The sequence below is a fragment of the Mesorhizobium sp. WSM3626 genome (assembly GCF_000513935.1).
Taxonomy (GTDB): Bacteria; Pseudomonadota; Alphaproteobacteria; order Rhizobiales; family Rhizobiaceae; genus Mesorhizobium; species Mesorhizobium salmacidum.
The window spans coordinates 1-85,626 of record NZ_AZUY01000022.1; the positions used below are offsets into that span (position 1 = coordinate 1).

The 85,626-nt window shown below is 61.4% G+C and carries 74 protein-coding genes and 8 pseudogenes; 29 read left to right on the forward strand and 53 right to left on the reverse strand.

The window, feature by feature from the left end:
• Together M653_RS1000000137320 and M653_RS1000000137325 are read left to right on the forward strand one after the other, a co-directional pair.
• On the forward strand, window positions 1–411 hold a 411-nt coding region (locus M653_RS1000000137320; RefSeq protein ID WP_198028795.1), incomplete at its 5' end, for a TetR/AcrR family transcriptional regulator.
• Entirely contained in the window at window positions 309–623 is a 315-nt protein-coding gene (locus M653_RS1000000137325; protein ID WP_198028796.1) for a TetR/AcrR family transcriptional regulator C-terminal domain-containing protein, read from the forward strand. The genes M653_RS1000000137320 and M653_RS1000000137325, both read left to right, overlap by 103 nt.
• A 605-nt stretch (window positions 624–1,228) precedes the next feature.
• Here M653_RS1000000137325 and M653_RS0116665 read toward each other — a convergent pair.
• The 5 genes from M653_RS0116665 to M653_RS0116700 form a co-directional block, all read right to left on the reverse strand.
• On the reverse strand, window positions 1,229–1,519 hold the full coding sequence (locus tag M653_RS0116665) for a DUF982 domain-containing protein (protein WP_027144374.1): 291 nt from the start codon (window positions 1,517–1,519) through the stop codon (window positions 1,229–1,231).
• Window positions 1,520–2,777: 1,258 nt separating this feature from the next.
• Window positions 2,778–3,071 (reverse strand): helix-turn-helix transcriptional regulator, encoded by a 294-nt coding sequence (locus tag M653_RS1000000135675; protein ID WP_032935397.1) that lies wholly within the window; start codon window positions 3,069–3,071, stop codon window positions 2,778–2,780.
• Between the two features lie 759 nt (window positions 3,072–3,830).
• Window positions 3,831–5,225 carry a Do family serine endopeptidase gene (locus M653_RS0116690; protein ID WP_027144378.1) on the reverse strand — a complete coding sequence of 465 codons (1,395 nt, stop codon included), beginning with the start codon at window positions 5,223–5,225 and terminating at the stop codon, window positions 3,831–3,833.
• A 288-nt stretch (window positions 5,226–5,513) separates the two neighbouring features.
• Window positions 5,514–5,939 carry a YidB family protein gene (locus M653_RS0116695; protein WP_051442701.1) on the reverse strand — a complete coding sequence of 142 codons (426 nt, stop codon included), beginning with the start codon at window positions 5,937–5,939 and terminating at the stop codon, window positions 5,514–5,516.
• A gap of 259 nt (window positions 5,940–6,198) precedes the next feature.
• Window positions 6,199–7,089, reverse strand: a complete 891-nt coding sequence (locus M653_RS0116700; RefSeq protein ID WP_027144380.1) for an MBL fold metallo-hydrolase — start codon at window positions 7,087–7,089, stop codon at window positions 6,199–6,201.
• 307 nt (window positions 7,090–7,396) lie between these two features.
• On the opposite strand from M653_RS0116700, the gene M653_RS0116705 reads away from it, so the two are divergent.
• A complete protein-coding gene (locus M653_RS0116705; RefSeq protein ID WP_027144381.1) occupies window positions 7,397–8,560 on the forward strand; it encodes a hypothetical protein in 1,164 nt (387 codons plus the stop codon).
• Between the two features lie 61 nt (window positions 8,561–8,621).
• Here the strand turns inward: M653_RS0116705 and M653_RS0116710 are convergent, their stop codons facing one another.
• Genes M653_RS0116710 through M653_RS0116720 form a run of 3 tightly spaced genes read right to left on the reverse strand, consistent with a single transcriptional unit; the run spans window position 8,622 to window position 11,516 of the window.
• A complete protein-coding gene (locus M653_RS0116710; RefSeq protein WP_027144382.1) occupies window positions 8,622–9,143 on the reverse strand; it encodes a ferritin-like domain-containing protein in 522 nt (173 codons plus the stop codon).
• Window positions 9,144–9,177: 34 nt separating this feature from the next.
• Window positions 9,178–10,341, reverse strand: a complete 1,164-nt coding sequence (gene glf / locus M653_RS0116715) for a UDP-galactopyranose mutase (RefSeq protein ID WP_027144383.1) — start codon at window positions 10,339–10,341, stop codon at window positions 9,178–9,180.
• A gap of 2 nt (window positions 10,342–10,343) precedes the next feature.
• Window positions 10,344–11,516, reverse strand: a complete 1,173-nt coding sequence (locus M653_RS0116720) for a glycosyltransferase family 1 protein (RefSeq protein WP_027144384.1) — start codon at window positions 11,514–11,516, stop codon at window positions 10,344–10,346.
• Between the two features lie 348 nt (window positions 11,517–11,864).
• Here M653_RS0116720 and M653_RS0116725 point away from each other — a divergent pair, with 348 nt between their 5' ends.
• Window positions 11,865–12,782, forward strand: coding sequence for a hypothetical protein (locus M653_RS0116725; protein ID WP_027144385.1), 918 nt, complete (start codon window positions 11,865–11,867; stop codon window positions 12,780–12,782).
• A 703-nt stretch (window positions 12,783–13,485) separates the two neighbouring features.
• On the opposite strand, the gene M653_RS0116730 is transcribed toward M653_RS0116725, so the two are convergent.
• The 3 genes from M653_RS0116730 to M653_RS0116745 all read right to left on the reverse strand — a co-directional run bounded on the left by M653_RS0116730 (window position 13,486) and on the right by M653_RS0116745 (window position 16,937).
• Window positions 13,486–14,220: an SDR family NAD(P)-dependent oxidoreductase gene (locus M653_RS0116730; RefSeq protein WP_027144386.1), complete on the reverse strand. Its 735-nt coding sequence runs from the start codon at window positions 14,218–14,220 to the stop codon at window positions 13,486–13,488.
• The gene (locus M653_RS0116735) at window positions 14,207–15,553 is read right to left on the reverse strand and encodes a family 1 glycosylhydrolase (protein WP_027144387.1); all 1,347 of its coding nucleotides are present in this window, start codon (window positions 15,551–15,553) and stop codon (window positions 14,207–14,209) included. The genes M653_RS0116730 and M653_RS0116735 overlap by 14 nt, the downstream gene beginning before the upstream one ends.
• A 766-nt stretch (window positions 15,554–16,319) precedes the next feature.
• Window positions 16,320–16,937 carry a DUF4238 domain-containing protein gene (locus M653_RS0116745; protein ID WP_027144389.1) on the reverse strand — a complete coding sequence of 206 codons (618 nt, stop codon included), beginning with the start codon at window positions 16,935–16,937 and terminating at the stop codon, window positions 16,320–16,322.
• Window positions 16,938–17,166: 229 nt separating this feature from the next.
• On the opposite strand from M653_RS0116745, the gene M653_RS0116750 reads away from it, so the two are divergent.
• Window positions 17,167–19,317 carry a ParB/RepB/Spo0J family partition protein gene (locus M653_RS0116750; protein WP_027144390.1) on the forward strand — a complete coding sequence of 717 codons (2,151 nt, stop codon included), beginning with the start codon at window positions 17,167–17,169 and terminating at the stop codon, window positions 19,315–19,317.
• Window positions 19,318–19,554: 237 nt separating this feature from the next.
• On the opposite strand, the gene M653_RS1000000138235 is transcribed toward M653_RS0116750, so the two are convergent.
• On the reverse strand, window positions 19,555–19,737 hold the full coding sequence (locus tag M653_RS1000000138235; RefSeq protein WP_027144391.1) for a hypothetical protein: 183 nt from the start codon (window positions 19,735–19,737) through the stop codon (window positions 19,555–19,557).
• Window positions 19,738–20,429: 692 nt separating this feature from the next.
• Here M653_RS1000000138235 and M653_RS01000000132765 point away from each other — a divergent pair.
• Both M653_RS01000000132765 and M653_RS0116770 read left to right on the forward strand, forming a co-directional pair.
• On the forward strand, window positions 20,430–20,618 hold the full coding sequence (locus M653_RS01000000132765) for a hypothetical protein (protein WP_032935402.1): 189 nt from the start codon (window positions 20,430–20,432) through the stop codon (window positions 20,616–20,618).
• Window positions 20,619–20,629: 11 nt separating this feature from the next.
• Window positions 20,630–20,905 carry a hypothetical protein gene (locus M653_RS0116770; RefSeq protein WP_032935404.1) on the forward strand — a complete coding sequence of 92 codons (276 nt, stop codon included), beginning with the start codon at window positions 20,630–20,632 and terminating at the stop codon, window positions 20,903–20,905.
• On the opposite strand, the pseudogene M653_RS1000000137715 reads toward M653_RS0116770, so the two are convergent.
• Window positions 20,875–21,081 (reverse strand): annotated as a pseudogene (locus M653_RS1000000137715) (hypothetical protein); the annotation flags it as partial. The gene M653_RS0116770 and the pseudogene M653_RS1000000137715 overlap by 31 nt on opposite strands.
• Window positions 21,082–21,113: 32 nt before the next feature.
• A pseudogene (locus M653_RS1000000134485) lies at window positions 21,114–21,607 on the reverse strand (recombinase family protein); the annotation flags it as partial.
• Between the two features lie 33 nt (window positions 21,608–21,640).
• Here M653_RS1000000134485 and M653_RS1000000138100 point away from each other — a divergent pair.
• The 4 genes and pseudogenes from M653_RS1000000138100 to M653_RS1000000137720 all read left to right on the forward strand — a co-directional run.
• Complete coding sequence (locus M653_RS1000000138100) at window positions 21,641–21,763, forward strand: hypothetical protein (protein ID WP_280940107.1); 123 nt, start codon at window positions 21,641–21,643, stop codon at window positions 21,761–21,763.
• A 135-nt stretch (window positions 21,764–21,898) separates the two neighbouring features.
• Entirely contained in the window at window positions 21,899–22,201 is a 303-nt protein-coding gene (locus M653_RS0116795; RefSeq protein WP_027144393.1) for a DUF1236 domain-containing protein, read from the forward strand.
• Window positions 22,202–22,541: 340 nt separating this feature from the next.
• Window positions 22,542–22,645: pseudogene (locus M653_RS1000000136765) on the forward strand (IS481 family transposase); the annotation flags it as partial.
• A gap of 371 nt (window positions 22,646–23,016) precedes the next feature.
• Window positions 23,017–23,158 (forward strand): annotated as a pseudogene (locus M653_RS1000000137720) (IS481 family transposase); the annotation flags it as partial.
• 527 nt (window positions 23,159–23,685) lie between these two features.
• Here the strand turns inward: M653_RS1000000137720 and M653_RS0116810 are convergent.
• Complete coding sequence (locus M653_RS0116810) at window positions 23,686–24,876, reverse strand: DUF1173 domain-containing protein (protein ID WP_027144395.1); 1,191 nt, start codon at window positions 24,874–24,876, stop codon at window positions 23,686–23,688.
• Window positions 24,877–25,057: 181 nt separating this feature from the next.
• Between M653_RS0116810 and M653_RS0116815 the strand changes: the two genes are divergently transcribed.
• From M653_RS0116815 to M653_RS0116830, 4 genes and pseudogenes are all read left to right on the forward strand, one after another.
• Window positions 25,058–29,596, forward strand: a complete 4,539-nt coding sequence (locus M653_RS0116815) for a strawberry notch family protein (RefSeq protein WP_027144396.1) — start codon at window positions 25,058–25,060, stop codon at window positions 29,594–29,596.
• Between the two features lie 12 nt (window positions 29,597–29,608).
• Window positions 29,609–30,646 (forward strand): toprim domain-containing protein, encoded by a 1,038-nt coding sequence (locus M653_RS0116820; protein WP_027144397.1) that lies wholly within the window; start codon window positions 29,609–29,611, stop codon window positions 30,644–30,646.
• Between the two features lie 243 nt (window positions 30,647–30,889).
• Window positions 30,890–31,833 (forward strand): annotated as a pseudogene (locus tag M653_RS1000000134490) (DUF2493 domain-containing protein).
• Window positions 31,834–32,070: 237 nt separating this feature from the next.
• Window positions 32,071–32,493: an antirestriction protein gene (locus M653_RS0116830; protein WP_027144398.1), complete on the forward strand. Its 423-nt coding sequence runs from the start codon at window positions 32,071–32,073 to the stop codon at window positions 32,491–32,493.
• Window positions 32,494–32,568: 75 nt separating this feature from the next.
• Here M653_RS0116830 and M653_RS0116835 read toward each other — a convergent pair whose 3' ends face one another.
• The 3 genes and pseudogenes from M653_RS0116835 to M653_RS1000000134495 form a co-directional block, all read right to left on the reverse strand.
• Window positions 32,569–32,850: a hypothetical protein gene (locus M653_RS0116835; RefSeq protein ID WP_027144399.1), complete on the reverse strand. Its 282-nt coding sequence runs from the start codon at window positions 32,848–32,850 to the stop codon at window positions 32,569–32,571.
• A 33-nt stretch (window positions 32,851–32,883) separates the two neighbouring features.
• Window positions 32,884–33,165 carry a helix-turn-helix domain-containing protein gene (locus tag M653_RS0116840; RefSeq protein WP_027144400.1) on the reverse strand — a complete coding sequence of 94 codons (282 nt, stop codon included), beginning with the start codon at window positions 33,163–33,165 and terminating at the stop codon, window positions 32,884–32,886.
• A pseudogene (locus tag M653_RS1000000134495) lies at window positions 33,162–33,493 on the reverse strand (type II toxin-antitoxin system RelE/ParE family toxin). The gene M653_RS0116840 and the pseudogene M653_RS1000000134495 overlap by 4 nt, the downstream one beginning before the upstream one ends.
• Before the next feature lie 373 nt (window positions 33,494–33,866).
• Between M653_RS1000000134495 and M653_RS0116850 the strand changes: the two are divergent.
• From M653_RS0116850 to M653_RS0116860, 3 genes are all read left to right on the forward strand, one after another.
• Window positions 33,867–34,400 carry a hypothetical protein gene (locus M653_RS0116850; protein ID WP_027144401.1) on the forward strand — a complete coding sequence of 178 codons (534 nt, stop codon included), beginning with the start codon at window positions 33,867–33,869 and terminating at the stop codon, window positions 34,398–34,400.
• Window positions 34,401–35,095: 695 nt separating this feature from the next.
• Window positions 35,096–35,419, forward strand: coding sequence for a DUF736 family protein (locus M653_RS0116855; protein ID WP_027144402.1), 324 nt, complete (start codon window positions 35,096–35,098; stop codon window positions 35,417–35,419).
• A 56-nt stretch (window positions 35,420–35,475) separates the two neighbouring features.
• Complete coding sequence (locus tag M653_RS0116860; RefSeq protein ID WP_027144403.1) at window positions 35,476–35,799, forward strand: hypothetical protein; 324 nt, start codon at window positions 35,476–35,478, stop codon at window positions 35,797–35,799.
• A 65-nt stretch (window positions 35,800–35,864) separates the two neighbouring features.
• Here the strand turns inward: M653_RS0116860 and M653_RS1000000135695 are convergent, their stop codons facing one another.
• The 4 genes from M653_RS1000000135695 to M653_RS0116880 form a co-directional block, all read right to left on the reverse strand.
• Window positions 35,865–36,143, reverse strand: a complete 279-nt coding sequence (locus M653_RS1000000135695; protein ID WP_348626239.1) for a WGR domain-containing protein — start codon at window positions 36,141–36,143, stop codon at window positions 35,865–35,867.
• A gap of 186 nt (window positions 36,144–36,329) precedes the next feature.
• Window positions 36,330–36,812 (reverse strand): helix-turn-helix transcriptional regulator, encoded by a 483-nt coding sequence (locus M653_RS0116870; protein ID WP_027144405.1) that lies wholly within the window; start codon window positions 36,810–36,812, stop codon window positions 36,330–36,332.
• 182 nt (window positions 36,813–36,994) lie between these two features.
• On the reverse strand, window positions 36,995–37,336 hold the full coding sequence (locus M653_RS01000000132790) for a hypothetical protein (RefSeq protein WP_032935408.1): 342 nt from the start codon (window positions 37,334–37,336) through the stop codon (window positions 36,995–36,997).
• Entirely contained in the window at window positions 37,333–38,034 is a 702-nt protein-coding gene (locus M653_RS0116880; RefSeq protein ID WP_027144407.1) for a ParA family protein, read from the reverse strand. Before M653_RS0116880 ends, M653_RS01000000132790 begins: the two co-directional genes overlap by 4 nt.
• A gap of 350 nt (window positions 38,035–38,384) precedes the next feature.
• Between M653_RS0116880 and M653_RS0116885 the strand changes: the two genes are divergently transcribed.
• The gene (locus M653_RS0116885) at window positions 38,385–38,699 is read left to right on the forward strand and encodes a plasmid mobilization relaxosome protein MobC (RefSeq protein ID WP_245262180.1); all 315 of its coding nucleotides are present in this window, start codon (window positions 38,385–38,387) and stop codon (window positions 38,697–38,699) included.
• Window positions 38,700–38,971: 272 nt separating this feature from the next.
• Entirely contained in the window at window positions 38,972–40,837 is a 1,866-nt protein-coding gene (locus M653_RS01000000132795; RefSeq protein WP_156938211.1) for a conjugal transfer protein TraA, read from the forward strand.
• A gap of 36 nt (window positions 40,838–40,873) precedes the next feature.
• On the opposite strand, the gene M653_RS0116895 is transcribed toward M653_RS01000000132795, so the two are convergent.
• Window positions 40,874–43,270 carry a 1-deoxy-D-xylulose-5-phosphate synthase N-terminal domain-containing protein gene (locus M653_RS0116895; protein WP_027144409.1) on the reverse strand — a complete coding sequence of 799 codons (2,397 nt, stop codon included), beginning with the start codon at window positions 43,268–43,270 and terminating at the stop codon, window positions 40,874–40,876.
• Window positions 43,271–43,394: 124 nt separating this feature from the next.
• Between M653_RS0116895 and M653_RS0116900 the strand changes: the two genes are divergently transcribed.
• The 3 genes and pseudogenes from M653_RS0116900 to M653_RS1000000137330 form a co-directional block, all read left to right on the forward strand.
• Window positions 43,395–43,868 (forward strand): Lrp/AsnC family transcriptional regulator, encoded by a 474-nt coding sequence (locus tag M653_RS0116900; protein WP_027144410.1) that lies wholly within the window; start codon window positions 43,395–43,397, stop codon window positions 43,866–43,868.
• A 278-nt stretch (window positions 43,869–44,146) separates the two neighbouring features.
• Window positions 44,147–45,248: pseudogene (locus M653_RS1000000134500) on the forward strand (helix-turn-helix domain-containing protein).
• A 362-nt stretch (window positions 45,249–45,610) separates the two neighbouring features.
• Window positions 45,611–45,914: pseudogene (locus M653_RS1000000137330) on the forward strand (helix-turn-helix domain-containing protein); the annotation flags it as partial.
• Between the two features lie 128 nt (window positions 45,915–46,042).
• On the opposite strand, the gene M653_RS0116920 reads toward M653_RS1000000137330, so the two are convergent.
• The 13 genes from M653_RS0116920 to M653_RS0116980 all read right to left on the reverse strand — a co-directional run bounded on the left by M653_RS0116920 (window position 46,043) and on the right by M653_RS0116980 (window position 59,365).
• Window positions 46,043–46,540 (reverse strand): RES family NAD+ phosphorylase, encoded by a 498-nt coding sequence (locus tag M653_RS0116920; protein WP_027144411.1) that lies wholly within the window; start codon window positions 46,538–46,540, stop codon window positions 46,043–46,045.
• Window positions 46,541–46,548: 8 nt separating this feature from the next.
• Window positions 46,549–46,899 (reverse strand): MbcA/ParS/Xre antitoxin family protein, encoded by a 351-nt coding sequence (locus M653_RS0116925; protein ID WP_027144412.1) that lies wholly within the window; start codon window positions 46,897–46,899, stop codon window positions 46,549–46,551.
• A 132-nt stretch (window positions 46,900–47,031) separates the two neighbouring features.
• On the reverse strand, window positions 47,032–48,450 hold the full coding sequence (locus M653_RS0116930; RefSeq protein WP_027144413.1) for an FAD-dependent oxidoreductase: 1,419 nt from the start codon (window positions 48,448–48,450) through the stop codon (window positions 47,032–47,034).
• 1 nt (window position 48,451) lies between these two features.
• Window positions 48,452–49,318: a PfkB family carbohydrate kinase gene (locus M653_RS0116935; protein WP_027144414.1), complete on the reverse strand. Its 867-nt coding sequence runs from the start codon at window positions 49,316–49,318 to the stop codon at window positions 48,452–48,454.
• Window positions 49,315–50,154 carry a TIM barrel protein gene (locus M653_RS0116940; protein ID WP_027144415.1) on the reverse strand — a complete coding sequence of 280 codons (840 nt, stop codon included), beginning with the start codon at window positions 50,152–50,154 and terminating at the stop codon, window positions 49,315–49,317. The genes M653_RS0116935 and M653_RS0116940 overlap by 4 nt, the downstream gene beginning before the upstream one ends.
• A gap of 19 nt (window positions 50,155–50,173) precedes the next feature.
• A complete protein-coding gene (locus tag M653_RS0116945) occupies window positions 50,174–51,025 on the reverse strand; it encodes a carbohydrate ABC transporter permease (RefSeq protein ID WP_027144416.1) in 852 nt (283 codons plus the stop codon).
• 5 nt (window positions 51,026–51,030) lie between these two features.
• Window positions 51,031–51,951, reverse strand: coding sequence for a sugar ABC transporter permease (locus M653_RS0116950; RefSeq protein WP_027144417.1), 921 nt, complete (start codon window positions 51,949–51,951; stop codon window positions 51,031–51,033).
• A 43-nt stretch (window positions 51,952–51,994) separates the two neighbouring features.
• Entirely contained in the window at window positions 51,995–53,317 is a 1,323-nt protein-coding gene (locus M653_RS0116955) for an ABC transporter substrate-binding protein (RefSeq protein ID WP_027144418.1), read from the reverse strand.
• A gap of 37 nt (window positions 53,318–53,354) precedes the next feature.
• Window positions 53,355–54,368 carry an SIS domain-containing protein gene (locus M653_RS0116960; protein ID WP_027144419.1) on the reverse strand — a complete coding sequence of 338 codons (1,014 nt, stop codon included), beginning with the start codon at window positions 54,366–54,368 and terminating at the stop codon, window positions 53,355–53,357.
• Between the two features lie 185 nt (window positions 54,369–54,553).
• Window positions 54,554–55,576, reverse strand: a complete 1,023-nt coding sequence (locus tag M653_RS0116965) for a LacI family DNA-binding transcriptional regulator (RefSeq protein WP_027144420.1) — start codon at window positions 55,574–55,576, stop codon at window positions 54,554–54,556.
• A gap of 161 nt (window positions 55,577–55,737) precedes the next feature.
• A complete protein-coding gene (locus tag M653_RS0116970) occupies window positions 55,738–56,859 on the reverse strand; it encodes an FAD-binding oxidoreductase (protein WP_027144421.1) in 1,122 nt (373 codons plus the stop codon).
• Between the two features lie 71 nt (window positions 56,860–56,930).
• Entirely contained in the window at window positions 56,931–58,460 is a 1,530-nt protein-coding gene (locus M653_RS1000000138105; RefSeq protein ID WP_027144422.1) for an amino acid ABC transporter permease/ATP-binding protein, read from the reverse strand.
• A gap of 92 nt (window positions 58,461–58,552) precedes the next feature.
• Window positions 58,553–59,365: an ABC transporter substrate-binding protein gene (locus tag M653_RS0116980; protein WP_027144423.1), complete on the reverse strand. Its 813-nt coding sequence runs from the start codon at window positions 59,363–59,365 to the stop codon at window positions 58,553–58,555.
• 217 nt (window positions 59,366–59,582) lie between these two features.
• On the opposite strand from M653_RS0116980, the gene M653_RS0116985 reads away from it, so the two are divergent.
• Window positions 59,583–60,659, forward strand: a complete 1,077-nt coding sequence (locus tag M653_RS0116985; protein WP_027144424.1) for a LacI family DNA-binding transcriptional regulator — start codon at window positions 59,583–59,585, stop codon at window positions 60,657–60,659.
• A gap of 120 nt (window positions 60,660–60,779) precedes the next feature.
• Window positions 60,780–61,163 (forward strand): VOC family protein, encoded by a 384-nt coding sequence (locus M653_RS0116990; RefSeq protein ID WP_027144425.1) that lies wholly within the window; start codon window positions 60,780–60,782, stop codon window positions 61,161–61,163.
• 396 nt (window positions 61,164–61,559) lie between these two features.
• Here the strand turns inward: M653_RS0116990 and M653_RS01000000132805 are convergent, their stop codons facing one another.
• The 12 genes from M653_RS01000000132805 to M653_RS1000000134980 form a co-directional block, all read right to left on the reverse strand.
• Window positions 61,560–63,551 carry a type IV secretory system conjugative DNA transfer family protein gene (locus tag M653_RS01000000132805; RefSeq protein WP_084636731.1) on the reverse strand — a complete coding sequence of 664 codons (1,992 nt, stop codon included), beginning with the start codon at window positions 63,549–63,551 and terminating at the stop codon, window positions 61,560–61,562.
• Entirely contained in the window at window positions 63,548–64,567 is a 1,020-nt protein-coding gene (virB11, locus tag M653_RS0117000) for a P-type DNA transfer ATPase VirB11 (protein WP_027144426.1), read from the reverse strand. Before virB11 ends, M653_RS01000000132805 begins: the two co-directional genes overlap by 4 nt.
• Window positions 64,548–65,756, reverse strand: coding sequence for a type IV secretion system protein VirB10 (gene virB10, locus M653_RS0117005; protein ID WP_027144427.1), 1,209 nt, complete (start codon window positions 65,754–65,756; stop codon window positions 64,548–64,550). The genes virB11 and virB10 overlap by 20 nt, the downstream gene beginning before the upstream one ends.
• Window positions 65,756–66,568, reverse strand: coding sequence for a P-type conjugative transfer protein VirB9 (virB9, locus tag M653_RS0117010; protein WP_156938212.1), 813 nt, complete (start codon window positions 66,566–66,568; stop codon window positions 65,756–65,758). The genes virB10 and virB9 overlap by 1 nt, the downstream gene beginning before the upstream one ends.
• Window positions 66,568–67,260, reverse strand: a complete 693-nt coding sequence (locus tag M653_RS0117015; protein WP_027144429.1) for a type IV secretion system protein — start codon at window positions 67,258–67,260, stop codon at window positions 66,568–66,570. Before M653_RS0117015 ends, virB9 begins: the two co-directional genes overlap by 1 nt.
• Before the next feature lie 45 nt (window positions 67,261–67,305).
• Window positions 67,306–68,307, reverse strand: coding sequence for a type IV secretion system protein (locus M653_RS0117020; RefSeq protein WP_027144430.1), 1,002 nt, complete (start codon window positions 68,305–68,307; stop codon window positions 67,306–67,308).
• A 228-nt stretch (window positions 68,308–68,535) separates the two neighbouring features.
• Window positions 68,536–69,231: a type IV secretion system protein gene (locus tag M653_RS0117030; protein ID WP_027144432.1), complete on the reverse strand. Its 696-nt coding sequence runs from the start codon at window positions 69,229–69,231 to the stop codon at window positions 68,536–68,538.
• A complete protein-coding gene (locus M653_RS0117035) occupies window positions 69,228–70,295 on the reverse strand; it encodes a lytic transglycosylase domain-containing protein (protein WP_027144433.1) in 1,068 nt (355 codons plus the stop codon). Before M653_RS0117035 ends, M653_RS0117030 begins: the two co-directional genes overlap by 4 nt.
• Complete coding sequence (locus M653_RS0117040) at window positions 70,295–72,709, reverse strand: VirB4 family type IV secretion system protein (protein ID WP_027144434.1); 2,415 nt, start codon at window positions 72,707–72,709, stop codon at window positions 70,295–70,297. The genes M653_RS0117035 and M653_RS0117040 overlap by 1 nt, the downstream gene beginning before the upstream one ends.
• A 2-nt stretch (window positions 72,710–72,711) precedes the next feature.
• Complete coding sequence (locus M653_RS0117045) at window positions 72,712–73,011, reverse strand: VirB3 family type IV secretion system protein (RefSeq protein WP_027144435.1); 300 nt, start codon at window positions 73,009–73,011, stop codon at window positions 72,712–72,714.
• A 3-nt stretch (window positions 73,012–73,014) separates the two neighbouring features.
• Window positions 73,015–73,353: a TrbC/VirB2 family protein gene (locus tag M653_RS0117050; RefSeq protein WP_027144436.1), complete on the reverse strand. Its 339-nt coding sequence runs from the start codon at window positions 73,351–73,353 to the stop codon at window positions 73,015–73,017.
• An 11-nt stretch (window positions 73,354–73,364) separates the two neighbouring features.
• A complete protein-coding gene (locus M653_RS1000000134980) occupies window positions 73,365–74,273 on the reverse strand; it encodes a lytic transglycosylase domain-containing protein (RefSeq protein ID WP_084636734.1) in 909 nt (302 codons plus the stop codon).
• 148 nt (window positions 74,274–74,421) lie between these two features.
• On the opposite strand from M653_RS1000000134980, the gene M653_RS0117060 reads away from it, so the two are divergent.
• The 3 genes from M653_RS0117060 to M653_RS0117070 all read left to right on the forward strand — a co-directional run bounded on the left by M653_RS0117060 (window position 74,422) and on the right by M653_RS0117070 (window position 76,261).
• Window positions 74,422–75,036 (forward strand): hypothetical protein, encoded by a 615-nt coding sequence (locus M653_RS0117060; RefSeq protein WP_027144437.1) that lies wholly within the window; start codon window positions 74,422–74,424, stop codon window positions 75,034–75,036.
• Window positions 75,033–75,566, forward strand: a complete 534-nt coding sequence (locus M653_RS0117065; RefSeq protein WP_027144438.1) for a succinoglycan biosynthesis protein exoi — start codon at window positions 75,033–75,035, stop codon at window positions 75,564–75,566. Before M653_RS0117060 ends, M653_RS0117065 begins: the two co-directional genes overlap by 4 nt.
• Before the next feature lie 164 nt (window positions 75,567–75,730).
• Entirely contained in the window at window positions 75,731–76,261 is a 531-nt protein-coding gene (locus M653_RS0117070; protein WP_245262183.1) for a thermonuclease family protein, read from the forward strand.
• Window positions 76,262–76,398: 137 nt separating this feature from the next.
• On the opposite strand, the gene M653_RS1000000136770 is transcribed toward M653_RS0117070, so the two are convergent.
• The 5 genes from M653_RS1000000136770 to M653_RS0117100 form a co-directional block, all read right to left on the reverse strand.
• A complete protein-coding gene (locus M653_RS1000000136770) occupies window positions 76,399–76,944 on the reverse strand; it encodes a hypothetical protein (RefSeq protein WP_156938214.1) in 546 nt (181 codons plus the stop codon).
• A gap of 232 nt (window positions 76,945–77,176) precedes the next feature.
• Entirely contained in the window at window positions 77,177–77,404 is a 228-nt protein-coding gene (locus M653_RS01000000132815; protein WP_032935415.1) for a hypothetical protein, read from the reverse strand.
• Window positions 77,405–78,953: 1,549 nt separating this feature from the next.
• Window positions 78,954–79,427, reverse strand: a complete 474-nt coding sequence (locus tag M653_RS1000000135705; protein ID WP_084636733.1) for a hypothetical protein — start codon at window positions 79,425–79,427, stop codon at window positions 78,954–78,956.
• Between the two features lie 297 nt (window positions 79,428–79,724).
• On the reverse strand, window positions 79,725–83,195 hold the full coding sequence (locus M653_RS0117095; RefSeq protein ID WP_027144442.1) for an AAA family ATPase: 3,471 nt from the start codon (window positions 83,193–83,195) through the stop codon (window positions 79,725–79,727).
• The gene (locus tag M653_RS0117100; protein WP_027144443.1) at window positions 83,192–84,451 is read right to left on the reverse strand and encodes a DNA repair exonuclease; all 1,260 of its coding nucleotides are present in this window, start codon (window positions 84,449–84,451) and stop codon (window positions 83,192–83,194) included. Before M653_RS0117100 ends, M653_RS0117095 begins: the two co-directional genes overlap by 4 nt.
• Window positions 84,452–84,954: 503 nt before the next feature.
• Here M653_RS0117100 and M653_RS0117105 point away from each other — a divergent pair.
• Window positions 84,955–85,170 (forward strand): hypothetical protein, encoded by a 216-nt coding sequence (locus M653_RS0117105; protein WP_156938215.1) that lies wholly within the window; start codon window positions 84,955–84,957, stop codon window positions 85,168–85,170.
• Window positions 85,171–85,626: the final 456 nt, after the last annotated feature.

Sequence of the window (85,626 nt, forward strand, 5' to 3'; positions counted from 1 at the left end):
GCGATGGCAGGCGAGACATATCAAGATCGGGTCAAGGAGGAGAAGCGCGTCGCCTCTGTCGCAGCGGCCACCAAGCTCTTCTTCGAACAAGGTTACGGAGCAACTTCACTTCAGCAGATTGCAAAACTTGCTGACGTGTCGACCGCGACATTGTTCAAGCGCTACCCAACCAAGGCATCACTTTTTGAAGCCATCGTCGAGCAATTCTGGACATTGGAAAGCGGTTGCCACGCAGACGTTCACGTCGGCGATCCGAACGCGAGCCTTCGCAAGATCTTGACTATGCAGATCGGATGCGCCAGCCCAGAATGGTTGCCATTTTCAGGCTTATCATCGCTGAAAGCCTGCGCTTTCCCGATTTGGGGCAGATGCTGTTCGACCGCGGCTTCGAGCCCTATCTCGATCGGCTGAGCACTTATGTGCTTGACGAGACGGAGGCCGGAAACCTCGTGGTACCCGACGCCAAGCTCGCTGCCCAGGCTTTCCTGGCCACGATCGCAGGGCAGGCTTTCTGGCCCGAACTGATGGCGCCGGGCTGTGGCGGCATCGACGAAGATTTGCCGGTCATCATTGACGAAGCTGTCGCCACCTTCCTGGCGCGCTACGGCGCTAAGCTCGCTTGAACGCCTGCGAACGCAGCCGTCAAGCCCGCGCATCTTCCCCAGTCGTCCGTCCCGCAACCGCTGGACGATCTCACATTGTGAGGACGGTCGGGCTCGATAGCGTGAGTGGAATGCCGAGGAGCCGCGGTGGCTCAAATCAGTCTTCACTGCCGGCCGATCACCCTGAAGCTGAACGATCTGATCGGCTAGCTTGAAGCGGCGTGCGGTGGACTAGGCGCGGCGGTTCTTCCCGATTTCTTGCGCGGAGCGAAGCGCGGCTGGCTCGAATCCGCTGGAGACAGATCCATCGGCCCGCGAGATCTTGGCTGATCTTATCGGGCCGTTCGATTTTCAAACGACTGGAGTTGTGCAGTCGCTGATTTCTCCGCTTGTGAGAAACGGTGGTGCGGCAAGGTGCGGCAGGTGCGGCAATCACCACCCCAAATACCTGCCTCACCACCCCGAAACCTCGAGGTGCGGCAGAAACAGGTGCGGCACCAATCATCGCAGGATCCAGTCATGATGGAAGCACCACCAGCCAACGAGACCGTGACTCGGCGCCGGATATCATGGCGCGAATTCTATGCGCTGCGGCCCGACCTGCAGCCAGTGAATGAGTGCCAAGCTCAAGCTGTCAGCCACTCATCAGCAGCACGTGCCGCCGCCACCTCGAGCGCGTCGGGCGCGAGGATGCCGCGGGCAAGCGCAAAAGCTTCGAAGGCAATGCGCGCTGTTTCGACGTCTTTGTCACCGACCAAAGCAGATTGGCAGACACAGAGCGCGGCTGTGAATGTCGGGCTGCGGCTGCCCGGCCACTCATTCAGCATTTCGTAGGCCTCCACGACCGAGACGATATCGCGCGGGAAGCCCATCCCCACAAATACTGGAACGGGCTTTGAAAACAGTTGGGGTCTCATCGGTGACTCCGTTAATTTACGTGCCGAAACAACACGCAAATTGTAGAGTGGTTGCGATGACCTCGACAGTAGACCAAACGGGTGTATTGACCACTTCCCACCCGCGCCCAATGGAGGTCTCCCCATCGCGCCAGCAACGCTTTTTTGGAGAGCGCGTCTGCCGCTTCGCGCACACTATTTAGATGAATGTTGAGGCCAAAAGCGCAGGAGGCGTAGACTGGCAGGGGGGCTTCCGACCGCAGACCGCACCACTTCCAGCGGCCTTTCCTGGACCCTTGCCCGCTGGCTCCGGCCGGCGGGCTTTTTAGTGTTCGGTCGGGAACAGCTCGACTAGTCGCAAGTTCGGGCGAAGGCAGCGCGTCCGGGTCTTTTCGCGCTGCCGGCTGGCCCGCGCCCTCCTGTGCGGGGTGGGGCGCGGGCCTCAGTGGCCGCCGGCGAACATACGTCAGAGACAAGGGTTCGGGAGCCGGTCGCCTACTCCGGACGGCCCTCCACGCTGCCAGTTGCCCGCCTGGCTCCGGCCGGCGGGCTTTTTGTGCACTAGGTGGGAACTTGGTATTCGTCGGCAGGTTCGAAAGGTGGCAGCCCCCCCGTGCTGCTGGTCAGGTCCGAGACCTGGCCGGGCCCGCTTCCCCCGCCAGTGAGGCGGGCCCACGGGAAGCGAACCAAGCGTGTGATGGGTTGACGCTGGTGGTCAGCGCCTTACTTCCTGATGATCCAATCCACCAAGGCAGCGTCAACGCGCTCGCACCCGGTAAACGCGAAAACGAGGCTCTGAGCGAGCGCGCGCCGTTGACACTCCGGTGTCTTCGTTTCCAAGACCAAATCCTTAAAGAGGTTGCGGAGAATTTCGGCATCAAACGCGGACACGCGGTGCTGTTCACGTCCCTGGTCGCCTCGTCTATCTTGCGCTGGCGAAACCGCTTTAGAAGCTCGTGCGACGCGGCGATTGCACGGCGGGTTTCGGCTATGGGGGCGACATGCCCCAATATCAGGTTGAGATCATGGCCAGCGGATCGGTGGTGTCTTCGAGCATGCTCATGGCACAGCTCCCCTTCAAGGCGGCAGGGCACATGGGCCAGCCTTTCACATTATGGCGTCAGGAGGAAAACTGGGTGCGTGTCACGGAGACCAAGGCCGAAAAGCGAACCTTCGCTTACGTTTGTCGGACGGCATGAGCGCTACCGTGGCGGTCCCTTCCTTTAGGAAATGCCAAGGTTCACCCTCACTTTTCCCTCATCGACATGTGGAGTTTTCTTCATTCCGCCGCGCGATTTGTCTGCCGGCGGCGCCACGTTCTATTGCCGGTCCGGCGACTAGTCTGCCCCTCAGAGCGCGCTAGTAATGGGCTCCCTTCGGCGGGAAAGATAATTCCCGCTCCTTCGAAAGCCAGGAGCAAGGCGGCGACAGTGCGGGGATGCGGCTTCCTTACCCCGTTCTCAAATTCGCTGATCGTCGCTTCGCTAAGATTGCACTTGGCGCCAAGCCGCACTCGCGACCAGTTCAATAGCGCTCTTGCTGCTCGCGACTGCTCTGCCGTCAGGTTTCGCACTTGACGGACCTCCTGCCGACCTTCGTCATTACGTTTCGAACATCCAAATTAGCTAAAATGTTCCGGAACTGAACCGTGACTTGGGCCTTGAGTCCGAGTCTGGAGCGTTTGATGCTAGAGACCCCAGCCCCGGCCGGCTGAAGTTCATCGAGCCGCAATCGCCGCTGCTGGTATAGACGCGACCGGTGAGCGACCACTGGATCCACGAGATCAAGTATGACGGGTTTCGCAACCAGCTCATCCTCGACTGGGATGGCGCCCGGGCCTACACCAGGACCGGCAGCGACTGGTCGAAGCGCTATTGGCCTGTCATCGCGGCCGTCGAACGGCTGCCCGGCGCGCGACCTCATCCTCGACGGCGAGATGATCGCACCCGAACCGGACGGCAAGCCGAATTTTCACGCCATCCATTCCCGCCTGGCCTGGAACGCCGAGCTGCTCGCCTTCGTCGCCTTTCACATCCTGTGGAAGGACGGCCAGGATTTGCGCGCACTGCCTACGATCGAGCGGAAGGCGATCCTTTGGGATCAAGCCCGCCGACGGCGTCATTCAGTACAGCGCCCATGTCGAGGGCGGCGACGCCGACTTCTACAGGGCGGTCGACAAGATGGGGCTGGAGGGCATGGTCTCAAAACGCCGCAACGCGCTCTACCACAGCTCCTCCATAATGGAGGCGAACCGCGACCTTGCCCGCCAGCCTTGAGCGCGGCCTGCGAGGCCGTTTCTTGGCCACCGCGCCTGGCCTGACGGAGCGCCGCGTCAGGAAACGGCCACTGCAACGAAAAGCGATTGTCCCTGCCTTTCGATGCGGAACAAGATGGGCTTTTTCTGCTGGCGGGATTTCGTCCACTCTTGCTGGATATCCGACGGCTGCATCACGTTGCGATTGTTGGCCGAGACGATGACGTCGCCAGGCCGAAGGCCGTTCTCGGCGGCGGGGCTATTTGGCGCCACTTCCTGGACAAACACTCCGGTGGTACCCGGCTGGAGACCGAGTTGTTGACGCGCTTCGTCCGGAATGGGGCTCAGCGACATTCCGAGGCGTTGGTCCCCCGCTTCCGGACTGGCAACGGCACCGGTCCGCACCTCCTCATCCTTACGTTGGCCAATGGTCACGGCCACTTCCTGCTCATTGCCACCGCGGTTTCTTGTCAGCGTCGCATTGGATCCCGGTTTTTGGCTTGCCGCTGCAAGGGTCAAGTCGTGGACATTTTGAACGTTCTTACCGTTGAACCGGGTGATCACATCCCCTGACTGCAGACCAGCCTTCTCGGCCGGACTGCCGGGCTCGACCGAGGCGACCAGCGCTCCCTTGCTGCCCGATATCGCAAGCGCCTCGGCAATTGACGGAGTGACCTCTTGGAGACGCACTCCGATGAAGCCGCGCTCGATCCGGCCAGTGCTGATCAACTGATCAACGACGCTCTGAGCAGTTCGGGACGGCACGGCGAAACCAATGCCGATGCTGCCGCCCGACGGAGAGACGATGGCCGTATTGACCCCGATCACTTCGCCGCGCGCGTTAAACAGGGGGCCGCCGGAATTGCCTCTATTGATCGAGGCATCTGTCTGGAGGAAATCGTCGTACGGGCCAGCTTTGATGTCGCGCGAACGGGCGGAAAGAACGCCGACGGTCACGGTTCCCCCGAGCCCGAAGGGACTGCCAATCGCGATCGTCCAGGCCCCCGGCTGCATTGCGTCAGAGTCACCCCACGCGGTGGCCGTCATGTTGGGGCGTGGATCGACCTTCAGCACCGCTATGTCGGTTGCTGGGTCGCGGCCCACAACTCGTGCGGGCGAAGTCTCCTTATCGGAGAATACGACGCGGATTTCGGTGGAGTCGGCCACGACATGATTGTTGGTGACGATGTAGCCCTCCGTACTGACCACGAAACCGGAGCCAAGAGCTTCTCGTACCTGCGGCTGGGCAGGCCCGCGGCTGTCGAAGGGGTTGAGATAATCGTCGAGCATCGTTTGGTCCTGGATGATCTGTCTCGTCGTGATCGCGACCACGGCCGGCAGCTTCTGACGCACGATCGCGCTGAAGTCGTTCGGGATTTCCTGTGCTGAAACCGGAGCAAAGCCGCCAGCCGAGAGCATCAAAGATCCTGCGACGAAGCTAATGCACAGTCGCTTCCTTGAAATGTAAGCCATGACTGGGGTTCTCCTTCCGGACCGCCCTGACGCTGCTGCGCGACTTGTCCCAGACCCAAGAACTGGCATTCACGTCGATTGTTTCACCGGTTCGAAAAAAATGTTGATGGTGGGCTGAACTGCGAGGATGTGGCCCCGCGGGGCCATCGAAATTTGCTCGAAGCCCGCCAAAATTTCAGTGGAAGGAGTTTCGCCTGCCGCGCCAGCATCACAAGCACCTGAAGTCCACCAAGCAAAGCAAGTTGGCGGGAAGCCGGGACCTAGGACACATTGTCGAGCAAGGTCGACTTATCCCAGGCCTTGTGTTGATTCAGGCAGCCATTCACCATTCGGCGTCATTTCGTTGACTGTCTCGGGTAGGTCCCGCGTAATCCTTCTGATTAGCTCCTCGCGCGAAAGACCCGTCTCCACCGACATGGACATCAGTGTACCTTCGTCCATCGCCGCTTCGACGAGCCTTGGCTCGATTGGTTGGTTTGGGCCGTTGCCAACCCACGAGTCGACTTTAGATCCTGCGCCCAGCTCCCTGAATCGGTCGAGGATCTGACCAAGGTCAGCCCTCGACACGCCATTGGTTATCTGAGCCAGAATTCTGCGTTGCGGATCGTTTGGGTTAAGATACCCCGCTTCCGGAATCAATTCACAGAGTTTGTCGCGACTTCGGTATGCCAAAACGCCAAGCATCGCGATCGCCAGTCTTCCCAGATTTGCCATTTGGTCTCCTCCGCGGTTTGGCATGAGTCTTGGCGAATGCCGACGCGTCCCTGCTCGAATAACTGCCGGTCGGCTCGCCGGCGGAGAGGACGCGTCCTTCCGGCGCTTGGCTGCCGCCCTGCGTCGATCGAACCTCCTAACCGGCGCCTCCCGGGTTTGTTCCGCTTGTCGGAGTTGTCGGTGAACGATGCAGGGGCGCGCCGAACCGACGGGAAACTCTACCGGTCGAGAGATAGAGTCGGCCCAATCTGACCTATTTTCAGAACGATGGCGGATCGGTTGCCCTAGCTATCTGGGACGCTGGCTCGCGCACGAATTTCATTTTCGGCGGCACGGCCAACTGGCTGAACCGATCAGCCAGGCTGTCGAGAGCTTGGCGCATGCCCACGCCCGCAGCCGCCGCCCCGTGTCCGCTGATGACCATCTGCGGCTTCAGTGCGGCCAAGCGCTTCACCGATCTTTCCGCCGCATCCCAGTCGGGCGTGAAATAGCGTGGCGGACCGTGCATCTCGAGATCCTGAACGGCGACCTCAAAGACCGACTCCTGACCCGTGGTGATGAAAGCGTCTCCCACGATCAGCGAGCGGTCTTCCTCCCGCCAGAGCGAGATATGCCCCGGGGCGTGTCCTGGCGTGTGCAGCCATTGCCATCCGGGCATCCCGGGGATCGATCCGTCGGCAGGCAAGGACACCAAGCGGTCCCCAAGATCGATCGGCCCGCGTGGAAAGAGCGGCGAAAGCAATGCCATCAGTCCACCCCCTACCCAGGGGTCCGGTGGCGGATAGAACGTGGTTCCGTCCAGATAAGGGCGCTCGAGCGGGTGTGCGAAGACAGGCACGTCCCACGTATTCGCAAGGTCCAGAACCGTTCCCACATGGTCGAAATGGCCGTGAGTCAAGATGATCGCGGCCGGCCGCGTGTCAGTCCCAAAGCGCTTTTCCGCGACCGCAAGGATGCTGCTCCGGGACGTCGGCAACCCTGTATCGATCAGCACCCATTTGCGATCTCCGCTGCCCGGTGCGCCGAAGAACACGACATTGACGATTGCCAATCGCAAATAGCCCAGATCTGGTGCGATATTCCAAGCGCCGTCGCCACGATCCTCGCGCCTGGCGCGGTCGATATCGGAAAGTCGAATTTGAACGGTCATGTGATCCCGTGCCTCTGTTGTTTGCCGAGCATCCGGCCGAGCTGATCGATGCCGGTGGTACATCCCCGAACTTGGCTCGGGCCGCCTTGTTCCTGATTTGCGTTCGCCACCCAGCTACCGGACGATGGACCACCGGAACAAAGACACGACCAATCGGTTCGGCACTACTCGGTCATGTAAGAATGAGGGGTATGCCGAACTGAGCAGGGGGATGCTGCTTGCCCGAACGGATGCGGTTTCTCCAAGGCAGTTCTCGCTCCGAACAATCCGGCCGAGTGCGAAGCCGACTGACCAAAGGAGACTTCGAATGAACGAGGCGGCACGCACGAAGGGCCAGGAGGTGGATGCTTCGGTTTCCGGTGCTTGGCGCTTTGCCAGTTTTTTCATGGCGGGGTTTGAATGCTCCTCGCATCGGCGCAAGGACGGCGTTCGCCTCGACCTTATTCGTGCGACCTCGCACAATTTGCATGCCCTGGGCGACTACCGCGGCTGTGCCGAACTCGGCCTTCGCACCATCCGCGACGGGTTGCGCTGGCACCTGATCGAAACCGCTCCCGGAACCTATGACTGGTCAAGTTGGGCGCCTATGGTCGAGGCAGCCCAAACGGCAGGTGTCCAGGTCATCTGGGACATCTTCCACTACGGATCCCCAGACCACGTCGATCAGGGGTCGCAGCATTTCATCGGAGCCTATGCCTCGTTTGCGGCCGAGGCCGTGAGGGTGCACCGCTCGATTACCGGAACATCGCCTCTGTTGTGTCCAATCAACGAGATCTCCTTCTTCGCCTGGGCTGTTGAGGTCGGCTATTTCCCGCGCGTGGGGCCGAACAAACGCGGATGGTTCAAGCGGCATCTCGTCAAGGCTGCCATCGCGGGTGTTCGTGCAATGCGGCAGGTCGACCCAGCATGCAGGTTTGTCTGGGCCGAGCCGCTCATCCATATCGCTCCCCGCGACCGGACCCGCGCCGAACGGCGCCGGGCCGAAAACGCCCGACTGGGACAGTTCGAGGCTTACGACCTGTTGCTGGGCCGCGTCGAACCTGAGTTGGGCGGGAGCGAAGACGTTGTCGACGCCGTTGGCCTGAATTTCTACCCGCACAATCAATGGTACATAAATGGGCCGACCATTCCGATGGGGCACCACGAGTACCGGGCTCTGTCGGAAATGTTGATCGAGGTCGCTCATCGATACGGCAAGCCCATGTTCATCGCCGAGACCGGCTCGGAGGGATCCGGCGGGCCGGCTTGGCTCCATTATGTCTGCGACGAGGTGCGTGCGGCAATGAGCCTCGAAGCACCGATTGAGGGTATTTGCCTGTATCCGATAACCGCCTATCCCGGATGGGATAATTCCCGCCATGCCGAAGTGGGGCTGTTTTCGGTCATCCAGGCGGATGGCCTGCGACGCCTCCGCCAGCCAATTGCGGATGAACTGATTCGTCAGCAAGACCTGTTCGTGCCGAACCGCTGAAAGCGTGGCCGACAAAACCATGGGCAGGGCGCCAGCGATGGACGCCCCCCGCGCCCTTGGATCAGCTTTTTGCGGTTTCCCCCTCCTCGCGCAACTTGGCATACCGCAAGGTGACGTCGCTTAGGTTTTCCTTCAGCCAATCGGCCATGGCTTCCTCTTCGCTCAGATTTTGCTTGAGGGCCATTTCAGCATCCTGAAATCCGCCAGCCTCGGCGAGCACCAGCAGCGAATTGTAGGCGGCAATCTCGTAGTTCTCGAAGGCGAAATTCGCCAGGCTGTTCTTGATGATCTCGTCGCCGGCCATCGAGTGGCCCATGGCAGCCATGCTACCAACCATCGACAGGGCTGTGTCCTTGAGAGTGGAGTGCTCTTCATCGAGCCCCTCCAGAACCGCCTCGAGCCGCGTGATTTGGCCTTCGGTCTCCCGAATGTGCCGGCGCAAGCGATCGGCCACCTCTGGATAATTCTCAATACGCTCTACCTGTGGTTTCATGATCGACAGCGCCTGGTTCTCCATGGCATGCGCGTTGCGCAAGCCAACAATGAAGATCGAACGGCTCTCCGAGTTGAAGTTTGTGTCCATCGCAATTCTCCTTCTGATTTTGCCCCGCCCAAATTTAACTCCGGGGTGACGGAGTACTTACCGCCAGGCCCGCCAACGACGTCTTTCCCGCGCTTGCCCATTCCGGGACGCTCCTTTGGATGCGGGCGAAAGTAGCCAGAGCCTGTCCGACCACCTGATCCATATTGTAGTAGCGGTATGTTGCCAGGCGGCCGACAAACCACACGTCCGGACAGGTTGCGGAGAGCGCTTCATAGCGCTTGTAGAGCGCTTCGTTTTCGGCCCGCGGCACCGGGTAGTACGGATCCCCGATATCCGTGGGGTATTCGTAGGTCAGGCTGGTCCGCGAGTTCTGCTGGCCGGTGAGATGCTTGTATTCCGTGATGCGAGTGTAATCTTGCGTCTGCGGATAATTGACGACCGCGACTGGCTGAAACCGCTCGCAGTCCAGCGTCACGTGCTCGAAACGCAGCGAGCGATAGGGAAGATGCCCGAGCTGCCACCCGAAATATTCATCGATTGGGCCGGTATAGATCATGCGCCTGAACGGGATCTTCTCACGGATTTCGCGGAAATCGGTCTGCAGCATGATCTTGATGTTCGGATGATCGAGCATGCGTTCGAACATCCTTGTGTATCCGCCAGCCGGCATTTTCTGGAAGCTGTCGCTGAAATAGCGGTCGTCATGATTGGTCCTGGTAGGCACTCGTGCCGTCACCGATTTGCTCAGTTGACTGGGATCGACGCCCCATTGCTTCCTCGTATAGCCACGGAAGAATTTCTCGTAGAGTTCGCGTCCCACGGTGCTGACGACCACGTCCTCGGCCGTGCGGACGTCCTCCACAGTCTCGCGTCGGGACGCGAAGAAATCCTCCAGCTGTGCCGAGGTCAGGTCGAGCCCATAAAGGCGGTTGATCGTGTCAAGATTAATCGGGATGGGAACGAGTTTTCCGTCCACCGCCGCCAACACCCTGTGCTCGTATGACCGCCACTGGGTGAACTGCGAAAGGTAATCCACGATCGCCTGGCTGTTGGTGTGGAAGATATGCGGACCGTAGCGGTGGATGAGGATGCCGGCTTCGTTATAACAATCGTAGGCGTTGCCGCCGACATGGCCGCGGCGATCGACCAGCAGAACGCTCTCGTGACGCTGCGAGGCTATTCTTTCGGCAAGCACGCTGCCGGCAAAACCTGCCCCCACGACCAGCCAATCGAACATGGCTAAGCGCTCCTGCGAAGCGGGACGACCTTTTTACGTTGATAAACGCGCTCAATGTGAGCTGCCATGGCATTCCATGTTCGTTCCCAGGACATGTCTGCAAGGTAGGCATCGACTTGCTGCAGAAGCACCTGGCGCGGGCGCAAAAGAACCGACCGCAGCTTGATTTCCAGGTCGTCGCCGTCGGCGATTTCCACCAGTCCGGCCGCGCCGTAGCTGCGCACCACGTCAACGATCGCCGTCGAGATCACCGGCAGGCCAGCCGCTAGGAATTCCGGCGTCTTGGTCGGGCTGATGAACCGGGTCGCTTCGTTGAGCGCGAACGGCATCCAGCCTGCATCCCAATGGCGCAGGTAGTCGGGCAGGTCGTGGTAGGCTTTCCCGCCCAACCAGTGCAGATTTTGCGCCTGCGGCAGGTCTGCGGGGTCGATCTTGACCACCGGGCCAAGCATGACGAAATGCACGCCCGGCATAATCTCCGCCGCTTGAGCCACGAGATCGACATCCAGCCGCTCGTCGATTACGCCGAAATATCCTACCCTCGGGTGGGGAATGTCGGCCTGATCGGCTGGGTCTTTGCCCAGCTTCCTGGCCTTGTGAAAGTGGTTCACATCGATGCTGCTAGGGAAGGGATAGATCGCATGGTGTAGGTGGCGCTTGGTCTCGAACAAGCTCAGGCCGCCGGTGAAAACCAGATCGGCGCGGCGCAGAAGCGCCTTTTCCATCTGCTGCAGTTCGGGGGGCGCATTCTTGAACGCAGAGAGTTCGTCCATGCAATCATAAACGCATATGTCCGCCTCTAGATACTCCGTAAAGCGAAGAGCCATCGGCGTGTAATACCAAGCGATCAGCCGGCTGTGCGGCATAGAAGCGATTGTCTGCTGCACAAATCTCCGCTGCACGGCATCTGCTTTCGCGGCCGACGTGCCGACCGGGAGCACTGGTGTTACAATCAGAATGTTTGGCGAGGCCTCGCTCGTCCGCATTAGCGGCTGCGGCAGTTCTTCGAAAAGGGGTTCTTCAAAGTACACCACTCTCTGCTGCATGGACGCGAGAGTGAGGATATGCTGCGGGCGTTGATGAACGAAATTCCACCTTAAATGGGAAAAGCAAACCAGAAGATTTTGCCTGCCAGCGTGTTTACTGGCCGTTACCCCGCCCAAGGCTGCTTCCATTGAGATATTCCTTTTTATAGGCTGTGGTTTATGTTTGCGACTAACATTTGTTAGTCGTGCATGAGGCGAAACTACACTTCCATTCCAGCTCCTAACTTTCGGACAGGGGACTTGTTCCAAGGTGAAACAGAGAGCCTCAGTCACCGCTTTGCATTGGACGAATGCAAACCCCGGCTGCAGCCGCCCGCGGCTGGTCATCGAAAGCCTCCCGACCAGGGTTTGGTGGTGGAGAACCGCCTTTGCCGTATTTGTGTTGAACTCGCCGGCTATAAAATGCTCAGGACATCAAATTGATTCGCCTGCATCACTGGGCGCGTCCAAGGGCAAGGGCAGATCCCGGGGGCTGAGATGAAGATCGAGTTCGATACCAACGTGTTTCCGCTGTTTCATCCGCAAAGCGTGGATGACCTCAAGGACCCATGCCCCGTCTTCGATGGCAGGCTGTGGCATGTCTTCGGTTCAAGCGGGACGGTAACGACCGAGACGTGGAGAATCCTGCACGCGACGGCGCCCGACCTTCATGGGCCTTGGTCCGAGCACGAAGTGATCGAGCTGCCTATCAACGGGACGGGGGTCGCGGCTCCGGGCGTCATCCACGAAAGTGGCGTCTTCCACATGTTCATCCAGACCGAGTTCATGAAATCCGGTGGCCGTTGCGAGCATGCGGTTTCCAACGACGGCTTCCATTGGGTGGTTCTCAGCCCAGCCATTCTTGCCATCCCCGACACGCAGGAGGATGGCATCTACGATCCGCACCCCGCCGTCATTGCTGGGAAGCGCTATCTCGTTTATTCCGGCATGCCAAAATTCAACAGGGTGCCGCAGCCCGACATCTATCTCGCACGCAGCCAGTCCGACTCGTGGTTCGGTCCATGGAAGCGGATCGGCAAGATCCTCGATCACGCTGATGTTCCTCATCACAATACGCGAGAGGATCCCGACTATGAATGGGGCATAGAGGGTGCACAACTGGTCGAGTTACCCGATGGCCGCGTGCTTTTGAACGCCACTTGCTTTCTCCCAAATGGCCTTCGTGGGAACCGTCAGCGCGTGTTTTTCGCCATCGCCGACGAGGTTGCTGGACCCTACGTGTCGATAGGCCCGGTGCTCGAACCAGGCCAGCCGGGCGAGAACGGTCATTCAACGGTAATGATCGAAGGCGGTCAGCTTTCACTGTTCTACCAGAGCCGGGTTGCCGCGACCGATCACCGGTGGCGCTACGGCTTGGCCAGATGTGACGTCGCTCTGTTTTCCAAGGTAGCATGACCCCGACCGTTAGCGCCAACAGTGCTCAGCCGGCCAGGGGTCTTCGCCGTGTTGCGTCCGCGAGCACGATGAAGCCCCCTACCAGGACTTTCATCAAACGAGACCTCGCATGGAGATCAGGCGCAATCCAAATTGCTTGGCGGCTTAACCTGACACCCCAACATCGCTACCTATCCTACTGTACTTCGCGGTGATCAAACCTCGACATGCCAGCACCTGCACCACGTCAGTTTGACCTGGTCGGCCGGTGCCGGACATAATTTCAAAACCGTGTGGACGTTTCGATTGAAATCGAGATCAGCATGAACCTGGCAGGAACGGGCTATTGGTTTGCTTTGGCTGGGTTTGATGCGGAGGCCGGCGTCCGGACCGATCAATGCGGTCACGATATTCGTGGTGACCTTATCGGCGAAGGTAGAAACGAAGGTAGAAACTTAGTCTCGGCATAGCCGGCGTGCATTGTTGCTCGAAGCCGCTTGACGAGAGGGTGGCTACCAGGATCTTCCGGAACTGTAAGGTGTGCTGCAAGATTTCCTCACTTGTGTGGAAGCAACTGCAAACCCGCTAGCAAACCCAACAAAGTCTCCTGTGTTGAGTTCCGCCCGGATCAATTTTAATGCGTGCAAGGATGATTGCGGACGCCTTCCTGCTCCCGCCGGAGCGACGTCGCCCTGCCATGCAAGCTGCATTAGGCCATTTTGGTCTAGAGCCGCGCCAGCCGTCCGCCATCCACGTTGAGCGCCGCGCCGGTGACAAACGCAGCGTCGTTAGATGCCAAGAAGGCAACTGCGGCGGCAATCTGATCGGGCTTGCCGACGTCCTCGGGGCTGATGGTCTCAACGCCGGACTTGATGTTCGGATTTTCCCAAAGCATTGGCGTATCGATGGCTCCAGGCAGAACGGCGTTGGCCCGTATGCCTCGCTTCCGGCCCTCAATGGATGTAGACCGGGTGAGCGACAGCAGCGCAGCCTTGGCTGCGGCGTAAGGGGCTACCTGCGGCGTCGTTTCTACCGCGTGCACACTTGCGATGTTTACGATCGCGCCACCGGCGGTCATGTGGGCGAACGCCTCCCGGGTGAAATAGACCGCCCCAAGCAGATCGACGCTCAGCACCTTCAGCCAGTCGGCGCCTGTGAACGCCTCGAGGGGCTTGAAAGTTATCAAGCCGGCGTTGTTGACGATGATGTCCAGCCGGCCGAACCGGTCGAGCGCCAGTTGGCGGCACCGGGCGACCGCGGTCTCCTCTGAGACGTCGCAAATCGCCACTGCGCAGTCCGCCCCAGCTTGTCGGATTGCTTGCGCGGCCATTTCGGCCTTGGCTTGATCCAGGTCGGCAACGACGACCCGGGCGCCTTCGGCGCCGAGACGTGTAGCGACGGCGAGCCCGATGCCGCTTGCGGCACCGGTTACAATTGCGGTCTTCTCAGCCAGGCGCATCGGGTTTCGCCTTTTCCTTGGAAGGTTCAAGTGGTTCGGCCCCAGCCTCGGCGATCCGGTCCACATGCAAAAGGCCACGCGCATGATCTTGCTGCGCGAGAACAGTCGGGTCGTCCTGCTCGGATGGCAGAAAGATGGGCAAAGCGAGACAGACACTCTGGGTGGCGAGCAACTTGTTCCAGTTCGCTATGAGCGCCTTGTAAGCTCGGCCCACCGCCCTGACATTGCGGTCCAGATCGTAGAGGCCGACCGCATTGACCCGCCCGTTGCTCTCGCGAAGGGCACTATCCCAGTCAACCTGGTCGGTGAGGGAGTACCACGTGAAGCCCACGATAGGGATGCCGTCATTGCGGATGCGCAGCACGTTGGCCCACTCTTTCCATAACCAGTAGACCGCTTCGTCTCCCTTCGGGCCTTCGCTGATGTTGGTTTCCGTATGCATCACAGGCAGCCGGTAGCGGTTGAAGTACTGGCGCGTAATCTCGTCATAGCCAAACACCTCACCGGAGGCAGACGTGGTCCCGTCCGCCCAAACCCGATGTTCGTTGGTCTGGTAATAGTCAGTGCCCATCACGCAGTGCCTGCGCAGATGGTTCTCCAGGAAAAAACTGTACTCCTCGGCCGTCATCCCGTTTTCCAGCAGGTATCGATAGGTGCGCGCATCGACGTCATGTCCGTAGTTGAGGTCAAGCGATAGGAAACGCTGGCTATTGAAGCGCTCCGCCTTGCCGATGGCCTCCGGGGTGTCGGCGTGGAAGTATTCCGAGGACTCGCTTTGAATGAAGATGGCGTCCGGCCGCCCTTGCAGGATTGCCCGCATCGCCAGGACATTGGCTTTGACGATGTGCTTGAGGGCCGTGACGAAGGCGGTATCGGTGCTCAGTTGCTCGTTCCACCATCCCCAGCGGGCGGAAAAGGTGGCGCAGATGAACATTTCATTGACTGGGGTATAGAGCTGGATCCACGGAAAGCGGGTTGCGAAGTCGTGAGCGTAGCGTTCGAACAGCCGTGGAAAGTCCGGGTTCTGGAAATTGCCCACCCAGTCCGGGACACCAAAATGGCAAAGGTCGACGATCGGAAGAATGTCCTTAGCTTTAAGGTCCGCGAAGGTCTCATCGGCGAAGGTCCAGTCGTAGTGTCCGTCACCCAACCAAGTCTTGTGAATTGGAGGCCCGTAGCGGAGGAAACGAAGTCCCAAATCATGGACCAGTTCGAAGTCGGTCCGCCATCGCTGGTAAAAGCGGCACTTCTCCAGTTCGTCGACCCGCTCTCGGCCTTCCCTGATGGTGGGAGCGCTGTTCTCGATGCCGGTAGCAAAGACGAAGTTGAACATGAATGGTCCCGAGGCAACCGAGGCTTGCCAGCGGTCTCCTAACGTCCAGGTGGCAACGCAGTTCCGGCACGTCGCCGCTGATCCTGATGGACCTCTTCACGCGGCGATCCGGGTCGTGTCCGCGCCTGGCGCCGCGACCTGTTCAGGCCGCCCCGGCTGAAGTACGACGCGCGCGGGCACCCGCCATCATCGATCGCCGCGCCTGCATGGTTGGCGATCTGGCAGCGTTATAAGACTTTTGCAATTGTCTTATAACGTCACTTGCGTCGCTTGAGCCCATGCCGTTATAAGAGAACGCATTTTCTTATAACAGAGCCGACGCATGAAGACGGTCAATCTCGCGCCCCCGTCGGGCCTGGCAAAACCTGTGACATCCCTGACCTCCCCAACAAGCGCGTCGTGGCCGAGGTAGTCGGCGGAGGCCGCCACCGCCCTGTCGGCAGCCGCCACCATCTCCAGGTCCGCCGCGCTGAACCGTCCGGACGCCGGCTGTCTCTTGCTGAACGCCACTTCATGGCTCGACCTTCCGGACCGCTTGGTCTTTGTGCCGTGCGAAGCGCAGACGCGTCGTGCCGAGGACGCGGCTGCGGTGCTCGACACCGCCCCGACTTCGATTGGGTCAGTGAGATTTACCCGCGCGCTATCGCCGAAGCCAAGACAACGGCGGAGAGGTTTCAGCGGTCGATTGACGTCGCGGTCCGCCGCACCGGTCTCTGAACCGGCCGGTCTGGGCGCATGCGGCTCAATCCCTGCTGGTGGGCGACGATCATCTGGCGCCGCGATCTGCATGGTCCCGTGCGGTGTCGGCACGCGCGTGAGATCGGTGCCGACGGAAATGCCTGTTGCTGGTCACGACCCATGGGGCGCTTTTGGCGAAGAAGACCGAGTCTTCTGCCGAGCGCACGATAAGCCGGTTCACGTGCGCGACCTCCTGCCTGGTCGGAATGGTGCGCTTAAGCCGAAGCGACTTGAAGTCGTAGTCGGCGGTGCGCCGGTCGAGGTCAAAGTTCGGCATGATCCTTACGGCGGCTGTCGGCGTGAGGGGTATGATCCTGTTGACGATGCGCGGGTCGGGCGTCCGCTCGATCCCGACGGGGTAGTCGCTTGTGGAGAATGGGCTCTCCCGCTCGTTGACGAGAATCTCCCAGGGGAAGTTGCCGAAGACCGCGACCTGCCTCGCGATTTTGGCGATGCCGATCGCCTGCGGGTACTTCTCGTCGATTTTCGGCTGGACTGCGCCGGAGTCGAGGAGCTCGCTGAAGCTCCTGGCCCCGAGCTCCGGGTGAGGGGACGGTAGCTCAATCATCGAGTCGATGAGCTTGGCGCCGAGCTCCGTCGCGCCCCGAATGGGCCGAAGATCCGCATGCCGGCCGGCGCGCAGCACATGACGTAGCTCACGAAGCCGGCAATGTAGACGGTGGGCTCGTCCGGCTCGTTGGCGACCAGCTGCTCCACGGCCGCGTTGTAGTTGCCCTCGACGGTCTTGAGGAACTCCTCGATAGAGCGCGGGTCGCTCAGGTAGTCGTTGGAGGCAGAGGGGGGAGGGGAGGGTTCCTGACGGGCTTGGAGGTTCGGGGAGAGGCCCCGGGCCGCCCGTCACGGAGAACCTTACCATGGCAAAGAACGCCATTCAGAAGATCGCGATGAACGCCGCGGCGAACATTCCTTATGACAGCTTGGTGCTGTCGCAGAAGAATGTCCGGCGCATCAAGGACGGCTTGTCGATTGAGCAGCTTGCCGAAGACATCGGACGGCGAAAGCTGATCCAGAGCCTGAACGTTCGTCCTGTGCTCGACGGCGAGGGCGAGGAGACCGGCATGTTCGAGGTGCCCGCCGGCGGCCGGCGTTATCTCGCACTTGGCGTCCTCATCAAGCAGAAGCGCCTGGCCAAGAACGAGCCGATCCCCTGTGTCGTCAACCGCAGGCAGGAGACCTCGGCCGAAGAAGACTCGCTTGCCGAGAACCTCCGCCGCGCCGACCTGCACCCGCTCGACCAGTTCCGGGCCTTCAAGACGCTCAGCGATCAGGGCCTCGATCCCGACGAGATCGGCGCCCGCTTCTTCGTGTCGCCGGCGACGGTGAGGCAGCGCCTGCGGCTGGCATCGGTCTCCCCAAAACTGCTCGAGCTCTACGAGAAGGATGAAATCCGGCTCGAACAGATCATGGCGTTCTCGATCTCGGATGATCACGCGCGCCAGGAGCAAGTCTGGGAACGGATCTCCGGCTCGCATACGCAGGAACCCTACTACATCAGGCGCCTGCTGACGGAGACCACGGTCCGGGCCGATGATCGCCGAGCCGTCTATGTTGGTGCCAAGGCCTATGAGGCGGCTGGCGGCGTCATCCTTCGCGACTTGTTCGAGCAGGATTCCGGCGGCTGGTTCCAGGATGCAGCACTTCTCGAGCAGCTGGTCTTCGACAGGCTGAAGGTTGATGCCGAAGCCATCCGCGCCGAAGGCTGGAAATGGGTCGAGGCGGCGATCAGCTTTCCCTATGGCCACACCTCCGGCATGCGGCGCATCTACGCCGAGGCCCAGGAGCTCAGCGCTGAGGAGATCGAACGCTACGACGCGCTGAAGGCCGAATACGAAAAGCTCGATGCGGACTATGCCGCGGCCGAGAACGCCGACGAGGCAATCGAGGCGAAGCTCGATCAGTTGGGCGCCGAGCTCGATGCGATCGACGATCGTCCACAACGCTACGACCCCGCTCAGAAGGGAATTGCCGGTGCGTTCGTGACGCTGGCCGCCAACGGCGAGCTCCAGGTCGAGGCCGGTTTCGTGCGGTCCGAAGATGAGCCTCGCTCCGAAACGGACGACGTCGGTGAGGGCGAGGAAGGCGACACCGAGGGCAAAACCCGATCCAAGGGTGACGACGATGGCGATGGTGTTGTCGTCAACGGCAAGCCGGTGGATGACAGTTCCGGCGATGACGGCGAGGAGGACGGCATCAAGCCGCTGCCCGATCGGCTCGTCTTCGATCTGACCGCGCAGCGGACGCTGGCACTGCGTAACGCGCTCGCCGGTGACGTCGACATCGCCTTCCTCGCGGCAATACACGCCGTAGTGCTGCAGGTCTTCTATCGCTTCGCGCCGGATAGCTGCCTCGAAATCAGCCTGAAGAGCGGCAGCTTCTCCCAGGTCGACGGTCTTGCCGAGACGTCCTGGGCCAAGGAGATCGCCGAGCGCCACGAAGCTTGGGACCGCGATTTGCCCGATGAGGCGGATGGCCTGTGGCACTTCCTTCTCGGCCTCGACGAGGCGAGCCGCAAGGCGCTGTTCGCGCATTGCGTCTCGTTGACTCTCAACGCGGTGGTCGAACCCTGGAACAGAAGAGCGAAGGCGCTCGCGCATGCCGACGTGCTCGGCCGCTCGCTCCAGTTCGATATGGTCGACGCCGGCTGGACACCCACGGTCGAGTTCCTCGGGCGCCTCACCAAGGCGCGGATCCTGCAGGCTGTCCGGGAAGCCCGTGGCGCGGACTCCGCGCAGCTGATCGATCACATGAAGAAGGACATCATGGCGCGTGAAGCCGCCCGACTTCTCGAAGGATCGAACTGGCTGCCGGAGCCGCTTCGCCTCGACGTCGACGAAGTGGCTAGCGATGCTGGCGACGCCGTCGCCGGCGACATGCCGGAGGAGGCGGCGCTCGATGGCGATGCCGCCGAACTGCCGCCCTTTCTCGCCGAGAATGTGGGTGCGTCCTCCGATGAGCCGGTGACCATCGACGGCGGCGAGACGGACCACCTCCAGGCCGCCCAATAGGCCCTCCAGTCCCACACCGGGCCCGGCACATCAGCCGGGCCCATTCTGTTTTTTCAAGATGGAGAAATTCGCATGTCCGACATATCATCTACGAAACCGCCCCTTTGGAGACGTCATCCGCTACTCGGACGGCGCGGCGAAACCGCCCTCGCGCTTCACAAAAAAGCTCGCGACCTGGGGAAGCCGCAACGGCTTCGGTCGACTGGTTAGGAAGGAACCGCCGCGAACCCGCACGACCTATACCTCGCCGGCCACCTTCACCCTGCATGAGGTCGATTTCGGGCAGGGCGGCATCATCGTCGTCTCGGTCAGACGCACCTGGTCCGTCGAGAGCGACCTGCGTTTCGAAATCGTTGAGCGCCCAAAATCGGCACGGTCCGCGTGCTGCAGGCCCTCGGCGACACCCCGGAGCTTCTGCATCTGGCCGAAAACTCCGCGGCGGCCGAGCGCTAGCTTGCCAGCAACTCCTACGACCGCGCCTATCTAGAGGAGGTCTCCGCCGACGAGGTCGGCGCCGATGTCATCGAGGGGCGCGCGGCCGCCTGATCATTTCACCGCATAAAACCAACTGATGACGGGCCCGGGTCGCGAGCGATCGCCGGGCCTGTTTCGTTTCATGGAGATCGACATTCGACTGGAACAGAAGCTGCTCCTATGACGAGCAGCAGAAGAGACGTTTTCACACGACAGCTCGTTCAAAGCTGAAGAAACTTGCCGCCGAACTTGCGCTTCCGCCGGGCAGCTATGATCTGCGCTCAAACAAGAAGGGCATAGCCCTCTCCGGTGAAATTACTCCCTATCAGCCGGATTGCTTCGCGTTCCTCCGAACGACGCGCCGCCTGAACCCCGCGACCCCATAATCGCCGCTGCACGGGCCGGCCGCAGGGTCGGCCAGCGACAGCCACAACACCACCACGCAGTTGCAACGACGCGGTCATGCCGCCATTGATCGATCTGCGTTCAGGAGAACCTGATGACCGCACATCCAGCCTTCAGGAGGTGCTCGCCGGCGTCGCTAAGCGCGAGCAGATGTTCCAGCTATATCGGGCCCATGAGAACGAATAGAGAACAAATTTCTTGCCTCTCAAGACGTCTTGTGGAATCTATAGCCTATGAGCGACGGACCGTCCAAGCTTGCCGACGGCATGACGCTGGCACCGCGCGAGCGCGTCAGTGTGCTGGGGCATCTGTGCGAGCACAAGGGTTGCGCGAAGCATGCGGGCTTCGGTTTTGCCTGGCCGCGACGGGACCCGCACTGGTTCTGTTCGAACGCCGGGGACGACGGTGAGCAATACCTGTAGGAGAACATGCCATGCTTTACATGGATGAAAGCAACCAGGCTGAACTGAACGCAAACCTCACCCGCGACCGGCCGGAAATCGCGAAGACCGTAAGGCGCGTGTGCAAGTTGCTGAACAAGCTCTCACAAGACGGAGCGATTTACGCGCACGGCTGGGTAGGCGCGGAACTTATCAACAGCCTGGTCGATGACGAAGAGAAGGCCATCGAGTTGTCGCGGATCATCCAGCGACAGATCGAAAAAGAACTGCAATCCGTTCATGGCGCAGACGGTTCGCCGACCAACTGAGCTGGTTCAAACGTCGAACAAGTCGCTCGCCCGCGACCAATCTCATCAATGGTGTCGGGCGTGTTGTTGCGCGGCGAACCGACCTTGCTGTCGATCGGCCACATCTTCATCAGATCGGACGGAAAGGGCTTCATCAGGCGAGGGTCGTGCTCCGGACCAACCCAGCGCATGTAATCGGAGCTCTCACCGGAGGGATACCCCCGTGCAGTTAATGAGCAGGAGCAACGCGCTTTGCCAGCTTCGCGAGTGTCGAGCGCGAGCAGTTGGTGGCCCTCGTGATGGTATTCCAGCTCTGTCCCTTGCGCAGCATGTCCACGATGGTCTCATTGCGCTGGGCGTCCTCGGGGCGACCCTTTCATCTTTCCCGTCAGCCTTCGCCTTAGCGATGCCCTGAGCCTGCCTGAGGCGGCGGTCGTCATAGTCCTTGCGGGCGATGGCGGCGAGCATGTCGAGCAGCATCCCGTCGATTGCGTCAAACATACGCCCGGTGAAGGCGTCCTCGGTCTTCATCATCATGTGCGAGGTCGTCAAGTCCAGCGCCACGACCTTGTCCTTGATCTCGTGCTTGAGCTGATCCCAATCCTTGTCCGATAGTCGGCTCAGGCGGTCGACCTGTTCAGTCAACAGGATGTCGCCCGGCTTGCTGTCCCTGAGTAACCGGAACAGCTCCGGCCTATGAAGCGAAGCGCCGCTCTCATTCTCGCTCACAGTCCGCCGACATCGAGGCAATCGCAGATGGAGATCGCCGATCGCCTTCGCCGCGTCGTCTGTGATGAACTTGGGGGAATGGTTGATCTCAAGGAAAGCACCACCGCTGAATTGCGCAGGCAGGTTGCGGCCGCGTTCGCGACGGATTGAGGTCGTTCAATGGTCGATAATGTCATTCTGTCGGAGCGGGTCGCCTTCGGCATTAAGGGCGTCCCGCGGTTCGCCGGGAACTTCCCGTAGGGCAGTTAGTTTCACTCTACGGGAGCGGGCAATCAGGAGAATGTCATGAGAATCTATCTGTCGAGTGCTGTTGCTTCTTTGGTCCTAATGGGCAGCGTTGGCGCGGCTTTCGCTGATGATGTCGTCGTACTCAAGCCAGAGGAACAAACCATCGTTCGTGAATACGTTAAGAAAAAACCGCTGGCGTCCGTGAATCTGCTTGGCATCGAGTTGAAGCTTGGTTCGTCGGTTCCGGATAAAGTTGAATTGAGGGAAGTTCCAAACATCAGATACAGGGTTGCCGTTATCAATGACCAGACTGTTTTGGTGGACCCCCAGACGCATCAGATTGTCGAGGTCCTGCACTAGGCGGTCAGACGGTGCTGGCTTATGGATCAGACCCGCTCCAGAACGCTACGCGGAGCGGGTCCGTTTTTTCCTTCATCGCGGGGTTGCGGCTTACTTCCTGATGATCCAATCGACCAAGGCAATTTCGACCCGCTCGCACCCGGTGAACTCGTAGACTAAGCTGTGAGCTAGGTGTGAGCCTTCAGGAGGTTGTCCATTCGGCCCCGACCGAGAAAGCTGAGGTTGTCGAAGCTTCAGTGATTCTCGGAGGACCGAATGAACATCCACAAGAATGCCCGTCTGACGCCGTTGCGTCGAGAGGAGATGGCCCGCGACGTTGTTGAAGGCCGTCTTTCCAAAACTTCATCGCTACAATTGGCACCGGCCACACGGCAGCTTAAAATCAAGACCCCTATCAGCCGCCTCGGGCTAACCAAGGACAACCTTTTGAGGCTCCACAGCTAGGTCGCGCCATTGACTCTCCGGTGCCTTCATTTCCAAGACTAAGTCCTGAAAGGGCTTGCGCAGAATGTCGGCACCGAATGCGGACACGCGGTGCTGTTCAACGTCTCCGTGCGTTTGCAGGCTGCCGGAACGCTTTTGACCGGTAGCACGAGCCGTAGCACCTGCGGAATGAAGGAGCGGCGGCGGCCGAGACCGTGGTGCGCGCAGCTTTTCGCTGCAGGGCGCGCACCGCTGGAGGCGGCCATGGCCAGTCAGAGTTTCTCTAGAATGTGAATGTTCACAACCCATTCCGGAGAGACCGACCATGACCATTTCAGATTCTACACCCGCCGGCGCGGTGCTGGTAGCGATCGATATCGCCAAGGTTCGGCCTCGGCCTGCGTCAGATCTTCACCAGGCCATACATGCCCAAGACCAACGGCAAGGCGGAGCGCTCATCCAAGCCTGCGCGAATGGGCTTATGCTCGAGCCTACAACACTTCTCATGAACGCACCGCAGAACTGCCACGATGGCTGCCTCGTCTATCTTGCGCTGGCGAAGCCGTTTTAGAATTTCGCGTGATGCTGCGATGGCACGCCGGGATTGATCCATATCGCGGCGAAAGGCGACGCGTCCAGCGAGAGACCCTTGCCGTAGCATGAAGCTGGTTTCAATAGCTGCCTGCGCCATCTCTGTATGGCTTTCAACCACAACTAGCTCCCAATTAGGCTAAGAGGTTAGGGACTCCTTCTTTCTAGGACGGGTCTCCAAGCGGTTCAATGTCGGTTTAATGCCAATCGGGTGAGGCCCAGCGGCCGGTGATGAGCGGCACGGCTCGCGTTCTGAAGAGGACGACCCGGCTGCCCACGGGTGGCGTTCTCTCTGGAATAACGCTTGGCCCGCACCGCTTCTCTCGGTACCAAACCGTACGCGTAAGGGCAGATGAGGAACAATCGCCGCACCTCCATGCTCGGGGTCATGGCGCTCTATTATGGCGTTCCGTGTGGAACTTGGGCTCCCCGGGCCGGATTCGGGCCAGCGACCAACCGGTTAAACAGTCCTATGGAAGGGCCGGCATCTCCCCGTCACCGACCCGCCAGGTCCAGGCACCCATCTCCGGTCGATCCGCAATCATCTCCTGCAGCGAAACCTCGAAAGCTTCGTCCGCTCCGGCCGGGACGACAAAGAGCGCGATTGCTTCGTTCCTGTTCTGGAGCAATGCGTTGGCGATCGGCTGGTCGGGTTGCAGGTCGTAGCGCAATCCCTTTACGCTCTTCTCGCGAAGACGGGCAAGCGCGTCGATGAGCCGCTTTTCAGGGACCGTCTCGTAAGGAATCCAGTTCTCGGACACGACCATCAACGCGATCTCCTCGACAATGGCGAGGCCGGCCGAATTCACTCCGAACGTCGCGATAGCCAAGAGATGTGAGCTCGAGTCCGCTCCCCACAGCGACAATTCTCTCTCGAAGCGTGCCTGCAAACGCCGATGCATTGCGTCGTCGATGATGAAGGGCAAACCGGGCAAATGCCTGATCACAAGCTTCTGACCCGAACGGGCGGGCACGATCTCCTTCACTTCGCCGACCAGGACCAGCAACTTTCGTGGACCGGATTTTGGCGGTAACGCCGGAGCAAGAACCGTGTTGCGACGCAGTTCGATCGCTTCCTTGTTCTCGGCCCGAAACGGCTCGGGCACGAACAGAATATCGGCGAGCGGTCCGCCCCTCACCGTCATTTGACCGGCAGCCTCGAGAAGATGCCAGCGGACATTCCACCAATGTCGCTTGCCGGCCCATCTGGATGTCCAGACCGTCAATTCGGCCTCGTGCCAGAGATAGTGAAGGAGGCCACGCAGTGACATCCTCCTCGGATTTCCGGCCACGCTGGCGGCGTTCTGGCCAGCAGGCATGGACGCCGCCCGACTTCCCATCTTCGACAGGCTGAAATCCAGCTTCAGCGCCGCCATGCCGTTTTGCGGATCGACCTGGATCGCGCTGCCCATCAACGCGCCGAGCCCGGACAATTCGTAAGGCGATTCATAAGAATCGCAGGAAGAATCGTGCCCGCCGCCGCTGAGCGGCATGCGCTTGATCAGATGCAGGTCACCGATGCGGGCGACGTACATCGGGAAGCCCGGCTCGCGGCACAGGCATAGTGGACGCTCCCTGCGGGCATAGGCGTTCCCAAGCGCCGCCTGCAGATCAGGCGCCCCTTCCTCGAAGACCTCACTGCCAATTCTAAACCGTCGCATCACCTCGCAGCTCCAGGTCGCCGCCGCATCCTATGTGCACATTGAAGTCATGGCTTTTCGCTGAGCGCAACCGTTTGATGGACCGACGCCAGAGGGAGAGGGGAGTCGGGAGGAGTGCGGCCCGGCCGGCGCGGAGAGAGTGCCGGCGCGGGGCCATTCCCCTCTCGCAAAGGACATCTCCATGAACATCGTTTCGACCACATCCGACGTTGCCCGAACGGCCGCTCCCCTCGGCACGCGGGCACCCGCTGCCAGCGACAGAGCCCAGGTGATCTTTCAGGCGGCGTTGCTGCTTCTACCTTTCCTAGAGCAGGGCAAGCCAGTCACCACCGCCGCGCTCCGCACCGCCATGACGGACAGCTTCGGCGGCACGGACGCACAGGGCTTCTGGGTCTGGAAGGACGCCTATGAAGCGCTCGAAGCGGCCCAGGTGCTGTTCCTGCGCCGCTTCGGATCGGCGATCCTGTCCCGGTCGACTACGCCGCAGGCGACCTTGGCGATGATGAAGCGGATCGCCAAGCTCATTCCCACCCATACGCGACGGACGGACGAGAGCCAGGCCATGCAGCAACTCTCCACACCACTGCCACTTGCCTTCGTTGCCGCGCATGCCGCTGCAATCAGCTCGTCAGACCTCGTTCTCGAACCCTCGGCCGGCACCGGCCTGCTCGCCGTCCATGCCGAGATCGCGCGGGCCACGCTCGTGCTCAACGAGCTTGCCGCGACGCGCGGCGATCTTCTCGGCCGGATGTTTCCGCGAGTCCCCGTCTCCCGGCACGATGCAGCCCATATCGACGATCGTCTCGATACCGCCATCGAGCCGTCCGTCGTGCTGATGAATCCGCCATTTACGGTCGGCGCCTATGTCGACGGCCATGTCGCCGATGCCGCGTGGCGGCATCTTTCGTCCGCATTCGCGCGTCTGCGTCCAGGCGGCCGTCTTGTCGCCATCACCGGCACCGGCCTGTCTCCCGAAAATCCCAAATGGCGGGCAGCCTTCGAACGGTTGCAGCAGCTGGGCACCGTCGTCTTCACCGAGGCGATCGACGGCCATGTCTATGCCCGCCATGGCACGACCGCCGAAACCCGGCTGACAGTCATCGACAAGATACCGGCCGCCGATCCGTCGCGTTTCGTCGCGTCGCCGGGCAGGGCGTCCGACGTCGATACGCTACTCTCCTGCATCATGGATCTGCCGCCCCGGACAGCGGACGGCCTTCCGGACTCGACCGACGCTCTGTCGAACGGGATCCTGCGCAATGCCGCCACGCACATGGCCGGTCGGCCCACGGCAGTAGCTGCACCCACGTCCGCAACATCGTTTGCACCAAAGGTTGTCCGACCGGCTCGCCCCGTTGCAAGGGCAACGCTCAGCCACCCGGCTCTTGCGAGCAGCGCCGCGGCGCTGCCCCTGACCTACGAGCTTCGCGAGTGGATGCCGGAGGAGAGTGGAAGTCTCACCGACAAGATCTACGACCCTTACGCCCTTCAGTCGATCCACATTCCCCGTGCAAAGCCGCATCCGACGCCGCTGGTCCAGTCGGCCGCCATGGCCGCGGTCGCGCCGCCGAAGCCTTCCTACCGGCCCCTTATGCCTGACGCGATCGTCGACGAGGGCTTGCTGTCGGACGCCCAGCTCGAAAGCGTGATCTATGCCGGGGAAGCGCATTCCGGTCATCTCGCCGGCGCCTGGACGGTTGACGAGACCTATGATGTAGTCTCGGCCGCTCCAGAAGGTGCTGCGAGCGCGGTTCGCTTCCGCCGAGGATGGTTTTTGGGTGACGGCACCGGCTGCGGCAAAGGACGACAGGTCGCCGGCATCATACTCGACAACTGGCTGCAGGGCCGCCGCCGCGCGATTTGGATTTCCAAATCAGACAAGCTGCTGGAAGATGCCCAGCGCGATTGGGCCGCACTCGGCCAGGAGAAACTCCTGGTCCAACCCTTGTCCCGTTATCGGCAGGGCACGCCGATCCGCCTTGCCGAAGGCATCCTCTTCACCACCTACGCAACCCTGCGCTCCCAGGAACGCGACGGCAAGAAGTCGCGGATCGCGCAGATCCTCGACTGGGTCGGACAAGAGGCGAGGAGGGCCGAAGGCCAGACGGGGAACGAAGAAAACCCGGCGAGGAGGGCCGACGGCCCGACGGGGACCAAACGGTCTTTCGATGGAGTCATCATCTTCGATGAGGCGCATGCCATGGCCAACGCCGCAGGCCGAAAAAGCGAACGCGGCGACGTGGCACCCTCGCAGCAGGGCAAAGCCGGCCTGCGCCTGCAGCATGCGTTGCCAGACGCCCGCATCGTCTACGTCTCGGCGACCGGTGCAACCGCGGTTGAAAACCTCGCCTATGCGCAGCGCCTCGGCATCTGGGGCAGCGAGGATTTTCCGTTCGCCAACCGTGCCGAGTTCGTGGCCGCGATCGAGGACGGCGGTGTCGCGGCGATGGAGGTCCTTGCCCGCGATCTCAAGTCGCTCGGCCTCTATACGGCGCGTTCGCTTTCCTATGACGGTGTCGAATATGACCTGCTCGAGCACGAACTGACCCCGGAGCAGATCCGTATCTACAACGCCTATGCGGACGCCTTCCAGGTCATTCACAACAACCTGACCGCAGCACTGGAGGCGGCCAACATCACCGGCGGGACCGCCACGCTGAACCGCAACGCAAAGGCTGCGGCGCGCTCAGCCTTCGAGAGCACTAAGCAACGCTTCTTCAACCATCTCATCACCTCGATGATGACGCCGACGCTGATCGACGCGATCGAGCAAGACCGTACCGATGGTCATTCGGCGGTCGTGCAGATCGTCTCAACCGGAGAGGCGCTGATGGAGCGCCGGCTTGCCGAGATCCCGACCGAGGAATGGTCGGATCTCCATGTCGACGTGACGCCGCGCGAGTATGTCGGCGGATATTTGATGCATTCCTTCCCGACGCAGCTGTTCGAGGAATATTCGGACGCAGACGGGAACGTTTATTCGCGACCCGCGCATGATGAGGATGGCAACTCTGTTCAATGCCGGGAAGCCGTACGCCGGCGTGACGAGATGATCGAAAAGCTTGCGTCGCTGCCGCCGGTCGGCAGCGCCCTAGACCAGATCATCCACCACTTCGGCACTGACAGCGTTGCCGAGGTGACGGGCCGCTCGCGCCGCATCGTCAGGAAGGCCGGCCGCGACGGTGTCGACCGGCTTGCTGTCGAGAACCGTCCGGGCTCGGCCAATCTTGCCGAGACCCAAAGCTTCATGGACGACGACAAAAGCGTGCTTATCTTTTCAGACGCCGGCGGCACAGGGCGCTCCTATCACGCCGATCTCGGTGTCAGGAACCAGAGGCTGCGCAAGCACTATCTGCTCGAAGCCGGCTGGCGCGCCGACAACGCCATCCAGGGTCTCGGCCGGACCCACCGCACAAATCAGAAGCAACCGCCGCTGTTCCGGCCCATGGCCGCCAATGTGAAGGCAGGCAAGCGGTTTTTATCGACTATCGCGCGGCGGCTCGACACGTTGGGTGCGATCACACGCGGCCAGCGCCAGACCGGCGGGGCAGGGCTGTTCCGGTCCGAGGACAATCTGGAAAGCCCCTACGCCCGCGCGGCGCTACGCCAATTCTACTGGCTGCTCCACCAGGGTAAGATCGAAGGCTGCTCGCTCACGACCTTCGAGACGGTCACCGGCCTGTCGCTGACCACCGACGAGGGCGGGTTGCGCGACGAACTGCCGCCGATCACAACCTGGCTCAATCGGCTGCTGGCGTTGCGCATCGAAACGCAGAACCTGTTGTTCGAGGTGTTCGAGCAGTTGATGGCGGGAAGAATAGAGGGCGCCATCGCCGCCGGGACCTATGACAAGGGTCTGGAGACGATCACAGCCGAGAGCATCGTCGTCACCGAACGCCGAACCGTCTACACACACCCGGTCTCGGGCGCGCAGTCGCATGTGCTGACCGTCGCGCGCAAAGACCGCATCCGGCCGCTCGGTCTCATTGATGCGCTGACGATTGCGCGAGCGGAGTCCCAATCGGTTTTGCTCGTCAACTCACGCTCGAGCCGCGCGGCCATACAGCTTACGACGGCGAGCTTGATGCTGGACGATGGAACCGTCGAGCATCGCGTGCGCCTGCTGCGGCCGACCGACGAACTGCGTTTCGGACTCGACGCCCTTGCCGAAACGCGCTGGCAGCCGGCTGACCGAAAACTGTTCTGCGAGATGTGGGAAGCCGAAGTGGCGGCCGTCCCGGAGTTCACAACCAGTACCTTCCACATCGTCGCAGGGCTCCTCCTGCCGATCTGGCGGCGGTTGCCTGACGACGATTGCCGGGTTTACCGCATCCAGACGGACGCCGGCGAGCGCATCATCGGCCGTCATATCGCGCCAACGCTGGTCGCGACCATGTACCGCAATCTTGGTCTCGATGATGTGCCAACGCTCGCGCCGGAGGAAGCGTGGACCGGCCTGATTGAGGGCCGGATCGGGCTGCAGCTTGCCGATGGCCTGATCCTGCGCCGCAGCCGCGTCATGCACGACTACCGTGTCGAGCTGATCGGCTTCACCGACGCAATGGTGCCGCGGCTGAAGGCGCTCGGACTGATTTCCGAGATCATCTCCTGGAAGCTCCGGCTGTTCATCCCGATTGCCACGCAAGGGCCCGCCATCCTCGCCTTGCTCCTCGACCGCCATACGCTGGTCGGCGTCACTGACCGTACCGCAGCGGCTTGAGGGGAGGCGATCATGACCGGCTCGGCATCCGAGCTGGCACGCCGCCTCGGTGAGCATGCCGAGGCAGTGTGCCGTGAATATCTCTCCAATGGTCATCGCTCCGGCAATCACTGGATCGTCGGCGACGTCCGCAACACCCGCGGCCGCTCCATGCATGTCCGCCTGACGGCCAACGCGAAAGGACCAGCAGGAAAGTGGGTGGACGAAGCCTCGGCAGAATATGGCGATCTGCTCGATGTCATCCGCGAAAGCTGCGGCCTCGTCGACTTCCGTGACGTCGCCGATGAAGCACGTCGCTTCCTCGCCATGCCGCGGCCCCGGACCTCAGGCGCGCAACGCCAGCCCACCCCGGCACGCGGCTCTCCCGACGCCGCGCGTCGCCTGTTCGGCATGTCACAGCCGATCGCCGGCACGCTTGCCGAACGCTATCTCGCCGGTCGCGGCATCCGGCTCGCCGCGCACGAGCGCGCCCTGCGCTTCCATCCCGGCTGCTACTACCGGGATCTCGTGACTGGCGAGACGCAGATGCTGCCAGCGCTGATCGCCGCCGTCACCGACCGCGACGGTCGTATCACCGGCCTCCAGCGCACCTGGCTCGCTCCGGACGGCAACGGCAAGGCGACACTCATCGATCCGCGCCGGTCGCTCGGCCACTTGCTCGGTAACGCTATTTGGCTCGGCCTCGATCCCGGGGCCGAGGTGCCGGTCATGGCCGCCGGCGAGGGATTCGAGACGATGGCTTCGCTCAGGACGGTGATGCCGACGCTGCCGGTGGCGGCTGCCACCTCGGCCAATCACCTCGCCGGCCTGAGCTTCCCGCTTGGTTGCCGTCGCCTCTACATCGCAGCCGATGCGGACGCCGCCGGCCGGCATGGCATCGAACGTCTCAGCCGGCGAGCAGGCAAGGCCGGGATCCTCGCCCTGGCGCTGCGGCCGCAGCTTGGCGACTTCAACGACGATCTGCGCAGTCTCGGCCCTGCCCATCTCGCGGCATGGCTCGGCGATCAGCTCGCCCCGCAGGATGCCCGTCGCTTTCTGCCGTCCGGATGAAGGGCTCGGGCCGGCAGGTGGGGCCGGCGTCACCGGAAGACCTTGGCATGGCGGCGGTCCGCCGGGAGAAGCCGCGCCCGCGGCCTGCCCGAGTGGCGACCCCTGCCACGCCCCCGTCACGGCCGCAACGGCTGGCGCCGTCCTCCGCTCGCGCTCCGGCCTTCGGTGCGGCCGCGCCCGGGCCGCGGCCGGGATGCGCTGTCAGGCCGCGACAGGCGCGGCCACAACCGACGGAGACACGCCATGACCTACGACCTTCCTTTCGACGACGCCTACGAGCCCTACCACACGTCCTCACCGACCGACCGCGTCATCCTCGAACTGCAGATGTACGGTCATCGTCCGCATCAGGACGAGCCCGATGCTCGCCCGCTTCCCGACGACGAGGTGATCCGGGCCGGCCTCGGCTCGATCGTCGAGACCTTCGCCGGCATGCTCGGCGACACCAGGCTCGAACCGGACCTCGACGACCTTCTCTGGTCCTTCACCAACGTCTTCCACCGCGCCGCCGAGCGCGTCGCCCGCAGCCTCGACCGCAATGAGGAGGCGCAACGGTCGAGCCAGCAGGAGCAGGACGGCTCTGAGGTGAAGTCCGTCGAGCTGGAACGGCTCACAGCCGAGGGCATAACCTATATCGAGCGCGCAACGTGCTCCAAATCATGCGCGACGAGGCCGCCGACCTCTACGAGGCGCAGACCGGATCGGCATGGCGGCCGCGTACCGGCTCCAAGGTCTCCCACCAGTCGATGACCGCCGCAGTGATCGACTCCCGCGACTTCCTCGCAGCACGCCGTCGTGCTGACACCGAGGTGCTGGTTCCGGCCGGCACCAAGATCGCTTTCGCCGGCGGCCTCGATTGCAACGAGCATGACCGGATCTGGGACGCGCTCGACAAGGCCCGCGAGAAGCATCCCGACATGGTCTTGCTCCACGGCGGCAGCCCGCGCGGGGCCGAGCGCATCGCCGCCTGCTGGGCAGAGAACCGCAAGGTCACGCAGATCGCCTTCAAGCCGGATTGGAACCGGCACGCCAAGGCGGCTCCGTTCCGCCGCAACGACCAGCTTCTGTCGGTCGTGCCCTACGGGCTGATCGTCTTCCCCGGTTCCGGCATCACCGAGAACCTGGCCGACAAGGCACGCCGCCTCGGCATACCGGTTTGGCGGTTCACCGAGGAGGGCGGCGCGTGATGAGCGCCACCCCGCCATCCCTGATTCCGACCTTCGCGGCCCCCGCTCAGCGGGCGGCCGGTTCCGGTGTGCCAGTCCGGACGGTCACGGCGACCCCAGCGACCTCTCCGATACAAAGGCGTCTCGCGATGGCGGCCTATGAGAGAGCCAGAGGTGGCCGAGACCGGAGGGCGGTGCGGGAAGGTGAGAGAGAGCCCCCGTGCCGCTTCCATCCCGCTCTCTCTGGAGGACCAGATCATGACCACTCACAACACTGCCACCCGCGTCGCCACCCTGGTGAGCGAGGACCGTCGGGGGAACTTTCTCCCCCGCCTGTTCGGGCTCGAGCACCTGATGGTCGCCGAGAACACCCTCTACGGCCTCATGGAATGGCTGAGCCCGCTCGATTATGGCGGGGGCTTCTGGCGGTTCTACGAATACGAGGGCAAGCCGCTCTATCTCGTGCCGACTTCAAAGGACCGCTATCGGATCACCTGCGAGACCAATGGCTACGAGGGCGAGGTATCCGCCGACGCGGCAGGCGTCATCGTCACGCTGTTCGCCCTTTCGCATCTTTCGTTTCGATACGAGTGCGACCTGCTGGCCAAGGGGTACGCCCGCCTCTACGCATTCGCGGCCGAACATCCGGAAGCCTCCGAAATATTCCAGGCGATCGACTGACCGCCATCGGCGCCTGACAGGCGCAAGGGGGCCGCGACTACGGCTCCCTTGCAGATCTGCCCGCATGGCGATCGCTTAGTCCGGATCGGTCTCGGTGAAGGGTGAGGGCAGGGTGGCTTCCTCAGGAAGCTGGGCGACAGCCTCGATCGCTCGTTTAAGCCGGTGGCTGCGAAAGGCGCTGTCGGCGAACCACAGCTCGATCTCGGCCGGATCCAGCGTGTCGACAAGCGCCGAGGTCGGCACTGCGCAGCCAGAGTCCCGGATCAAGCGGATGTTGTGCCGATAGCGCCGGATGCGTTCCGCCATCGGCAGCTCCGGGCCATGTTTGAGCAACTTGTCTTTCGGCCATTCCGGCATCGCATATCTCCCGCGGTGGCCTTGGCCTCGTGGTCACGCCGCTTTGGCGATGTTCATTTCCACGTGCATGCCGGCTGTCGCCGCCATGTTGACCAGCGTATCGAGGCCGAACAGGTCGATCTTGCCGCGCATGAGATCGGAGATGCGCGGCTGGGTGACGCCGAACAACCTGGCGGCCTGGGACTGGCTCAGCCCTTCGGTGGCAATGTGCTGCTTGAGCGCCATCATCAACGCCGACCGCAACTTCATGTTCTCGGCCTCGGCGGGGGTATCCGCGATGGCGTCCCACACACTCTCGAAGCGCTCGTTGCTCATCGGTTCAGCTCCTGCACCAGGTCCTTGTAACGTCCCGCGGCGAGCGTGAGGTCCGTCCGCGCCGTCTTCTGCGTCTTCTTTTGGAAGCAATGCAGCACATAAACAGCGTCGGCAAACCGGGCCACGTAGATAATCCTGAATGCGCCGCCCGCATCCCGGATCCTGATTTCCCGCACACCCTGCCCGACCGTGTTCATCGGCTTCCAGTCGTCCGGCTCGCGGCCGTTCTGAACCTGGTCGAGCTGATGACCAGCCTCGCGCCGCGCCACCGCGGGAAAGGCGCGCAGTCGTCAAGGGCGCTCCCACGGAACTCGACAGACTTGGTCATCAAACCTACCAATACAAAATTTTATATGGGCTGGCAACTGCGACCGTCTCCGAGTACTGGGATGGGTGATCCGCGTGATGAATTCTCATCAATCGCGCTGTGAGGACTGTCGGGCGCATCCGGCTGCGCCGGACCGAGGCTATTCCGCCGCCAGAGGCGGCTCCACGAATCCTGCTGACGCACTCTTCGCCCTTTGCGGGGTCACAATCCCTTGCGCGACCCCCACGAGCAATAGGCTCAGGAGAAGCAGCCGGTCGGTGGGGCCTACGCGGCGCGTCGAACAATGGCGAGCATTGCCGTCCAGGCCATCGGCTCGAGCGGGCGAGGGTGGCTGGCGCGGGGTGGCGGGCTTTGGAGAGAAAGGAGAGACACGATGGCGATGATATTCATTGGAGGCTCACGGGACATTGATGTCCTGCCCGACCCGGTCATCGAGCGGATCAGCGCGATTGTCGCACACGAGCACGGCGTTCTCATCGGCGACGCGCCTGGGGCGGATGCAGAGGTGCAGGGCCTGCTGGCGGGCTACGGCTACGAGCATGTCGGTGTGTTCCATGCCGGTAAAGAACCGCGCCACAACCTCGGCGACTGGGCGGCCTACCGCATCCCGCCACCTGATGGCGCACAAGGTTTCGCCGTCCATGCCGGGACGGACAGGGAAATGGCGCGCCGGGCCGACTATGGCCTGATGATTTGGGATGGCGCATCACCCGGCACATTCCTGAATGTGCTGCGCCTAGTGTTGATCGCTTCGCCCTGCGTCGTATACGACACGATGCGGAGCAGGGTGACGACTACCTTCAGCGTGGCTGAATGGCGAGCCATGTTCGAACGCGCCGGCGCCGACGTCGCGCGCGAGGTCATCGCCCGGATGACGGCAGAGGAGCGGAAAGCAGTAGCGGCGTAAGCGCAGATGGACACCACCTTCAGTCACGTTGGGCGAATCGGCTACGGTCTCGGCCAGCCTCCTATTGCAGCGCAACCCGGCCCCCGCCGGTATGACGCGCTCAGGACGGCCCCCCAGGCATACGGCGACCCTCTTGCTCTCTTCGCCGCCGGGAGCCAGGACGACAACCCTGAAGCACGCTTGCATGGCCGCCGACGCGGAGGCGCAGCGCCTCTCGCCGAATAGCTGCGACAGCTTCGTCGACAGCGACGATCATGACAGTCGTCGTCGGCTTGCCGAGGCTGCGGAGAGACCAGGGTGCTTCCTCGCCGGAGTTGGCGGTGCCGAACGATGGTGAGGATCGATGACGGGAGCGGTCGGGATCCTCCCAGCGGCCGCCGGCCAGAGGTCACGCCTTGCGACCGAGCAGCCACAGAAGATCGTCCCGGCTTCGGTTGCAACGCGAGCCATTCCCTTTTCATGTCGCCTTTGTAGAGGACCGCCTGCTTTGTGCGGTCAACCCCCGGTGGGGGTACACTCGGCGCAAATTCAGGAAAATTCGATTTCAATTTTTGTTTGCGGGCAGGCGAAGGACCTGCCCGCGGTTTTCGGCAAATAGAATTTTCCAGAATTTGCGCCGAGATGACCGCAGCAGGACGGCCCTCTCCTTCGACGCCATCGGGAATGGTTCCCGATGCAACCGAAGGAGAACTATCATGGCTACCACGATCGCTAACCTCACCACCAAGTCGGACGGCTCGATGGAAGGCGTCTTCGCAACGCTCCGGATCAACGCTCCGATCACCGTCATCCCGAACGGCAGCAAGGCCAGCGAGGAAGCGCCCGACTTCCGCATCCTCAACAAGCGCACCGGCTTCGAGATCGGTGCAGGCTGGTACCGCAAGTCGCAGCGGTCCGGCGAGGAATACCTCTCTGTCAAGCTTGAGGCGCCCGAGATCGGCGTGATCTTCGGCAACGTCGCCCCGGCCCCCGGCGGTGATGAGAGCAAGAAGGTCATCCTCTGGAATAACCCGCAGTGAGCGATCGGTGGCCGGCCCCGCAGGGGCCGGCTTCCTCTGCCAACAGGGAGGCTGCAATGAGCCGCTACACCATCACCGCCACTGGACACGGCCGATTGGACCCCGAAGCCATCATCGGCTACGACCCGCCGCTGCAAACCTATTTCCTACAGGCGTTCCCCCACGAAGAGACCGACGAACCGGCGCTGTGGCTCGGCACATACGATCGGGACTTCGACACGATTGTCGCCCTGCGCGCAGCAGCCTTTGCCAAAGGATACGACTTCACGCCGCTTCCCGAGGAAGTCGCCGCGCAACTCGCGGCCGACAAGGCGGAACACGCCGCCCGGCCACGCCACGTCTGTCTCGGCGAACTTCTGCGAAAGCCGCAATTCGAATAATCACTGGAAAGCCAAGAGGCCTGCACCGGGGCAGGCGTTTTGCAGTCGCGCCGACATCCCAATCGTCAACCATTCCCTGACACATCATGATAGCCGCGTCGCCGCTTGGCGTGCTCGATCACCAACCGAGCCGCGTGAGCCTCCTCTGCTCCCTGGTAGAGGTCGATACGGATACGGCCCAGCCGTCCGATCCTCCCCCACTCCCGTACAACACAAATGTCGCCGAATAGGCTCGGCGTTGTCGACAAGCTATAGTACCGCGCCATGTTGCACGCGGGATCGATGCGGTGGAGACGTGTCGCGGCATCTGTCGGCATGTCACGACATTGACCACTTACGTCCATCTCGTCCAACGAGTTCGATGAATCAATCCGGCTTCATCGATTCACAATTCTGATGCGTGGAAGTGCCGCTAACTTTGGGCGAGCCGCCTTGGCGGAAGGGCACAACTTACGGGGTGCCGGCGCTCCCCGAGCCTCTCGGTCGCCGGCGACGATCCCTCTCGCGCCGCCCGGCGGCATCATTGCCCACTACCTCGATGGCTGCTCGGAAGTTCTGTCTTCCCCAACCAGACCTTCGATCATGCTGAGCAGGCCGGATGCGGTCGAGGCCGGCATGTCCAGAATGCGCAGTACGAGCTTCAGCTTGTCGTCGGCCTCCTTGCGGCTTTCGCCGAAAAAATGCGGTGCGGCGGCGTGGATCATTTCCACCGGCGAACAGCCGAGGATTTCGCAAAGGTGGATCAGCCGCGTCGCCTGCAGCTTCGAAAACGCCCGCTCATAGCGCGCGAAAATCGTCTCATGCAGCCCGACCATCATGCCGATCTGGGCGCGATTGAGCCGCTTCGCGTCGCGATGCTCGCGGATGAACTGGCTGAATATCTGCTCGATCTCGCCGAAGCTTCGAATGCCCTCGAAACCTGGCTTGCGATAGATCGGTTTCTCCGATTCTTCGTCGCTCGTTTCGACGAGCCCACATTCGTCAATATATTTCTGGACGTCCTTGATCGCCATGGCGAAGGCTTTGGCCCGCTCCCTGTTGCCCTAAAAACACGTCGCTATGACGCGCGTCTTCTCCCCCGTCGGTCCTTCCTCTGTGAAATCAGGACCAATTTGACATCAGCCTAGCAGCAAATAGGCGCTCTGATCAAATGTCCCTGGACCGCGAGCCCGGAGGCCGAAACCTGATCGGACTATCAAGCGCCAATCTCGTCGAGATATTTGACGATCGCCGCCTCGATGATCGCCTGCATCGATGTCTCCGCATTGAACGATGCCAGCTTCAGCCGGCGCTTGGTCCGCCGATCAAGGCTCACATTGACGAAAAAGCTCTCCCCTTTCACGCGCTCCCGTTTAACCCGCCGCAGCGCCTTTCTCGCTTCCTGACGGATACTGATATCGGCTTCCGCCTTGTTGGCTGGAGGCTCCGGCAGCCTCGCATCTGCCTCAGGCGCGCACGCGTCCGGCACGTCGACAGCCACCTTCTTCTTGGGAGCGGTCACGAACTCATCGAGCGATAGCTGCTCTTTTCCGCTCACCGACCGCCCCCCGTCTCTCCATCAGTGCCCAAAAGCTCATCGATCTCCTCCACAACGCTTTGTGTCTCCCGACGTGCCTTCGCGATCGCTTCCGTCAGTTCCTGCATCTGCAAGGTCCCGATGCCGTTCTGGATATCCTTGTACACGTTGCGTTCCATCACCTCGGTCCGGAAGAGATAGGTTCCGACCTTGTCCTCGATGATCGGCCGGATCTTCCGATAAAGTTCGGTGTGCCGCACGGTCAACGATACACGCGTCCGCAGCACACCGTGAAGGCAACCGCGGCCGAGCGCCTCGTTGACGCGCAGGACGGATTCAAAACAGTCGATCGCGCCGAGTACCTCCCGCTTCGATGCCTGGATCGGCGAGATGACAAGATCGGACCACCCAATCACCGGATCGACGATCGCCGTGTCCTCGCCCGGCGTGTCGATCAGAATGCAGTCGAAGCCGGAGCCTGCGCGATCCAGATAAGTGCCGACCGCCTTGGCCGTCTTGTGGCCAACGACATCGACGCGCTCGGCCTGGGCTTCCTTCTCCCGGCAGTCGCTCCACCACTTGGTCAGATTGCTGCGCGCATCCATGTCGATCATCGCCACGGTTCGACCTCGAAGGGCATACTCGCCAGCGATGTTTATGAGAGCGGTGGTCTTGCCTGCGCCTCCCTTGCCGTTGATGGCGGAGATCACGGTCGACATCCTCTTCTCCTACAAATATGGGTTTCTACTCACACACGAATCCCCGATCGCAGGGATGTGGATTCATGTGACTCAAGGCTCAGCCATATATAGAAATCTAGGGTCATATTGACCATCAAAAAGTGGTAAGATCGCCAAAATCAAGTATTATCGATGTCTTTTTGGTTGGCAGGATACGAAAAAATGTGATACATTTTTCCTGACGATCGAGGGACGGGCCCTCGATCCGCGGCTTTGGCCGCTAACCAGGTAGAAGGGTGATGGTGAGAGCCGGCGCAACTGTTGCAAGACGGCCGCCTAGGCGGGACAGAGTCGCGCATATCCGGTTCGCCTGCGACGAGCTTGCCGTTGTGAAATCGGCTGCAAATGGCGCCGGCATGTCGGTGTCTGGCTTCATCCGCTCCCTCGCCTGCGAGGGTGCGGGCATCCGCCCTTTTCTCAATGATGCCGATCGCGCGATCCTGCAACTCCTCGCGGCGGATTTGCGTGCTGTCGGCAATGGTCTCAACCAGGCCGTGCGCGCGCTCAATACGGGGCGGTTGCGCACGGTTTCGGACATCGCCGCATCTGCGGACGATGCCCGCGCCATTTCATTGACCGTCGCCGCCGAGCTGTCCCAGATGACGAAACGCGCCGGCACGGCGCGGCGCTTGGGGGCTCGCTAATGGAATTTTTCCTTGGGACTTTCGAACGGGAGTGGGAACGACGTCGCGCAGCACTGCTTCATGAAATACAGCGGAGTCGGGACGAGCGCCATGACTGGGACTGGCGGCGAAGGGGCGGGGTGGCGTTCGCACCAGACGAAACGACAGGGCGAGGGGACAGGGCGCGCGCCGGCCACAACGCCAGCCCGCGTTCCAATCTCACCAGAGCTGTCGCGCCGAACCGATCGATGCGTCAGCGGTTCACGGCCGTAGCGCAAGGGAGCCAGCCTGCGGTGGTCAAGCTCGCGTCCTACGGTCGTGGAGCGCGCCTGGGTGCTTTGGTGAGCTACGCCTCCCGGAATGGCGAACTGGCCGTCGAAACCGAAAAGGGGGAGCAGATCATCGGCAAGGCGGGCCTGTTCCAATTGCGCACCGAATGGGAGCATCTTTTCGACAATCGTGCCTCGAGCCGGGACGTTGGTCTGTTCCAGGTGACGGTGAACACGAAGACAAACGATAGCGATCGTGACCAAATCCTTCGCCATGTCCTGCGCGCCGCGTTCGGCGAGCGCCGCTTTGTTTATGCAATCGAGGGCGTACACGGCAGGCATTTGCGAGTGCGCGGGGTCCTGCTCCTGCGCGGGCCGGCTGGCGAGCGCCTGACCGGCGACGCGAAGGCCGCGGCAATCGCCCAAGATCGGTTGAACAGGAGCAGGATCGGCTGCGATGTCCAGGCACGGGTTCTGTTCCACGGTCACGGCAATGGCGTCGCGTTCGCAACGAGCCGGATTCGCCAAATGGTCGAGCGCTTCGAAGGGCGGGTCCGCGATGATAGGGAAAGCCATATCGAGACTGTCAAACAAGCTGGCGATCTCGTCCAGAAGGACTGGCGCAAGCAGATGCAAAGCCGCACAGGACGCGACGTCATGCATCTGGTCGTCTCGGCGCGCGCGGGCACTGATCAAGCTGCTTTTCGAGACGCGGTGCGGGAATTCCTTGGCGATCAATTCACCGGGCATCGGTATGTTTATACCATGCACGATCCGTCTGACGATCCAAAAGTGGCAGGGCATGGCGGCAAGCGGCCCCATGTCCACGCCCACGCGATCGTTACCATGCGTGGGGAGACAGGAGAACGCATCGAGACGAGCCCCCAGGTGTTCCGGGAATGGCGCTCACTGATGGCTGAGAAGGCCCGGGCGCACGGAATCCGCATGGAGCTGACCGATCGTCGCGAGTTTGCAAGTGCGCCTGCCTATGCTCGTAATCAGGTGCGGCCTGTCGGCTATGTGGGCAGAAGCGAGCATGGGGGCACAAGCGCGTCGGCACATGCACGTTATCTGGCCAAGCGTTCCAATCTCCCCCACGCAGCAAAGTCCGTCCGCAGTGCCCGATATTTGAGAGAGGTTGCCCAGGCATGGAACGCAATTGCGCGGGGCAGCACAGAAAAGAAGATCGCCAACTTCGCTGGAGACCAGCTCGAACGAATCCGGGCTGCTGCACGCTACACCGAGATCGTGACGCAGAGACAATCCTCTGGGCAAGCAGCGGACAGGGATGACCCCACAGTGCTTTTGGCCCGGGAACTTTTTGGAGGCGAGGAGGCTGCCATGCTTGCGATGACACGTCCCGAGTTTGAGGCATACGAGAAACGGATAGAGGCTATTCTGGCGGATGTCGGGCGCTCGATCGAGCCATGGGAGCGCAAACAATTCACCGAAGTCGTTGAAGCCGCGCGGGAAGTGATGAGCATCCGCCGGGAAAACCTCCGCATTTCCGAACAACAGCTTGCCGCGAGCGAATCTGATCGGAACGCCCAAGTTCGCACTGGCGAGCCTTCGCAGCTGTTGGAGAGCGGATCTCAAACCCCACAAACCACATCGAACTCAAAGCACGAGCCGAGTTCAGGGAATGCGGCAGTGGTCCGAAGCCGGGAGCTTGAACACGATGATCGGCTGCGCAGCGCCCATGAACCTCTTGATCCCCGCGAACTACGTCCCGGTGAAAGGATAGGATTGACCAGGAAAATAGCGGGTCAACCAAGAGGGGTGCCGGAGCCGAGTTCGCCACGACAGGATCAATCGGCGCAGCGGCTGCGGGGATCGGAGCAGGAAGTCGAAGAGCGGCAGCCGCGTGATCGCAACGAGCGCGAGCGCTAGGCTGGTGACACCATCGCGCCTTCCTAAGCCGAGACGTTAGCCGGCTGCTCGCAAATGTCGGATTGGCTTTCCGGGTGAAAGCGACTGCGCGGCTCGCGCGATGCCTTGCGCGTCAATTCCATGGTGCCGATAGAGGTCCGCGATGGTGCCCGACTGGCCGAAATGCTCCACGCCCAGCGACCGGGTCTTGTGACCCTCAACGGATCCGAGCCAAGCAAGCGTGGCAGGATGGCCGTCAAGCACCGTGACGAGCCCACAATGTGAGGGAACGCTGGCTAGCAATCGTTCGACAGGGCTTTGTGCATGGACGACGCCGTGCTCCCTGGCGCGCTGTGCGGCGGTCCATCCCGCATTCAGGCGATCTGCAGACGTTACCGCCAAAAGGCCCACGTCGCGGCGATCCTCTGCGATCAAGCCGATCGCATCTATCGCTTCGGGTGCAATCGCTCCCGTGTAGGCGATCACGATCTGCGCATTTGGCCCTGGCTTTCGCATCCAATAGCCTCCACTGAGAATGGCTTCAGCCAGTGTCTGATCAATAGCGCGTTTGGGTTGTTCTATCGGCCGCGTCGACAGTCTGAGATACACCGAGCCTCCAGTGGCATCCCTGAGCCAGGTCACGGGATCGGGCTGGATATCTCCATCGCGTTGCATGTAGTCGAATGAAAATCGCAGAATGGTTGCGAGCTCGTCGACAAAGGCTGGCTCAAAGCTGGCGAGCCCATCCTGAGCCATACCGATGAGGGGAGTTGCTATCGATTGATGGGCGCCGCCTTCAGGCGCCAGACTGATACCGGAAGGGGTGGCGACGACAATGAAGCGTGCATCCTGGTAACAGGCGTAGTTCAGCGCATCGAGCCCACGTTCGATGAACGGGTCATAAAGGGTCCCTATCGGCAAAAGCCGCTCGCCAAATATCGAATGAGAAAGCCCCAGAGCCGAGAGGTTGATAAACAGGTTCATCTCGGCAATGCCCAGTTCGATATGTTGGCCTTTCGGTGAGAATTGCCAGTTGAAGGTCGACGGGATGCGCTCCTTCTTGAACAGATCCGCCTTCTCTTCCCGGGCAAAGAGTCCCCGACGATTGACCCAAGCGCCGAGATTGGTCGAGACGGTGACGTCCGGCGATGTTGTGACGATCCGCCTTGATAGCTCGGTCTCCGACTTGGCGATCTCATGCATGAGAATTCCGAAGCCATGCTGTGTAGAGACAGGCGATTGCACCTCGATGGCAAATGCCTCGGGGACAGCAATTTTCGGGGGCGCGTGGCGGCCACGGCGCCCGGCATTGAATGGTGCTTCCTTAAGAAAGGCAGACAACTCGGCGGCGGGGAGTTGAAGACCTTCAAAGGGTTCCCATTCGAACCCCGGCCGTACCCGAAGGCGGGCGCGCAGGTCTTCGGTCTGTGCCGTGGTCATCAAGCCTGCATGATTGTCCTTGTGGCCAGCCAGCGGCAGGCCGAACCCCTTGATCGTATAGGCGAGAAAGCAGACCGGCCGATCATGCTTGCGTGCCTCCTCGAAGGTCTTCAACAACAAGGGCAGATCGTGACCGCCAAGGTTTGTCATCAAGCGCGCAAGGTCGTGGTCGGAGCGGTTTTCAATCAGCCTGGAGACTTGACCTTGATCACCGATCTCATCGAGCAGGCGTCTGCGCCACGCTGCCCCACCTTGATAAGCCAGAGCCGAGTAGAGCTGGTTGGGGCACTTGTCGATCCAGCCGCGTAAAGCCGCACCCCCAGGCTCCTCGAAAGCTTGTTCCAGCAGGGAGCCGTATTTGAGGATCACCACCTCCCAACCGAAATCGCGAAACAGGGAGACGAAGCGCTCCCACAAGCCTTCCCTTACGACCGCGTCCAAGCTTTGGCGATTGTAGTCAACGATCCACCACGTGTTGCGCAGACCGTGCTTCCAACCCTCGAGAAGAGCCTCAAAGATGTTACCCTCATCCATCTCGGCGTCCCCAATAAGCGCGACCATGCGCCCTTCGGGACGGTCATTGGCCATGCCTTTTGCTCGAAGGTAATCCTGCGCCAACGAGGAAAACAGGGTTTGCGCGACTCCCAGTCCGACAGATCCGGTCGAGAAGTCGACATCGTCCGTATCCTTCGTCCGTGATGGATAGGACTGCGCCCCTCCATAGGCGCGGAAGGATTCCAGTTTCGACCGTGTCTGGTTGCCGAAGAGATATTGGATAGCATGAAAAACCGGACTTGCATGCGGCTTCACTGCGACCCTGTCTTCAGGATGCAAGACCGCGAAGTAGAGTGCAGTCATGAGCGTGGCGAGCGATGCTGACGATGCCTGATGCCCTCCAACCTTTAGCCCGTCGTCATTTGGCCGAAGGTTGTTGGCGTTGTGGATCATCCATGTGGACAGCCACAGCACCTTGCTTTCGAGTTCGTTGAGGCACGCGAGTTTCGGATCGTTCATTTTCGAGCTCCACCGAGAGGAGGCGAGGATAGGACAATCCAGCGGGCGATTGCGGCTAAAAACGCGATAAGATAGAGCAGTTTCAGCCGAACCCAGCTAATTGTCATGTGGGAAACCAAAACTCATGCCAAACCGTGTCATTGACGATATCGATCGCAAGTTATTGTCTGCACTTCAATCCGATGCTCACGCGACGACGGAAAAACTCAGCGAAATGGCCGGACTCTCTCCGTCACCTTGCGCCCGTCGAGTGCGGATGCTCGAAAAATCAGGCGTGATCAGAGCCTACGTGGCAATCGTTGATCAGGTGAAGGTAGGATTGCCCGTTAGCGCATTTGCGTCGGTCAAGCTCGAGCGACAGCGGGAAGAAGAGCTCGATGGGTTTTCGAGTGCCGTCCTTCGTTGGCCTGAAGTGGTCGAATGCTATTTGATGACCGGGAAAATGGACTTCTTGCTGCGTGTCGTCGTGAAGGATTTAGAGGCGTATGAAACTTTCCTGAAACAGAAACTCACGAGACTGGATGGCGTGGCATCGATCGAATCCAGCTTCGCCTTGGGCCAGGTGAAGCATGCATATGGGCTTCCGATCGGCGCCTGAAGCTCTACCCTGAGAAATTAGCCGGCGCCAAATCCGGGAGGGTACATAGGTAGGCACCGGCCGTGCGGGAAATCGGGCCCGGCGCATCGACGTCCGCTGGACGCTTCGCAACCTGGGGCAAATGTCAGCGAGCGTCAACATACTGTTTCTACGAAGTATTCTGCGGTTCCATAATGTATGTTATGCATTTTTTACTCTATTGCCGCAAAATAGAAATGTCTTGATTCCGCAAAGTTGGAATGTCGCCCTGCTCGTCGATGAGCGAGGGAGACGGTGGGTTGGGACTGATTTTGATGAGCGAGCGCGAGCTGCAACGCATCGAGGTGCTGTCGAAGGTTTTGGAGCGGCGCATGACGGTTGTCTCTGCCGCGCATGTCCTGGATATGACGACACGCCAGGTCCAGCGTCTGCTGAAGGCGTTGCGGGCTGAAGGCCGCCGCAGCACTTCGGCACAAGGCTCGAGGACGACCGTCGAACCATCGATATGTCGCCGGCGTCGGCGAACTGGCGGTTCAATTTGTTCGCGAACATTATCTCGACTTCGGGCCAACCTTGGCGGCCGAGAAGTTGGCGGCGAACCACGGCCTGGTCGTGTCGCGAGAGACGTTGCGCAAATGGATGGGGGAAGCTGGAATCTGGTTGTCCCGAAAGCAGCGCAGGACGTTCCATCAGCCCAGATTACGTCGGGAGTCATACGGCGAGCTAGTACAGATCGACGGCAGTGATCATCGTTGGTTCGAGGAGCGGGGCGATCCATGCACCCTGCTCGTCTTCATCGACGACGCAACCAGCGCGCTTCAACAGCTTCGCTTTGTGAAGTCGGAGAGTACGTTCAGCTACTTCGAAGCGCTGGAGCTTTATCTGAAGACCGAGAGGTTCGCCAAGGTCCCTGCCCGACCGGACAATCTGCATCGCGCATTGAATGTTGCGCCGGATCGGCTGCGTGACGTGCTGTGCAAGCGGGAGCAGCGTTATGTCGGCCAGCAATTGTCGTTCTCCTACGAACGCAGGCAGATCATGCTTGAGAAGAACGAACTTTCGTGCGGGCTGGTCGGCAAATATGTCGATATCCACGAGTTCGCCGACGGTCGGCTGGATGTTCGATGGAGAGCGTGTTCCTTGCCCTACACCGTCTTCGACAAGGAGCAGCGCGTCACGCACACGGCGGTCACCGAGAACAAGCGGCTCGGCGAAGTGCTGACTTGGATCAAGGCTCAGCAGGATGAGGCGAGGCCTCCGCCGAAGATCAAGACCAACAGCGAGCAGAGCGCCTACAAGAAGCGCGGAACCAAGCCGGGCCGCAGGACGGACTTCATGAACGATCCTGCAGTCATCGCGCGGCGAGAACAGGCACTGGCAAGCTTGACCGCTGTCGAGTGAGGCGGCTCTCAAAGCTAAAGCCAGAGAGCCAAGCTGGATCGCCCCCGATCGGGCTGCGCAACCCCGGCCAGCTGACGCCCGATCGGGCGCTCACGTCGGTGCCAAGAAGCGCCTCACTGTCGCATTTCTAACTTGCTGCACCCTGCCCTTTGGAAAGGGCCATGCGACATTTCTACTTTGCAGAGCCGGCGACATTTCTACATCGCCGCCACATTACTCACACAGCCATTTAGTAATGCGACAGTTGCCCCAGTCGGAGAAGCGACACTCCCCGCTTCCGAGGCTGGTCAACATGAAGCTGGAAAGGAAGGCTGGCGACTTCACAGCGCCTGGCCCGAGACCGGGCCCATTGCGGAGCCGTCATGCCTTTGGTCACCTTGTCGCAAAAAGAGCTGCATCGTCTCGAAGCCATCCAGAAGATCCACGACCGACGACTGAGCGTCGTCCAGGCAGCGGAACTCCTTCACCTCAGCCGCAGTCAGTTCACCGGCTGTTGCAGGCCTATGACCAGGACGACGCCGGCGGCCTGGCCTCGAAGAGGCGCAGCCGCCGAGCAATCGCCGCCATGATGAGGACTTCCGCAACGCCGCATTGGATCTGGTGCGCGATCGCTACCGGGACTTCGGCCCGACGCTAGCCCGCGAGAAGCTGCTTGAGCGGCACCAGCTTTGGTTCGAACGCCGGCCGGGCGCCTTGTGACGCAGTGCGCCAGCGCTGCCCCGGGAGTTGGCCGAGGACCATGGGTGTACGCGAGACGCTGCGCAAATTGTGACCGATCGCGAACAGCGAACTGCTCATGGCGAAAGCCGGTTTTCGTCGTCGATGAGTGTCAGCTGAGACGGTGCCGTGTCGCTCCATTGCCAGAGCACGAGGTTGAGATCATTCCTTGTCGCACCAGGCGCGAAGCTCCTGACCAGCAGAGCGCGATAGCCCTTGCCGATCAGATGCCGGGCGAAGGCCTGTGTTTTCGCCTCACCGGCTATTCTCATTTGATCGCGCCAGGTGGGATCGGCCAGCGCGCTGCTGTCCAACTTTTCGGCATTCAGGGCCATCTCGTCACGGCTATCGAAGATGTTACCGATGTCGGCATCGTAGGAGACAAGTGTCGTCGGTTGAAAGCTGCCCGCCTGATTGGCTTCGCGCAGTGCGGTGAGCACCGTCAGTGACGAATATAAGGCTGGAACGCCCCTGGCATTGAAGCGACCGCCGTAGAGCTCCGCTCCTCGGCCTGACAGGGGCTCGGCTGCATAGATAGGATTGAGAGCGCGATAGAGCGGGCCACGATAGCGCATGCGGATGATCAGGCGTGGACGCCGGCATCAACCGCATCGATATATTCGAGCACCTCGTCTGCGCGACCGCTGCGAACGAGTTGCATTGCCGTCATCCCTGAAAAACCAGGAAGAGGTTCTGAGCGGTACCAGGCATAAGCCATCAGGGCCGAGCCAAAACGAGCTTCGACCTTGTTAATGATTTCCACCAACTCGCGCAGCCGGCGTTGCGTCCGATCCGACCGGACCCGATCTTTGCGTTGAATGGCGTCCTTTCCCAATCCTGCTGTACGAGCCACTTCCTCGCTGGTCGTTTGGAAAGTGGCCGCTATCTTGCGAGGGGCGAAAAGTCCATTATCGAAATATTGCGTTAGGCCCACTGCGATCTCCTGCGGCAGGTTTTTTGCCCCGTCCACTGACGCTATATAGCGTCGATAAGTGCGGCATTCAAGGTTAGCCAAATTCCCGGAATCGGACAGTCTGGCGACGTGACCCGAAGGGACTTGGCATAATTAATGCTCGCCGCCTCCCGGCGTGAGTTCCGACAGGAATCTGGTCAGCACGCCTGGCTTCTCATCGCGGATCTCGGCGCCGTTCCGGCGCGCGATCGCGGCGCGCACAAGCTTGGCGCCGAGATAGCGGAACGGTTCCGGCGGCATCGTCTTGCGCCGATCGAGCCCCACCAGCCCACTGCCGCTCCAGCGATCCTTCCGTTCCAGCACAAGGCTGGCGAGAATGCGGCCGCCGATCGGGGTCTGGGCAATGCCGGTCCCGTTGTAGCCCATGCCAAAGACAATGTTGGGATGTCCGTTCAAGTGATCGAAGACGGGGACATGCTCCGGCACGCAGTCGACAGGGCCCGCCCAATCATAGTCGATCGGCACCCCTCGCAGCTCGGGGTAGACGCGGCCCAGCTCCCGAATGTTGTCGCGTCCACGTTCTGGGCTGCGGTTGAAGCTTTGGCCGAATTTGCCGGCATAGGCGATGTTGCCGCTGCCGCGACCGAAGACCACGCGGCCCTTCGGGGTGCGCTGGTAGTAGAGGACCTGGCGCTGCGAGTCGCAGATGGAAGCTCCGTCACGCCAGCGGATCCGGTCGAGCAAGTCAGGGATTTCCGCAGTCGCGACCACCTGGCTTGCGACCACGTAAAGATGCCGTCGAAGTTCGGGCAGCGCCGACAACCACGCATTGGCCGCCAGCACGACCTTCTCGGCACGCACTTCACCCTGCGCGGTCTGGACCTGGCAGGTCCTGCCCGGCAGGATTTCGGTGACGGGACTGCGCTCATGGACGACCACGCCGCGATCGATCGCCAGGTCGCGCAGGCCGGTGGCCAGCTTGGCTGGATGGACGGTCCCGGCGTTCGGCTCGACAACGCCGGCATAGGATGCGGAAGACCCGGTCCGCTGCTTGATCTCCTCGCCGGTCAGCTGCCGGAAGCGATTGGCCCCGGCCGCCTCGGTCATCGCGACAGCGCGGTTCCAAGCCCCCTCTTGGGCGGAGGAACTGGCCGTCCATAGCCAGCCGTCGAGACGAAGATCCATATCGATCGTGCCGTCGCGCTGAAGTTTCTCCAACTCGGCGATGGCATCGACGCTATGGGCGCAAAGCTCACGCCCCTCCTCCTCGCCGACAACGGCGCTGATCTGGTCGAGCTCGGCGAACCAGGAATGCACCTGTCCGCCATTGCGCCCTGAAGCGCCGGAGCCGCACTGATCCGCCTCAACCACCATGATACGGGTTTCGGGAGCTAGATCGCGGATTCGCAACGCCGTCCACAGCCCGGTATAGCCGCCACCGACGATCACCACGTCGGCCCGCTCGCCGCCGACCAAGGGTTGCGTCGCCGGGGCAGCGGCAATGTCCTGCAGCCAGAACGACCGATCGGCTGGCGCCGCGACGGCCGGCTGTCTCATCCGTAAAATGGCCATGTCAGACCCTCGTCTCGCGATTGATCACGTCGGCATATTTCAGCGGCAGCCAGTCTGGGATCGGGCGCGGCTCCTGCGGGAAGCCGCCGAGATGCGTGCAGGTCCTGCTGGCATAGAAAGAAGCTTTTCGCATGGCTCCATCGGCGTCGAGACCCGCGAAACAGAACGCGGTGATGAAGGTGGCGATAAAGCTGTCTCCCGCCCCACACGTGTCGACCACGGCGGTCGGCGACGCCTCGGCGTGGCGAACGCCTTGGCTGTCGCAGAAATAGGCGCCCCGGCTGCCGCAGGTAAGCACGACCTGGCGCGCACCAGCCGACCGCAGCGCGGCCATGACGGGCTCGACCGGCACGCTCGGCTCGTCTGGACCGGAGGCGAAGACGAGAGGCACGCCCTGCAGCGGCAAGGCCAGATGCGCGGTCGAGACGTCGACACTGAACGGCACATGCTCGCGAACCAGGCGGCGCACGAGATCTTTGTTGGCGTTGGTGCCCAGATGCACCCAGTCGGCTTTCGATACGACCCCCCAGTTGTGCGGCGCGGGCATGTAGTTCTCGCCGACGCCGAAGGATTCGAACAGGAAAGTACGGTCGCCCGACTGGTCGCGCAGCAGGGTCACCGCCGTATCGCCGGGGATCATCTCGACGTCGTCGCGGAACAGCCCGGCGGTCTCGACCTCGCGGAGCGTTATCTCGCCTTCCGGATCATCGCCCACGGCGCCGAAATAGCGCACACTCCAGCCATTGCGTCGCCATTGAACGGCAACGTTGAGGGCGTTCCCGCCCACGGTCAGGAGGTCCTTGTTGAGATAGACGTCGAGGCAGTTGTCACCGACAGCGACCAGGTTGGGCGATGCTCTTCCGGTCATGCTGCTGTCGACGCCCACGTCATGTGGGGCTCAATGGCCTTGAGATTGCGGTTCCATGCCGCAACCGGGTCGAGCGCGTAGGAGCCGTTTCCGAACGGCTCGAAGGTCATTTTTCCCCGATAACCCGACGCTGCGAGCTCGTCGAGATACTGGCCGATCGGAAGCTTCCCATCACCCCAGACAAGGTGTCCCGCGGGGAGCCCGTCGACAATCTGGACATGTGCCAGGCGCGGCCCGAACAGCCTGACATAATCGGCCACGGTGTCGCCGGCCGTGGCCATGCCGACCGTGTCCAGGACCACGTCTATGGTGTCGGCGCCGATCTGGTCGAGCATTCGGCACAGGCCCGACGCATTGGTGACGACGTTGGTTTCGACGCGGTGCAGCGGCTCGAGCAGGCAGCGCACGCCGACCGAGGCCGTATAGGCGGCGATCTCTGCAAGCGACTGGGCTGAGCGCGCCCATGCGTCTTGGGGCGGGTCGTGTTCGTATCCACGCCCGGACGTCAGGAACAGATATTTGGCGCCCAGTTCAGCGCATATGTCGGCCGCGCGGCAGAACCGCCTGACACTGTCGCGGCGGTATGCGCCGGCGCCCGACGCGATGTTGATCGGATAGATCACCTGCTCGGGCGTGAAGCCGTTGCGCGCAACAATGTCCCGAACCGATCGAACTTGCGCGTCGGTCGCATGAAACAGGTCGAGATGCGGTGCGATGACCCAAAGCTCGATCTCCTTGAAGCCGAAGCCGCGAAGGATCTCGGCAACGTGTTCGAACGCGTAATGCTGGAAGGCGAAGTTGGCCCCAATCAGTTGGTCGACCTTGATCTGCGGCATGGATGTCTTTCCCGGTGATTTATTTGCCGATGCCTTCGGAGAGGCCGCGGATGAAATACCGCTGTGCGGCGAAGAACAGCAGGACGATCGGCAGGGCCGAGATCGTCATCGCCGCGAAGACGACGCCGTAATTTGTGCCGTTCTTGGACATCAGCGAGGTGAGGCCGACGGGCAGCGTCTGCACCGCCGATCCGTTGGTGAAGACCATCGCGAACAAATATTCGTTCCAGGCGAATAGAACGTGGAGGATGATGCAGGAGATGATGATCGGCTGGCACAGCGGCAGGATGATGCGCCAGAAGATCTGCCCCTCGCTGGCGCCGTCGATGCGGGCCGCCTCGTCGAGATCCTTCGGCAGCCCAAGCATGTAGGCGCGGATCAGGAAGGTGCTGAACGGGATCCGGAACGCCGTGTAGAGGATGATCAGCGCCCAGTAGGTGTTGTAGAGGCCGATGGCCTGCAGCATCCGCACCAGGGGAATGAGCGCCACGGTCGGGCTGAGCATGAGGCCGCCAAGGACAAGGCCGACGATAAGCGGCTTGCCGGGCATTGGCGTTCGCGTCAATCCATAGGCGGTCCAGGCGCTGATGAGCACCGTGCAGATCGCCGAAGCGACGGTCACCAGCAGGCTCGATACCAGATAGTCGCGGACGCCTCGGTTCCAGGCCTGCACATAGTTGCCCCAGGTCCACCGCGACGGCAGCGCGAACGGGTCACCGAAGATCTGCCCATTGTCCTTGAAGCCGTTGAGCGCCATCCAGAGCAGCGGATAAAGGACGACGATGCCGAGACAGATCAGGAACGAGTACAGAAAGGCCCTTGCAAGAGCGCCCCCGAAGGTCGGTCGCGGGGTACGTCCGTTGGCCGTCATCACCGTCACAGCTCGACCCTCCGGCGCCTGGTGTACCAAAGCTGGGCCGCTCCGGTGATCATGGTCACGACGAAGATCACGGCGGCGATCGCGGCGCCGTAGCCGAAATTGTTCTGTATGAATCCCTGCTGGTAAAGCCATGTGCCAAGCACCTGGCTGCGGTTGTTGGGGCCGCCGGCGGTCATGACCATAACCTCGTTGAACACCTGGAACGCGCCGGTGATCGTGACGATGATCATCAGGCCAGTCATCTCGCGGGTCAGAGGCAGCGTCACACTGCACAGTCTGCGCAGCGGACCGGCTCCGTCCATGACGGCGGCATCGTAGAGATCGCGCGGAATTTTCTGGATGGCGATCGCAAACAGGAGCGTCGAATAGCCAAAGCCCTGCCATTGGCTCATCGCGATGATCGCGTAGATCGCCGTATCCTCGTTGCCGAGCCAGGGCTGGATGAGCTGTTCCAGACCAATGCGCCTGAGGCCGGCACTCAAGAGGCCGATATCCGGCTGGTAGATGAAATAGAACAACAGGCCGGTCACAGTGATCGAGATCGCGGAAGGAATAAAATAAATCGCCCGCCAGAAGCGCCTTTGCCGCTCGCTGCCCAGCCCCTCGATCAGCGCCGCCAGGACGAAGGCGCCACCGACCTGGAAGATAATGGAGATCAAGGCGTAGAGCGTGTTGTTCCACAACGCCACCCAGACGACCGGATCATGCAGCAGCCGCTCATAATTGGCGAGGCCGATATTCGTGGTCTCGCCGGTAAAGATATCCTCGTCGGTGGTGCTGACGATAAAGTTGTCGACGATCGGGTAGTACACGAACCAGCCGACCAGGATCACGGCAACTGCGACCCAGCGGAGCGAGCTCCAGTGGCGGAACCGGCGGCCGGCTTTCGCCGCCGGCTCGCCCGCGGCGTTGCTCAAGCCAGCGTCTTCCATTCTGGCCAGGCCGGAGTTCGCCATAGGCCTATTTCGACGCCGCGGCAGCCTGCTTGACCTGCTCCATTACCTGCTCAGGCGTCATGGAGCCGCCGGTGAGGGCCTGCAGGCTGGACAGCCAAGCGGAGGCCACGCGCGGCGGGTTCACCGTGTCCAGCCATGGCATCAGGTAGGAAGCGGAGGCGATCTCCTTGAGGCCGGCCACGACGGAAGGGTTCATGTTGGCTTCCGAAGCCCCGCCGATGGTCGCGCTGGGCTGCCCATAGGGTGGAGCTGAGAGCACCTGGCCATTCTGCTTGGACGTAACGAATTTCATGAAGTCGATCGCCAGCGGGATGTTTTTGGAGGCGGAACTAATCATGTAGCCTTCCGGCGCGCCTTCGATCGCTTTCGCGTCGCCCTTTGCGCCGTTTGGCACAGGCAGGGTGAAGAAGCCCAGATCGGATACTTTCAAAGCGGAATCCGCCGACGCGCTCTGATCGAACTCGATGATCTCCTGGTAGTACATGGCCGATTTTGTGTTGCTGAAGGTCTGGATAGCCGACGAATAGGATGTGCCGTTCACGGAAGCGCCGCCATCCGTGCAACTGTCGATGAGCTGCTTGTATTGGGTGAGTGCGGCGACATAGCCCGGGTCGCTGTATTCCGCCGTACGCGGGTCGAAATCTTTCTCGAGAGCCGCCTGCGGGATGTCGTAGGCGAGCAGCTGGCCCACATAGTGGATTGCCGGCCAGGATTCCTTGTTGCCGAAAGAGATCGGCGTCACGCCCGATTTCCGAACCGTCTCGCACGACGACAGGAGTTCTTCGAAGGTCTTGGGCGCGCTTAGGCCGAGCTTTGAGAACGCCTGCTTGTTGTAGCCCATGAACTTCGCGTCGAGGTAGAGCGGAACGCCGTAATATTTGCCGTTGTACATGAAGGCCTGAACCGCCGCTGGTGTCAGCGTCTTGCCCCACTCGGTGTCTGGTCCAATGACCGGGGTCAGGTCGACGGCGCGATGGCCTCGCACGAAGTTTCCACCCCAACTGCCGGTCCAGGAAAAGTAGATGTCCGGCAGCGAGTTCGACGCGACCAGTGTTTTGGTCTTGTCCTTGACGCTGTCGTCACTTTCCTGGATGAGTTCGACTTTCACGCCGGGATGAAGCTTCTCGTATTCCTGGGCGAGGCCGACGAAGTAGGGCGCCAACTGCTGGGCGCCGAACTTCGTCAGGACCGACAGCGTTCCCTGATAGTCGACCTTCGCGTTCGGATCGGCCTGGACCGCCTCGGCACCAATACCTTGTCCCATTGTCAGACCCAGTGCCGATGCTGCGGCAAGCGCGGCCATCCCAGCTTGTGTCGAATATTTCATGATCAGTTCCCTTCTTCGTTTTTATGAGGTGAGGTGATCAGTATTCGACGCGCTTGTAGTAGCGGCGCGTCGTCAGCGGGTGATTGCGCAATGCTTCCAGATGCGCGCTCACGCGTTCCAGCAACGTCGCAAGCACGATCGGCGAGATCAGTTTGCGGACAGCAGGCGAGATGCCGGGCAGCTCGACCGATGCGGCATCCAGAACGTGCACCTTGTCGGTGTATCGCTTGATGAAATTTTCGACGCGATCACCCAGCGGACGGCTGGCATCTTCGCCCTTGAAGAGGAATACACTCACGCCCGGTTCGACCAGCTCCAGCGTGCCATGAAAAAAGTCGGCGGCGTGGACCGGCCTGGTCCTGATCCACTGCATCTCCTCCAGAATGCACATGCCGTAATAGTAGGCTTGCGGCCAGACGGAGCCGGCACCGGTAAAGATGTGATAGGTTTCGTTCTTGATCGTGTCGGCCAGTTTCGCCGCGCTGTCTTCGTAGGCGACCTTTGCCTCAACCAACAGTTCCGGCAGTCTCTTGAGCTCGGCAATCGTGGCGTCGAAGTCCTCGTATTCGCCGCGCTCGGCCAGCAATGCCAGCACGATCAGCAGCGACTGCAGATAGAAGGACTCCGAAGAGGTGTCGTCCTCCGCGAAGTTCGTGAAAGTGAAATCGGCTTCCCTGGCAAGCGGCGTGTCGGAATGGCCGGTGAGCGAGAGCGTGCGCACGCCTTTCTGCTTCAGGAAGGAAAGCAGCTGCACGCTTTCCCTAGTCGTGCCCGACAGCGAGGGGATGACCACGAGCGACTTCCGGTCCAGCCCGGCAGGTGGGTCAAGCACGACCTGGGCCGGATATTCCCCCCGCACCGGGAAGCTCGTACGGCGCTCGGCCAGCTCGATCGCGGGAAGGGTCAGAAGCTGCACGCCACCGGTCCCCATGAAATAGAGCCGCTCGACGCCCTCGGCGAGCTGTCGGCGTATCAACGCCCTCGCCTTCTCGGCAAAGGAGACGGCTCCACTCTGGATCTTGATGAAGCGGTCTTTGTCAAAGTTGAGCATGCAGGTCTTCCTCGTATTTTCTTCGGCAGTGCGTCCGCTCGTTGCAGGCACCCCGGCAGATCACCACGGCCACATCGATCCGGCTGATTGTGAGATCGATCTCACACATTTAACGCACGCATTTTGGCGATTGGCAAGTCCCCCTTGTCGGACGAATCTGCGGATGAGCCTATTTGATCGGGCGATCAGCGCCCGTGCAGTTGCGAGACCGAGCCGCGAACAATGAGACGCGTCGGGAAGCGCGTGTGCCGCGGGGCCAGCTTCTTGCCGGCCAGACGATCGAGCAGCATTTTCGCGGCAAGCGGTCCTATCTCGGATGTGGGCTGCGCGACGACGGTGATCTGGGGATCGGTGAAAGTTGCGAGATTAAAATCGTCGAAACCAACCAGCGAAACGTCGTGCGGGATCGACAGCCCCATCGAGCGCAGGCCGAGCAACGCGCCTTGGGTCATCAGGCTGTCCACGGTGAACACGGCGGTCGGGCGATCGCGGCGGCTGAACAGTCGGATGGTGGCTTCGATGGCATGTTCCACAGTTGATCGCGACACACTAACCAGCCAGGGGTCCAAGGCAATGCCGTGCGAAACAAGAGAATTCTGATAGCCCGCAAAACGCTCCTGCGCGGTGAAGATGCGCGATTCGTCCCGCAACAAGCCGATTCGCTCGTGACCATTAGCGACAAGATAATCCACGGCCTCGCGCGCGCCGCCCTCATTGTCGACGATAACACTGTCGCAGTGCACCTCCTTGACGACGCGATCGATCAGGACGACTGGCGTGCCCTCACGGGCGAGCTGCACGATATGCTGGCTGTCCGTCGCGGAGGTGGGTGCGAGAATGAAGCCCCGGATGCTGAGCGAGCGCAGGCTCTCGAGCAGTTCCTTTTCCTGTTCGACATTCTCCTCGCTGCTGGCGATCAGGAGATTGTGGCGATGTCTGCGCAGTTCGGCCTCGATGTCATGAGCGATGCGCGCGAAGAACGGGTTCTGAATGTCGCCGGGAATGAAGCCGACGATCGGCAACTGCCCGCTGCGCAGGGCCTGCGCCACGAGGTTGGCGCGATAGCCCAGTCGCTCGGCCGCTTCCAGCACGCGCAACGCCGTCCCGTCGCCGACGTAACCATAACTGTTGAGCGCCCGCGCCGCCGTGGCGCGCGAAACGTTGGCTGCGGCGGCAACGTCTTTCAAGGTGATCCCTTTCTGCGTCACGATCCTTGTGCTCCTGAGACCTGGGCATTGGCTCAGGCCGCCCCTTCGACGGGCTTTGAGCAGCTCTTGTGCCGCATATTGGTGCCTGGCTGCAACCGGCGCCGGACTCCGGCGTTCGGAGTTCGCGAACAGGTAAGATCGCAAGCTTTAGGAGCGCTTCCTCAAGCGAACCGAGCCGGCCGGAAATTGGCCAGCAACGGGTGTTCATTTCCGGTGGCGATCTCGCCTGCAAGCAGTTCTCCGGCGATCAGCCCGAGCGTCGCGCCGCTGTGACTGAAGGCAACGTAATATCCCTCAATGTCGTTCAGCCGGCCGAGAACGGGCTCGCCATCGCCCGGGATCGGCTTGGGGCCGACCCCGTAGCTTTCCAACTCCAGCTTCGGATTGCCCTCAAGCACCTTCGAGGCTTCTTCGAGGAGCCCCTGAAGGGTCGAAGCCTTCACTCCATAAGTGCCGTCGGAATTGACGATTACCTCTTCTTCGGACCACGCGGAATCGAGTGCGAGAGCTCCGTTTGGCGTCGGGCGCACGGCAACTCGCGGCGTGTTGAGGACCGCCCGAAGTGGCAGAGCGGCAGGCTTGGTCCTGACCAGCAATGCGATCGGCGTTCCGTCCGGAATGTGCTGGCCGGTTTGCGCCACCGTGCGCGGCACCTCGCTGCCCGTCGCCAAAAGGACTGCGTCAGCAGCAAATGTGGCGCCCGTCGCTGTGCTGACACCAGTGACGCGCCCATCGGCGACTGTCACCGTTGCGCGCCCGGCGTCGGTGACGAGCTGACCGCCCCGCCCTACGAATTCCGCCACAAGCAGTTTGATCAACGCCGGCAGATCGACCCAGCCCTCACCCGGGTTGAAGATCGCCCCCTGGGGCGTGACGGCGTTTACCGCGACGCCGGGCGTGGCTGAAGGGATGTCGCCTGCGCGCAAATGCCGTGCGTCATATCCGAGGCTCTTTTCATGGGCGAAAGCTTCCATGATCTCATTCGAGACGTCGTCGGCATCCCAAGTCAACCCGCCGTCGAAACGCAGCCAGGCAGCATCCGGGTATTTTGCCGACAAGGTCCGGTAGCGGTCTATACCGACCATGCGCAGCCGATGATACTCAGCCGAACGCACACGTGCGGAGTTGAGCCAGGCGAGCGAGCGTCCGGACGCTCCACTGGCCAGCGGTCCGTCGTTGACGAGGATGGTTTCGATGCCGAGCCGCGAGAGATGAAGCGCGGACGAGACGCCGAAAATGCCGCCGCCGACAACGACAACTTTTGAGACCAGGTGTGTAGGCATGGAATATTCTTTCGCTGTGGAGAATGAACGGTGTGAGCGGACCGGGTCGCCCTGGTTTCTTCGGCTTCAGATCAAAGCACTTCGTCCAGGAAGTGCTTTAGACGCGAGCTCTTGGGGGTGTCGAAAACCGCTGCCGGCGGGCCACCCTCAACGACGCGGCCTTCGTCCATGAAAATGACCTGGTCCGCGACCTTGCGGGCAAAGCCCATTTCATGGGTCACGACGACCATCGTCATGCCGCGCTGACCGAGGTCCGCCATCAAGTTGAGCACGCCTTTGACCAGTTCGGGATCGAGGGCGCTGGTCACTTCATCAAACAGGATGACCTCCGGATCCATTGCAAGCGCGCGGGCGATTGCCACACGCTGCTGCTGACCGCCGGAAAGACTGCCGGGGCGATGGTGTTTGCGAGCAGCAAGGCCGACATCGGCAAGACGTGCCTCGGCGATGCGTTCGGCTTCCTGAGCCGGAATGCCCTTGACCTTGGTCAGCGACAGCGTGACGTTTTCAAGGGCGGTGTGATCCGGGAAAAGATTGAATTGTTGAAACACCATGCCGACGCGCCGCCGCAGCTTCTCGGGTTTCATAGCCAAGATGCTCGCCCCATCGAGCAACACATCGCCGCCCTTGGGTTCGACCAGACGATTAAGGCAACGCAACAGGGTCGACTTGCCTGAACCCGAGGGACCGATGATGCAGGTGACTGTGCCTGGCTTGACCGTCAGGCTGACGCTCTTGAGGACGTCGAGCTCTCCATAGGCCATATCCAGATTGCTGACGACGAGGCTGCCGCCCTTGAACAGGGGACGCGCCGAACCTGCGTCTGAAGTTGGACCGCTGGCGGCGCCTTCCAGTTCGCTCACCTCGGCCAGGCCACTTGTGACCACGCCAGCTTTTTGCTTTCCCGTCCGCAGCCGGTTGTCGATGTGATTGACCACATGGGTTAACGGCACGGTTATGACCAGATAGAAGACGCCCGCCAGCAGCAATGGTGACAGATTTCCGGTGACCACCGCCTGATCCTGACCGACACGGAAAATTTCGCGCTCCGATGCGAGCAGGCCGAGAAAATAGACGAGGCTCGAATCTTTGACGTTGCCTATGAACTGGTTGACCAGGGCCGGCAGGACGCGCCGGATGCCTTGAGGGACCACGATCAGGCGCATGGCTTGGCCGTAGCTCATGCTGAGCGCCCTGCAGGCCTCCATTTGGCCGCGCTCCACGCTCTGGATGCCCGAGCGGAAGATCTCGCCGATATAAGCGCCAGCGATCAAGCTGAGCGCAAGAATGCCAAGCGGATAGGGCGAAGGGCCGAAGATTTCGCGGCCGATACGGGCAAAACCCTGGCCGATCAGCAGGATCGTGACGATCGCCGGAAGCCCGCGGAAGACATCCGTATAGATTCGGGCCGGAATGCGCAGCCAACGCGATTGCGAAATGCCCATGATCGCCAGGACCATGCCTATCGCCACGCCGAGCACCGTTGAGGCGGCCGCAAGGATCAAGGTGTTTTTCAAACCGATGGTGATCATGCTCGGCAGCACGTCAGCCATGGCCTGCCAGTCGAGAAAACTGCGACGCAGGTTTTCAAGCCAGTTCATTCGGTCCCTTTCTCATTGCGCTGTGATGCGAACCCATCGGAGTGCGGCCAGTAGGTTTCCAGCCGCCGGCCCGGAGGCGGCGGCTGGGGCGGTCACTTCTTGGGGAGATACTGATCGGGCATTGGCGAACCGGGGAACCACTTTTCATGAAGTGTCTTCCACGTGCCGTCCTGCATGGCTGCATGTAGGGCGGTGTTCAGCGCGTTGCGCAGCTTGTCGTTGCCTTTGCGAATGACGAAGCCTGCCGGCGCGTCGAACGACGGAATATTGACTGCAATCTTCAGCTCCGGGTAGCGCTGGCCATAGTCCTTGGCCGCCTCGTAATCGAGAAAATGAGCCTCTACCGTGCCGTTGTTGAGCGCCGAGACGGCCGAGTTGTTGTCGGGGAATTTGACCAGATCGGTTCCGACGAAATTCTTCGCAGCATAGATCTCCTGCAGCGTGCCCTGCACGACGCCAAGACGCTTGCCCTTGAGCCCGTCAGCCGATGTGATCGTCTTGTCGGCGGTCAGGACCGACAGGTAGCCGGCGAGATAGCCGTCCGAAAAATCAACGGTCTTCTTTCTAGCTTCCGTCGTGCCGATCGCAGCCACCGCGACGTCGAAGCGCCCATTGGCAACCGACGGCATCAGGGCCGAAAATTCCTGGCCGGTGAAGATTACCTGATCCGGTTTGAAGCCAAGTCGGCTCGCCACATTCCGGAACAGTTCAATGTCAAAACCCGTGAAAGTGCCATCGGACTGGGTAAAGGCGTAGGGCTTCGCATCGCCCATCGTGCCAACGCTGATGACGTTGGCATCGATAAGGCCGTAGGGATTATCTTCCGCCGCTTTGGCGTGCGAACCAAAAGCTGCTCCGACACACGTAATTGTAAGTGCCAATGCCCTCGCCCGGGCCGGCGACATCAGCCATTTGAGAATTCTGAACTTGCTCACGTCTTCTCTCCACTCTGAAGGTCTGTTCTTGTTGGGCCGCCTTTCAGTCGCCTCGGCTCTGGCAAGCGGCCTCTCGCGGTGTAGTGCTCCCGCAAAAGAGACCGGTTTCTACATGCTGAGACCGGTCTCTTTTGTAAGACTATCGACCGATTGACCTCCCGTCAACATTTCTTGTAGTCGTTATCCGATGACGAAAGCCCCCTCCAGAGCTCGACCCAAAACGGTCGCCGACGTTGCCCGAGCGGCAAACGTTTCGAAAGCGACGGCCGCCCGCGTGCTGGGCGGGTATGGCGTCGTCAGCGACACAGTCCGTGCCAGTGTCACGGCAGCCGCCAAGGCTCTCGATTACCGACCGAACGAACTCGCCCGCAGCATGACGACCGGCAGGTCGGACATCATTGGGGTGGTCGTCGGCGATATCGAGAATCCGTTCTTCAGTCTCGCCGTCCGAGGCATCAGCGATGCGGCGAAAGCGGCCGGCTTCAATGTCATTCTGGCGAATTCCGGCGAGAAGATCGAAGCGGAAAAGGCCGCTGTACGGCTACTGATCGGCAAGCGCGTCGACGGGCTGATTGTGACGCCTTCGGAGTCACGCGACATCACCCATCTGCGCGACATCCATCGATCCGGCCGGCCGCTTGCTCTGCTTGACCGAGCCCTGCCCGAGCTCGATGTCGACACTGTCACTGTTGACGATCGCGAGGCCGCCATACGGGCGACGCGAGTGCTGATAGACGCAGGCCATCGCAACATCGCCTATGTCACCGCGGTGGAAGGCAACGGCCACGAATACTTCGATCTGCGGCAAATCTACACGTCCTCGGTCCGGGAGCGCATCGATGGCTTCCTCGCCGCTTGCAGGGACGCCGGAATCGATCGACCTGAGCGCCACGTCCGGCTCGGCGCGACAAGCTTCGAAGCGACACGCAGGCTGGCGGACGAACTTCTTTCCGGTTCTGAACGACCTACGGCGATCCTTGCCTCCGACAGTGTGATTGCGCTGGAAATCCTCAGGGCTATTCGTCAACGCGGCATGAGGATTCCCGACGACATTTCGTTGATCACCTTTCATGATGCGGATTGGACCGGTGTGACAACTCCGCCGATCACCGTCGTAGACCAGCCGGTCTATGCACTTGGCCACACTGTCGCGGAACTGCTCATTCGCCGCCTGAAAGGCGATATTAAACCACCGGAAAGGCTGGTCCTGCGGACCGCCATCATCAACAGAGGTTCCGTGGGTCCACCACCTGTCAGGTGGTGATCTCGTTGGAGATCACGCCCACCAGGCCAAGCCGGCGCTCGGGAATGGCGAGGTCAACAAACGCTCGGCGTCCCGGTGGTGACCTTGGCCTCAAATTGCAACTTGGATAAGGTTCGTGGCATGCTGGATGCCATTCACCACGTTGCGCTGATCTGCACCGACTACGATCGGTCGCGACGGTTCTATGTCGAACTCCTGGGCCTCGATCTGATCCGGGAGGTTTATCGGGAGGAGCGGCAGTCATGGAAAGCGGATCTGCGGATCGGGTCTGTCCAGCTGGAATTGTTCTCCTTCCCTGCGCCAGTGATGCGGCCGTCCCATCCGGAGGCGACAGGTCTGAGACATCTGGCATTTGCCGTTGCCAATCTTGACCCCGTAATTCACCGCCTGGAAAGCGCCGGCGTTGCCGTTGAGCCAATCCGGATCGACCAATATACCGGGCAACGATTTACCTTTTTCAACGACCCGGATCGATTGCCGCTGGAACTCTACGAGGCGCTATAAAGGTCCGCTCTCGTTGCTACGCGTGGAGGCGCGAACGCCGAAATCAGCCAACCCGGGTTAGATCGAGAGGCTCCGCCGCTTGTCAACAGGCCGGGCGCTCTGCGCCTTGTTCACGCAACCGGGGCGCCAATCTCTGGTCCCAAAAGGTGCCGTGTCGTCTCGACGCAATCGCAAAGGATCCGCTGCAATGTGAACGGCGGTGGGCCGTTCTGATCAAAAAAATGGCTAGCAGCAGAATCGGGCATTGAGCAATCCCAGGTCCTGCCGTGCCGGGCCGGAGGCGCGACCCTTTGACGTATTCGTCCTCTGCTTTAAGATTTTATGAATCGGCGATTGAGCTGTGCTGCAGGTCCGATCACTGCCAATCTTCATCAGTCAGATCGCTTGGCCGTGCCGTTACAAAGCTCGTGCCGCTGTTGATGCGGCCTGACTACATGCATCGTCTTCCTGCCCGGTTGGATCGTCAGGGACGATTTCATCGAAAATGGCGGACCAATTCCACTTTGTCTTGCCGACTGAATCTTCCGATGCCATGGTCGTCAGACGTTTGAGTTTTCGTGCCGCAGAGCCAAAACGAGCTTCTATCGCGGCTCCGGAAGGGGGCGCAGCTTCGACCGGATTGTTCTCGTGTCCAGCGTCCTGCGGATGGGCCGTGCTGAGCGCTGGGGCAGGATGATCTTCGGAGGCGCCTGACCTGGAAGAATAGACGTCTGTGAGTGCAGGTATCGCAGCCCGCGGCAGCAGTTCCGCCGCCGGAACATCGGGGGGATTGGACTGTGAGAACCGCTCCATTGCCTTGAAAGGAGCCATCGCAAAAAAGCGCAACTTGTCTGCCAGAATAGGCCCCTGCCCTTCTACCAGGATGATCATCTTATCGGCGGGCATTTGCCTGACCTCCTGCGGCATCATCAGGTCGCGTTCGCGCACCTGTTCGACTTTGGTGCGGCGATGCAGCCCCATCAGTTCGATCGTTCGGGACTCTGTCGTGTAGCGCACTGTCTTCTTACCCAGCCCCCTTGAAACGCTCTCGGCCGTGACCTGATCGTTGGCGCCGAGCACAAGCTGATAACCGCAATTGCCCATAAGCGAATGGCGGGCGGTTTCGCCGTAGATCTCATCGAAGTTCTTGATGTCCTGGATGATGAAGGCCATCTTTATGTTGTAGCCGGCCACATAGGGAAGCTTGCTGGTGATCTCCGTGACCTTTCTCAGCTGCCGAAACTCGTCCAGCAGAAAGTAGATGGGCAGCGAGTTCGGCTCCTGCCTGAGCAGCAGCGTGTCGAGCGTCTGTTGCACAAAAAGCGATAGCAACGGCTTCAGCATCGCCACGTCGGTGATGTTGGGCGCCAGATAGATCGAGATCGGCCGATGCTTCAGCGCACGAAGATCCATGTCGGTGACGTTGGTGGCGGCGACCACGCGCTCGTTGCGAAAGGGCCGCAGAGCCTTCTGCACGTCGAGCAGCGCGGAGGCGGCGGCGCGCTCCGACAGCGCGATATAGGCGTTGAAGCTTTCGAGCGTGAAACGCGACAGGTTCGGCTCCTTTTCCTTAATGAGGGTCATCAGGGCCTGGAGATCGACGCCGCTGTTGAAGAATGAAGTCACCTCGCCAAGATCGCGGCGGCCGCGGTAGAAGTCGCTCTCGTTCACGTAGCTGATGGCGCCAGCCAGTACCAGCTGTGCGGTCGCCTGCCAGATCGCGTTCTCGGAATCGGCACTCTCCGGGACGAGAATGCTCGCTATGTTGAGGATGTCCGTTGTGCGATCGCCCCGGTCGGGCCGGATGAAGTCGAGCGGATTGTAACGATGTGTTCTTTCGCTACCCGGGGCAAACAGGAACACCTGGTTTCCTTTTGCCTTGCGATACCCCGCCGTGGAACGGAAGATTTCGCCCTTGAGGTCGGTCACGATCATCGACCCCTGGTGGGTGAGTGCATTTGGAATGACGTAGCCGGTTCCCTTCCCCGAGCGCGTCGGACCGATCACCAGATGGTGGCGCTCGTCATGAACGCGAAGCACATGGCGGCCGTAGCGCCCCAGAATGTGTCCGTGGCGCCGGAACCACCGGCCACGCCGTAGCGAAGTCGCGTTTTGAAAACGAGCATTGCCAAGCGGTTCAGAAACACGTTTCAAACCGAGATAGCAGATCGCTGCGGCGACAAGGATCGAGACTGCGGCTGCGCACAGACTGATCCGCTGCAAGACGGCATTATGTGGGTAACGGGCAAGCTGCTGGAGTGCCGCGAACGGATTGGTTGTTGCCGTGACCTGCAGGATACGGCCGTCTCCGTACAGCAGCTGTAGCGACAGGCCGTAGACAAGCAGCCAGACGACAAAGCCAATCGCGAGGCAGAAAACGAGATAGGCGATGCGCAGCGTGCCAGTCATGATCGGTTCATTTTGGAGAAATAGATTTCCGACACGCCGCGCCGTCCGCCATCGCGCCTCAGCTGGACGACGATCGGGATGACGCTGCGAATGTAGGAGATAAGGTCGGCCTTTGAGTAAGCTGCCGACACTCCCGATTGCATCACCATCATGGCGAGCTGCTCATAGGCCCCGCCAGGCGTGTCGGCGTGGACTGTTGACATCGAGCCTGGATGGCCCGTGTTGATGGCACGCAAGAACGAGAACGCCTCGACTCCCCTCACCTCGCCAACGAACAGCCGGTCCGGGCGCATGCGCAGCGATGCCTCGAGCAGGTTCTGGATCGTGACATTCGCCGTGCCCTGATCGCCTTTGGATGAAAGCAGGTGAACGGTGTTGCGCTGTGGAGGAAACAGCTCGCGCGTGTCTTCCAGCGTGATCAGGCGCTCGCGCTCGTGAATGGCCTTGAGGCAGGCGTTCATGAATGTGGTCTTGCCGCTCGAAGTGCCACCACTGATCAGGATGGAGACGCGGCCGAGAATGGCGGTACGGACAAAGCCATAGGCGTCGTCCTTGCGCAAGAGCTCTATCAAGCCGCGATCGGCATCGTTCATGCCGCTGATCGCAACCGAAACCTTATCGAATGCGCCGGCGTTGCGATAATCCTCAAGCGTGAACTGGCCCACGACTTGTTTGCGGATTGAAACCGCGCCCCCCTGGGGCGCTGCCGGCGGCAGCACGAACTGGATTCGCTCTCCGGTGGGAAGTGCTGCGCTGAGGATCGGATTGGCGGGACCGATAAACTGATTGGTGGCGGCCGCTACCCGTTCACCCATGTGGACGATCTCGGAGGCGGTGAGGTTTGGAACATGATGGTATTCCATGTGGTCGGCACCAAGCCGCTCGACATAGACATGGCCAGGTTTGTTGATCGAGATCTCCACGACTTGTGGATCTGTCAGCAGCGGCTTGAGCGGTTCGAGAGACCGGTCAAGGAAATAGTGCCGGTCATTGGGGTCAGTTGAAGCCGCGCTCATGGCGAATTTCCTCCAATGCCTCTGCGACCGGGTCATCATAGATGGCGGAAAAATCGAGGTCCTGGCGCACGAAAACGAAAATCCGCTCGCCTTGCGGCACGCTGATCGTGGGCGGGATTTTCAGGCTCTCGCCAAGCGCCTGATTGGCCATGTCCGAGAACGTCTGGGCGATGGTCGAGCGTGCGATATCCTCGGCGCGCTTTGCCTCGTCGCTGCCGCCGGTAGCGGCCTGGCTACCATAGCCGGTCAGATAGCTGGCGCCGCCGCCCACGATGGAAAGCAGGATGGCCGCACCGAAGCGCTCCCGAAACTTGGTGTCAACGCGGCCGGTAAGCCCGGAGCGACCAAGACTGTCGGCGCCGATGGAGTTCAGGCGGACACTGACACCGTCATCGCGAAGCAATCGCGTCCAGATGACGAAGATCCGCCTCTGGCCGCGGGTGATTTCGGACTGGTATTCGCCGATCAGCCGCGTGCCAGTCGGGATAAGAAGGCGCCGGCCGTCGAACGAATAGACGTCATCGGCGACGATGGCGCGGATCTGACCCGGAAGGTCGCTGACGATCGCCGTCTCGAGAATGCCGCGAATGAGCGTGCCTTCCCCAATCAAAGCATCGATGCGGGCGATCTTCGTGGCCCGGGCCGAGCGATCGCCGATGCTGGCCGCTGCCGAGAGGAACTTGCTGTTGCGGTCTTCGCCGGCAACGGCGCGCGTCTGCATGTTCTCGGTCGCCGCGCCTTTGTCTTCCTCGATGGAACCCTTCTCGTCGAAGACGATCATTTTGGAACGAAAGCGTTTGGGAAACTCATCGTCGGGGGCTGCGGCACGTTCAGGAGCAGACAAAGGCGCTGGCGGCGGCGGAACTTCAAAAGGCGTCGCCTCAGGACTTGGCCCTGCTGCGGGCGGTGGCGGCGGCAATTCGATCACTTCGGGCGCGGTGGGCTTGGCGGGCTGTTCTCGCTCACGCATGAACGAAGGCGGCCGGAAACCCGTGGTCGAGAATTCCTCGTCGCCAGTAGGCGCGTGGCCCTGCGACGGTTGACGCCCAGCCAAGGTAAAATAGCCCGCGACAAGGCCCAAAAGGATCAGGCCGACGCCACCGGCAAGGTGCTTGCGCCGCATGGAGCGATCGGCAACAGCGGGATCGTCATTGCCGGCCAAAGCCTCTAGTTCGGCACTTCGCTGGATCAATTCCCGCTCCTCCCGCGGACCTTCGCCTTGTCGTCTTGCACTGGAGACAGCACATTGGAATCGGGCGCGCCGAAGTCGGGCTTTCGCAGATTGAAGATGCACAGCCACTGATTGCCGTCGCGCAGCGTGAATTGGGCGGCCACACCGTCGACCACGATGTACTCGCCCTCCTTACGAAAGTTCCTCAGCGTCTCCGAGAAGTCGGAATTGACAGCGAAGATCGCAGGGGCGCGCCGGCCGAAGCGGAAGAAAGTCTTGATGCCGTCATCGAAGAGCAAGGATGGCTTCAGCCGCTCATCGCCGGAAAATGAATAGTCGATGTTGACATTAGCTTTGTCGATGGCGGCGATGTTGGGCCAAGCCGCGCGCTGTTCGGCTTCGCTCCTCAGCGCGGCGTCGCGGTCCTTCTCCGGATACGCGAAACGGATGCCGAACACCTGCCTGCCTCCAGCGGACGCATTGTCATGCAATTCCAGAAAGTAGATGCGCCTGCTGGTCACGACATTCATGTTCGTTGTGACGTTCCTGGCGACCGGCTTGACGAAAAGGACGTTGCCCTTCGCCGCCGGAACGACCTGCCAGCTTTCGCTGTCGCCGAGCGATATGGTTTCGAACTTCTCGTCTTCGTCGAAGACGATCATTGTCGATATCCCATAGGTGGCAAAGACTTGGACAACGTTGTTTTCCTGATAGGTGACGCTGGTGATGCGGGCGTCCAGGCGACCGCCCTTGGGCGTCTGCGCGGCCAGCGCCGGGCAGGTGCACTGGACCAGGATCAGATATGCGACCACGACCAGACCGCGTGCCATCATTCGACGCCCAATGTCACCGTTTCCTGGTCGCGACGGTAGCTGTAGACTTGGAAGCCGAGCGGATTTTCGAAGCGCCATTCGTTCTTGAGCGGACTCTCGGTGTAGCGAAATCGCACCACCGAAATCCAATGCCTGTCGATCGCTTCGGTCTCGCTCTTTTCGGTGGTCGAGAAGCGCACGATCGCCGTGCTGCCGTTGGGAAAACTGACGGACTTGATATCGACAAGGACGCGCTTCAGCCGCCCATATACTTTCGCCGGATTTTGCGCGTTGGCGGCGCTGAACTGCATCTGCAGGTCGCGCGCCGCCTCGCCAGTCGACAAGAGCGCCGCGATCCCGAAATATTCATCGATTGCAAAAGGATCATATCCCTCGCGGTTGCGAATGTAGCGAACGACATTGGCCTGGGTGACAGCCTCCTCATCGCTCAGATCAGAGCTCCGCGTCAGTCCCGACTTGACCTCGATGTAGCCAGTGTTCTTGTCGACCTCGACCAGATAGGGCTCGAAACTCTTCAGCGGCAGCATCAGCACCAGCGCCAGCAACGCAAGGGCTGCGATGGCGGCAAATACCAGCGTGCACAACCACGCGATGCGGCTGGAGCGTTTGGCGCTCTTGAAGATCTCGTGCTCCCAGACGTCACCGTCCTGGAAATAGGATCGCAGCTTTTCGTCGAAGGATTCTGCCATTGGACGTCGCGGATCGTTGGAGGATAATTCTGTTGCGTTTTGGTGTTATCGCGTCTGCGCGTTGGCGCTGATGGCGCGCTGCATGGCCTCGCGCGACAGCGTTTGAGGGCTGCGCAGTCTGGCCTGCACACGATTGACCGCGGCCTGCATTTGCCTGGCCGAGCCGGCGACAGCGGCGCGCCCGGACAGGATGCCATGGCCGGTGAGGGCTCGTGAACGCTGACCGACCGGCATTGCGAGCCCGCCGACGATGCCTTGTGCCAGCGACTGGATCTGGAAGAGAACGAAGCTGCCGGCCAGGCACAACATCACGAAGGCTGCAAGATCGCTGAGCTTCAGCTCGCGATTGCCCGAGATCTGGTTGATTTTGGTCAGTTCCGGCGCCATCGCCGCAATCAGGAAGGCGGCGATCACGTAGACGAACAGGGGGATAAGCGCGTAGAGCAGGGACTGGTTCAACCATCCCATCGCATAGTTGCGCGTCACATCGAAGAACATGCAGGCGATGAAGATCGGAGCAGTGCCAAGCAGAACCCACAGGATCACCTTGGCCAGCACCAGGATGCCCAGCGCGACGGAGACGAACAGCCCGGCAAAGGCCATGATGATCATGCCGATCAAGGCGGGCAGTACGGAGAAATAGCCGGCCTGTTCGGAAAATGTCGACGCCGCCAGGTTGGCGGTCTGCCAGATCTCCGACAGGCCATTGCTCGGTTCCGTCACCCCGGTGCCCGATGCGGCCAGTATGGCGCGCCCCGCCGCCTCCGGGACCTTGGTGATCCAGACATAGACCAGAGTCTGGAAATGCGACCAGGTGCTGACCAGAACGAGGATCACCATGACGCGGGCGATGCGGCCAACGATCTCGGCGGCGCTGACCTTCGACGTTCCCAGAACCAGTTGCGCTCCGTAGAACAGCACGACCAGCATGAACAAAAGACGAAGCAGCGGCTCGATGTCTCTGCTCAGAACCTGAAATGCGCGCTCGGAGAAATTCTCGCCGGAAGCATCGATGCGCTGCAGCAGTTCGCCGATGAAATTGTCCACGTTCGCCCTATTCAGATCGAGAAGGAAGCTCGCCGATTATTGCCCATGCCGCCGGACTGTCGGGGTTGACCGCCCGCATCGGCCCGCATTCAAGATCGGCGCCCTGCGCCGCATAGGCCGTCTCAAGGGCCGGCCGTTTGCAGGGCGCGGATTTCTCCTTTGGCGTGCCGCACCCGGCAAGCAGCAGCGCCAGGAGGCTCACCGCGATCGGTCCGTTCCGGCTTCGTATCATTCGTAGGTCAGCGCCTTCTTGGTGTTCGAGATATCGGTTAGCCGGCGCTGGTTCTCGGCCTGCAATGCCTGGACGGCACCGTTCATGACGCCGATCATTTCGTTCAGCGTCAGTCCGGTCTGGACCTGTAATTGTGTGTTCTGGTCGATCGAGCCCTTGATGTCCTGAGCCTGGCCGATCCCCTGCCCGGCGCGCTCGAGCGCGGCACGCCGCGTTTCGACAGCCTGTCGCGAGCCTGTGATCAGCGCCGACACGCCGAGCACCGTCTTGACCATTTCCTGGTAGGATTTGTCGCTGGCGAAAGAGCTCTGCTCTTTGCCTGACAGTGATTTCACCAGCTGCATGCCGTTGATGAACATGGTCGCCGCTTTGGCGATTTCCGGGCCCATGGAGCCAAAATCCGGTACGCCGTTTTGAAGCAGGCTATCGAAAGACGGTATCGAGGAGACGCTGAAACCGTCGCCGATCGCCAGGTCCTTGAGCGACCCGGCGTCGCTGCCGCGGTTGCCGGTGACCGCCTGCAGGGTCTTTTCGACGGTGGTCAAGATATCCTTGTTGGTGTCCAGGATTTTCGCCGTCTTGTCGGCGGTGTCCTTGGCGACGGCATAATTCGTCCTGTCGATCACCGCAATATCGGCTTTGGCCGGCGTGATGATCGCAGCCGCGGTTACAAATGCTAGAGTCCGTATCATTGGAGACCTCCTTTGTTGGGCTTGAGAAGCAGCTCGACGTCCCGTTCGAGCTTCTGCACGCAGGCTTGCGCTTGGCTGCTCCAGATCAGACCGGCGCGCGCATCGCAAAAGCCGGTTGTCTGATCATCGGGCTTCGGATGGCTGCCCGAACGGCTGGCCCCCGAAAGCTCGCTGAGCGTCACCGCGTTGTTCGAATTGACCAGGTCGGCAAAACTGGCGCCGAGTTGGATCAGCCGGTTCAGCATTTCGAGATTGGCGTTGCGCGTGCCGGAATTCTGGTCCCAGCTGTCTTGAACCGTGCCGGTGGCAGCCGTGCCGAGCTGCTGATACCAGGACGCGACATCGCCTGAGCCGGCGCCGACCGCACTGGTCAGCCCCATGGCATTCAAGGTCGCGGTGCGCATGCCGTCATAGGCGGAGCCAGTGCCGCCATAGTTCAACGGAATGCCGGACTTGTCTGAGCCGCCAAAGGCCGGCAGCCACCTCTGCGTTATCGCCGCGACATAGCCCTGCGTCTCTCTGAATGGCGGGATGCCGCCGTACTTTTCGACGTTGCCGGCACCTGCGTTATACGCGGCCAGCGCAAGCGAGGCGTTTCCATTGAAGCGTCTGAGCTGCTGCTTGAAGTAACGCGCCCCGCCACGCAGGTTCTGCTCGATGCTGTTTGCATCGACGCCAAGCTCGGTGGCGGTTCCCGGCATCAGCTGTGCCAGCCCGATAGCGCCAGCGCTCGATCTTGCGCAGGGGTTGAACCTGCTCTCCTGGTAGACCAGGGCAAGAAACTGGTTCTCGTTGACGCCCTCCTCGCGGGCGACGCGGCGAACGAGGCCAGCGATGGACGGATTGGCGTTCGCCGCGGCAACCGGATCGTCCTTGCGGCCTGGCCGATACATCGCGCAGGTGACGCTTTGATCGACGCTGTAGCGGTCGCGATCGGCCTTCTCGATCGCCGTGACATTGCCGTTGCGATCCTTTCGCCGTTCGAGCACCGAGCCGTCGATGATCGCCACATCGGCGGCCGAGGGCGAGGCAAGAAGCAGCAGAAGCAGGGGAAGACGCCGCATCATATGGAAGCCTCCCAGCCACAGAATTCCGCCAACCACAGCCCGGGGGCGTCACCCAGGCGCGCTCGCAAGGCCGCGCATGCCTCGACGGTCTCCTTGCGGCCCGACAGGATCTTGAGGATGTCGGGCATGGTCGAGAGATCGAGGCGGGCAATGACGGAATCGTTGCCGTGCTTGATGAGGAAGGTGCGCCGCTCCGGTGGCGTGTTCCTGACAAAGGTGAACTCCTTGGCGGTCAGCCCGAAGCGGCCGACATAGCTCTCCTCATCGGCGCGCGGATTGGGAAAGTGCAGGTTGGTCGAGGACTGCTCGATGAGGGTGTGCGACTGTGGCGCCTTGGCGATATCGGCTGCCGACTGCGTTCCGAAGCCGACGATCCCGTTCAGTTTGCGGATCGTCTTCATCTTGTCGACGATGTAGCCGGAGAAAGCCTTGTCCTGCAGAAGCTTCCAGCCCTCGTCCATGAAGATCAGGACAGGATCCCCGGTCAGCAGTTCTTCGAGACGGTGATAGAGATACATCAGTGCAGGCGTGCGCGCCTCGGCATTGTCCAGCACATGCGTCATGTCGAAACCGAAGATGCGGCTGCCGGAGAAGGACAGCACGTCGCGCGGCGCATTGAACAGCCAAGCCTTCTCCCCCTCGAACCAGGGCCTGAGGCGGGACTGGAGATCGTTGGCGTTGGAGCGCGATCGTCCCATCAGCAGAGCCGACAGGTTGGCGAACGTGCGCTGTGGCGCCGGCACCTGGCAGATGCGGGCGATCGCGCCTTCAAGCGTGTGCTCTTCCTCCTGCGAGAAGCCGCGGCCGTCGGCGGGTTGCAGCATCGACTTGATCAGCCGCAGCAGGAATTCGCGGTTGGCCGGCGTATTTTCCATCTGCAGCGGGTTGAATCCGGTGGGGACGCCAGGCTCCAGCACTTCATAATTTCCACCCACCGCGCGAATGAAGATCTCGGCACCGCGGTCTTTGTCGAAGAAGACCGCGCGGGGCTCAGGCGAGATGCGAAGCGCCTGCGCGAGCAGGAAGCTGAGCACCACGGTCTTGCCCGAACCGGTCGGCCCAGTGACCAGGAAATGGCCGATGTCGCGCTGGTGGAAGTTGAACCAGTAAGGCGTCTGCGATGTCGTCTCCAGGATCGCAATCGGCAAGCCCCAGTGATTGCCCGTGGCCCTGCCGGTCGCGAAATTGTGCATGGAGGAAAAGCCGGCGAAATTGGCGCTCGACAGCATGGAAGAACGCGCGATGTAGCTGTGGTTGCCCGGCAGCTGTGCCCAGAATGAGGCCTCCATATTGAGGTCTTCGCGCAGCCAGGGGATGTTCATGTCGGTGAGGCAGGCGCCGAGTTCGGAGACGGATCTGTCGACGCCGGCAAGGTCGCGCGCCAGACACAGAAGGCTGAAATGATGATAGCCGAACACCGCCTCCTGGTTGACCAGGCTGTTGAAGGCAAAGTCGATGTCGGTCTCGACCGTGCTGCCCGCTTCGTCAGACGCCTGGATCTGCCGCTGCAGTCTTGCGATCCGCTCTTGCGCGATCGGCTTGTCAGCGATGGTGAATGATTGGGTGAGGATGAATTCGTGGTTGAGCTGCAGCAGCCCGTCCAGCATGCCCGGCCCTGAAAAGGGCGGGTATTCCTTGATCGACAGCATCGCGCCGAAGCGATGCTCAGCCAATATCGGACCCTGCGCCTGCAGCGTCCTTTTGGAAAAGTGCAGCCGCGAGGTGCCGACATAGTTGCGGATCGCCATGCGCGGCAGCCGCATCGGGCCGGACGTCCCGCAGGTCAGAAGCGCGTTGAAGAACCCGCACGGCTCCGAATAAGGCTGGCCGTCGCAGTAGACGATGCCAAGCGGCCGGGCCCCATATTTCTGCAGGTCGCGCGTGAGGTTGGAGACCACTTCCTCCAGCTCGTTGATGCGCTCGTGAACCTGCTGCGTCTGGCTGTCCTTGTCACGGGTGCGGCTGAACAGGCCAGACAGGCTGTCGGCTACTGCGAGCGCGCCACGCATGCGCGAGCGCACGACGGTGAGATACAGCTCGTTTGTGAACATGCGGCGCTGCTTGAGCTCAGCCATGTAGCGTGAGTTGAGCAGATCACAGAACGGGTCCGAGAAAGAGCCGCCGATCTCCGGAACGACTTGTCTGCGGATGACGGTCGACCACAGCGAAAACCGGCTCGAGCCAAGCGCCCGGATCATGGTGTTCTGCACGCTGGCGCGCATGTTGAGTTCGGCCTGGTCCTCGGTCTGGAAGAACAGGCCGTCGAGCTTGATGACGCTGAGCAGCGCTCCGCTTTCAAGACCGATCACAGTGTTGGCGAGGTGGCGCATGTAAGGCACGTGCATGGCCACCGGTCTGTCGCGACGCCGTTCGCGTCCAAAGCCCAGTTGTTCGGCGACAACGTTGAGCATGATCAGGCTCCGTAGGAGTTGGTTTGCCAAAAAATCCTGTTTGGCGTGCGCGGTGTCCGGCGACCCGCGGTCTGGGCCAGATCAAGGATGCGCACGTCACGGCTGCAGAGCGCAAACAGGGCGAGGTAGGTGACAGGCGCGATTGCGGCTGCCCAGAAGCTGCTGGTCACCAGGAACGCGATGAGCGTGATGCCGACGATGATGTAGAAAGCATTGAGCGGAATCCCCCACATCATCGGCGGTCGGGTGAGCCCAATGACCAGAGGCGTCAGTTGCGGCCTGTCTTCGGGACGATCGCTCATCGCTCAGTTCCCGACAGCCGATATCATCTGATCGACGATCGCCGGCGCGCCGAACACCAGCCCGATGCCGATCACCACGGCGCCGGCGGTGAACCAGGACAGGCGTCCGGCGAAGGCCAGGAAGCCAAGGCCGATGACCGCAATGATGGCGAGCAGACGTCCGAACGGGCCGGTTATGAAATCGACGATCATCTGCACGGCCGTCTCGAGCGGTGCGAAGGCGCCGGAGGTCTGCGCAACGGCCGGCTCGGCAATGGCGCACAGCGATAGGCCCAGGGCCAAGGCGGCGCCAGCAATTCGAAATGTTCGTGGCCGGCGAGCGTTCGAGAAGCCTCGCTTCATGTCTTCCTCCGCTAGAATTGCAGGACGCCGCCGACCCATCGCCGCGGCTTGCCTGGAGAGTTCGTTCCGATGAGAGAAGGCGCCTTGCCGACGACGCCAGGATCGGCAGCTGTGCCGGTGCTGGTCTGCCGTTCCAGGTCTGGCAGCTTCAGCTGTCTGTTGATGACCTCGGCCACGAACCGGACCGTTTCCGGGAAGGGTGGCACACCGCCATATTGATGGATCCTCGCCTCGCCGGCGTTGTAGGCGGCTGCAACGATCAGCGGATTGCGATAGGTGGCAAACAAATCCCGCAACAGCCGCACGCCGCCATCGATGTTGTCGGCCGGATCGCAGACGTCGCCGACGCCGAGACGGGCTGCCGTCGCTGGCATCAATTGCATCGGGCCACGCGCGCCTTTGGGAGAGTTTCGGCTGCTGTCGAGGCGGCTTTCGGCCATGGCGACCGCGATCGCGAAATCACCATCGACGCCATATCTCGAGGCAGCCTGCGCGATCAGCCGTGCGATGTCTTCCGGGTTGAGGGGTGACGGCCCGCACTCGCTGCTGCCGGGAAATCCGTTGTCGGTCGAAGTGTAGTCAAATTGACTAGGATCGGCGAGGCGCCATGCGCTCGCCGTCTCCCCCGGCGGCGAAACCTCCAGGCCATTGCTGTCCGGACCCTGGGGTTGACGAATTCTGCCATCGGCGTCGAGTACATACTCTCCTGCCGCGTCCGCCCAGCGGGCACGGAAGATGCTGTCGATGGCGCTGCTCTCTCCCGCGCTCGCACTGAAAACCGGCTGGTTTTGCGGCGGTTGGCGCAGTTCATGGTTTTCCGCCGCGCGGGTCGACGAGAATGCCGAGGGCCAACCAAGCACGGCCGAAGTCAGCAGCAGGAGAAGCCGCCGGTTTGCCAATCTGGACAAGGGAGAAGCCATCGCACGTTCCATGCCACCGGATCGAAGTCTCCATAAATCGGTAGCCGACGGAAAAAAGAATGTCAAATCGATATCGTTTTCCTGTTGCGTGGAGGATCGAGAATTGGCAAGGTGGATCGAAACGACATGCTATTTGGGAGCGTCCAACATGAGAGCCAGCGTCGGCGGCGGTTTCGCCATTTGCCTGGCGTCATTGGTGCCGGCCATCGCGGCCGGACCCGTCGATCAGGCCTACATCAGGTCACTCGCCGCGCCGGGAAAGACCGTCCTGGTGGTGGAATATTACGATGGCCTAGGGAGCCTCGCCGAGCGCAAGGGCTTCGCGTCGACCAGCGGCTTCAAGGCCGTCTCGCCGACCGACTTCCGCATCGATGCAAACACGGTGATCCACCTCTATGGCATCGAGCCCTGTGAGGGCGATCTGGTCAACCGCCGCGAGAATTTCTCAGGAGCCTGCGCCGACTATGCCAGGAAGGGGCTGGAGACGCTGTTGCAGTCGCCGAAGGTGATCTTCTGCCGCGCCTTCGTCAGCGAAGCGAACGCGCCGCGCCAGGATGCGACCTGCTACGGTTACTACAACTACCCCGGTACCCTCGACACGGTCGACATGGTGGAGGAGCAACTGGTTTCGACCGGGACGCACCGGATCGCCAGAAAACCTGATGGCACGCCGGTGCGAAAGGATCTCGCGGAAGCAGAGAAGATCGGTCGTGGCGGTTATGGCATGTGGGCCGATCCCAGGATCAAGGGGCAAGCGCAATGAGGAGCGTTCGTATTCTCCTGGCCGTCACGCTCGCAGCGGCTCCTGCAAGGGCCGCGGCACCCGGATATTTCGACCTGCGAGCGGGCGTGACGCTCGAGAGTGGCGACAGCTGGGTCGAAGCCGGCACAAAGTACCGTCTGTACGGTACCCAGGCGTGCCTCCGCGGAACTTTTTACACCGATGCCGCCGCCCACCGAGCCGATTGTGGTGAAGCTTCGCTCGCGGTGTTCGCTGCCTTCATCGCCGATACCAGGCCTGAATGCGCGCCAGTCGTAAGGGTTGGCGACACCTTGCATGTTGCCTGTTTCGTCATGATCGGAGGCGATCGGGTTGATCTTGGCAGCCTCATGATCACAAGCGGATTTGCCTTCGCTGCATTGCGCGCTGACGGCTTGCCTTATCACGCCGGCTACGCCGTCGCCGAGCAGGCGGCGCGCGACAGACACGCCGGGCTGTGGCAGTTCAAGGACGTTCAGCATCCAGCGATCCTGCTTGGCCAGGCTGCCGGCGCAACGGCGTCGCGTCCATGAGTCCGAGACATTTGCTTTGGGCGCTGACCGGGCTGGCTTGCTTTTGCCTCCCCTCTTCTTTGCCAGGCGCTGACATTGCCAGAGCTGCTGGTGGGAGGCCAGGTGACGAGGCTGTTTCCCTGACTGCCGGGCAATCTTCAAAGTCGATTGCGGGCCGTGCCGGCGTGATCGACGGCCGCACCTTGTGGTTTCCTCGATCGGCTCAGCAAGTTCGCCTTGCTGGCGTAGACACCTGCGAATTGCCGCAATGGGCCTTCGATCCAAAGCGCCGCGGCGAAAGTGCTATTCTCAAGCCGGTACCGTGCGGTCCGCTGGCTAAGGCCTGGCTGAAGCGGATGGTCGGCGACAGACAAGTTGTCTGCCTGAGCGCGTTTCGTGGCGGTGCGCTCAGAGGCAGGTGTGTCGTCGACGGACACGACCTTGCCGTGGAGATGCTGCGCGTCGGCTGGGCGCGGGTTGAGACCGGCTCCCCGGTCCACTCGCAATATTTGAAGTGGCAACGCTACGCCATGTCAGCGCGCTATGGAATGTGGGCGACATACGTCCTCGACATGGATGAATGGCGCGCCAAGGCCGTCGACAGGGGTTTGGACCGAAAACCAGTCGCGGATTCTAATCTGCTTGCCGAGCGGCGATATGAGATCACACCGCCTTTTGTAGAGGCCAGAAGGCGCGCTTCCCGCTCGGTACGGTAGCGCCGCCGACCGTCCCCGCCGGCTCAGCAACGGCGAAAATAGCTGGTCTAGCGATTTTCCCTTTAGGTGTAGCGCCAGCAACCGGACGCCGGCCATTGAAGCGGGTGGCACTACGGCTTTGGATCATATCAGGGACGTCACGGGGCTTTTCTCCGCAGAAAACCGGCGATGTCCGGCTGGAATTCCCTGACGCTGGCTTCGACTTCGGCGACCTCTGCAGGCTGCAAATGCATCTTCCGCGCCAGGATTGCAGCGATCAGGTAAAGGATTTTCTGCTCGGCCTCGCAGCTTTCGACGGCCTTCCGCTGGATCAATCGCCGCCGGGCAGATCGTTCAAGAAGCCGGCTTACAACCAGACCCAGCCAGGCCGTAGCGGACAGCAGGTTTAAACGGCTGGCGCTTCTTTTCCGGGAGAACCTGTCAACGGCGGCCATGAGCCGCCGGTGGCGTTCGATGCAACGCTGCATCCCGGTGGCGGGATTTGCGATCTTGGCGCGGCCGACGCCTGAAGCGTTTGGTGGAAATCCATCAACGCCCTTGAGCGGTCGGCGCGGGGCGGCGGCATCCCGAGCGTGCCTTTGTCCCGTCATCGTTCCCAATTCGACCTGAACAGATTGGCGCCAGAAGCGGCCAGGGTGGCCGAGATCCTTGCATGCCAGCTTTGGATCTGCTCTGGCCGGCATGTGATGAGCGACATCCTTCCTCCGGGCCGGCAGCGCGTGAAGGATAGCGCAACCAGGTCTCGGCGCTGCACTAAAGTTAAATGAAATGATGTTAACGGCCAGAAACATATTGTTCGTATATTGATTATTACGGCATTTCCTTCACCAGTCTTGCGCGCAGTGCAGTGGCTCGGGAAGAATGCGTGCTTTGCACATCGAGTTTGGAACGGGGAAATTCGCTCTCTAAGAGAGCTCAAGACTGCAGTTTGTTGCCCAGCTTTGAGAACACCGTGTACCAGAAGCGATAGTCCTCCTCGCGCCCGTCGAACTTCGCAGTCAGCGCGCACCATGCCGCGGCGGTCGCCGCGTCAGGGCCGTAGAGTTCGATCGTTGCCTCTACTGTTGCTGCTGGATCGGCCAATTCCCACAGCGTCAATCTGCCGTAGCCGGCGCCGCAATCGTAGGAGTGGATTTTTGGCATGCCAAGGCCTCCCGCGGGTCGGTCCGGCAGGGGCAGCTTTGCGCTGCGAGGCCGGACGTTGGGAACCCACCTGGAGTGAGCCACGATCCTGAGCGGTTACGCCCATGACGTTTCGTCGTGTCGTCCCTGGCCTTCGACAGGCTTCGCAAGAAGTACTCGCGGAAGCTGGCGCAGATGCAATTTATTGCAGAGCCTTCCTGTGAAGACAACCGGTCTGCGCGCGCGACTTTGCCTGCGCTTTTGGCGACCAGCGACGAGACTGGGGCTTTGCACCAGCGATGCTTGATTCTGAGGCGTGCAAAGGGGCCACTGGTCGGATGATCTGCGAGGCGCTCGACGCTGATGAGGGCAACACTCGCTCTTGCGCGATTGGCGTGGGGCTAGCTCGTTGAGTACGATTTCGTGCCCACCAAAAAGCAACGTCCATGCTTTGTCCTTGGCAAGTTGCCCGGCTGCCCCCACGGGATTGCCGGCCGCTTCACGCCCCTATGTCGCACTTATCGTAAGCTCGATGGCCACAAGGCTGGGGCGCGAAGATCCTGGGGGCCAAACGGGTCGATGAGCACGGCTGAGCCGATTTAGGGTCAAGCCGGACGATATGACTTTTCCGCTCGAACACTTGTTGTCGGACTTAAGTCTGACAGGACAACGCAATGGTCCCGCTATCCAAAGCGTCTGGAACCAGCCTTGCTCGGGAATGTTGTCGCTGCGAAAGCGGGGCGATTCCAAATGGACGGCAGTCGCGGTTGTTGCTCGCCACGGTCTTGCGACCGCATTCAGCCTCATCGTTGGGTATGGTCCTCGGCTGATGACGAGGTGGTGTGCGTAGTTCTTTAGCAAGCAGGGAAACGACATGAACAGATTGATTTGGATAATCGGAGCGGTCGTCGTGGTTATCGCGATCCTGAGCTTTCTTGGTCTTCGGTAAAGCGATGATAGTTCTGCAAACCCACTCCCAGGCAGAGAACGACATTCCTGAACGCAAAGCTCTACAGCCAACGAGGCGGAGGGCCGTCGAGCCCTACGATGGCGGCCAGCCCGCGTCTTCTATTCCATCCGAAGAAAAGAGTTTTCGGGTCATGCTCCTGTCTCGGGAAACCGGCATCGACACCGATGAAGCGCGGCGCCTTGTCGATAGCATTGAAATGGATGGAGCCGCGCTATTCGATGCTGCCCGGCGAACCAAGCAATCAGCGCTCAAACCTTAAAACCAGCACCAAGCGCCTCGATGGAGAAAGCCATGCTGCTAGCCGTTGAGCCACCGATCCTGCCTAGGCGACAGTCGGGCTATACCCGCCCTGCATGGTAGGTGTGTTCGGCGACGACCCGCGAGGAGGCGGCCCCCGAAGCTCGCGAGTTTAGGCCCGCCGCCCTCGGAACGTCCTACGCGGGTGTCTTCGATGGTGCGGCAACGGCCGAATTGGTGACAAGGACGGTCGGTCGCAATGCAGGCGTCTCACTTATTTGGCTTGCTTGCTCCAGCTGGCCGATCCCTAAATTCTTCGGGATGCCGTCCGCCAGCGCGCCAGGCTCTGACCAGAATGCTCAATCATTGCTTGGTCAACACGCCGGTATAGGTCTTTCCGGCAAGCGACAACGTTTCGGCCAGGGTGCCATCGGGCAGCATCTGAAAACTGACGTCCGCGCCATTTGGAAAACGGCCAAGCCTCAACGTATTCCCTACGATCTTCCCTGCGCCGGCTGCCTCGCCCGGATTGTTATCGTCCAGAACTCCCCAAGCGTAGTTGACGGTCACCTTTCCGTTCGAGGAAACGGATTGAACATCGAGCCTTCCTTCAGATGTGCTCTCCAATCGGCCAACCCAACTGCCCGAAAAGACGGCATACTTTGCCGGAACGTCTTTTCCAGGAGGAGTGATTGTCGGCGATTGAACCATCGTTGCAGGGCCAGGTGGAACAGCCGGGCTTGATGCTGGTTCAACAGTGACGGATTGCCGAGGTTCTTGAGGCGATTGGCATGCTGCTAAGGCAAGTGCCGCGAAGGCAAGCATGAGGTTCCGCATCTCGTTCTCCAGTGTCCCCGATGAATGAGCAGATGATGAAACACCGGTTGCCCCAACTCAAGCGGTCCTAACTTCAAGCTCGGTGAGAGCCCGTCGCCAATCGTAGATCGCCTCTGGAAGCGCGGCGATAGTCAGAAAGTTCCATGTCTCACTCGGGGCCGGAGCCGAGGCATACCGCCGAGCCTGATTGGTCGCTGCGTTGCTGGACGGCCGTTAGCCTGCAGGATTCGGCCAGCCATGGTGCAGGCCACAACACCCTAGGCACAAGTCCGCGCCTCTAGGCACAAAAGACGATACCTATCCGAGTTCGTGGATAGTGACGCCCGGCACGATCGTCTTCGCGATCTCGCACAGGTGCTGGTGGTGCGTGAGATAGATCACCTGGCCGGCATCCGCCATTTGACCAAACAACCTGAAAACCTCCTCTGAGCGGACGTGGTCGAAGGTCTCCATGATGTCGTCGGCGATGAAAGGGACCGAGGGGCGGAACTGCGCGAATTCATAATAGCCGGCAAGCCTGAGCGCCAAATAGAGCTGAAAGCGCGCGCCTTTTGACAGCGCCTCGGTCACTTTCGACTGCCCGTCGCTCTGCAGGGCGATAAGGACTTCGCCACCTTTCACCGGTTGGGTTGTGAGCCCCGAGTAGCGCCCGCGCGTCATCAGCGCGAATGCGTCGGAGGCCCGCGCCATCATCCCGGAGCGATGGCGCTCGCGATAGACGCGCAAAGCATTCCCGGCCGACATCACGCCCAGTTTCAATTCGATGTAGCGGACCGCCTTATCCTCGATTTCCAGCAGGACCGTGCGTCGTTCGGCGTCTATGCGCGCAACGGCGCTGTCGCCACCGATGGCGTCGAGCTTGTCGCCCGCCCGCGTTTGCCGGATCAGCTGTTGCTGGATTGCTTCGTCAAGCTGCTGAAGCCGCTGCTCCCCTTCCGCTTTCTCGATTGCCATGCCGTCGAAATCGAGCGTATCGAGGATCGAACGTGCCTGCTCGAAACCCTCCACGCCGAGTTCGGCTGCCAGGTGGTCCTCAAGTTCGGTGACTGTCGCGTGCAGACGATCGCGCTCACGCAACAGCTCGTCGCGTTCCACCACTTCAGCAACCGTCGCTACCGCAAATGCACTCAGGACCTCGTTCTTGCGTCGGTCATGCGCCGAAATGTCAGCGTCAAGGATCTCACGACCGTCCAGGAGGCGTTGCAAATCAGCAGCGAGATTTGCCTTCGCCTCGCGCGCTCGATCGGCACGCGCCAAGCGCTCAGCCAGCCCGATCGCCAATTGTTCTGGCTCTTCGTCGTTCGCCGGCTCGCCCGCTTCAGCTGCTACCGCCGCAACATCGAGCACGAAATTGTCGCGGTCGGCCTGCATCTTCTCGATGCGCAGTTGCATCGCGTCGCGCTCCTGCAGGCTCCTGGACAGCTCACTCAGTTGGTCGAGAACGGTGCCGACACCCGCTGCGGAAAGCCCGTTCTCGAGCCAGGTGCCTCTCAGCGCCTCGACAATGCCGGCCAGCCACTCTTCCTCGCGGCGCTCTGTCACGTCCACAGCCCGTCGCCGGGTGGCGAGCTCTTCCTGTCTGGCGCCTACTGTCTTGAGCGCCTCGGCATATTCGGCATCCACCTTGCGCTGCCGGTCGAGAAACGACTCGGCGACAGCCATGATCGCCTCGAGGCTGTCGCCGCTATCCGGACCGATGCCGACGCTCTCCAGCGCCTTGGTGAGTTCCAGCCTCAGCCGCGCCTCGTCGTCGGTCGCCCGCCCAACCTTCTTGGCGGCGAGTTCGATCTCCTGCCGGGCCGCGAGCGCATCGGCGCGGGCCGAAGTGCGATCCTCCATCGATTCGATGAGGCTGTCGAGCGATGCCCCCAGACCTTCGCCAAGCAGGTCGCTGGCTGCCGCGCGCATCTGCGACAATGCGGCGTTCGCCTCCATGTCGGTCTGCGCAAGCTTGTCGCGGATACGCGCAATGTCGGCTGCCGCTTCCGCGAGGCCGTGCGTTACCGCCCGGACATCGGCAAGCGCGCCCGCGCCAGCCAATCTGCTCGCACCGACATCGTCGTCGCGTGCCAACGCCGCGGCGAAGGCGTCAGCTGTTTCGCCGCTCAGCGCACCGCGATGCCTTGCCCACGCTTCGTCGCGGCTACGCCGGATGTCGGCGGCCACGTCATCGTCGGCGACGTCGACCGCGGCGCGAAGCGCGCGCAGACGCGCCGCAAGCAGTTCGTGGTTGCGCTGGTGTTCGGCAAGACGTTCGGACAGTACGGTTTTGTTTCTGCCAAGCTCCGCGGCAAGCGTTTTCCAGACGCCAGTCTGTCTAGCGCTCGGAACTGCGATGCCGGCCAGCGCCCGGGCGTCGCCGGACCAGGGATGCAAACGGCCAAGCGCCGCCTCCCATTTGACCACGCCGGCGTCCTGCGTCTCGCGTGCCGCCTTGATGTCGCCGAGGTGGCCGCTCGCCCTCGCCTTCGCTAGGGCCGCGTTCAGCCTGGCTCTGGCCGGCTCGGGCACCGCCCGCTCCTCGCCAACACGGTCTCGCGCCGCCTGCAGCGCATCGAGGGCTGCCGCGGCCTCGTCGCGGGCAACGCGTGCTGCAGTGGCAATCCCGGACCGCTGCTCGACCATGGTGCGAACAGCGCCGATAATAGTGGCCGGCAAGAGCAGCGCAGCGGGGTCGCGCTCTGAAGATCGTCCTAGCGCGGCAAGGCAGCTCGCCACGGCGTTGTCGAGGATTTGCAGGTCCATCCTGCGATTGGGAAGGTCGAGGCCCGCCGAGACATGGCGCACCTTGCTTTCCGCCAGGCTGCGGATGCGCTCCGAGACGCCGAGGATCGCCTCATTGACGTCGACCGAGGCAATCTTCGTTTTCAGCCGCTCGACCTCGTCGACGTTTGCGGACAGTCGCGTTCTCAGGCTGGCATCGTCATCGATCAGTCCGGCAACGCTGCCTGTCCAGGTCCGCGCCGGTGAAGCGATGTTCGGTAGGTCGGCCAGCCGGGCTGTCTTGCGCCGGATGTCAGCGAGGATCGGACCGGCGCGCAGGTATCTGGCAATGGTGTCAAGCCGGGCCGACAGCACCGATCGCTCGGCGATGGTCCGGTCATAGTGTTGTGCCGCCTCACGACGCTCGGCTTCCAGGCTCTCATAGGCCGAGGCCAAGGTGTCGATCTGTTCCCTGTTGGACTTCAGCTCGGCAAGACGCTTCTTGAGCAGCGCAAGCTCGGTTCCATGCGCCTGTTTCCGGTAAAGCCCGTCCGCTTCGGCCTCAAGCGCGCTCAACGTGTCGCTGGCATGTCCAAGACCAGCGCTGGCTGTAAACAGCAGCTTGCCGAGGTCGCCGCGCGATTCCAGGATCGACTTGCCCCCAGCTTCCAGCGTTTCGTCGTCCAGGGAAAACATGGTCTGGTAGGCATCGCGCGACAGGCCGGCCAGATGAGCCGATATCGACATGTCGCTCACAGGTTGGCCCATGGCGTCCAAGAGCGAGTTGCTGCGCTGTTTGGTGCGCGTGAAGGCGTGCTCCTTGCCAGCCAGTTCGAGCACCCCGCCAATGCGCATGGCGCTGTACTCGTGCAGGAAATTGTAGCGGCTGCGCTCCTCGATGCCGAACAGCAGATCCAGATAGCCCGACAGCGCCGTCGACTTGCCGGCCTCGTTCAGGCCGAACACGATATGCAGGTCGGGGCCTGATTCCGGCTTGGGTCCGAAATCGATCATCCTGTCGGTGAACTTCCCGTAGCGGATAAGATCAAGGCGCCGCAGCCTCATTGCGCGCCACCTGCCTTGAGACGGGCCGTGACCAGGTCGGCACCGCCGGCGAGCACCTTGTCGAGGAAGAGCTCCAGCCCGGCCTCGTCCTTTCCGGCGAAGTCGCGCCCTTCGGCCGGCAGGTCCGCGATCATCTTCTGCACGAACGCCCTCGCCTCGGCCCGGAAGGCTTGCGAGCCCGCGTCGGCGCGCATGGATTGTGCGAGCTCGAAAATCGGATCCGCGCCGCCCTCGGCTGTTTCGGCTCTGGGCGGAGCAAAATCAAGATCGAGCTTTTCCACCCATGTATCGCCTACCTGTTCGGCTGCCTGCTCGGCCTCGGTGAGCAGCAGGTCGCGGTCGCGGATCAGTGCCCATGACACAGGTGACGCGCCCCTCAGGCTGAGGCGGATGACAGCATGACGCGACCTGACGGTGGCCCGGACAGTTTCGAGCGCGGTGCGGACGCGCCCAACGACTTCAGGCCATTCAACAGTGCCGGTCAGGCCGACGCTCGCGCGCTCGAATTGCGCGACACTGGTCAGCCTTTCGTCGATCTCGATCGAACGGTCGTCGTGTATCGTCACAAGGGTGACGGACTTTGCGCCGGCTTCGTTGATGTCCCTGCCCTGCGGTATTCCCGGCATCACTACGGTGCTCGTTCCGGGATGGACCTGGCGGACATGGATGTGCCCGAGTGCCCAGTAGTCGAAACCATGGCCGTGCAGGTCGGCGAGACTGCACGGGGCGTAGACGTCGTGACCTGGGGACCCTCCCAGGCTGGTGTGCATGATCCCGACATTGACCGCACCCTCGCGGGCGGCCGGATATTTCGGCAGCAGACTGTCTGGCGCCTTGGCGTTGGCAAAGCTCAAGCCATGGAACATCACGTCGAGCCCGCCGGCTGTCTGCAGCACCGATTGCGGCCGGCCGCCGAAGATCGTCACGGTGTCGGGAAACACCAGCTGTTTCGATATTCGCGACAGCGCATCATGGTTGCCGCGGATCTTGAACACATGGATGCCGGCCTGATGCAGGCGTGCCATTTGCGACGCGAGGAAACGTGCCGTTTTCATCGACGTCTGGTCGCCGTCATAGAGATCGCCGGCGATGACCAGCGCATCGACATGCTCGGCAAGGCACAGATCCACGATCGAGACGAATGCCTGGCGGCTGGCATCACCGACGAGCTCGGCAAGCTCGCGGTTTCGCAACGCGAGCGAACGCAGCGGCGAGTCGAGATGAATGTCGGCGGTGTGTACGAATCGAAATGCCATGACGGTCTCCAGCCTCCGAACATAAGGGGTTCAACAGAGGCCGAGGAGAAATTTTTCTACGGGGCGTGTCGTGAGATTGAGCAACTACTCACTTCGCTTTTTTGCGAACGTGTTTGCCAGCCCCTATCGCTTTGAGGGTGCGAATGGCGGCAAGGCTGCCAATGCCCTAGCCACCACCCATCGGGGTCGTCGGTTTTCGCTCGGAGAACGTGGCCCTTCCTGAAGCGGGACGACAACTTCCTTCCAAACGTCAAACTTAGCTTCCTTTCGATTTCGTACCGATCAAAAGCGTCTGTAACCTAAAGCCCAAGCGCGCAAAGTCGTTTGCGACACAGGCTCCGAAGTGTCCGCTTTGCGCTCAACTCAGACGTAGAGCCCCTTGCGACATCCCATAAGCGGACACACGCGCGCGGTGTGGGGTAGCATACTACCAGAAGCGGAGACTGACGCCCCACCGCGGGGGCCATCGCGATAACGGTTAGGTCACGATGCTGGTGAATCATATGGCTTCGGCCTTCCCGTCGAGCGGTAGCTTTGGCTACACCGTCAATGGCGATCCGTCGCAGGTCGGGATCAACGAACAGATGCTGCTCGGCGGTGCGAAGATGGCTAGCGTCCGACCAGCATGGGTGGACTGTCGCGTACCACGAGCCGCTATGCTCGTCGTCTGGCGGCTGGGTTCCATCTATCTTCTGTTTTCGCGCACGACACAATCCTAATCAACCGTGATGCTGGATCCAATGGGACCGTCAGCTTGCCGACTGTGGACGAGTCCGAGCAGAGCACCGCCGACTTCCAACCGTAGGAATCTCAGTTGCATGTTTCGCTCATTTGGCACTACATTAACCATAGACAAGCCTTGCTTGCTATCTGCTGCCCATAAGACAGAGACGTACCGAAGTCTTTGTTCGCTCAAGTGGCGGCGATGGTGCCCTCGGTAGGCACGCATATTACCATTCCTGAGGTTCCGCGCGCGAGGAGTGCAGACCCGCACGCGTGTGTTGTCGAGCTCGGCGGAAAGGGAAAGCAAATGGCGAATGTCAACGATGCGCCGGTTCTGTCCTCGGTGGCGACGAGCGCCACGTATACGGAGAACGCGGCGGCGCAGACACTCTCGCCGAGCTTGGCAATCTCGGATGATGACAATACGACTCTCATTGGTGCAACGGTCCGCA

Coding starts and splice junctions, on each gene's coding strand:
- M653_RS1000000137325 (WP_198028796.1), top strand. CDS start 309: ATGGTTGCCATTTTCAGGCTTATCATCGCTGAAAGCCTGCGCTTTCCC.
- M653_RS0116665 (WP_027144374.1), bottom strand. CDS start 1,519: ATGAGACCCCAACTGTTTTCAAAGCCCGTTCCAGTATTTGTGGGGATG.
- M653_RS0116690 (WP_027144378.1), bottom strand. CDS start 5,225: ATGGCTTACATTTCAAGGAAGCGACTGTGCATTAGCTTCGTCGCAGGA.
- M653_RS0116695 (WP_051442701.1), bottom strand. CDS start 5,939: ATGGCAAATCTGGGAAGACTGGCGATCGCGATGCTTGGCGTTTTGGCA.
- M653_RS0116700 (WP_027144380.1), bottom strand. CDS start 7,089: ATGACCGTTCAAATTCGACTTTCCGATATCGACCGCGCCAGGCGCGAG.
- M653_RS0116705 (WP_027144381.1), top strand. CDS start 7,397: ATGAACGAGGCGGCACGCACGAAGGGCCAGGAGGTGGATGCTTCGGTT.
- M653_RS0116710 (WP_027144382.1), bottom strand. CDS start 9,143: ATGGACACAAACTTCAACTCGGAGAGCCGTTCGATCTTCATTGTTGGC.
- glf (WP_027144383.1), bottom strand. CDS start 10,341: ATGTTCGATTGGCTGGTCGTGGGGGCAGGTTTTGCCGGCAGCGTGCTT.
- M653_RS0116720 (WP_027144384.1), bottom strand. CDS start 11,516: ATGGAAGCAGCCTTGGGCGGGGTAACGGCCAGTAAACACGCTGGCAGG.
- M653_RS0116725 (WP_027144385.1), top strand. CDS start 11,865: ATGAAGATCGAGTTCGATACCAACGTGTTTCCGCTGTTTCATCCGCAA.
- M653_RS0116730 (WP_027144386.1), bottom strand. CDS start 14,220: ATGCGCCTGGCTGAGAAGACCGCAATTGTAACCGGTGCCGCAAGCGGC.
- M653_RS0116735 (WP_027144387.1), bottom strand. CDS start 15,553: ATGTTCAACTTCGTCTTTGCTACCGGCATCGAGAACAGCGCTCCCACC.
- M653_RS0116750 (WP_027144390.1), top strand. CDS start 17,167: ATGGCAAAGAACGCCATTCAGAAGATCGCGATGAACGCCGCGGCGAAC.
- M653_RS1000000138235 (WP_027144391.1), bottom strand. CDS start 19,737: ATGCAGAAGCTCCGGGGTGTCGCCGAGGGCCTGCAGCACGCGGACCGT.
- M653_RS01000000132765 (WP_032935402.1), top strand. CDS start 20,430: ATGAGCGACGGACCGTCCAAGCTTGCCGACGGCATGACGCTGGCACCG.
- M653_RS0116770 (WP_032935404.1), top strand. CDS start 20,630: ATGCTTTACATGGATGAAAGCAACCAGGCTGAACTGAACGCAAACCTC.
- M653_RS1000000138100 (WP_280940107.1), top strand. CDS start 21,641: ATGGAGATCGCCGATCGCCTTCGCCGCGTCGTCTGTGATGAACTTGGG.
- M653_RS0116795 (WP_027144393.1), top strand. CDS start 21,899: ATGAGAATCTATCTGTCGAGTGCTGTTGCTTCTTTGGTCCTAATGGGC.
- M653_RS0116810 (WP_027144395.1), bottom strand. CDS start 24,876: ATGCGACGGTTTAGAATTGGCAGTGAGGTCTTCGAGGAAGGGGCGCCT.
- M653_RS0116815 (WP_027144396.1), top strand. CDS start 25,058: ATGAACATCGTTTCGACCACATCCGACGTTGCCCGAACGGCCGCTCCC.
- M653_RS0116820 (WP_027144397.1), top strand. CDS start 29,609: ATGACCGGCTCGGCATCCGAGCTGGCACGCCGCCTCGGTGAGCATGCC.
- M653_RS0116830 (WP_027144398.1), top strand. CDS start 32,071: ATGACCACTCACAACACTGCCACCCGCGTCGCCACCCTGGTGAGCGAG.
- M653_RS0116835 (WP_027144399.1), bottom strand. CDS start 32,850: ATGCCGGAATGGCCGAAAGACAAGTTGCTCAAACATGGCCCGGAGCTG.
- M653_RS0116840 (WP_027144400.1), bottom strand. CDS start 33,165: ATGAGCAACGAGCGCTTCGAGAGTGTGTGGGACGCCATCGCGGATACC.
- M653_RS0116850 (WP_027144401.1), top strand. CDS start 33,867: ATGGCGATGATATTCATTGGAGGCTCACGGGACATTGATGTCCTGCCC.
- M653_RS0116855 (WP_027144402.1), top strand. CDS start 35,096: ATGGCTACCACGATCGCTAACCTCACCACCAAGTCGGACGGCTCGATG.
- M653_RS0116860 (WP_027144403.1), top strand. CDS start 35,476: ATGAGCCGCTACACCATCACCGCCACTGGACACGGCCGATTGGACCCC.
- M653_RS1000000135695 (WP_348626239.1), bottom strand. CDS start 36,143: ATGGACGTAAGTGGTCAATGTCGTGACATGCCGACAGATGCCGCGACA.
- M653_RS0116870 (WP_027144405.1), bottom strand. CDS start 36,812: ATGGCGATCAAGGACGTCCAGAAATATATTGACGAATGTGGGCTCGTC.
- M653_RS0116880 (WP_027144407.1), bottom strand. CDS start 38,034: ATGTCGACCGTGATCTCCGCCATCAACGGCAAGGGAGGCGCAGGCAAG.
- M653_RS0116895 (WP_027144409.1), bottom strand. CDS start 43,270: ATGAACGATCCGAAACTCGCGTGCCTCAACGAACTCGAAAGCAAGGTG.
- M653_RS0116900 (WP_027144410.1), top strand. CDS start 43,395: ATGCCAAACCGTGTCATTGACGATATCGATCGCAAGTTATTGTCTGCA.
- M653_RS0116920 (WP_027144411.1), bottom strand. CDS start 46,540: ATGCGCTATCGTGGCCCGCTCTATCGCGCTCTCAATCCTATCTATGCA.
- M653_RS0116930 (WP_027144413.1), bottom strand. CDS start 48,450: ATGGCCATTTTACGGATGAGACAGCCGGCCGTCGCGGCGCCAGCCGAT.
- M653_RS0116935 (WP_027144414.1), bottom strand. CDS start 49,318: ATGACCGGAAGAGCATCGCCCAACCTGGTCGCTGTCGGTGACAACTGC.
- M653_RS0116940 (WP_027144415.1), bottom strand. CDS start 50,154: ATGCCGCAGATCAAGGTCGACCAACTGATTGGGGCCAACTTCGCCTTC.
- M653_RS0116945 (WP_027144416.1), bottom strand. CDS start 51,025: ATGACGGCCAACGGACGTACCCCGCGACCGACCTTCGGGGGCGCTCTT.
- M653_RS0116955 (WP_027144418.1), bottom strand. CDS start 53,317: ATGAAATATTCGACACAAGCTGGGATGGCCGCGCTTGCCGCAGCATCG.
- M653_RS0116960 (WP_027144419.1), bottom strand. CDS start 54,368: ATGCTCAACTTTGACAAAGACCGCTTCATCAAGATCCAGAGTGGAGCC.
- M653_RS0116970 (WP_027144421.1), bottom strand. CDS start 56,859: ATGCCTACACACCTGGTCTCAAAAGTTGTCGTTGTCGGCGGCGGCATT.
- M653_RS1000000138105 (WP_027144422.1), bottom strand. CDS start 58,460: ATGAACTGGCTTGAAAACCTGCGTCGCAGTTTTCTCGACTGGCAGGCC.
- M653_RS0116980 (WP_027144423.1), bottom strand. CDS start 59,365: ATGTCGCCGGCCCGGGCGAGGGCATTGGCACTTACAATTACGTGTGTC.
- M653_RS0116985 (WP_027144424.1), top strand. CDS start 59,583: ATGACGAAAGCCCCCTCCAGAGCTCGACCCAAAACGGTCGCCGACGTT.
- M653_RS0116990 (WP_027144425.1), top strand. CDS start 60,780: ATGCTGGATGCCATTCACCACGTTGCGCTGATCTGCACCGACTACGAT.
- M653_RS01000000132805 (WP_084636731.1), bottom strand. CDS start 63,551: ATGACTGGCACGCTGCGCATCGCCTATCTCGTTTTCTGCCTCGCGATT.
- virB11 (WP_027144426.1), bottom strand. CDS start 64,567: ATGAGCGCGGCTTCAACTGACCCCAATGACCGGCACTATTTCCTTGAC.
- virB9 (WP_156938212.1), bottom strand. CDS start 66,568: ATGGCACGCGGTCTGGTCGTGGTCGCATATCTGATCCTGGTCCAGTGC.
- M653_RS0117015 (WP_027144429.1), bottom strand. CDS start 67,260: ATGGCAGAATCCTTCGACGAAAAGCTGCGATCCTATTTCCAGGACGGT.
- M653_RS0117030 (WP_027144432.1), bottom strand. CDS start 69,231: ATGATACGGACTCTAGCATTTGTAACCGCGGCTGCGATCATCACGCCG.
- M653_RS0117035 (WP_027144433.1), bottom strand. CDS start 70,295: ATGCGGCGTCTTCCCCTGCTTCTGCTGCTTCTTGCCTCGCCCTCGGCC.
- M653_RS0117040 (WP_027144434.1), bottom strand. CDS start 72,709: ATGCTCAACGTTGTCGCCGAACAACTGGGCTTTGGACGCGAACGGCGT.
- M653_RS0117045 (WP_027144435.1), bottom strand. CDS start 73,011: ATGAGCGATCGTCCCGAAGACAGGCCGCAACTGACGCCTCTGGTCATT.
- M653_RS0117050 (WP_027144436.1), bottom strand. CDS start 73,353: ATGAAGCGAGGCTTCTCGAACGCTCGCCGGCCACGAACATTTCGAATT.
- M653_RS1000000134980 (WP_084636734.1), bottom strand. CDS start 74,273: ATGGCTTCTCCCTTGTCCAGATTGGCAAACCGGCGGCTTCTCCTGCTG.
- M653_RS0117060 (WP_027144437.1), top strand. CDS start 74,422: ATGAGAGCCAGCGTCGGCGGCGGTTTCGCCATTTGCCTGGCGTCATTG.
- M653_RS0117065 (WP_027144438.1), top strand. CDS start 75,033: ATGAGGAGCGTTCGTATTCTCCTGGCCGTCACGCTCGCAGCGGCTCCT.
- M653_RS1000000136770 (WP_156938214.1), bottom strand. CDS start 76,944: ATGCCGGCCAGAGCAGATCCAAAGCTGGCATGCAAGGATCTCGGCCAC.
- M653_RS01000000132815 (WP_032935415.1), bottom strand. CDS start 77,404: ATGCCAAAAATCCACTCCTACGATTGCGGCGCCGGCTACGGCAGATTG.
- M653_RS1000000135705 (WP_084636733.1), bottom strand. CDS start 79,427: ATGCGGAACCTCATGCTTGCCTTCGCGGCACTTGCCTTAGCAGCATGC.
- M653_RS0117095 (WP_027144442.1), bottom strand. CDS start 83,195: ATGAGGCTGCGGCGCCTTGATCTTATCCGCTACGGGAAGTTCACCGAC.
- M653_RS0117100 (WP_027144443.1), bottom strand. CDS start 84,451: ATGGCATTTCGATTCGTACACACCGCCGACATTCATCTCGACTCGCCG.
- M653_RS0117105 (WP_156938215.1), top strand. CDS start 84,955: ATGGCTTCGGCCTTCCCGTCGAGCGGTAGCTTTGGCTACACCGTCAAT.